The organism is Mucilaginibacter pedocola, from assembly GCF_002013915.1.
GTDB lineage: Bacteria > Bacteroidota > Bacteroidia > Sphingobacteriales > Sphingobacteriaceae > Mucilaginibacter > Mucilaginibacter pedocola.
Map to the genome: position 1 here is coordinate 57,672 of NZ_MBTF01000006.1, position 103,411 is coordinate 161,082.

Annotated in this window: 91 protein-coding genes and 1 tRNA gene (1 of these 92 running past the window's edge); 50 read left to right on the forward strand and 42 right to left on the reverse strand. The window is 46.4% G+C overall.

What is annotated here, in order from left to right; genetic code table 11:
• From BC343_RS09250 to BC343_RS09275, 6 genes are all read right to left on the reverse strand, one after another.
• Positions 1-251, reverse strand: the 5' portion of a protein-coding gene (locus tag BC343_RS09250; protein ID WP_078347497.1) for a GNAT family N-acetyltransferase. It extends 244 nt beyond the left edge of the window; only the first 251 of its 495 coding nucleotides appear in the window; it begins with the start codon at positions 249-251; the stop codon falls past the left edge of the window.
• A 9-nt stretch (positions 252-260) separates the two neighbouring features.
• Positions 261-1,004, reverse strand: coding sequence for an ABC transporter ATP-binding protein (locus BC343_RS09255; protein WP_078347498.1), 744 nt, complete (start codon positions 1,002-1,004; stop codon positions 261-263).
• Position 1,005: 1 nt separating this feature from the next.
• Entirely contained in the window at positions 1,006-2,481 is a 1,476-nt protein-coding gene (locus BC343_RS09260) for a DUF5687 family protein (RefSeq protein WP_078347499.1), read from the reverse strand.
• Between the two features lie 89 nt (positions 2,482-2,570).
• Positions 2,571-3,851 (reverse strand): replication-associated recombination protein A, encoded by a 1,281-nt coding sequence (locus BC343_RS09265; protein WP_078347500.1) that lies wholly within the window; start codon positions 3,849-3,851, stop codon positions 2,571-2,573.
• Positions 3,852-3,937: 86 nt separating this feature from the next.
• Positions 3,938-4,270 carry a type II toxin-antitoxin system RelE/ParE family toxin gene (locus tag BC343_RS09270; protein WP_078347501.1) on the reverse strand — a complete coding sequence of 111 codons (333 nt, stop codon included), beginning with the start codon at positions 4,268-4,270 and terminating at the stop codon, positions 3,938-3,940.
• Complete coding sequence (locus BC343_RS09275; protein WP_078347585.1) at positions 4,260-4,493, reverse strand: hypothetical protein; 234 nt, start codon at positions 4,491-4,493, stop codon at positions 4,260-4,262. The genes BC343_RS09270 and BC343_RS09275 overlap by 11 nt, the downstream gene beginning before the upstream one ends.
• A gap of 72 nt (positions 4,494-4,565) precedes the next feature.
• Here BC343_RS09275 and BC343_RS09280 point away from each other — a divergent pair, with 72 nt between their 5' ends.
• Complete coding sequence (locus BC343_RS09280) at positions 4,566-5,237, forward strand: DNA-3-methyladenine glycosylase family protein (RefSeq protein ID WP_078347502.1); 672 nt, start codon at positions 4,566-4,568, stop codon at positions 5,235-5,237.
• A 51-nt stretch (positions 5,238-5,288) separates the two neighbouring features.
• On the opposite strand, the gene cphA is transcribed toward BC343_RS09280, so the two are convergent.
• On the reverse strand, positions 5,289-7,916 hold the full coding sequence (gene cphA, locus BC343_RS09285) for a cyanophycin synthetase (RefSeq protein ID WP_078347503.1): 2,628 nt from the start codon (positions 7,914-7,916) through the stop codon (positions 5,289-5,291).
• A 160-nt stretch (positions 7,917-8,076) separates the two neighbouring features.
• Between cphA and BC343_RS09290 the strand changes: the two genes are divergently transcribed.
• The 3 genes from BC343_RS09290 to BC343_RS09300 all read left to right on the forward strand — a co-directional run bounded on the left by BC343_RS09290 (position 8,077) and on the right by BC343_RS09300 (position 12,294).
• Positions 8,077-8,997, forward strand: a complete 921-nt coding sequence (locus tag BC343_RS09290) for a cyanophycinase (RefSeq protein WP_078347504.1) — start codon at positions 8,077-8,079, stop codon at positions 8,995-8,997.
• On the forward strand, positions 8,994-9,836 hold the full coding sequence (locus BC343_RS09295; protein ID WP_078347505.1) for an isoaspartyl peptidase/L-asparaginase: 843 nt from the start codon (positions 8,994-8,996) through the stop codon (positions 9,834-9,836). Before BC343_RS09290 ends, BC343_RS09295 begins: the two co-directional genes overlap by 4 nt.
• Before the next feature lie 136 nt (positions 9,837-9,972).
• Positions 9,973-12,294: a DUF5703 domain-containing protein gene (locus BC343_RS09300; protein WP_078347506.1), complete on the forward strand. Its 2,322-nt coding sequence runs from the start codon at positions 9,973-9,975 to the stop codon at positions 12,292-12,294.
• Between the two features lie 32 nt (positions 12,295-12,326).
• Here the strand turns inward: BC343_RS09300 and BC343_RS09305 are convergent, their stop codons facing one another.
• Positions 12,327-13,103, reverse strand: a complete 777-nt coding sequence (locus BC343_RS09305; RefSeq protein WP_078347507.1) for a PKD domain-containing protein — start codon at positions 13,101-13,103, stop codon at positions 12,327-12,329.
• A gap of 154 nt (positions 13,104-13,257) precedes the next feature.
• Here BC343_RS09305 and BC343_RS09310 point away from each other — a divergent pair, with 154 nt between their 5' ends.
• Together BC343_RS09310 and BC343_RS09315 are read left to right on the forward strand one after the other, a co-directional pair.
• A complete protein-coding gene (locus tag BC343_RS09310; RefSeq protein ID WP_078347508.1) occupies positions 13,258-13,839 on the forward strand; it encodes a Crp/Fnr family transcriptional regulator in 582 nt (193 codons plus the stop codon).
• 79 nt (positions 13,840-13,918) lie between these two features.
• Positions 13,919-14,614 carry a hypothetical protein gene (locus tag BC343_RS09315; RefSeq protein WP_078347509.1) on the forward strand — a complete coding sequence of 232 codons (696 nt, stop codon included), beginning with the start codon at positions 13,919-13,921 and terminating at the stop codon, positions 14,612-14,614.
• Between the two features lie 99 nt (positions 14,615-14,713).
• Here BC343_RS09315 and BC343_RS09320 read toward each other — a convergent pair whose 3' ends face one another.
• A complete protein-coding gene (locus BC343_RS09320) occupies positions 14,714-15,247 on the reverse strand; it encodes a lipocalin family protein (protein WP_078347510.1) in 534 nt (177 codons plus the stop codon).
• 393 nt (positions 15,248-15,640) lie between these two features.
• Between BC343_RS09320 and BC343_RS09325 the strand changes: the two genes are divergently transcribed.
• The 4 genes from BC343_RS09325 to BC343_RS09340 all read left to right on the forward strand — a co-directional run bounded on the left by BC343_RS09325 (position 15,641) and on the right by BC343_RS09340 (position 21,388).
• A complete protein-coding gene (locus tag BC343_RS09325) occupies positions 15,641-16,075 on the forward strand; it encodes a hypothetical protein (protein ID WP_078347511.1) in 435 nt (144 codons plus the stop codon).
• 200 nt (positions 16,076-16,275) lie between these two features.
• A complete protein-coding gene (locus tag BC343_RS09330) occupies positions 16,276-18,408 on the forward strand; it encodes a carboxy terminal-processing peptidase (RefSeq protein ID WP_143822124.1) in 2,133 nt (710 codons plus the stop codon).
• A gap of 251 nt (positions 18,409-18,659) precedes the next feature.
• Entirely contained in the window at positions 18,660-19,775 is a 1,116-nt protein-coding gene (locus BC343_RS09335; protein WP_078347513.1) for a ligase-associated DNA damage response exonuclease, read from the forward strand.
• The gene (locus tag BC343_RS09340; RefSeq protein WP_078347514.1) at positions 19,772-21,388 is read left to right on the forward strand and encodes an ATP-dependent DNA ligase; all 1,617 of its coding nucleotides are present in this window, start codon (positions 19,772-19,774) and stop codon (positions 21,386-21,388) included. Before BC343_RS09335 ends, BC343_RS09340 begins: the two co-directional genes overlap by 4 nt.
• Before the next feature lie 33 nt (positions 21,389-21,421).
• Here BC343_RS09340 and BC343_RS09345 read toward each other — a convergent pair whose 3' ends face one another.
• The 3 genes from BC343_RS09345 to BC343_RS09355 form a co-directional block, all read right to left on the reverse strand.
• Complete coding sequence (locus tag BC343_RS09345) at positions 21,422-22,387, reverse strand: YeiH family protein (protein WP_078347515.1); 966 nt, start codon at positions 22,385-22,387, stop codon at positions 21,422-21,424.
• 71 nt (positions 22,388-22,458) lie between these two features.
• A complete protein-coding gene (locus tag BC343_RS09350; RefSeq protein ID WP_078347516.1) occupies positions 22,459-23,355 on the reverse strand; it encodes a LysR substrate-binding domain-containing protein in 897 nt (298 codons plus the stop codon).
• A 19-nt stretch (positions 23,356-23,374) separates the two neighbouring features.
• A complete protein-coding gene (locus tag BC343_RS09355; protein ID WP_078347517.1) occupies positions 23,375-23,983 on the reverse strand; it encodes a murein L,D-transpeptidase catalytic domain-containing protein in 609 nt (202 codons plus the stop codon).
• Between the two features lie 82 nt (positions 23,984-24,065).
• On the opposite strand from BC343_RS09355, the gene BC343_RS09360 reads away from it, so the two are divergent.
• The 4 genes from BC343_RS09360 (at position 24,066) to infB (ending at position 29,360) form a co-directional block, all read left to right on the forward strand.
• Complete coding sequence (locus BC343_RS09360; protein ID WP_078347518.1) at positions 24,066-24,485, forward strand: Ig-like domain-containing protein; 420 nt, start codon at positions 24,066-24,068, stop codon at positions 24,483-24,485.
• A gap of 103 nt (positions 24,486-24,588) precedes the next feature.
• On the forward strand, positions 24,589-25,053 hold the full coding sequence (gene rimP / locus BC343_RS09365) for a ribosome assembly cofactor RimP (RefSeq protein WP_078347519.1): 465 nt from the start codon (positions 24,589-24,591) through the stop codon (positions 25,051-25,053).
• 4 nt (positions 25,054-25,057) lie between these two features.
• Positions 25,058-26,293 carry a transcription termination factor NusA gene (nusA, locus tag BC343_RS09370; protein ID WP_078347520.1) on the forward strand — a complete coding sequence of 412 codons (1,236 nt, stop codon included), beginning with the start codon at positions 25,058-25,060 and terminating at the stop codon, positions 26,291-26,293.
• 61 nt (positions 26,294-26,354) lie between these two features.
• Positions 26,355-29,360: a translation initiation factor IF-2 gene (infB, locus tag BC343_RS09375; RefSeq protein WP_078347521.1), complete on the forward strand. Its 3,006-nt coding sequence runs from the start codon at positions 26,355-26,357 to the stop codon at positions 29,358-29,360.
• 526 nt (positions 29,361-29,886) lie between these two features.
• Here the strand turns inward: infB and BC343_RS09380 are convergent.
• Entirely contained in the window at positions 29,887-31,236 is a 1,350-nt protein-coding gene (locus BC343_RS09380) for a UDP-N-acetylmuramoyl-tripeptide--D-alanyl-D-alanine ligase (RefSeq protein WP_078347522.1), read from the reverse strand.
• Between the two features lie 71 nt (positions 31,237-31,307).
• A complete protein-coding gene (recQ, locus tag BC343_RS09385; RefSeq protein ID WP_078347523.1) occupies positions 31,308-33,449 on the reverse strand; it encodes a DNA helicase RecQ in 2,142 nt (713 codons plus the stop codon).
• Between the two features lie 210 nt (positions 33,450-33,659).
• Here recQ and BC343_RS09390 point away from each other — a divergent pair, with 210 nt between their 5' ends.
• Positions 33,660-36,164, forward strand: a complete 2,505-nt coding sequence (locus tag BC343_RS09390; RefSeq protein WP_078347524.1) for a M14 metallopeptidase family protein — start codon at positions 33,660-33,662, stop codon at positions 36,162-36,164.
• 189 nt (positions 36,165-36,353) lie between these two features.
• Here the strand turns inward: BC343_RS09390 and BC343_RS09395 are convergent, their stop codons facing one another.
• The 4 genes from BC343_RS09395 to BC343_RS09410 form a co-directional block, all read right to left on the reverse strand.
• Positions 36,354-38,795: an outer membrane beta-barrel family protein gene (locus tag BC343_RS09395; protein WP_078347525.1), complete on the reverse strand. Its 2,442-nt coding sequence runs from the start codon at positions 38,793-38,795 to the stop codon at positions 36,354-36,356.
• A 227-nt stretch (positions 38,796-39,022) separates the two neighbouring features.
• A complete protein-coding gene (locus BC343_RS09400; RefSeq protein ID WP_078347526.1) occupies positions 39,023-39,235 on the reverse strand; it encodes a hypothetical protein in 213 nt (70 codons plus the stop codon).
• Position 39,236: 1 nt separating this feature from the next.
• Complete coding sequence (locus BC343_RS09405; protein WP_078347527.1) at positions 39,237-40,898, reverse strand: PspC domain-containing protein; 1,662 nt, start codon at positions 40,896-40,898, stop codon at positions 39,237-39,239.
• 27 nt (positions 40,899-40,925) lie between these two features.
• A complete protein-coding gene (locus BC343_RS09410) occupies positions 40,926-41,261 on the reverse strand; it encodes a PadR family transcriptional regulator (RefSeq protein ID WP_078347528.1) in 336 nt (111 codons plus the stop codon).
• A gap of 184 nt (positions 41,262-41,445) precedes the next feature.
• On the opposite strand from BC343_RS09410, the gene BC343_RS09415 reads away from it, so the two are divergent.
• The 3 genes from BC343_RS09415 to BC343_RS09425 are packed head-to-tail and all read left to right on the forward strand — an operon-like array spanning position 41,446 to position 47,235.
• Positions 41,446-44,688 carry a SusC/RagA family TonB-linked outer membrane protein gene (locus tag BC343_RS09415; protein ID WP_078347529.1) on the forward strand — a complete coding sequence of 1,081 codons (3,243 nt, stop codon included), beginning with the start codon at positions 41,446-41,448 and terminating at the stop codon, positions 44,686-44,688.
• Positions 44,689-44,725: 37 nt separating this feature from the next.
• On the forward strand, positions 44,726-46,183 hold the full coding sequence (locus BC343_RS09420; RefSeq protein ID WP_143822125.1) for a SusD/RagB family nutrient-binding outer membrane lipoprotein: 1,458 nt from the start codon (positions 44,726-44,728) through the stop codon (positions 46,181-46,183).
• Between the two features lie 35 nt (positions 46,184-46,218).
• Positions 46,219-47,235, forward strand: coding sequence for a DUF1735 domain-containing protein (locus BC343_RS09425; protein ID WP_078347531.1), 1,017 nt, complete (start codon positions 46,219-46,221; stop codon positions 47,233-47,235).
• A 316-nt stretch (positions 47,236-47,551) separates the two neighbouring features.
• Here BC343_RS09425 and BC343_RS09430 read toward each other — a convergent pair whose 3' ends face one another.
• Positions 47,552-47,959 carry a DoxX family protein gene (locus BC343_RS09430; protein WP_078347532.1) on the reverse strand — a complete coding sequence of 136 codons (408 nt, stop codon included), beginning with the start codon at positions 47,957-47,959 and terminating at the stop codon, positions 47,552-47,554.
• Positions 47,960-47,977: 18 nt separating this feature from the next.
• Positions 47,978-48,898, reverse strand: a complete 921-nt coding sequence (locus tag BC343_RS09435) for a S66 peptidase family protein (protein ID WP_078347533.1) — start codon at positions 48,896-48,898, stop codon at positions 47,978-47,980.
• A gap of 128 nt (positions 48,899-49,026) precedes the next feature.
• Here BC343_RS09435 and metG point away from each other — a divergent pair, with 128 nt between their 5' ends.
• Together metG and BC343_RS09445 are read left to right on the forward strand one after the other, a co-directional pair.
• Positions 49,027-51,093, forward strand: a complete 2,067-nt coding sequence (gene metG / locus BC343_RS09440) for a methionine--tRNA ligase (RefSeq protein ID WP_078347534.1) — start codon at positions 49,027-49,029, stop codon at positions 51,091-51,093.
• Between the two features lie 83 nt (positions 51,094-51,176).
• A tRNA-Arg gene (locus tag BC343_RS09445) sits at positions 51,177-51,248 on the forward strand.
• A 63-nt stretch (positions 51,249-51,311) separates the two neighbouring features.
• Here the strand turns inward: BC343_RS09445 and BC343_RS09450 are convergent.
• Positions 51,312-52,490: a metallophosphoesterase gene (locus tag BC343_RS09450; RefSeq protein WP_078347535.1), complete on the reverse strand. Its 1,179-nt coding sequence runs from the start codon at positions 52,488-52,490 to the stop codon at positions 51,312-51,314.
• 168 nt (positions 52,491-52,658) lie between these two features.
• Between BC343_RS09450 and BC343_RS09455 the strand changes: the two genes are divergently transcribed.
• A complete protein-coding gene (locus BC343_RS09455; RefSeq protein ID WP_162276845.1) occupies positions 52,659-53,234 on the forward strand; it encodes a hypothetical protein in 576 nt (191 codons plus the stop codon).
• Between the two features lie 79 nt (positions 53,235-53,313).
• Here the strand turns inward: BC343_RS09455 and BC343_RS09460 are convergent, their stop codons facing one another.
• The 4 genes from BC343_RS09460 to BC343_RS09475 all read right to left on the reverse strand — a co-directional run bounded on the left by BC343_RS09460 (position 53,314) and on the right by BC343_RS09475 (position 55,725).
• Entirely contained in the window at positions 53,314-53,613 is a 300-nt protein-coding gene (locus BC343_RS09460) for a putative quinol monooxygenase (RefSeq protein WP_078347537.1), read from the reverse strand.
• A 30-nt stretch (positions 53,614-53,643) separates the two neighbouring features.
• Positions 53,644-54,327 carry a type 1 glutamine amidotransferase domain-containing protein gene (locus BC343_RS09465; protein WP_078347586.1) on the reverse strand — a complete coding sequence of 228 codons (684 nt, stop codon included), beginning with the start codon at positions 54,325-54,327 and terminating at the stop codon, positions 53,644-53,646.
• 123 nt (positions 54,328-54,450) lie between these two features.
• Positions 54,451-55,026: a Crp/Fnr family transcriptional regulator gene (locus BC343_RS09470; RefSeq protein WP_078347538.1), complete on the reverse strand. Its 576-nt coding sequence runs from the start codon at positions 55,024-55,026 to the stop codon at positions 54,451-54,453.
• A 96-nt stretch (positions 55,027-55,122) separates the two neighbouring features.
• Positions 55,123-55,725 carry an FMN-dependent NADH-azoreductase gene (locus BC343_RS09475; protein ID WP_078347539.1) on the reverse strand — a complete coding sequence of 201 codons (603 nt, stop codon included), beginning with the start codon at positions 55,723-55,725 and terminating at the stop codon, positions 55,123-55,125.
• 112 nt (positions 55,726-55,837) lie between these two features.
• Here BC343_RS09475 and BC343_RS09480 point away from each other — a divergent pair, with 112 nt between their 5' ends.
• The 3 genes from BC343_RS09480 (at position 55,838) to BC343_RS09490 (ending at position 58,765) form a co-directional block, all read left to right on the forward strand.
• Complete coding sequence (locus BC343_RS09480; RefSeq protein ID WP_078347540.1) at positions 55,838-56,194, forward strand: winged helix-turn-helix transcriptional regulator; 357 nt, start codon at positions 55,838-55,840, stop codon at positions 56,192-56,194.
• Between the two features lie 49 nt (positions 56,195-56,243).
• On the forward strand, positions 56,244-57,221 hold the full coding sequence (gene rlmF, locus BC343_RS09485; RefSeq protein ID WP_078347541.1) for a 23S rRNA (adenine(1618)-N(6))-methyltransferase RlmF: 978 nt from the start codon (positions 56,244-56,246) through the stop codon (positions 57,219-57,221).
• A 62-nt stretch (positions 57,222-57,283) separates the two neighbouring features.
• Positions 57,284-58,765, forward strand: coding sequence for a gliding motility-associated C-terminal domain-containing protein (locus tag BC343_RS09490; RefSeq protein WP_078347542.1), 1,482 nt, complete (start codon positions 57,284-57,286; stop codon positions 58,763-58,765).
• Between the two features lie 11 nt (positions 58,766-58,776).
• Here the strand turns inward: BC343_RS09490 and BC343_RS09495 are convergent, their stop codons facing one another.
• Positions 58,777-59,112, reverse strand: coding sequence for a hypothetical protein (locus tag BC343_RS09495; protein WP_078347543.1), 336 nt, complete (start codon positions 59,110-59,112; stop codon positions 58,777-58,779).
• Between the two features lie 67 nt (positions 59,113-59,179).
• Between BC343_RS09495 and BC343_RS09500 the strand changes: the two genes are divergently transcribed.
• Entirely contained in the window at positions 59,180-59,392 is a 213-nt protein-coding gene (locus BC343_RS09500; RefSeq protein WP_143822126.1) for a hypothetical protein, read from the forward strand.
• Position 59,393: 1 nt separating this feature from the next.
• Here BC343_RS09500 and BC343_RS09505 read toward each other — a convergent pair whose 3' ends face one another.
• The 3 genes from BC343_RS09505 to BC343_RS09515 form a co-directional block, all read right to left on the reverse strand.
• A complete protein-coding gene (locus BC343_RS09505) occupies positions 59,394-60,035 on the reverse strand; it encodes a DUF47 domain-containing protein (protein ID WP_078347545.1) in 642 nt (213 codons plus the stop codon).
• An 84-nt stretch (positions 60,036-60,119) separates the two neighbouring features.
• The gene (locus BC343_RS09510; protein ID WP_078347546.1) at positions 60,120-61,946 is read right to left on the reverse strand and encodes a tetratricopeptide repeat-containing sensor histidine kinase; all 1,827 of its coding nucleotides are present in this window, start codon (positions 61,944-61,946) and stop codon (positions 60,120-60,122) included.
• 84 nt (positions 61,947-62,030) lie between these two features.
• Positions 62,031-63,017 carry a GlxA family transcriptional regulator gene (locus tag BC343_RS09515; RefSeq protein WP_078347547.1) on the reverse strand — a complete coding sequence of 329 codons (987 nt, stop codon included), beginning with the start codon at positions 63,015-63,017 and terminating at the stop codon, positions 62,031-62,033.
• Between the two features lie 112 nt (positions 63,018-63,129).
• Here BC343_RS09515 and BC343_RS09520 point away from each other — a divergent pair, with 112 nt between their 5' ends.
• The 6 genes from BC343_RS09520 (at position 63,130) to BC343_RS09545 (ending at position 65,699) form a co-directional block, all read left to right on the forward strand.
• Positions 63,130-63,339 carry a hypothetical protein gene (locus BC343_RS09520; protein ID WP_078347548.1) on the forward strand — a complete coding sequence of 70 codons (210 nt, stop codon included), beginning with the start codon at positions 63,130-63,132 and terminating at the stop codon, positions 63,337-63,339.
• A gap of 33 nt (positions 63,340-63,372) precedes the next feature.
• Entirely contained in the window at positions 63,373-63,780 is a 408-nt protein-coding gene (locus tag BC343_RS09525; RefSeq protein ID WP_078347549.1) for a VOC family protein, read from the forward strand.
• A 42-nt stretch (positions 63,781-63,822) separates the two neighbouring features.
• The gene (locus tag BC343_RS09530; RefSeq protein WP_078347550.1) at positions 63,823-64,365 is read left to right on the forward strand and encodes an SRPBCC family protein; all 543 of its coding nucleotides are present in this window, start codon (positions 63,823-63,825) and stop codon (positions 64,363-64,365) included.
• Between the two features lie 11 nt (positions 64,366-64,376).
• The gene (locus tag BC343_RS09535) at positions 64,377-64,799 is read left to right on the forward strand and encodes a VOC family protein (RefSeq protein WP_078347551.1); all 423 of its coding nucleotides are present in this window, start codon (positions 64,377-64,379) and stop codon (positions 64,797-64,799) included.
• A gap of 22 nt (positions 64,800-64,821) precedes the next feature.
• Positions 64,822-65,199 (forward strand): hypothetical protein, encoded by a 378-nt coding sequence (locus BC343_RS09540; protein WP_078347552.1) that lies wholly within the window; start codon positions 64,822-64,824, stop codon positions 65,197-65,199.
• 68 nt (positions 65,200-65,267) lie between these two features.
• Positions 65,268-65,699 (forward strand): hypothetical protein, encoded by a 432-nt coding sequence (locus BC343_RS09545; RefSeq protein WP_078347553.1) that lies wholly within the window; start codon positions 65,268-65,270, stop codon positions 65,697-65,699.
• A 241-nt stretch (positions 65,700-65,940) separates the two neighbouring features.
• Here BC343_RS09545 and BC343_RS09550 read toward each other — a convergent pair whose 3' ends face one another.
• A complete protein-coding gene (locus tag BC343_RS09550) occupies positions 65,941-67,848 on the reverse strand; it encodes a beta-N-acetylhexosaminidase (RefSeq protein WP_078347554.1) in 1,908 nt (635 codons plus the stop codon).
• Positions 67,849-68,034: 186 nt separating this feature from the next.
• On the opposite strand from BC343_RS09550, the gene BC343_RS09555 reads away from it, so the two are divergent.
• A complete protein-coding gene (locus BC343_RS09555) occupies positions 68,035-69,432 on the forward strand; it encodes a Gfo/Idh/MocA family protein (RefSeq protein WP_078347555.1) in 1,398 nt (465 codons plus the stop codon).
• Positions 69,433-69,503: 71 nt separating this feature from the next.
• Here the strand turns inward: BC343_RS09555 and BC343_RS09560 are convergent, their stop codons facing one another.
• Both BC343_RS09560 and BC343_RS09565 read right to left on the reverse strand, forming a co-directional pair.
• The gene (locus BC343_RS09560; RefSeq protein ID WP_078347587.1) at positions 69,504-70,481 is read right to left on the reverse strand and encodes a glycoside hydrolase family 43 protein; all 978 of its coding nucleotides are present in this window, start codon (positions 70,479-70,481) and stop codon (positions 69,504-69,506) included.
• Between the two features lie 2 nt (positions 70,482-70,483).
• The gene (locus tag BC343_RS09565) at positions 70,484-71,230 is read right to left on the reverse strand and encodes a YdcF family protein (protein WP_162276846.1); all 747 of its coding nucleotides are present in this window, start codon (positions 71,228-71,230) and stop codon (positions 70,484-70,486) included.
• Positions 71,231-71,328: 98 nt separating this feature from the next.
• On the opposite strand from BC343_RS09565, the gene BC343_RS09570 reads away from it, so the two are divergent.
• Positions 71,329-72,660, forward strand: a complete 1,332-nt coding sequence (locus tag BC343_RS09570; RefSeq protein ID WP_078347557.1) for a S41 family peptidase — start codon at positions 71,329-71,331, stop codon at positions 72,658-72,660.
• 117 nt (positions 72,661-72,777) lie between these two features.
• Here BC343_RS09570 and BC343_RS09575 read toward each other — a convergent pair whose 3' ends face one another.
• A complete protein-coding gene (locus BC343_RS09575; RefSeq protein ID WP_078347558.1) occupies positions 72,778-74,592 on the reverse strand; it encodes a tetratricopeptide repeat-containing sensor histidine kinase in 1,815 nt (604 codons plus the stop codon).
• Between the two features lie 218 nt (positions 74,593-74,810).
• On the opposite strand from BC343_RS09575, the gene BC343_RS09580 reads away from it, so the two are divergent.
• Positions 74,811-75,335, forward strand: coding sequence for an outer membrane beta-barrel protein (locus BC343_RS09580; protein WP_078347559.1), 525 nt, complete (start codon positions 74,811-74,813; stop codon positions 75,333-75,335).
• A gap of 184 nt (positions 75,336-75,519) precedes the next feature.
• Positions 75,520-76,191, forward strand: coding sequence for a response regulator transcription factor (locus BC343_RS09585; protein ID WP_078347560.1), 672 nt, complete (start codon positions 75,520-75,522; stop codon positions 76,189-76,191).
• Between the two features lie 190 nt (positions 76,192-76,381).
• On the opposite strand, the gene BC343_RS09590 is transcribed toward BC343_RS09585, so the two are convergent.
• Genes BC343_RS09590 through BC343_RS09600 form a run of 3 tightly spaced genes read right to left on the reverse strand, consistent with a single transcriptional unit; the run spans position 76,382 to position 79,465 of the window.
• Complete coding sequence (locus BC343_RS09590; RefSeq protein WP_078347561.1) at positions 76,382-77,017, reverse strand: gluconate 2-dehydrogenase subunit 3 family protein; 636 nt, start codon at positions 77,015-77,017, stop codon at positions 76,382-76,384.
• A gap of 6 nt (positions 77,018-77,023) precedes the next feature.
• A complete protein-coding gene (locus BC343_RS09595; RefSeq protein ID WP_078347562.1) occupies positions 77,024-78,757 on the reverse strand; it encodes a GMC oxidoreductase in 1,734 nt (577 codons plus the stop codon).
• 42 nt (positions 78,758-78,799) lie between these two features.
• Complete coding sequence (locus tag BC343_RS09600) at positions 78,800-79,465, reverse strand: 3-keto-disaccharide hydrolase (RefSeq protein WP_078347563.1); 666 nt, start codon at positions 79,463-79,465, stop codon at positions 78,800-78,802.
• Positions 79,466-79,645: 180 nt separating this feature from the next.
• Between BC343_RS09600 and BC343_RS09605 the strand changes: the two genes are divergently transcribed.
• Entirely contained in the window at positions 79,646-80,365 is a 720-nt protein-coding gene (locus BC343_RS09605; RefSeq protein WP_078347564.1) for a hypothetical protein, read from the forward strand.
• A 67-nt stretch (positions 80,366-80,432) separates the two neighbouring features.
• Here BC343_RS09605 and BC343_RS09610 read toward each other — a convergent pair whose 3' ends face one another.
• Positions 80,433-81,446 carry a hypothetical protein gene (locus BC343_RS09610; protein ID WP_078347565.1) on the reverse strand — a complete coding sequence of 338 codons (1,014 nt, stop codon included), beginning with the start codon at positions 81,444-81,446 and terminating at the stop codon, positions 80,433-80,435.
• 173 nt (positions 81,447-81,619) lie between these two features.
• Between BC343_RS09610 and BC343_RS09615 the strand changes: the two genes are divergently transcribed.
• The 10 genes from BC343_RS09615 (at position 81,620) to BC343_RS09660 (ending at position 91,854) form a co-directional block, all read left to right on the forward strand.
• Complete coding sequence (locus tag BC343_RS09615) at positions 81,620-82,852, forward strand: DEAD/DEAH box helicase (protein ID WP_202909758.1); 1,233 nt, start codon at positions 81,620-81,622, stop codon at positions 82,850-82,852.
• A gap of 84 nt (positions 82,853-82,936) precedes the next feature.
• A complete protein-coding gene (locus BC343_RS09620) occupies positions 82,937-83,812 on the forward strand; it encodes a TIM barrel protein (protein WP_078347566.1) in 876 nt (291 codons plus the stop codon).
• 402 nt (positions 83,813-84,214) lie between these two features.
• The gene (locus tag BC343_RS09625) at positions 84,215-84,550 is read left to right on the forward strand and encodes a DUF1475 family protein (RefSeq protein ID WP_078347567.1); all 336 of its coding nucleotides are present in this window, start codon (positions 84,215-84,217) and stop codon (positions 84,548-84,550) included.
• Positions 84,543-85,340, forward strand: a complete 798-nt coding sequence (locus tag BC343_RS09630; RefSeq protein ID WP_078347568.1) for a DUF1295 domain-containing protein — start codon at positions 84,543-84,545, stop codon at positions 85,338-85,340. Before BC343_RS09625 ends, BC343_RS09630 begins: the two co-directional genes overlap by 8 nt.
• A 181-nt stretch (positions 85,341-85,521) precedes the next feature.
• On the forward strand, positions 85,522-86,556 hold the full coding sequence (locus tag BC343_RS09635; protein WP_078347569.1) for an SAM-dependent methyltransferase: 1,035 nt from the start codon (positions 85,522-85,524) through the stop codon (positions 86,554-86,556).
• Complete coding sequence (locus BC343_RS09640) at positions 86,553-87,686, forward strand: alpha/beta hydrolase (protein WP_078347570.1); 1,134 nt, start codon at positions 86,553-86,555, stop codon at positions 87,684-87,686. The genes BC343_RS09635 and BC343_RS09640 overlap by 4 nt, the downstream gene beginning before the upstream one ends.
• A 1-nt stretch (position 87,687) precedes the next feature.
• A complete protein-coding gene (locus BC343_RS09645; RefSeq protein WP_078347571.1) occupies positions 87,688-88,965 on the forward strand; it encodes an NAD(P)/FAD-dependent oxidoreductase in 1,278 nt (425 codons plus the stop codon).
• 62 nt (positions 88,966-89,027) lie between these two features.
• Positions 89,028-89,675, forward strand: a complete 648-nt coding sequence (locus BC343_RS09650) for a hypothetical protein (RefSeq protein ID WP_078347572.1) — start codon at positions 89,028-89,030, stop codon at positions 89,673-89,675.
• Between the two features lie 49 nt (positions 89,676-89,724).
• A complete protein-coding gene (locus BC343_RS09655; RefSeq protein WP_202909759.1) occupies positions 89,725-90,540 on the forward strand; it encodes a DUF1365 domain-containing protein in 816 nt (271 codons plus the stop codon).
• A 72-nt stretch (positions 90,541-90,612) separates the two neighbouring features.
• The gene (locus tag BC343_RS09660) at positions 90,613-91,854 is read left to right on the forward strand and encodes an SAM-dependent methyltransferase (RefSeq protein ID WP_078347573.1); all 1,242 of its coding nucleotides are present in this window, start codon (positions 90,613-90,615) and stop codon (positions 91,852-91,854) included.
• A gap of 311 nt (positions 91,855-92,165) precedes the next feature.
• Here BC343_RS09660 and BC343_RS09665 read toward each other — a convergent pair whose 3' ends face one another.
• Positions 92,166-92,711: a dihydrofolate reductase family protein gene (locus BC343_RS09665; RefSeq protein ID WP_078347574.1), complete on the reverse strand. Its 546-nt coding sequence runs from the start codon at positions 92,709-92,711 to the stop codon at positions 92,166-92,168.
• A complete protein-coding gene (locus BC343_RS09670; protein ID WP_078347575.1) occupies positions 92,711-94,108 on the reverse strand; it encodes a LutB/LldF family L-lactate oxidation iron-sulfur protein in 1,398 nt (465 codons plus the stop codon). The genes BC343_RS09665 and BC343_RS09670 overlap by 1 nt, the downstream gene beginning before the upstream one ends.
• A gap of 107 nt (positions 94,109-94,215) precedes the next feature.
• Between BC343_RS09670 and BC343_RS09675 the strand changes: the two genes are divergently transcribed.
• Positions 94,216-94,905, forward strand: a complete 690-nt coding sequence (locus BC343_RS09675; protein WP_078347576.1) for a hypothetical protein — start codon at positions 94,216-94,218, stop codon at positions 94,903-94,905.
• A 164-nt stretch (positions 94,906-95,069) separates the two neighbouring features.
• Positions 95,070-95,756 carry a hypothetical protein gene (locus BC343_RS09680; protein ID WP_143822128.1) on the forward strand — a complete coding sequence of 229 codons (687 nt, stop codon included), beginning with the start codon at positions 95,070-95,072 and terminating at the stop codon, positions 95,754-95,756.
• A 7-nt stretch (positions 95,757-95,763) separates the two neighbouring features.
• Here BC343_RS09680 and rimM read toward each other — a convergent pair whose 3' ends face one another.
• Positions 95,764-96,288, reverse strand: a complete 525-nt coding sequence (gene rimM, locus BC343_RS09685; protein ID WP_078347578.1) for a ribosome maturation factor RimM — start codon at positions 96,286-96,288, stop codon at positions 95,764-95,766.
• 139 nt (positions 96,289-96,427) lie between these two features.
• Entirely contained in the window at positions 96,428-96,940 is a 513-nt protein-coding gene (locus BC343_RS09690; protein ID WP_078347579.1) for a 30S ribosomal protein S16, read from the reverse strand.
• Between the two features lie 202 nt (positions 96,941-97,142).
• Between BC343_RS09690 and BC343_RS09695 the strand changes: the two genes are divergently transcribed.
• Together BC343_RS09695 and BC343_RS09700 are read left to right on the forward strand one after the other, a co-directional pair.
• The gene (locus BC343_RS09695) at positions 97,143-98,873 is read left to right on the forward strand and encodes a PAS domain S-box protein (RefSeq protein ID WP_078347580.1); all 1,731 of its coding nucleotides are present in this window, start codon (positions 97,143-97,145) and stop codon (positions 98,871-98,873) included.
• A gap of 169 nt (positions 98,874-99,042) precedes the next feature.
• Positions 99,043-100,938 carry an SPFH domain-containing protein gene (locus BC343_RS09700; RefSeq protein WP_078347581.1) on the forward strand — a complete coding sequence of 632 codons (1,896 nt, stop codon included), beginning with the start codon at positions 99,043-99,045 and terminating at the stop codon, positions 100,936-100,938.
• A 165-nt stretch (positions 100,939-101,103) separates the two neighbouring features.
• Here the strand turns inward: BC343_RS09700 and BC343_RS09705 are convergent, their stop codons facing one another.
• Positions 101,104-102,567, reverse strand: coding sequence for a methyltransferase RsmF C-terminal domain-like protein (locus tag BC343_RS09705; RefSeq protein ID WP_238381736.1), 1,464 nt, complete (start codon positions 102,565-102,567; stop codon positions 101,104-101,106).
• Positions 102,568-103,411: the final 844 nt, after the last annotated feature.

Genomic DNA, 103,411 nt, shown 5'->3' on the forward strand with positions numbered 1-103,411 from the left:
ATCTCAGCGTCTTCTTCGCGTGGCGAGTAGGCTGCAAAGGCAACCGGTTTGCCCCCTTCCTCCAGCAATAAAAAGGTTTGCTCGTTATTCACGATCTGACCGGTAATTTTATCGCGCGAGTAAATGGTGCTCAGCATATATTCTACCTGCTCTTTACCCACTAAATGCTCGTAGGTTGGCCACCAGGTAGCTTCGGCTATCTGCAAAATGGTATCAACATCGGCTATGGTTGCCTCTCTTATGGTATACATGCAGCAATATTAATGATTTTCTTCCGGGTCGATAACCGGTGCCGAAGAAACGGTTTGCCCCACACCGAAGTACTCTTCCAGTTCGCTTAGGGTTGATGAGTTGGTAGCTATATCTTTAATAATAACGCCTTTCTCCATCAGCAAAATGCGGTCGCACACATCGGTAACGTGGTTAAGGTCGTGGCTTGATACTATGGTTGCTACACCGTGATTTTTGTTCTCTGCCTTCAGGATATTCTTCAGGCGGAACTGTGTGCTTGGGTCTATGTTAGCGAAGGGTTCATCCAGCATCAGCAATGTTGGCTTTTGCAGCAGGCAAGCGGCAACACCTACTTTACATTGGTTACCCTTGCTCAGGTCGCGGATGTATTTGCCTTTTTTGAGTATTTCGCCATTGAAAAAATCGTTCAACCCCAATAAGGTTTCGTCCACCTGCGCCTTATTCTTTCCATGCAAACCGCCGATAAAATAAAAGTATTCTTCGGGGGTGAGGTAATCTATCAAAAAGCCTTCATCAAGGTAGGCCGCGGTGTAGTCTTTCCAGGCTTCGGCACCGGCTACGTTAGCGCCGTTTGATAATACTTCGCCGCTTTCGGGGCGTATCAGGTCCAATATCATCCTGAACAGCGTGGTTTTACCTGCGCCGTTGTTGCCTACCAGGCCAATGCTTTCGCCTTTTTTTATCTCCAGTTGCGGCACGTTTACTACGGTAACGCCGGCATAAACTTTCTTGAGGTTTTTTATCTCTATCATCTTATTTATTTCTGAAGCCCTCGGCTATTTTAAATCGTTTTGAATTGAAATCGGCTTCCAGTTTGTTTATCCAGAAGTTACGGGTTAGGATAAATATTACCGCCACAACGGCCAGCGCTGCAAAACCGGCATCGGCCATGCCGAAGAGTTTAAACGGCCAATAAACCACATAGGGCAAAATCAGCAGCGGGAACGATAGCAGTAATTGCGTAGCGCCCACGCCTTCCCAATTGAAGGACGCTCCTTTCGATAGGTCGATACGTTTATAATTGCGGTTGGCGAAAAAGAGCACGATGGTTGTATTTACGCCGAGGTTCCAGAGGTACATAATAAAATGTATCATCACCACGCGCCAGCCAAAGTATACGTAAGGCGTTGTAAGGATAAAGGCGGCTGTTGATACCAGCGTGAACAGCAGGTATTTGGCTTTCAAAAAGTCCTTAAAATTTACCTTGCTCACCAGTATACCATCAAAATGCCCGGCCTGCCAGCTGAACATAAACTGCCCGTAGCTGATGATGAAAATCCCCGTCATAAACATGCCCACAAACACCTTCATACTTTCGCCGTAAACTTTTTGGGTGTAGAATATCAGCCCGTAGCATAAAAAGAAAAGCCCCATAATGAGCGCCGAGCGGGGGCGCTTGTTGCGCAGGATGAGTTTTATTTCGTTAGCTACCAAATCGCCTATGTGGCCAAAGCGGCCAAGCAATGGTATCTCGGTACTGCTTTTATATGCCGATGCCTTGCGCGAACCCAATTCTTCGAGGTAGAGGTTGCCTTTTAAATAAACAAAGTTGAGGTAGAACATCGCTCCACCTAAAATTATGGGGAGCAACACCAGGTAAGGCTTGGTTAATAGTGCCCCGAAAAAAAGGTACGATAAGTTGCGGATAGAATAAAAATGCCACAGGTAATCGCCGCAGCAAATAAGGGTTAATATAGCGCCGGCCATCAGGAATATCCACCCGTTAAGGTTGGCTTTGCGCTTGATGTACATAGCCAGGTAGTTGTTAAATACCGACAAGGCCAGTATCGCAACAAAAAACGCCAAAGCCGCCACAAAGCCCGATGCTGCTAATATTTTGGTAAAAATAAAGGGCGAGAACAGGATGATGGGCCAAAGGTTGAAGAAGGAAAGCAAAGCCGTCAGGGCCAAATAGCCTACTACACTATTGCGCTTTACAGGCAAATGCAGGTAAGGCTGCACCTTCAGCGTGGGTAGTTCCTGCAGTTGCATACGCATGAGCAAGTCGAACAGGAAATAGACGAGGATGATGCCGCAGAATACAACCGTGGTATCTTCATTCGGGGAAACCTTCTCTAATATCAACCCTAAAAAGATTCCCAGCGCCACCACATACGACAATAAAATGAGGATAAGCACCCCCATTATGGCCTTTACCGCTATGGTTTTGCCGGTGTTTTTTGAGCGCCAGAATGCTTTGAGCTCATGGCTAAAGAAGGTTGATATCATAGCTGAATTATTGTGCGGTTAGTGCGTACAGGCACCCCGATTGCGGGAACGGAAAAATAGCCTTTTTAAACTATCGAGACAAGCATTAACTAATAATTATACCGCGTGCCCCAAAGCCGTTTCAGTTTCTCTTTCGACTCGTTTTCTTTCGGGTTGTTACCGGGTTCGTAAATTTTTGTACCGCGGAGGGCTTCGGGCAGAAAGTCCTGGTCGGTAAAGTTGCCCTCGTAGCTGTGTGCGTACTTATAATCTTTACCGTAGCCTATGTTCTTCATCAGCTTGGTGGGGGCGTTGCGCAGGTGCAGCGGTACGGGCAGGTCGCCGGTTTGTTTTACCAAAGCAAGGGCAGCACCAATGGCCGTAGTTGCCGAATTACTTTTTGCCGAGGTAGCCAAATAAATTACCGTTTGCGAGAGGATCAATTGGGACTCGGGCATACCGATCACTTGTATGGCGTTAAAGCAGCTTTGCGCCAGCAGCAGTGCATTGGGGTTTGCATTACCAATATCTTCTGATGCCAGGATGAGCATGCGGCGGGCAATAAACAAAGGGTCTTCTCCACCGGCTATCATGCGGGCAAGCCAGTAAACGGCGCCATTAGGGTCGCTGCCGCGCATGGATTTGATAAAGGCCGAAATGATATCGTAATGCTGTTCGCCGGTTTTATCGTACAGCGCCATATTTTGCTGCACATGCTGCAGCACCACCTCATTCGTCAATTCGATATCTTTCGTGTCGAAAGCGTTTATCAGCAGTTCGAATATATTCAGCAGTTTACGCGCATCGCCACCACTTAGGCGCAGCAAAGCTTCATGTTCTTTTATGCTGATGTTCTTTTCTTTCAGCACCACATCTTCCTTTTGGGCTTTTTCGAGCAGGCCCAACAAGTCATCTTCCGATAGATGCTGCAAAATATACACCTGGCAGCGTGAAAGTAACGCGGAGATGACCTCGAAGGACGGGTTTTCGGTAGTAGCGCCTATTAGTGTAACAATACCGCGTTCTACTGCCCCCAGTAATGAATCCTGCTGCGATTTGGAAAAGCGGTGTATCTCGTCGATAAACAGAATGGGTAATACATCGCCCTGCCTTTTCATGATAGAGGCTTTCTCTATTACCTCGCGCACATCCTTCACGCCCGAATTAATGGCACTTAACGAAAAGAAAGGCCGAGAAAGCGACTGCGAAATAATATAGGCCAGTGTGGTTTTACCAACACCCGGCGGCCCCCAAAACAACATAGATGGGAGCGTGCCGCCCTCAATAGCCTTGCGCAATACCGCGCCGGGCCCAACCAAATGTTTTTGCCCAACATAATCGTCCAACGATTTAGGGCGCATGCGTTCGGCTAATGGCGGGAGGTTGTTCATAAATGTAAATTTCGGGAATTTAGAAATAAAATCCTAAATTTATTAGCAAACGGGGCGGCTCGCTTCAAATAATACAATAGAAGCGTTTACAAAAGCCCGGCGTCTTTGAGTAGTTGTTGCAAAAGCTTATCCGCTATGTCTGCCTGTTCGGATTTATCGTAAATTGAGATGAGGGTGATCTGCTCATTTATAACTTTAACGCAAGTGATGACTCTTGAGCCACCGGATTTGCCTTTACCCTTTGAGCTAATCTTCATCCTTACCTTATAACAATCCTTACCTAACCCGTCTCCCTGAAAAGGGTCATCAGATAAACTATTGATCAGCTGTAAAAGGTCTAATTTAATAGAGGGGTATTTTTTTGCGAGCGCCTTCAACTCCCTGTCGAAGTTTGGAAGGGTAGTAATTTTAAAGCTCATCCAGCAATTCTTGTATTGGCCGGGCCTTAAGTTTACCGGCTTCTGCAAGCTTCAACTCTTCAAAACCTTGCTTTACATTTTCCCATACTTCCTTTTGCTCAGAGTTGAGCTGTTCTTCAGGTTTGGTGGCCGGCTCAACTACTTTCACAAAATTGAGCGACTGCATCAATTTCATAAAAAAGGGAAATTTCTTTTCGGGAACGCTTATGGTAACCTGTTTCATTTCTGAAGAATTAAAGCCTATTACAAATATAATAAACAAATTGCATTGTATAATATTGTACCATTCTGTAAAATGCCACACACTTTCACCCATTCCACCTACCACTCCATTTGCGACGAACTCGGCAAAATGGACGCGGACTTCGCTACCGTTATTCAAAACCATGGCTACCCACCCATGTGGACGCGGCCGAATACTTTTGAAACTTTGGTGCATATTATCCTGGAGCAACAGGTGTCGCTGGCATCGGCACTATCGGCATTGAATAAGCTACGCGAACGCATACAGGAAGTGACACCCGCGCGAGTACTGTTACTCACCGATACCGAGCTGCGCGAATGTTATTTCAGCAGGCAGAAAACCGCTTATGTGCGCTATTTAGCGGAGGCTATTGTTAGCGGACAAATAAACCTCGAAGCGTTTGAACAAATGGAAGATGAGGATATCCGCCGCGAGCTTTGCGCCCTTAAAGGCATAGGCAACTGGACGGTGGATGTGTACCTGATGTTCGTACTGCAACACTCGGATATTCTACCACTCGGTGACCTTGCCATTGTTAATGCCATTAAACGGTTGAAAGGCTTACCTAAAGAAACCACAAAAGAGGAACTGTTAATTGCAGGCGAGCAATGGAAACCTTACCGCACGGTGGCCAGTATGTTATTGTGGCAACATTATTTATCGAGCGCGAAGCCCCCCAGCCCCCTGAAGGGGGAGCCCTTGAAAAACAAGAAGGCTCGATGAGTTTTTCACCGAGCCTTCTAAATTCTGCTCCCCCTTCAGGGGGCCGGGGGGCTAAACGTTAAACGTGCCGTTTCGTTCCTGTTCCATGTAGTTTTGTACGGTTTCTATTGCGTTATCTACCACATCGCTAAGTGCGGTAATGAATGTTCCCGGTTTGGCCAAGCTCATGGCGTGTTTAATAGCGTCTATTTCTTTGGTTACAATTTCAAAGCCCTTATCCGGATCCACCGATTTAATACCCTCGATCAAGAGGCTTAAAATATTCTCTTCGGTGCGGCCGCGCAGGTGTTTTTCCTGGCGGAGGATAATATAGTCGAACATTTCTGCAGCTATTTTGCCCAGCTCTCGGATATCCTCGTCGCGCCTGTCGCCCGTGCCGGCAACAATACCTATCTTCAGCGGCGAATCTATGTGGCTCAGGAACTCCTTGATACCATTGTACCCGTCCGGGTTATGCGCAAAATCTATCATGAAGCGGAAATCCTTGAACTCGAAAATGTTCATCCTGCCTGGTGTTTGCGCCGCCGACGGTATAAAGGTTTCCAGCGATATTTTTATATCCTCAGTTTTAAAGCCCTGTAAAAATGCTGCAAGGGTAGCCGCCAAAACGTTATCTATCATAAAGGCAACCGTACCGCCAAAGGTTAGCGGAATAAGTATGGTACGCTGTACGCGTATCTTCCAATCCCCTTTTTGTATAGTGATAAAACCGTTCTCGTGTATACAGGCAATGCCGCCTTTTTTGCAATGCGCTTTTATTACCGGGTTGTTATCTGTGCGGCTAAAGTAGGCTACGTTGCAATCGGCTTTTTTACCTATGTCCACGCAATGCTTATTATCGGCATTCAGCACCACCCACCCGTCTTTTTTTACCGACCGGGCCACTACGCTTTTTACACGGGCAAGGTCGTCAAGCGTGTGTATGTCTGATAAGCCGAGGTGGTCTTCCTGTATATTGGTGATCACGCCAATATCGCAGGTGCTAAAACCAAGGCCCGAACGTAAAATACCACCGCGGGCAGTTTCCAGCACGGCAAATTCTACTGTTGGGTCTTTCAATATAAATTCGCTGCTTACAGGGCCGGTTGTATCGCCCTTCAGCATCATAGTGTTTTGTACGTAAATACCATCAGATGTGGTATAGCCCACGCGGTAGCCATTGTTTTTTACAATATGCGCTATTAAACGGGTAGTGGTGGTTTTACCGTTAGTACCGGTGATAGCTATAATAGGTATACGTGCCGATTTGCCTGGGGGGTACAGCATATCTATCACATGCCCGCCCACGTTACGCGGCAAACCCTCGCTTGGTGCAATGTGCATCCGGAAGCCCGGTGCAGCATTCACCTCCAAAACTACGCCACCATTTTCGGTAAGCGGCTCTGTAAGGTTTTTGGCCATAATGTCTATCCCGCAAATATCCAACCCTATAATTTTAGATATACGCTCGCAAATAAAAACGTTCTGCGGGTGCACATGGTCGGTAACATCAACCGAGGTGCCACCGGTGCTGAGGTTAGCTGTCGATTTTACAAACACTTTTTCGCCTGCTGCTGGTACCGTTTCTAACGTGTAATCTTTTTTTGCCAGCAGGTCTAAAGTATCGCGGTCAACAGTTATCAGCGTCAATACATTTTCGTGCCCATAGCCACGGCGCGGGTCGGTGTTTTCTTTATCGATGAGTTGCTGAACCGTAAGCTCACCATCGCCAATTACGTGGGCCGGGTCGCGCAGGGCGGCGGCTACCATTTTATTGTCTATCACCAGCACGCGGAAATCGTACCCGGTAATATAACGCTCCACAATAACACGGCGCGATATTTTAGCAGCATGCTCGTAGGCCGCAATGGCATCTTCGGTAGTGTTAATATTGATGCTGATACCACGGCCATGGTTACCGTCAAGCGGCTTAAACACCAGCGGGAAGCCGATTTTCTTGATGGCTTCTTCCACCTGTTCGGTGCGGCTAATGGTCATGCCCTTAGCAACGGGGATGGCTTGCTCCTGCAGCAGGCGCTTGGTTTCGTCTTTATTACTGGCAATATCAACGGCAATGCTGCTGGTCTTTTCGGTCATGGTAGCGCGGAAACGAACCTGGTTTTTGCCGTAGCCTAATTGCACGAGCGATTGGTTATTCAACCTTATCCATGGGATATTACGGGCAATAGCTTCCTCTACAATAGCGCCGGTGCTCGGGCCCAGGCGGGTATTCTCGCGTATCTCGCGCATTTGCTGAATGTCTTTCTCCAGGTCGTAATCTACACCCTCAATAAGTGCCTCGGCAATGCGCACGGCCGATTCAGCAGCAAAAACACCTACTTTTTCTTCGAGGTAAGCAAATACTACGTTATACACACCCGGCGTTTTGGTTTCGCGGGTGCGGCCAAAGCCGGTTTCCATGCCCGCAAGGGTTTGTATCTCTAAGGCTATGTGCTCTATTACGTGGCCCATCCAGGTGCCCGATATTACGCGCTCGAAGAACCCGCCAGGTACGCCCGGCGAACAGCGATGGCTATAAAGCGAGGGTATCAGCGCTTTCATGCGCTCGTAAAAGCCGTCTATCTCGTTGGTTGGGCGCTGCTCCATCTCCTGCAGGTCCAGCCGCATTTGTATCAGTTTTTTGCGGTTCACGCTCCAAATATTGGGGCCGCGCAGCACTTGTATATTTTCTATTTTCATAAGTAGTTTTTCAAAAACGGGTATGCTTTATAATATGTTTTAAATCTAAACAACTTATTATTCTAATAAAACCCCCGCACAATAAAATGCAGTTTTATTAATTTATTGAGCAGGTTTTAACGTTTTTTATTTTAATTTGTATAAACTGATAGCGTAAATAATGGATAACCCTAAAGGAAAATTGGTAATTATTGGTGGTGCTGTGGATATGGGCAGTAACGTTAGTGTACTGGAACATATCATGCAACCCCAGTATATCAAGTTTTTCGAAAAAGGCATCCTGCGCCGCATCATCAACGAGTCGGCAAAGCAGGAAGGCTCTATTGTTGAGGTAATTACTACCGCCTCGCAAATACCCGAACTGGTGGGCAACGAATACATTAAGGCCTTTAACCAGCTTAATGTTACTCATGTGAACATCCTGCACATTAAAAGCCGCGAGGATGCCGCTAATCCTGAGTACCTCGACCGCATTAGCCGCGCCGATGTAGTAATGTTCAGCGGTGGCGACCAGCTACGCCTAACCGCCATCTTCGGCGGCACCCAATTTTTGCACATACTAAAACGCCGTTACCAGGACGAGAACTTTGTAATAGCAGGAACCTCGGCAGGGGCTGCGGCTGCATCAACCCACATGATATACCGCGGGCAAAGCAACGAGGCCCTGATAAAAGGCGAAGTGCAGATAACCGCCGGGCTGGGTTTTATAGATTCGGTTATTGTTGACACCCATTTTGTACAGCGCGGGCGCATTGGCCGCTTGTTGTATGCGGTTGCCACCAACCCGGGCATTTTGGGCATTGGCCTTGGCGAAGATGCCGGGCTGCTAATAACCGGGGGCACCATGATGGAAGCCATTGGCTCGGGCCTTATCATTTTGGTTGACGGTACTAATATGGTTGAAACCAACGTTTATGATGTAGAAATAGGCGACCCGGTTTCTATAGAGAACCTGAAGGTGCACGTCATGTCGATATTTGATAAGTACGACCTGCAGCAGCAGCGTATGCTCATCAAAAAAGCAGTTAAGGTAGAGGAGGGCGTATTTATTAACGCCCAGGACAGTAACGATCTGCAATGAAACTAATTATTCACGGGGGCTTTTTCAGCGAAAGCGCCACCAACCAGGAAGTAAAAAAGGCCAAGCAGGATGCCCTGCTGGAGATAGTAACGCTTGGGCATAAATACCTGGAAAGCCATACCGCCGCGCAAACCGTAGTTTACACCGTGCGCCTGCTGGAAGATTGCGACCTGTTTAACGCCGGCACCGGCTCGCAGATACAAAGCGATGGCAAAATACGCCTAAGCGCTTCACTGATGGATGGCAAAACACAAAAGTTTTCGGGTGTGATCAACATCGAGGATATCCGCAACCCGATCTGCGTTGCCGAAAAACTGATGGACTACGACGACCGCGTGTTGAGCGGGCAAGGCGCCTGCGATTTTGCCAAACAAAACGGTTTCACCTACTTTAACCCCGAAATACCCCAACGCCGCAGGGAATACGAAAAGAAACTAAGCGACTCTATACGTTTGGGTACCGTGGGCTGCGTAGCTTTAGATATTTACGGCGACATAGCCGCCGCTACTTCTACAGGTGGCAAAGGTTTTGAGATACCCGGCCGCGTGAGCGATTCGGCTACAACGGCGGGCAATTACGCCAATGCCTTTGCAGGTATATCGTGCACCGGTGTAGGCGAGGATATTGTAAGCGGGTCGGTAGCTACCAAAATTGTTACCCGTGTTACCGATGGCGTCCCACTATCAGCCGCCGCCGATAAAACTCTTGATGAAATGAAACCTTACGATGGCTTTGCCGGCATTATAGGCATCAGCCAAAACGGCGACATTTACCATGCCGATACGCACCCCTACATGGTTTGGGCCCTGCACGATGGTGAGGCGGAAGTTTTTGAATAGCCTTTTCTTACCTCACAGAGCAACCCGCAATATTTGATGAAGGCAGGTTAACTTTTTTAGGGTATAAAGATCGATTTCTGTTGCGGTAGGCGCGTTTTTTTTTCCGAAGATTGCAGTTGCCAATATATACCACTACATGAATAAAAAGCTTTTACTGCTTAGCTGCATTTTTGTGCTCGGGCTTTCGCATGCCTTCGCTCAAAGTAACCAACTCACACAAAACAATATTGTATGGCATTCGCCGAGCACGAACTCAGGAGAATCGATGCCGGTTGGTGGCGGCGATATTGGGCTGAACGTATGGGTGGAAAAAGGCGACCTGCTGTTTTACATTGCCCGCAGCGGAAACTACGACGAGAACAATGCGCTACTGAAATTGGGGCGCGTGCGTATTAAGTTATCATCAAACCCGTTCGAGGGTGGCAGCTTTAAGCAAACCCTGAATCTGTACGATGGCTGCATAGACATAGAAACCAAAAAAGCCGGCATTACAACTACCATTAAAGTTTGGGTAGATGTTTTTAGTCCAAATATTCATGTAAAGGTGCTTAGCGGCGTTCCTGTAAGCGCCGCGATCGCCTATGAAAACTGGCAGTACCTCGACACCCAAAAAAGTGGCTTAGAGAATAACGAGAACGGCTTTAAATTCGGTGCCACCAAGCCCATAAAAGGCTACCGCGATTCGGTTAGGTTCGATAACAACGGCATTCTGTTTTACCATCAGAATAAAGGGGACGAAAACATCTTCGACCTTACGGTTAAACAACAGGGGCTGGAGGCGGAAAAGGCGCAACTGTTCAACCCGCTTAAAAACCTCATTTTCGGCGGTATGCTCAAGGGCAATGATATGTGCGCGGCGGGCACCTATAGTGGTAAGTATTTAAACACCATCTACAAGGGATGGAAGATAAGCAGCACAGGAAAACACACCACATACAACTTTGATATAACGCTGCATACCAGGCAGCAGCCTACTGTTGCGGCCTGGCTGAAAGGCTTAAACCAAGCAGGGCAAACTATAGCACAGGCTACCAAAGCGCGACAAGCAACCCTTAATTGGTGGCATCGCTTTTGGGACAGGAGTTTTGTCCATATCAATACCGCAAAGGCAGATACGGCGGATGTGGCCTGGCAATCGGGCCGTAATTATCAGTTGTTCCGGTATATGCTGGCTTGTAATGCGTTTGGCAGCTATCCCACCAAATTCAATGGCGGCCTATTTACTTACGACCCTGCTTTGGTAAACACTACCATGCCCTACACGCCCGATTTCCGTAATTGGGGTGGCAGCATTTTCACCGCGCAAAACCAGCGGCTGGTTTATTTCCCCATGCTCAAAAATGGCGACGGGGACCTCTTACAGCCCGAGTTCGATTTCTACCTGCGGATATTAAAAACTGCCGAAATAGCCACCCGTAAATATTGGGGACATGGCGGCGCGCGCTTCCCTGAGCAAATAGAGAACTTCGGTTTATCCGACCTTGCCGAGTATGGCATAAACCACCCCGCCACTTTAGACCCGGGGGTAGACGATAACCGCTGGCTGGAATACCATTGGGAAACCGTGCTGGAGTTTTGCTACATGATGCTGCAAACCGAAAGTTATGCCGGTAAAGATGTAAGCAAGTATGTGCCATTCATAGAAAGCTGCGTTGACTTCTTCGACCAACATTACCAATACCTCGCCCAACGCGCCACGGGCAAACCGCTGGATGGAGAGGGGCATTTGATCTTATTCCCGGGCTCGGCTGGCGAAACATTCAAAATGGCCAATAACTCTACGCCCACCGTGGCGGGGCTACGGACAGTAGTCGCCATGCTGATGAATGCTAAAACGGCCGGGCTAAGCGCAAAACAACGCGAAAAATTTAGTGGGATCCTTAAACGCATTCCGCCCATCAGTTACCAAACTATAGCAGGCCATACAACTATTGCCCCGGCGAAATCGTGGGAGCGCGTTAATAACGAGGAAAGCCCGCAACTATACCCTATTTACCCTTACGGTATATTCGGCATCGATAGGCCGGGGCTTGATACCGCGCTTAACACCTGGAAATACGATACCACAGTAGTAAAATTCCGCAGCCACATCGGTTGGAAACAGGATAACATTATAGCCGCACGCCTTGGCTTGACCGATGAAGCAAGCCGCGTCACCTTCCTGAAGTTGAAGAACTCCGGCAGGCGTTTCCCCGCGTTCTGGGGGCCGGGCTTCGATTGGACGCCCGACCATAACTGGGGCGGATCGGGTATGATAGGACTGCAGGAAATGCTGCTGCAAAGCAATGGCGATAAAATTTACCTGCTCCCCGCCTGGCCCAAAAACCTTGATGTGCATTTTAAATTGCATACCGATAAGCAAACCACGGTAGAATGCACTTTTACAAACGGGAAGGTAACGCAGCTTTTGGTGCTGCCCGCATCACGAAGAAAAGATGTGGTAATGCCCGGCTACTGAAAAGCACGGCGTTGATCAGGATGAACTAACTTCTATTCAAAATCGAAATTCAAGGTCATTTCGCTGAAAAAGCTTGTGTGCACCCGGAAGATATTTTTGTTCAGATCATCGCTTTGCGTTAACTGATTAGCCCCGCTGTACCAATTATTGAAAAGCATGTACTCTCCGCTTTTGTTTTTGGCGATAAGGCTTAATACGTAACCACGTTCATCCAAGATCGCCTTCTCCAAGATCACTTTTCCGGCTACGTTAATAAATAGCGGCGTTGTGGTGTTTTTAGAAACCTTAGCTATCACGGGGCTGGTGTATAGAACCGGAGAATTAGGGAAAAAGCCGGTCGGTAAATAAGAATCGCCGGGCACCCGTTTTTGTATCTGTACATAAACCTCGGCGCTATCGGTTAAGGGCCAGTATGCTTCGGAGAATCTTGGGTCGTCGTTTACCCAAATTACTTTGTCTATCACAATATTCTTCAATACCCTATCTAATACGGTCACTGTTTTGGTAGAGCTTACCATTTTGCCATCGCTGCCTTTGGCCGTAAGCGTTACCCGGTAAGTACCCGAACTTTGATAAGATAGTACGGGGCGGCTTTCTGTTGAAGTGCGCCCGTCGCCCAGGTCCCAGCTAATGGATGATGCATTGGAAGACATGCTAATTACCGATGCAGTATCACCAACACCAATGCGAATAGCATCATTAGTAGTACTTGCGAAACTGAAGTTTGATGTTGCGGGGGGCGGGGTGTGCTCTTTTTTGCAAGAAGTTAATATAGCGGCAAATGCGAGTGCGAGTAAAGTTTTTTTCATAGGTGATGAATCTCTTAGCCAAGATAAGACTATGTTTAAAGCAAACGTTTAATTGAAAGGTAAAATTTTGCTTACAAGAGAGGTGGCAGTAAATGGTACTCCTTGAATAGAACTGTTTATTATGCTAATAAAACAATAACTATCTTGCCGGTAAATGAACAAAGATTTGCTTATCCAATTCCTGCAAACCGGCGGCATTGCATCGCATGCCATTGCTGTAGAAATTGCAGAAAAGTTTCAACATAAAACCATCATCAAAAATCAGCCACAACTCGTGGAGGGTAAAGTGTGTGATGAGTATTTGTTTTTGGAACAAGGTTTTATGCGCGCCTTTGCGCATGATACCGAGGGTGCCGAGGTAACTACCAATTTATTTTCGCCGGGGCAGATGGTTTTTGAGGTATCATCATTCTTCAACCGCACGCGCTCTAAAGAAAATATTGTAGCACTCACCGATTGTGCAGGTTGGTACATCACCTTTGCCGAGTTGAACGGGCTTTTCCATTCGCTGCCACAATTCCGCGAGTTCGGCCGCTCCGTATTGGTGAAAGGTTTTGCTGAGTTTAAAAACCGTGCGCTGAGCATGATAACCGAAACTGCCGAGGAGCGCTATGCTACCTTATTAAAAACAAATCCTGAAATATTTCAGCATGCCGCGTTAAAACACATCGCCTCCTATTTAGGCGTTACCGATACCTCGCTTAGCCGCATCCGTAAGGAGTTTTCAAAAAAATAACAAGCGGTATATTTCTTGCCAATTGGCAAGATGCCGGCGTTTTTTATACCCCACATTTGCTTTATAAAAATTAAGCAAAATGGAAACTTTACCACTTTATGTGCCGGTAATATTTATCGCCACAACTATACTCACCCTCGTGCTGTTTTATAAGGCAACGGCATTTTCAAAACCGGTTATTATCCTCACACTCACCTGGCTGGCCATACAGGCCGCATTAGGACTCAGCGGTTTTTACCTCAACGAGAGCACTACACCGCCAAGGTTCGGGCTGGTGTTATTGCCGCCCATGGTATTTATTGCAACGCGCTTCCTCACCCAAAGCGGGAGAAGCTATATCGACAGGCTGGATATCAGAACGCTTACGCTGCTTCACATCACCCGCATACCGGTAGAGCTTACGCTTTACTGGCTATTTGTGCACAAAGCCGTGCCGCAGGTAATGACTTTTGAAGGCCGCAACTTCGATATCCTATGCGGCATTACCGCACCTATAGTTTATTACTTTGGTTTTGTAAAACCAGTGTTTGGCAGAAAAGTATTGTTGGCATGGAATATCATCTGCCTGCTTGTACTGGCCAACATAGTAACAACAGCAGTACTTTCAACCCCGCTACCATTTCAACAATTCGGGTTCGAGCAACCAAATATTGCGCTGTTTTATTTCCCTTTTGTTTGGCTGCCCGGCTTTTTAGTGCCCGTAGTATTGTTCTCACATTTGGTAGCCATTAGACGATTAATGACTAAAAGGGCTGCACCACAAACTCAAATTTAAGCGCGGCGAACGGACCTATCTTAAAACAACAATATCATGCTTTGGAAGCTATGAGTTCCCCCTTCAGGGGGTTAGGGGGCTTTGGCTTTTACTTGGCACCTAAACCCACTCCAACATATCCACATCAAAACCTATCCCTATAGCACGGTTTATAAATTGCGCTTTTATTTCATCGGGCAAGGTGGTTTCGCGCGAGAGTACCCACAGGTATTCGAGGTTGTTGGTGCATACCAACGCATGGCGGTATTCGGGGTCTATATCTATCACATTATAATTGGCATAAAACGGCCCGAAGTATGATACCTTCAGCATGGCCACATCCTCTGCACCAACAAATTTCATTTTGCCGGTTGCACGTATGGTTTTATGCTTTTTGTAATTGTAGCCTGTAGTAACCACTCTTATATTACCGTAGGCATCTATTGAATAATCTTCTGTAACGTGCTTCAAATCCTTTTCTATGCGGCTTTCAAACCGGGCCAGCTCATACCATTTGCCCAGGTAGCGGTTAATGTCGAAATTCTCAACAGGCGTTGCCCATTCGGGAATATCGCGCCTGGTTAATAATTTATAAGCAACAGCCGCAACGCCTACACCCGCGGCCGCAGCAATAAGCAGTTTTTCTTTTTTCATTCACTATAAAAGGCTTACGCTTATTTTTTGTTTGAAGAAAATAAAGCAACTATTTTAATTTTAACGCATTATACCAAAACCTCCCGGCCTTCGTTTAAAAGCAACGCCCAATTTTAACAGTAGTATCGGATTAATTAACCCATTTGGAAATGCTACTTTTTGTGGTATCTTTACGTACCAGTTAATTTTACTATATCCGGGCGAAAAAAATCTTAAATGAGATATCTTTTTTTAGTTCTTCTGTGTGCACTCAACCTCACCGCCAATGCGCAGTGGTGGCGCTTAGATTTTAAGAAGCGTGAGCGCCTTCAGGCAATTTCGTCTCCCAAGGGTTTAATCATACTTCCACGCCATGGCAAGCCCAAAAATCTGCAATTTAGTAATGCTCTGCCCATGAGCGCTTACCTATTGCTGGAGCGCGAAAAAGCGGTTATGAAAGCGGCACAGCACCATATGCGTTTCCACCAATATTACGAGGCCAGCTATAATTTCAGTGCCCTTGCCGAACTTTATGTAATGGAGAACCGCCTCTCGGAAGCTAAGTGGTATTACCTGCAAAGCCTCCTGCTATCAAGGCGGCAGGGCGACCAGTGGCACACTTTTAAAAACCTATCTGCCCTGGGCCTGATAAAGGCCGACCTGGGTGATATTGGGCAAGCACAACAAGACCTTTCTGAAGCGCGTAGCATTGCTGTTGCTATGGGGCGAAAAACAGATGTTGTGGATGTAGACGCTAAGATATACTACGTTAGAACTAATAAAATTTGGCTGCCAAAGTCTGAACTGCGCTATGCAGATGCAGCCGAATTGCCTGTGAAAATAAAATAATCGTCTGCTTGCCGCGTTTATGTAACATTTACGTAAAATGCGGGTCGTATAATTAAAACAACCCAAACATTATTGTAATATTGATTATTCAATATATTAGCGGGATGGCTTAGCGGCTGTCTCTTTTTTTATTAGCAGAGTTAAAACAGGCACAAGTATTGATGTTGCACCTTCATCCCGATCTAAAGACTGTAAAAGATATGTCGAAAAAACTTTATTTAATGCTGGTGTTAGCCGCTGCGCTGGCCTGCAATGCATCCCCATCTAAACCAACGCCGATGAAAAAGGCGGGCCCTAACGATCTGCAGCCCGATGAGCAGCAGAGCGTGGTGATGAAAACCGTGGCTGGTATGGTGGGTAGCTACAACTATAAAAAGGTACCCCTTAACGATTCTATTTCGGCAATTATTTATACCGAATACCTGAAGAAGATAGACGAGAACCATAACTACTTTACCGCCGGTGATGTAAAGGAATTTGAGCAATACAAAACCGTATTGGACAACGATATTAAAAACGGCGACCTAAGCCACGTATTCTATATCTTCAACGTGTTCCAAAAAAGGTACACCGAGTATGTGAATTTCTCATTGGCGCAGTTAGGCAAATCGGTTGATTTTAACAAGAACGATACATTTACTTACGACCGCGAGGGCGCGCCTTACGCGGCATCAGATAATGAACTGCATGAGCTTTGGGCCAAACGCGTAAAGTACGACCTGCTGAACCTGAAGCTTGCCGGTAAAGAAACCGATGCCAATAAAGAGACATTGAAAAAGCGTTACAGCAACCTGCTGTCGCAATCGAACAAGTTGAACAACCAGGACGTGTTCCAGGTATTTATGGATGCCTTTACCGGGGCTATCGATCCGCATACCAATTACTTTATACCATCGGCTGCGGCGGCTTTCAATATCGATATTTCGCGCTCGCTTGAGGGTATAGGTGCTACGCTGCAATCGCAAAACGAATATGTTACCGTAACCTCTATCGTTCCGGGCGGCCCTGCCGACAAAAGCAAGCAGTTAGCCGTTGACGAACGCATAGTTGGCGTTGCACAAGGCAAAACAGGCGAGTTTCAGGATGTTGTAGGCTGGAGGATAGAGAACGCTATAGCACTTATCCGCGGTACAAAAGGTACTACCGTGCGCTTGCAAATATTGCCAAAAGGTACTGCCAACGGTAAACCACGCGTACTGGAATTGGTGCGCGAGAAAATTATCCTGAAAGATATTTCGGCCAAGAAAGAGATACGCAACTATAACTACAACGGTAAAAACGTTAAGATAGGCATTATCAATGTGCCTGCCTTCTACCTCGATTTTAACGATTATAAATCGGGCAACCCTAACTATAAAAGCACCACACGCGATGTGAGGCTGATATTAGATACGCTGAAAAAAGAAGGCGTTGACGGCGTGGTATTAGACCTCCGCCAAAACGGCGGCGGCTCATTAATGGAAGCTACCGAACTTACCGGCCTGTTCATTAAAACCGGTCCCGTAGTACAGGTGCGCGACCCGCGTAATTCTATAGAGGTTGAAAAAGACGACGATCCGGCAATTGCCTACGGTGGCCCGCTGGCTGTATTGGTTGACCGCTTTAGCGCATCAGCATCGGAAATTTTCTCGGGTGCTATTCAGGATTATGGCCGAGGCTTAATCATAGGTACCCAAACTTATGGTAAAGGTTCGGTACAACGCATTATCGATTTAGATGAGGTGATAAACCCGTCGATCAAAGAGCGCCTTGCGAAACTGATGGGTAAAAGCACTTCTGTTGCTACCGGCAGCCAAAACAAATTTGGGCAGCTGAATCTTACCATAGGCAAGTTCTACCGCATCAGCGGCGGTTCTACCCAGCATAAAGGCGTACTGCCCGATCTGGAGTTCCCGTCGGTTATCCCTATGGATAAATATGGTGAGGATACCGAGCCATCGGCTATGCCTTACGATGTTATCCCGAAAACAGAATATACCAAAATTGGCGACTTCACCACCGTATTACCACAGTTGAAAAAGCTGCACGACCAACGCATGAGCAGCAGCGACAGCTTCAAATACCTGATGGAAGACATTGCCGAAATGAAGAAACGCGATGCCGAAAAAAGCGTAACGCTGAACGAAGCGCAATTAAAACAACAACGCGATGCCGACGAAAAGAAAGCATTCGATAACACCAACCTGCGTCGTATAGCATTAGGTTTACCAGCCTTAACCAAAGGCCAGGCCAAACCTAAAAACGAAGACCTCGACTTCCTGAAGCGCGAAGCAGGCCAGATACTGACGGATTATATTACACTTGATAATAAGGTGTCAACCATTATAAAATAAGGTAATACCATATTGATTTTGAACGCTCATCCGAAAACCGGTTGAGCGTTTTTATTTTTGTAGAGACGCAAGATATTGCGTCTCCCGTTTGCAAATCCAATATGCTTTGCGTTGTTGCCCGTCCTGCGGGAGACGCAACATTTTGCGTCTCTATATTAAAAAACCTTTGCGCTCTTTGCGTTTTTCCTCTGCGCCCTTTGCGGTAAAAATCTAACCACCAAACCAATCGCCACAATAACGGTTATTCCCTTATGGCGAAACCACTCCTCGAATTTACCGACCGCGGCATATACTGCCCGCAGGGCCGATTTTACATCGACCCCTGGAAACCGGTAGACGATGCAGTGATAACCCATGCCCATGCCGACCATGCCTACTTTGGGCATAAAAATTATTTGGCGCACCACTTGTCTCGCGAGGTAATGTTGTACCGCCTGGGCGATATCAACCTGCGCACCATCGAATACGGCGAAACGGTTACCAAACACGGCGTAGATATTTCCATGTATCCGGCAGGGCATGTGATCGGCTCAGCGCAGATACGGGTGGAATACAAAGGGCAGGTATGGGTAGTAAGTGGTGATTATAAAACTGAGGATGATGGCATATCTACGCCATTCGAACCGGTAAAATGCCACCATTTTATTTCGGAATGTACCTTCGGGATGCCCGTTTACACATGGAAACCGCAAAGCCAGATATTTGCAGATGTGAACAACTGGTGGCGCGGCAATCTGCAAAACGGCGTGGCTACCATTATTGTGGGTTATTCGTTGGGTAAGGCGCAGCGAATCCTGCAAAACCTCGACCTGGGTAACGGAAAGGTATATACCCATGGTGTGATAGAAAATACCAACGAAGCCCTCCGCCGGAATGGCGTAATATTAAATCCAACGGAACGCATAACCTTTGAGTCATCAAAAGAAGAAATGCGCAAAGGCATCATATTAGCACCGCCATCATCAGTAGGTACGCCATGGATGCGCAAATTTGCGCCATACAGCTTTGGCTATTGCAGCGGCTGGATGGCCATACGCGGAGCCAAGCGTCGGCGGGCTGCGGATAGGGGCTTCGTAATGTCGGACCATGCTGATTGGAACGGCTTGGTGAGCGCCATTGATGCTACCGATTGCGAATGTGTTTACCTCACGCATGGTTACACCGCATCGTTCACCCGCTACCTTAATGAAATTGGCTTTAATGCTAAAGAGGTTCATACGCTGTACGGTGGCGAAGAAGAAGATGCCTCGCCCGAACCAACCGCCGATGAGCGGGAGAAAATAAAAGCAGATGAAGCCCCTGCCGAAACAGAGGATGTAGCAGAAGTAATATCCTTTGCTGAAGAAAAAACGGAGGACGCCGAATGAAAGCCTTCGCCCAACTATTCCTCTCCTTAGATGAAACCAACAAGACCAACGAAAAGGTAAAGGTTTTAAAAGAGTACTTTACTAAAGTGCCGGATACGGATAAGATGCATATGCTGGCCTTGTTTACCGGCAGGCGGCCCAAACGGCAGATTAATTCCACACTGGTACGCACCTGGGCCATGGAAGCATCCAATATACCGGCATGGCTGTTCGAAGAAAGCTACCATGTGGTAGGCGACCTGGCCGAAACCATGAGCCTGCTAATGCCCGAGAGCCAAAACAGCAGCAGTAAAACCCTTACCGAATGGATAGCGGAAATAAACGCCCTTGCCGACAAAACCGAAGAAGAGAAAAAGGATTGGCTATTATCATCATGGGCCATGCTGGATAGCCAGGAGCGATTTGTATTCAATAAACTGCTTACCGGTAGTTTCAGGATAGGGGTATCGCAAAGTTTGGTGATAAAAGCTTTGGCCGATATAACCGGTATTGAAGCGCCCGCCCTTACCCACCGCATAATGGGCAGCTGGATGCCCGAAGATTACACCTACGAACAACTGGTGCAGGAGCAAACCGCATCGGATGATATATCGCGCCCTTACCCCTTCTTTTTAGCTTATCCTATACAGGAAACTTCCGAAAAACGCAAATCGGCACAGGAGGTGGGCGATGCATTGGGCAACGCGGCAGACTGGCAGGCCGAATGGAAATGGGATGGCATACGTGCGCAGCTCATCAAACGCGATGGGCAAATATTCATTTGGAGCCGCGGCGAGGACTTGGCGACCGAGAAGTTCCCCGAACTGCACCCCTTTTTGGAAGCACTGCCCGATGGTACTGTATTGGATGGCGAGATATTGAGTTTTCAGGATGGTTTGCCCATGTCGTTCAGTGTGCTGCAAACCCGCATCGGCCGCAAAAACCTTAGTAAAAAAATATTAGCAGATAGCCCCGTGGCGCTTATTGCTTACGATTGTTTGGAATACGCGGGCGAGGATATACGCCATAAAACACAATCGGATAGGCGGGTGATATTGGAGCAATTGCAGCAGGCAACGCCTTTCTCGGAAGTGTTCCGTATATCGGCATTAATAAATTTCGGGAGTTGGGAAGAATTGGAAACAATCCGGGAGCAGTCGCGCGCCATGATAGCTGAAGGCATTATGCTGAAACGCAAAAGCGCCACCTACCAGGTAGGGCGTAAACGCGGCGATTGGTGGAAATGGAAGATAGACCCCTTATCTGTAGACGCGGTAATGGTGTATGCCCAAAAAGGCCACGGCCGCCGCGCCGACCTATATACCGACTACACCTTCGCCGTTTGGGACGGCGATAAACTGGTGCCTTTTGCCAAAGCCTACAGCGGGCTTACCGATGCCGAGATAAACAAGGTGGATTATTTTGTAAAGCGCAATACCCTGGAGAAGTTTGGTCCGGTGCGTACGGTGAAGCCGGAGTTGGTTTTTGAGATAGGGTTTGAGGGAATAAATAAATCGAACCGCCACAAATCGGGTATTGCCTTACGTTTTCCGCGTATATTGCGCTGGCGGCACGATAAGCCCAAAGAAGAAGCAGATACCATAGAAAGTTTAAAAGCTTTGTTGAATGAGTAGAGCAACGGCGATTGGAAAAAATCCGCCGGCTGGTTAAGCAAAATTTACAATAGCCCATAACGATACCCCCGAAACCAACAACCAAAGCATGGTACCTTGCAAGAGTGGTTTAATGCCCACCTGTTTTACCGCCTTAAACGATAGGCTGGTACCGATGAGGAATAGCGTCAGAGTAAGCCCCGCTTTTGATGCCGCTGTTAAATAAGGCACTAAGGGTTTCACAAAGGGTAAAAAAGTATTCACCAGCATAGCCAGCACAAATAGCGCTATGAACCAGGGGAGTTTAACCCGCTTGTTCCCTCCGCCATATAATAATGCAGCGCCGAAAGCTACGGGTATTATCCAAAGCGCGCGGGCAAGTTTTACGGCGGTGGCTACCTGCAAAGCTTGTTCGCCATATTTGGCGGCTGCGCCTACTACCGAGCTGGTATCGTGTATGGCAATGGCGCACCATAAGCCAAACTTTGCCTGCGAAAGGTGCAACGCCTGCCCTACAGCCGGAAAAATGAATAAGGCTGCCGCGTTTAAAACAAACACTGTACCCAACGCTACCGACACCTGTCTTTTATCGGCAGCAATTACAGGCGAAACGGCGGCTATGGCACTACCCCCGCAAATTGCCGTGCCGATGGTGATGAGCAGCGAGGTTTTCTTATCGGTTTTAAATAACTTCCCCGCCAGTAAGCCAACTAACAATACGCCTGTTATGGATGCTACGGTAAATATTAAACCCTCCCGGCCAGCCTGGGCGGTGCTGTATATATTCATCCCGAAGCCAAGCCCTACAACAGCAGCCTTTAAAAGCCAATTGGTGGCTTTGTGCGTGAGCTCCGGCTCGGGGTTCTCTGCAAATTGTGCAAGTACTATTCCTGCAAACAGTGCAATAGGTGGCGTTACTACCGGCAGCAGGCAAGCAAGGGCTACAACTGCGTAAATTACCTTTCGGGTATTTGCAGGGGGTATAAAAACAGTATCGGGGTGTGCGGTAATCGTATCCATTTCTTTTGTGTTAATGGCACAAAAGTGGAGTCGCTACCCCCGGTAATCAAATCGTTAAAAGTGATTTCCCATTACTTTAAGTTATGGTTTGATAGGGCAAAGCGCTGAAAAAGCTCGGCAAGCCCGCCTGTTTTGCCTTGCGGGTGTATCAGGTACAGGTTTCGTTCTATAGTTAACCCGGCTACATCAATTACTTTAAGTTTACCACTTGCAACTTCATCAGCAATAGCATAAACAGATAAAAAAGCCATGCAGGGCGAATGCTGCAGGTAGGCTTTTATGCTTTCGGTATTACCCAATCTTATTTCCACATCAAGTTCTGCCATACTTATTCCGGCATTCTTCAGTGCATGGGCAATAACATCCAGGCTGCCCGAACCATGTTCGCGCAGCACCATTTTTAGCGATGGTAGTTGTTCAAGTTTCAGGCTGTTTTGGCGGGCAAGCGGGTGTTTGCTGCTGCAGGTTAGCACCAGTTCGTCTTTCAAAAACTCGTGGTAGCTTATTCCGCTTTTGCGGGTATGCCCTTCAATAATGGCTACGTCCACATCATGGGCAAGCAGGGCATTCTCTATTTGTTCAGTATTCCCGGTGATGAGGTTTAGCTGCGCATCCGCGAAACGGGTTTTAAATTTAGCAAGTATAGGGGCTATAATGTATTGCGCAACCGTGGTGCTGGCGCCTATCCTTAATATACCGGTGTGATGGTTGTTGAGGGCATTTATCTCGAAGGCTACATTGCGGTTCAGTTCAAAAACTTTTTCGGCGTAGGCCAGCAGTAAATTACCCGGTGCTGTAAGGCTAATGCGGTTGCCCGTGCGGTCGAACAATTTGGCTTTGTATTCCTCCTCCAGTTCGCGTATGTGTTTGGTAACGGCCGGTTGGGTAATAAATAGTTCGGCGGCAGCTTTGGTAAAGCTCAGCCGTTTTGCAACGGTATAAAAAACTTCGAGCCTGAAATCTGCCATGGGGCTAATATACCGCGTATTAATTATACACCCACATCAACATTTTTTTCTTTTGCTTTTTCAGCAGGGCATCAACCGTGCGCATGGTTTGGTTTGATACTGCGGGGCAGCCCCAACCCTCGGGCGTACCGTTGGGGTATACTTCGGTTTCGCTGACTTTCTCCCAAGAGTGGAATACGATCTGCCGGGCGTAGGCATTGCTGTTGGTACTCTCCAGGCCGGTTAAAAAGTATTTTACGTTGATGCCCCAGGCGCTGTAGCCACGCCCGTCTACACGATATTTGCCCAGCGCGGTGCAATGGCTGCCGTCGGCATTGCTAAAGGCGGGTGTATCCTTGCTCCACTCACCGGCCCATGGGCTTCGGCCGCAACCATGGCTTACCAGTCCCGATGTTTGTATTTTGCCGCCTTTCTGGTCCCATACCATAAAACGTTTGACTCCGCTGGGTAGGCTCATATCTATTAAAATACAATAGCGGGTGTTATAACCGCGCTTTTTAGCAAAGGCAAGCGCTTGTTTGGCTTTTTCTTTAGTTCGGGCGAGGTTGATATGCGGGGTTTCGGCTATGGCAATGCTGCAAAAACATAACAGCGCTAGCGCTAATAATATTATTGGTTTAGGTTTCATTAAGTGGTTGAAAAATAAATGCGAATGTAGCGCAGATCGTGGTTAAGTTTGTACAACGCAGGTTAAGTACCGTAATTATATCATGAGAAAATTATTTGTTTTGCCGCTTTTGCTTTTTGTTGCCTGTACCCCCAAACCCCAACCCAATACTATCAGTATTTCCCTCGCTCCCAACAAAAAGTCACTCCAATTTGAAGGCGTGGATGCAGGCATCGTTGGCGAAATAAGCCGCGATTCGGTTGGCGAAGGCTGGCAAACCCTGGTGCCCGTTTACCGCATGCCTGCCGATACCGAACTAAAAAGCTACCAACCCGTGCAGCCCGGCAAATATGTGGTGGCCGATAGTACGGTGGTTTTTACGCCTGATACCCCTTTCGCCGCAGGGCAAACCTACTTTGTGCGTTGGTATCATTTCGATGAGGGTAAGAAGGCATCCGACTATCTAAAAGGGCGGCAGCGCCCGGGCCAACAACATTTTACCGATTTGATTTTTAAGCAATAAGCACTTGTAATAAAATATTTTTCTTATATTTGCATTCGAATTTCAAAAGAGGGGGCATTTGTCCCCTCTTTTATTTTATCATTCAAATTTTTCAGCGCAGGTAGTGAATATCGAGAAAAGAGTAGCAGAACTGGTTGAGGAGAAAATTGCCGACATGCCCAACCTGTTCCTGGTTGATGTGAAAATGCACAGCAATGGCAAGCTGATCGTACTGGTTGATGGTGATAACGGCATCGGCATTGCCGATTGTGCCGCTATTAGCCGTCATGTGGGTTTCCATCTGGAGGAAGAGAACGTAATAGAGCAGGCCTACAACTTGGAGGTATCATCGCCGGGTATTGATACACCGCTTACTTTGCCAAGGCAGTATACCAAAAACATTGGCCGTACGTTGGGCATAAAAATGGATGATGGCGCTAAGCGCGAAGGTACATTACTAAGCATTGGCGAAGGCACCATAACCATTGAAGAAACCATCAAACAAAAAGGAAAAAAGGCAGAGATAGTGGAAAGCACCATCCCAACCGAAAATATAACAGAAACAAAAGTTTTAATATCATTCAAGTAAGAAAATGAGCAATATTAATTTAATTGATTCTTTTCAGGAATTTAAAGATTTCAAGAACATCGACCGCCCAACCATGATGAGCGTACTGGAAGACGTTTTCAGGAGCATGATCAGGAAAAAATATGGTACCGATGAAAATTGCGACGTAATTGTGAACACCGATAATGGTGACTTAGAGATATGGCGCACACGTAAGGTAATGGAAGATGGCTTTAGCGAGGATGATGACCTGGAGATAGAATTGGCAGAAGCTCACCTTTACGATACCGACCTGGAAGTGGGCGACGATTACGTAGAGCTGATCACTTTAGAAAGCTTTGGCCGCCGCGCTATTTTAGCTGCCCGCCAAACCTTGGTTTCGAAGATATTAGAACTGGAGAAAGACGAAATATTTAAGAAATATAAAGACCGCGTTGGCGAGATAGTTACCGGCGAAGTTTACCAGGTTTGGAAAAAAGAAACTTTGGTTCTGGACGATGAAGGTAACGAGCTTTTATTGCCTAAGACCGAGCAGATACCTGCCGACTACTTCAAAAAAGGCGATAACGTAAAAGCCATCATCAGCAAGGTGGATATGCTGAACAGCAACCCTAAGATCATCATATCGCGTACTGCGCCTGAGTTTTTACAGCGCCTGTTCGAGTTAGAGGTTCCGGAGATATTTGATGGTTTAATTACCATTAAGAAAATCGTTCGCGAACCGGGCGAGCGCGCAAAAGTTGCGGTAGAAAGTTACGATGATCGTATCGATCCGGTGGGTGCCTGCGTAGGTATGAAAGGGTCGCGTATACATGGTATCGTTCGCGAGTTGAAGAACGAGAACATCGACGTGATCAATTATACCAACAACATCCAATTGTATATACAGCGTGCATTGTCGCCGGCCAAGATCACTTCCATTAAACTGGATGATGAGAAAAAAACGGCAGCAGTTTACTTAAAACCCGACCAGGTATCGTTGGCAATTGGCCGCGGCGGGCACAATATAAAATTGGCAGGTAAATTGACAGGTTACGAAATTGATGTTTACCGCGAGGCTGACGAGCACGATGAGGATGTGGACATCGAAGAGTTCTCAGATGAAATTGATAGCTGGATTTTGGACGAATTTAAGCGTATTGGCTTAGATACTGCCAAATCTGTTTTAGCGCTTTCTGTTGGCGAATTGGTAAAACGTACCGATTTGGAAGAAGAAACTGTGAAAGAAGTACTATCAATTCTGCAAGCTGAGTTCGAATAAACAGAATAAGCAAAATTAAAATCGTATTTTTGCGATAATTATAGCAGAGAAATTATAATAAATGTCAGAAGACAAATCCATAAAATTAATTAAGGCAGTAAAGGAACTGAACATTGGTATGAATACCATAGTCGATTTCCTGGCTACTAAAGGGTACAAAGTTGACAAGCACCCAATGGCGAAGCTGGATAACGACATGTATACTACATTGTTGAAAGAGTTTGCTGCTGATAAAGTTATTAAGGAAGAGGCCAAGCAAATAAGTATTGGTAAGATTAGGAAAGAGGAGGTGCCAGCCACCCCCGAAAGGCCTGTAGAATCGCCACGCCGTTCGCGCGACTTTGAGAACGAGGAGATACTTATTAAAAATGCCGGGCACTACTCTTCGCCGCAGGAAAAGCCGAAACCGGCAGAGCCTGCCCAGCCGAAAGTTGAAGACCGCCCAGCAGTTGGTTTACCTGGTGTTACCGTTGTAGGTAAAATTGACCTGAACAATTTAGGTGCAAAACCGGCCGAAGCGCCAAAAGCACCTGAACCGGTTAAAGAAACACCTGCTGCACCACCAGTTGCACCGGTAGTTGCAGAAACGCCAAAGGCACCCGAGCCGGTGAAGGAAACTCCTGCACCTGTTGCGGAAGCACCAAAAGCGCCCGAGCCGGTTAAAGAAACGCCTGCGCCTGTTGCCGAAGCGCCAAAAGCACCCGAGCCGGTTAAAGAAACGCCTGCGCCTGTTGCCGAAGCGCCAAAAGCGCCCGAGCCGGTGAAAGAAACGCCTGCACCTGCAGCCGCAGAGGAAACCGACGAGGTTATTCGCGCCAGTGCCGAACGCCTTAGCGGACCAAAAATTATTGGCAAAATACAGTTGCCGGTAAATAACCCGCCAAAACGCGGTGGTGGCCCTGTGGCTTCATCGTCAAATGCGGCGGGTAACGCAGCCGACCACAAGCGTAAGCGTAAACGTAAAGACAACCAGGGTGGTGGTAATAATGGGCCGGGCCAGCAGGCTCCGCTTACAGGGTCTATTAACCCTAACCGCCCCGATTTCCGTAACCGTCCGCCTGTACCGCAAGGTGGTGGCCAGGGCAACCGCCCCGATTTCAGGGGAGGCAACAATAGGAATGTACCGCCAAGTACAGGGCCTAAAGAAGAGCCATCGGAAAAAGATATACAAGACCAAATTAAGGCAACACTTGCCCGCTTAAGCGGTGCAGGTAAATCGGGCAAGTTTGCCCAGCGTGCAAAATTCCGCCGCCAAAAACGCGACGATGTTGCCGCAAGTGCCGAAGAACTGGCAATGGAACAAGATGCACAATCAAAAGTGCTGAAAGTTACCGAGTTTGTTACCGCAAACGAGCTGGCATTGATGATGGACGTACCTGTTACGCAGATCATCTCTACCTGTATGAGTTTGGGTATGTTCGTATCCATCAACCAGCGTTTGGATGCCGAAACCTTAAGCATTGTTGCTGATGAGTTTGGTTTCCAGGTGGAGTTTGTAAAACCGCAGGATGAGGAAGCCAACCTTGATCAGGAAGACCCTGAAGGCAGCCTTATACCACGTGCGCCAATTGTAACTATAATGGGCCACGTTGACCACGGTAAAACATCGTTGCTGGATTTTATACGCAAAACCAACGTTATAGGCGGCGAAGCGGGTGGTATAACCCAGCACATCGGCGCTTACGAAGTAACCCTGCCGGGCGATAAAGGTAAGATCACCTTCCTGGATACACCGGGCCACGAAGCGTTTACCGCTATGCGTGCAAGGGGTGCACAGGTAACGGATATTGTTATCATTGTAATTGCTGCTGATGACAGCGTGATGCCGCAAACCCGCGAGGCCATAAACCACGCACAGGCTGCCGGTGCACCTATCATATTTGCATTCAATAAAATGGATAGGCCGGGCGCTAATGCAGATAAAGTGCGCGAGCAATTATCGGGCATGAACATATTGGTAGAAGAATGGGGTGGTAAATACCAAACCCAGGAAATATCTGCCAAAACCGGTTTAAATGTTGAGTTGCTGTTAGAAAAGGTATTGCTTGAAGCCGAGTTATTGGAACTGAAAGCTAACCCTAACAAACGTGCAGTTGGTACGGTAATAGAATCGGCATTGGATAAAGGCCGTGGTATAGTAACTACTGTATTGGTACAAGCCGGCCGCTTAAAAGTGGGCGACCCAATATTGGCAGGCTGCTACAGCGGTCGTGTTAAAGCGTTAACCAACGAGCGTGGCCAGCGTGTTGAATCTGCAGGGCCGTCTACACCGGTACAGGTGTTGGGTATGCAGGGAGCACCAACCGCGGGCGATAAATTCAACGCGCTTGATAGCGAGGTTGAAGCACGTGAGATTGCCAACAAACGCCTGCAATTACAACGCGAGCAAGGCTTACGTACACAGAAACACATTACACTTGACGAGATCGGCCGCCGTTTGGCAGTTGGTAACTTTAAAGAGCTTAACATTATTGTTAAGGGTGACGTGGATGGCTCTATCGAAGCATTGTCAGATTCGTTACTGAAACTTTCTACAGAGCAGATACAGGTTAACATCATATCTAAAGGTGTTGGGCAAATATCAGAAAGCGACGTATTGTTGGCCTCTGCATCAGATGCTATCATCATCGGTTTCCAGGTACGTCCTTCTGGAGGTGCGCGTAAACTGGCCGAGGCAGAGCAGATCGATATCAGGCTTTACTCGATCATCTACGATGCTATCAACGAGATAAAAGCTGCGATGGAAGGCATGCTTGCGCCAACCTTCGAAGAGAAGATTGTTGCAAACGTAGAGATACGCGAAACCTTCAAGATCAGCAAAGTGGGTACCATTGCAGGTTGTATGGTGCTGGATGGTAAAATTAACCGTAACAGCAAAATACGCATCATCCGCGATGGCGTGGTAGTACACACCGGCGAACTGGCATCACTGAAACGCTTTAAAGACGACGTGAAAGAAGTTTCTACGGGTTACGAGTGCGGTTTGAACATTGCCAACTACAACAACATCGAAGTAGGCGACATTGTAGAAGCTTACGAAAACGTAGAAGTAAAACGCAAGCTGTAATAAGCTTTAGTTTACAGATAAACACAAAGGGACGGCGAAGGCTGTCCCTTTTTTGTTTTAACCCAAATTGTCATTTCGAGGGAAGCGCAGCGACGAGAAATCTTGAACGCTTGCTATAAACGCTATGCATTACCGCTTGGTTCGGCGGAGATCCCGTTATAATGAACAAGTTTTCTCCTCACGCCCCGCTTTTATCCCTCCCCACTGTTCGTCGAAATGACATAGTGAAGTATATTTACCCCACGCCTGGCGCGAGTACGCAGCGAGAGCCAGCGCGGTGGGGTACTCGTGCCTATCGCGTTTAAAACAACCCAACCAATCGCTCCAGCGCCATACCGCCCCCGCTGGCGCGAGTATGCAGCGGGGGCCAGAGTGGCTGTGTACTCGTGCCAATTACGAATATGCCTAATGGCCTTACATTGTGGCTTGCGTGATGGGGTCCCGAACCAAGTTCAGGATGACGTTTGGGTTGATACGCGTTTAAAACAATACGCCTGGTGAGGCGAGGTACTCGTGCCTATCGCGTTTAAAACAACCCAACCAACCGCTCCAGCGCCATACCTCTCGAGCCTTTAATAAGCACAGTTGAATTAGTTATAGGATGTGCCTTTAACCCCTCAATAGCATCCTCGGCGGTTAAATAGAAAGTAGCATGTTCAAGCCCTTCACTTTTTTGTGCTGAGAAATCTTTGCCGATGAATATTCTTTCGTTCACCTGTGCTGCCATAGCTTTTTGAAGCACGGCGGCGTGTTCTGCGGCAGATTCGTCCCCCATCTCAAACATATCGCCCAATATTAAAACCTTGCGGCCACTTTGCATTTTGTCGATATTCTCTATCGCTACGAACATGCTGCTGGGGTTAGCATTATAAAAGTCGCAGATGAGTGTATTACTTGTGGTTTGCAGTATTTGCGAGCGGTTGTTTTTGGGTTGATAGCCGGCAATGCCATCGCTTATTTCCTCCGGCGTAAGCCCGAAGGTTGAGCCGATGCAAATAGCCACTAAAATATTATCGAGGTTGTAAGCACCGGTAAGATGCGTAGGCACGCGGTAGTTACCGCCTTCTAAATTATCGCTCCATTCCAACACTAACAATGGCGAACTATCCAGTAGTTTGCCACTGATGATGTTAGCCGGGTTGCTGTTTTTGCCGTAGTAAATTACATTGCTCAGCCCACGCTCGTTTTTCATTTCCATCAGCACGGCATCGTCGCTGTTTACAAAGGCAACACCGTTTTTGCTTCCTGCGGGGCGTTCTTCTTCATTCTTCGCGGCCAGGAAATCGTACATCTCGCCTTTGCCTTTGCGCACGCCTTCTACGCCACCAAAACCTTCCAGGTGTGCCTTGCCTACGTTGGTTATTAAACCGTGCGTAGGGTGGGCTATACTGCACAGCATGGCAATTTCGCGCTGGTGATTAGCTCCCATTTCAATAACCGCCATTTGGTGCTCAGCGGTTATCTTAAGCAGCGTAAGCGGCACGCCAATATGGTTATTCAGGTTACCCTCGGTAGCCAGGGTGTTAAAACGTTGCGATAACACGGCATTTATTAACTCCTTGGTAGTAGTTTTGCCGTTGGTGCCGGTAAGGGCAATAATGGGTATATCCAACTGCCTGCGATGGTGCGCCGCCAGATTTTGCAGAGCGCTTAAACCATCATCAACTAAAACGAATTTTTCGCCCAGTGCATACTCCGGGTTATCTACCACAGCATAGGCGGCGCCTGCTTCAATGGCTTGCTGTGCGAAGGTGTTCGCATCAAATTTGTCGCCTTTGAGGGCAAAAAACAGGCTGCCGGGGGCAATTTTGCGTGTATCGGTACTGATGACCGGGTGCTGCAGGTAAAGCTGGTAGAGTTCTTCGGTAGTGGCCATGGTTCGTTTGTGAATATCCCGTTAAAAGGGTGCCTCAATATTAAGCAAACTTAACTGCGCCTACAAATTCGCTACTGCTGTGGGCTGCGGCTCATCCAGGCCACAACGGCGCGTATTTCGCCGTAGCTGTAATCCTCGCCCAAAACGTCTTTAAGCGGTGTTAAGCGTTCGGGACCGTATTTTTCAATAGCATCTTTTATAGCTGGCAGTTTCTCTTCCTTAACAAATGATAGTACATCAAGTTCGCCGGTTTTAATAAAATAACTCAGGTGCCCTTCTACAGTAGTTATAGCCAGTTCGCGCTCATGCGCAATTTCTTCAATAGTTAAGCCGCGTTTGAAAAGTATAAAGCTGGTTTTAGCGGTATCGGGTATCTTATCTGTCTTTGGTTTACGCTCTCTTTTCGGTGTTTTTTGGCCGATGCGAGATTTGAGGTTTTTCGCCGACGCGTATGCCGCTACAATGGCCAAAAACTCCCGCCCGTATCGTGCCAGTTTCACATCGCCAAAGCCGGATATCATTCTTAATTCTTCCATTTTTTGCGGAAGGTAGGATGCCATTTCCAACAAGGTAGCATCTGATAGTACAATGTAGGCGGGCAGGTTCTCCAGCGTAGCAAATTCAAGGCGTTTTTTGCGGAGCTGTTCCAATAGTTCTGCTTCAAAAGCGAGTGTTTCTTTCTCTTGCTCTTCTGTGGTTTGTGATGCGATGAGCTCTACTTTCTCTAAGCCCTTCAAAACGGAATCGCTTTTGGGCGTAAGTTTAAGCGAAGCATAGGCATCATCAGTAACGCGTAAATAGCCCATTGCAATCAGTTCGCGTACATAGCGTTGCCAGTCGGCTTTGCTGATATCTGCACCTGCGCCATAAGTTTTCAGCAGTTTATGTTCTGCCCATATTTTCTCGCTTTTAGAGCCACGGAGAAAATCAACTAAGTAAGTTACACCGAAACGTTCTTTCAACCGCGCCACGGCCGACAGGGCTTTTTGGGCGATGAGTGTACCATCAAATTTTACGAACTCGCTAAGGCAGTAATCGCAGGAACCGCAATTGTCCGGGAAATCCTCATCAAAATAGCGCATTAAATACTGGCGGCGGCAGGCATGCAGTTGAGCGTAGTTCACCATATCGTCCAGCTTTTTCAGCATAATGGCGCTTTGTTCGGCATTGTTTTCTACCATGGCAAACTTCTTCAGTTGCACGGCATCGCCTGTAGAAAATAGTAGCATGGCTTCGGATGGCAGGCCATCCCTGCCCGCGCGGCCGGTTTCCTGGTAATAACCTTCTATATTTTTTGGCAGGTTAACATGCACCACGTAGCGCACGTTAGATTTATTGATACCCATCCCGAAGGCTATGGTAGCCACGATGATCTTTACCTCGTCGCGCAAAAATGCTTCCTGGTTTTTTGCTTTTAACTCGTTGCTTAAGCCTGCGTGGTAGGCCTCGGCAGCATAGCCTTCGCTCTTTAAGTCCTCGGCAAGTTGCTCGGTCGACTTTCGCGACAGGCAATATATAATACCCGATTCGTCTTTATGCTTATCTAAAAAGTTAATAAGCTGAGTAAAACTGTTCTTCTTAGGAAGAACGCGGTAGGTGATGTTTTCGCGGTTGAAGGATGATACAAATACAGCCGGCTTTTGCAGGTTGAGTTTTTCGAGAATGTCTTTCTGTGTGAGTTTATCCGCAGTAGCCGTAAGCGCAATAACGGGTACGCCCGGAAACTCGGTTTTTAAACCCGCCAGCATCAGGTATTCGGGGCGGAAATCGTGCCCCCATTGAGAAATACAGTGCGCCTCGTCAATAGCTATTTGCACAACTTTCAGCGTTTTGAGAAACACCATTAGCCGTGGGTCCGACCCAAAAAGGCGCTCCGGTGCAACGTACAGCAGGCGCAGCTGGTTATTTTTTAGCTGTATGGCAATTTCCTTTTGCTCCTCGGGCGATTGACTGGAGTTGAGAAAGGCCGCCGGTATGCCGCTCAAATTCAAGCTATCTACCTGGTCCTTCATCAACGCAATAAGGGGCGATATTACTACCGTAAGCCCGTTCAAAAGCACGGCAGGCAATTGGTAGCAAAGCGATTTACCGCCACCGGTAGGCATCAGCACCATTACATCTTCCTTGTTCAATACATGGTTAATAATGGCTTCCTGCGAAAGCCGGAAGTTGCTGTAACCGAAATATTTCTGAAGCGCTTCTTGTGGAGTCATGGTTTAGATGTGCAATGGCTATGCTGATGCTTATCGGCATCATGTGCGCAAATTAAAGAAATCAAGCTTGAAATGCTAATATTTTTAGATTTTTATACTTGTGTGCCCTTGGGTTTCTGTAACATTTATCTAACTCTAAAAATGTGTGCCCGCACATTTCTAAAAATTTTCTGCATATTAGCCTTTATATCCTCCCCAATATTCATTTATATGATAAAAAGGTTACTCATCCTTATTCTTGCTGTGGCGTGTTGCTCCACATCCTTCGCACAAAACATTCAATCGCCCGAGCAATTTTTGGGCTATAAACTTGGCGAACAATTCACGCCGCACCACCGCATTGTAGAGTACTTTAAGTATGTTGCCGGTGCTTCAAAAAACGTAAAACTGCAGCAGTTTGGTACCACTAACGAGGGCCGCCCGCAATTGGCCATGTTCATCGCATCCGACGAGAACATTGGCCGTTTAGAGGAGATACGCCATAACAACCTGAAACTTGCCGGTATGGAAAGCGGCGCAGCCAATCTTGCTAACACTCCTGTAATTTTATGGCTGAGCTACAACGTACATGGTAACGAGCCGGCATCGAGCGAAACATCGATGTGGACGCTGTACGACCTGGTGAACCCCTCCAACAGCCAAAATAAAGAATGGCTGAAAAATATGCTGGTGGTGATAGATCCATGCCTTAACCCCGACGGCCGCGACCGCTACGTAAACTTTTACAACTCGGTTAAAGGCCAAAGCCCCGACCCAACGCCCACCGCGCGCGAACACGTTGAACCATGGCCGGGTGGCAGGGTAAACCACTACTACTTCGACCTTAACCGCGATTGGGCATGGCAGGCGCAAAAAGAAACGCAAAACCGCGTTGCTTTATATAACCAATGGCTGCCCGAGGTACACGTAGATTACCACGAACAAGGCTACAATGCTCCATATTACTTTGCGCCCGCGGCCGAGCCATATCATAAGGACCTAACCCAATGGCAGCGCGATTTCCAGGTGACCATTGGCCGCCATAACGCCAAAGACTTTGATAAAAACGGCTGGATGTACTTCACCAAGCAGATATTCGACCTGTTGTACCCATCTTACGGCGATACTTACCCGCTATATAATGGCGCCATAGGCATGACGTACGAGCAGGGCGGTATTGGCGCAGGCCTTGCCGTACAAACCCGCATTGGCGATACGCTTACCCTGGTTCAGCGTGTGGCCCACCACCACTCCACCAGCATCAGCACTATAGAAACTACTTCGGCCAATGCAACAAAATTGCTGAGCGAGTTCAAGAAGTTTCATGATAACGGCATCAGCAACCCGCCGGGGCAGTTTAAAACTTATGTTATTAAAAACGATAACAATGAGAAAACCCGAAAACTGGCCGAAATGCTTAGCCGTAACGGCATACAGTTTGGTTACGGGCTTTCGGCTAAAAGCGTAACCGGCTTTAGCTACTTTACCGGTAAAACCGAGACCACCGCGGTTGATGGTAACGACCTGGTGATAAACGCAGCACAAGCAAAAGCGGTATTGCTGGATGTGCTGATGGAGCCCAAAACGGACATTGTAGATTCCGCCACCTATGATATTACCGGCTGGGCATTGCCTTACGCTTTCGGCTTGAAGGCCTATGGTTTAAAAGAAACCCTGAAACCATCAACCACCAACTGGAACGTGATAAAACCGCAGCCGCTGGCCAATACGCATGCTTATGCTTATGTATCGGCATGGCAGAGTGTTGCAGATGTGAAGTTTTTGGCTGCTCTGCTGAAGAAAGGTATTAAAGTGCGTTACGCCGAGCAAGCCTTCGAAACCGGAGGTAAAAAGTTTATGGCAGGCTCGTTGCTGATAGCCAAAGCAAGTAACAACCGTGCCGATTTTGACCAGGTGGTAACCTCTACCGCCAACGAAATGGAGCACGAACTTACCCCTCTGTTGACGGGATTTGTTGATAAAGGCTACGATTTTGGCTCTAACATGGTGCATGCGCTTAAACAGCCACGCGTAATGCTGATAGCCGGCGATGGCGTAAATTCAGAAGCGATGGGCGAGGTTTGGCATTTATTTGAGCAGCAAATTGGTTACCCTATCAGCCTGGTACGCTACCAGGACCTTAACCGTACCAAGATATCTGATTTCGACGTAGCCATTTTTGCCGATGGCCGTTACGACAACTTCCCGTCGGAAAAATTGCAGAGCTGGGTGCGAGATGGAGGTAGGTTAATCGCCATGGAAAATGCAGTATCGTTATTGGCTGATAAAAAAGACTTCGGTATCAAACGCAAAGAGGGTAAAAAAGACGATAAACCAGCCGGCGCAAAAGCAGATGCACGCGTTTATGCTAACCGCGAGCGTGATGCCATTTCATCGAACATCCCGGGTGCCGTTTATAAGTTAAACCTGGATACTACGCATCCTTTGGCCTTTGGTATGCCAAAAACATATTTCACAATAAAAAATAACGACGAGCTTTACGATTATTTTACCGATGACGATAGCTGGAACGTAGGTACACTAAAAGCAGATGGTTATACATCAGGCTTTGTAGGCGTAGATACCAAAAAGAAACTGACTAACGGTATGCTCATCGGCGTACAAAGCATGGGCCGCGGTACTGTAGTTTATTTGGCAGACGATCCGCTATTCCGCAGCTTCTGGGAGAATGGTAAGCTGCTGTTTAGCAACGCTGTGTTTATGGTGGGGCAGTAAACTCAGTTGGCAGTTTGCGGTGTGCGGTTAACAGTTCTGATTTTGCATGAGGTAGTTAGCAGTTGGCATGGCGACTTTGCAATAAAATCAGAAAAGCGATAAGATAACCTTTATCGCTTTTTTTGTTCTAATGAGATGCACTATTGCAAGCTAACAACTGCAAACTGAAAGCTGCCCACTGCAAACTGACTAATTAGCTCCTTTCACCCTGTTGCTTTCGTCATCGGCACCGGTGCGGCGCTGGCGGCTTTTTATAGCTTTGTTACCGAAGTTGTAGGTAAGCGTAAGGCGCACTACGCGGGTATCGTTACGTTGTTTTATGTCGAAGTTGTTGCCGGCCACGTGGCTGCTCAGGTCGTTGCGGCGAAGGAAGAAGATATCGTCGCAAGCAAGTTTCACGTTCAACTTTTTGGCCGCGAATGAATGGCTCACACCTGCATCTATCGAATAACGCGCTTTTATTTTATATATACCATAAGTTAACGGCGAGCGGTAATCGCCCAGTACCTCAAATTTATAAGTGCCAAAGGTGAAGGTTTGGGTTAATTTACCCTGTGCAGCAAACTGCCCGTCGTTAAAGTTCACAATAGAGGTCGAATCGGTTGTGAAACCCAGGTAAAACGCGTTAACGTTAATGTTGGCTGTCCACCATTTGGCGATGGTGAATGGTGTGTTCACGTTAATGTTGTAGCTTTTCTGCGTATTCAGGTTGGCGTGTGTTTCAAATGAGCGGTTGCCTTGCGTTAATATCAGTTCGGTAATAACGTCTGTAGTCAGGCTGTAACCCAGGCTTACGTTCAGGCTGTGGTTGTAAGTGTAGTTCAACTCAAAGTTTTGGGTATACTGCGGGTTCAGGAAGGCGTTACCCTGACTGTAGGTGTATGGGTCGAGGTAATAGATGAACGGGTTAAGGTTATCGTAGCTCGGGCGGTCGATACGGCGGCTGTACGAGAAGTTCAGCTCATTCTTATCGTTTATAGTTTGGTTAATGAATACGCTTGGGAAAAAGTTGAGGTAGCTGCGTTTCACAGGCGTGCTGCCTATCAGGTTACCATTAGAGCGGGTTTGCTCGGCACGTAAGCCTATCTGAATAGATGTTTTCTTGAATTGCTTATTCAGGTTAAGGTAACCCGCGTTTATTTTCTCCTCGTATATAAAGCGGTTGGTGCGCGATGTATCATTAATGTACCCGCCATTGCTGAATATCTGTGCCTGCAGGTCGTTATCCGTTTTCACGCTGCTGAACTTGGCACCAGCTTCCAGTTTAATAGTTTTGGTTAACGGTTTGGTGTAATCAACTTTGCCGGTGTATATAGTAATGTTTGATGGGGTTTGGTTGCGCAATATCTGCGGCAAATGCTGCTGGCTGCCATCGGGTAAAAAGTAGTCGGTATGGTAGTTGGCGTTGTTATTATTGCGGAATTTAGAGTAATCCAAATCCACACTTATCTCCTGCCCCAGCGTATCAATTTTATAGCGGTCGTTCAGGTTCAGCGCAATGTTTTTGTACGATTGGTTTACAACCGAGGTTGTGCGCAACGATGAATCGATACCACCGAAAGTTTGCCCGATAATGGTAGAAGTATTATTATCGTCGCGGCCGCTGTTGGTGTAACCGTTCACAACAAAACCGATGGTGTGTTTTGGCGTAAGGTCAAGGTCGGCACCCAGGCGGTAATTGTTGTAGTGCGTTACGCTCGGCATGTCCGATAGCTGGTTGAAATATGTTTTATCGCCCGCGCTATTGGTGATAATACGGTTGATGGCCAACTCGTGCCCGCGTTTGATATCGCCACGGCTGAAAGTACCAAATACATTCAGATTGCCTTCCTTGTGGTTCAGGTTAAGGTTGGTGCTTTGGCGCCAGTAGTCGCTTTTGGCAATGGCCTGGGTTAAGCTACCGTTAGTGCCGGATTGCGTATTCTTTTTCAGTTTGATATTGATGATACCCGAATTGCCTGCCGCATCGTATTTGGCAGATGGGTTGGTAATAATTTCTATTGATTTAATGGTGTTGCCATCGGTAGAGCGCAGCAAGGTAGCCAGCTGCGCTGCCGAAAGATAAGTAAGCTTATCGTTTATCATAACGGTAACCCCTTCTTTGCCTTTCAGGCTGATGTTATCGTCTTTATCTAAAGATACACCGGGGGCGCGTGCCAGTATTTCCAAAGCGGTGTTGCCCGCCGCCAGTACGCTGTTCTCCACGTTCATTACTGTACGGTCTATTTTGCGTTCTATCAGCGGTTTTGTACCTGTGATGGTAACGGTTTGCAGGCTCCTGCTTTTCAATTGCATTTTCAGGGCAGGTACGGCAACCTTTTCGCCGTTAACTGCTATTGGGGCACTAACAGCCTTTTCATACCCAACGGTGGTAGCTTTTACCAAATAATCGCCGGGAGTTACTTTATCAAACGTATAGATCCCGGCTTCGGTGGTTAAAGTACCTTTTACTACCGATGAATCTTTAGCGCGTAGCAGGGTTACTGTCGCAAAGTCCATAGGTGCACCTTTTTCGTTTAATAGCGTGCCCGAAATGGTGCCATTATCAGGCCTATGCCCGGGTTGCGCGAATGCCGTGCCGGTGATGCATACCAGCAGGATGATATATAGTTGGTGGATGAGTGTTTTCATGGTTTAGCGAATTTTGGGCAATAGAAATCCCGAGTGGGTTGCCCCTCCAAATTTTTAAAGCCGGTAAGTTTTGGTGTTTAGTAAACTGCTATCAAATAACAGCAGGGTTTAGTGGAACGGATGGGTTATATATGTTTTGCATGATGGGAGCTTTTTAAAATTACTGTCGGTATTAACAGCAATGTCATTTTATAGTAAGATGCAAAATGGTCCCCTTTGGTTACACACTATTTTAAATTTGTTAGGGCAGGCAGCAGGATCGCTGCTATTTCGTGGTAGATATAGGGCAATATGTCGATGTTGTTTTCAGCAGGAAGGGAAGCTGTTTTTACCACATCAGATGGCGTTGTGGTAGCCGGGTTTTGGCTGCAATGAGTATAAAAAGGTAATATAAGCCCGCTGAAGATCAGCAGGCTTATATATTTAATAATGGGTTTCATTTTATTGAACAGTTTTAACTGTATCGGTAGTAGTATCGGCTTTGGTTTTTAACACCTGTTGGGTGATAACTAAAGTGTCAACCTTGCATTGCAAGCCATTTTCGGTCATGATGAATTTTGCCGAAGATGAGCCTTCGCGTTTGTTGGTTTGGTTACATTCCCAAATGCTGGCGGAGTGCATAAACCTGTCGAGGCTTTGGTCTATCACCAGTTTATAGTTCAGCGGAACTTTCAGTGTAAGGTGAAGCTCCTGTGCGCGCCAGTAGTCGCTTTCGCGTTTCTCCATACGGCGGTTAAACTTCAACACATTGCCTTCCTGCACAAACTGGTAGTTTATGCCACGCGCGTTCAAAAGGGCTTCTTCGTAGTCGCGGCCACGGGCGCTGAATGATTCTACCAGTACAGGCTGCGGAACATCGGCTTTTTCAATATAGATATCGATGTTTTTATCCGGCATATCCATATTGTTATCGTCATCGTCATCTAAAATAACACGCCCGTCAAATTTGTCCTTTATCTGCAGGTGCACGCTGTCTTCATGGGTCAGGTATTTTATATCGTTCAATTTTAAATAGAAGGTGCTGTCGGCTTGTGGCTTCAGGCTAATAGTTTGACTAAAGCTTGCGCCCTCTCTAAAATTGGTAGTGGCTTTTGCTGTATAATATATTACGGTGCTTATAGCAACCACCCATACCATTAACAAAGCTGTACCCGTAGTGCGGCCAATAGTATTGCTGCGGAAAACCGAATTGATGATAACCAATATAATAGCCAGTAGCGGCAACGCCAGTGTAAGAAAGCCGCATACGAAGAACGTCATGTTGGCTTCGCGGTTTACGATATTGAATGGGAAAACATGGGTAAGGGCGTTGTTGCCGTACACAAGGAAGGTAATAATGGCAATAACCAAGCCCACCATAGCAGCAAAACAGCTTACCAGCAGGGCTATAGCAATAACTTTAAAAAGCAACTTGGCTGTAGCGCCAATAAAGGTACCGGTGTGCGAAAACACATCGCCGGCAAAATCGCGTGTTTTGTAGGCTAATGGTTTGGCCTCATAACGCAGAGCCTCTAAGTTTCCTTTTACGGTACCCAGTTCCTGCTCAAAGTTCATTTTAAAGCCTTGCAGGTCCAGGCGCTGGCCCTTCATGGCCATACGGTCGGCACGGGTAATGGCTTTGGGGACTACTATCCATAGTATTATATACAGCATCAGGCCAATACCGCCGCCTGCGCTAAGTATAACAAAGGCCAAACGCACCCAAATCGAATCAATATCGAAGTAGTTGGATATACCCGCAGCAACCCCGCCAACCAAATGGTTATCGGCATCGCGGAAGAGGCGGCGGTTAGCGGGGGCGTAACCGTAAACACTACCCGGTTTTTCGCCGGCTTCTTCGGCCTCAAAATCTTCTACCGAGCCCATTTGGCCCACAACGGTATTCACATCCTGCGCTACAATAACCTGTTTGCCTTCTGCCGCTAAAATTTCTGTAAACATTTCGGCAATGCGGTTTTCAATGTCTGTAGTTATTTCCAGGCTGTCGGCCGAGTTCATAAAGTGGCGGGTTACGGCCGTCATATAACCCTTCAGTATTTCGTAGGCATCCTCTTCTATATGAAAAACGGTGCCGTTTATGTTGATGATGATAGTCTTATTCATGATATTGTGGTGATAGTTGTTAGGGGGTTAGTTTTTGCGGTCGCCAATGGCGGTTTGTACGGCAAAGGCAAGCTCCTGCCAGGTGGCATCGAGCTGCTCGAGCACCTTACGGCCCTCATCGCTAAGTACATAGTACTTTCGTGGCGGGCCCGAGGTAGATTCTACCCAGTTATAGGCCAGCAGGCCATTGTTTTTTAATCGGGTTAGCAGGGGGTATAATGTACCCTCAACAACAAGCAGGCGGGCCTTCTTTAGCTCAGCAATAATGTCTGAAGCATATATCTCGCCCTTTGCAATAATGGAAAGTATGCAATACTCCAGTATGCCTTTCCTCATTTGGGTTTGGGTGTTCTCAACAATCATAATGCAAAGATATATGTTTAAGAATGTATTATGCAATACATAGTACTATAATTATGACATTTTTTACATCTTTTAACTTTTTTTAACAAAAGGCTCCTTTTTTTTAAAAATTATTTGATTTATTGGCATCGTAACACTACTTTTATGATTAATTAACTATTAACTGATCTTATTATTAACAAACATGAAAAAACTTCTACTAGTAAGTTTGTGTTTCCTGATGTTATGCGTAACACAGGTGTATGCACAAAATCGTACGATTACTGGTACAGTTACCTCAAAAGATGACGGCCTGCCGTTGCCAGGGGTAAGTGTTACAGTAACAGGAACTACAATTGGTGTTCAAACCAATGTTTCGGGTAAGTTTACCCTGTCTGTGCCAGCCACAGCAAAATCATTAACCTTCTCCTTTATTGGCTACTCTAAATCAACAGCTAATATCACAGGCGATGTGGTTAACGTTTCTCTTGCTTCAAGCGCAGCCCAGTTAACCGAAGTTGTGGTTACGGGTGTTGCCGGTATCAAGCAAAACTCACGTGCTAACTCAACTTCTGCACAGGTGGTTGGTGCTGCTGCACTGAACACTGTACGCCAAACAAACCTTAACAACGCCCTTGCGGGTAAAGTTGCCGGTATCCAGGTTCGTAGCCAGTCTACAGCTGCATTGGGCAGGCAAACTGAGGTTCGTTTACGTGGTGCAACCGGTTTTGGTACAGGTAGGGGTGCTTTGTACGTTGTTGACGGTACTGTGCTTCCTAACTCTGATGACTTGAACCCTGATGATATCGAAGACGTTTCGGTACTGCAAGGCCCTGCTGCTTCTGCGCAGTTCGGTTCTCAAGGTGCTAACGGTGTAATCGTAATCACCACTAAAAAAGGTAAGAAAAACGGTGGCCTTGGTATCGACCTGAACCTTGGTGCTCAGTTTGATAAAGTGTACGTATTGCCTAACTACCAGGATACTTACATGGGTGGTGCTAACGCCGACCTTACCGAGTACACCTGGAAAGTTGGTGACCCGGAAGGCTGGAAAGCTTTGAGCGGCGCATACTATCCGGATTATAGCGATGACTCGAGCTGGGGCCCTAAAATGGTTGGGCAACAGTACATTCCATGGTATGCATGGGCTGCCGGTACCCCATACTCTTTCAAAACTACTGCTTTAACGCCGCAACCAAATAACATTAGAGATTTCTTCCAAACCGGCGTATTGTTGAACAACAACATTACCTTCAACAAGGCAGCTGACGATTACAATTTCAAATTAGGTTACGGTAATCAATATGTTCAAGGTTTGATCCCAACTCAAAACCTGAAAAAGAATACTTTGAACATCAACGCTAACGTTGACCTTAACAAACACTTCACTTTATCTACTAACATTAACTACGTCAACCAAAAAGTTAATGGCCAGATTGATGACGGTTACGCTAACCAAAGTGCCGGTAACTTCAACCAGTGGATGCACCGTGATATTGACATGGGCATCATGAAAGAGTTGAAAGACCTTAAATCTCCTGATGGTACTTTAGTGAGCTGGAACCACTTGAACCCGGGTTCATACAACCCTGCAAGCCCAAGCGCATTTTACGCAGGTAACTACTGGTACAACCCTTACACTTACCAGGATTACTACAAACAAGTGAACAACCGCGACCGTTTATATGGTAACATCGCTTTGACTTACAAAATCAACAGCGACCTAAGCATCAGGGGTACTTACCGTAAGAACCAAACAACTACCTGGGGCGAGATCAGAGAGTACTCAATCCTGAAATACAGCCAAACTCAAACCGGTCGTAAAGGTGCTTACTCAACAAGCAACTCTTACTCTAACCGCGAGAACTACGAGTTCCTGGCAACTTACAACAAAAAGGTAAGCGATTTCTCTATCAACGCCAACGTTGGTACTGATAGCTACAACTGGACCTACAAAGATAACGGTGGTAACACCGACCAGGGTTTAGGTGTTGATGACCTGTTTACCTTGGGTAATTCAGTTAACCCAGCACAGGTATTCAATGGTAGAACAAGAGAAAGGTACAATGCCGTTTTAGGAACTGCTTCATTTGGCTGGAAAGATATGATCTTCCTGAACGGTACTATCCGTAACGATTGGTTCTCAACTTTACCTAAAGACGATAACGCGGTATTATCAAAATCATTCGGTGGTTCATTCGTTTTCACCGAATTGCTTAAAGATAAAGTTGGCAGCTGGTTGAGTTATGGTAAATTGAGGGCATCTTGGGGTGAGATTCCTAACGCTCTGGGTGAGCAAACCGAAACTTTTGGTTTTGCCCGTTATCCGGGTATGGCCTATGCAGTTCCTTCGAACAAATTCAATGGCAACATCCTGATGGGTACGCCAGACCAATTTGTTGACCCTGCTATACATGGTGCAGTATCTACTCAGAAAGAGTTGGGTTTAGACTTGCGTTTCCTTAACGACCGTATTGGTTTAATGGCTACTTACTGGGAAGGTACTGACAGAGATTTCCCTACTACGCTTAGTGTTAACGGTGCCAGCGGTTTCTCTTCTATCTTAACTAACATCGGTTTGATCAAACGTAAAGGTTTAGACCTTAAATTGGAAGCAACTCCGGTTAGCTTAACTAACTTCAGGTGGTCTTTCAACGCTACTTATTCTAACCTGATCAGGAATACAGTTGTTGAAGTTGCTCCTAAATACAACACTAACCGTATCGTAACAGGCCAGGGTGTAACATTCTCTAACTTGCCACAACTTGTTCACCAGGCTGGTAAAGAATGGGGCCAATTATATGGCGGTGGTATCCTGCGCAACTCAGCAGGTGTGCCAATCCTGAATGCTAACGGTTTCTATCAGCAAGATCCTAACGTTTACTTTGGTAGTGTATTGCCAAAGCACACCGGTGGTTTGCAAAACTCGTTCACTGTGTTTAAAGACTTCACCCTTAACGTAAACATCGACTACCAATTCGGTGGTAAATTTGCTTCGTTATCAAACGCCTTCGGTTCGTTTAGTGGTTTAACTGCTCGTACTGCAGCGCTTAACGATAAAGGTAACCCTGTACGTGATGCTGTTGCTGATGGCGGTGGTGTTCATACAACAGGCGTTGATGCTAACGGTAACCCAGTAAGTTTCTATGTAGATGCAAAAGCCTACTACCAGGGTATCTTCAACAACAAAACTATAGACGAATTCATTTACGATCTTACCTTCGTAAAACTTCGTGAGCTTTCAATTGGTTACCGTATCCCGGTTGCTAAATTGGGTATTGCTAAATACATCAAAAATGCGAACTTCTCATTAGTAGGCCGCGATTTGTTCCTGCTTTACACCAAAACGAAAGATTTCGATCCTTCGCAAGTTAGTGCTGTTCAGGGTGAGTCGGGCCAGTTACCTGGTACCAGGGCCTTTGGTTTTAACTTAAGGATGAGCTTCTAATTACTTGAAACAGGTAAAAATTAAAACAAAGAGAAAAATGAAAAAGATATATATATACGCGCTTACAACCGCTTTGGTATGGGGTGCTGCAGGCTGTAAGAAATTTGGGGATACGAATAACAACCCAAATGCAACAACTACCCCGCAGGTTGGTGCGCTATTAACCAACGTAGAGGTTAACATTACCACCTACGCAACTACGGGCACAACGGCCATCTCTGGTGGCCAGTACGCACAGTATTTTGCTGAAACACAGTATTCGAGCGTTTCGTTATATGCTTTGCCGCAAAATGCCTTCACCGGCTCTTACAACGGACAGCTTTACGATTTGCAGAATATTATTAACCTGGGTACCAGCAAAAACACCTCTACTGTTGCTAAAATATTACAGCAGTACATTTTTTGGGTACTTACAGATTCGTGGGGAGATATTCCTTACACTGAAGCGCTTAAAGGTTTGGAAGCAACTGCTCCTAAATACGATTCACAGGAAACCATTTATAAAGGTATCCTTGCCAAATTGGGCGAAGCTGTGAATGAGTTCGATGGTTCAACTATCTCTGGCGATATTATTTACAACGGTAATGTGGCTCAATGGAAAAAAGCTGCAAACTCGTTGAGAATGTTGGTTGCTATTCAATTATCTAAAAAAGTTCCGGGTGCTGCCGATTATGCAGCAACAGCTTTTAAAGAAGCACTTGCAGGCGGCGGTATAACCAGCAATGCTGACAACTTGGATGTTACTTACACCGGTGCGTATTTTAGCCCTTGGTATAACCTATACAATGGTCGTACCGACTTTGGTGTTGCTAACACGATGACCGATCAGTTAGTTAGTTTAGCTGATGGAAGGTCGCAGACTTACGGTGGTAACAACCAGGAAGAAGTTGCTGGTGCATTTGTGTCTTCTACAGTTGGTGTGCAATACGGTTTGGAGCGTAATAAAGCTATTGATTTTACTACGAACAACCCTACCTGGGCTCGTATTTTGCGTGGCGATTTCCGTACTAACAACAACGCTACTGCCACTATTATCACTGCTGCTGAGGTTGCTTTAGCGCGTGCAGAAGCAGCGCACCTTGGTTGGACGAGCGAGAACACGACTGCTATGTACAACGAAGGTATTAGATTGTCGTACGATCAGTGGGGCTTAGTTCCTGCCGCATCTTACTACACCCAATCTGCAGTTGCATTAGCCGGTAATGGTTCGGAAGCAGATTTTGGTAAGATCACTCTTCAAAGATGGATCGCAAGTTTTCCTGACGGCCACCAGGCATGGAATATCTGGCGTAAAAGCACTACAGCTGCTGCACCAAAAGGCTACCCTGCCCTTAACCCAGCTCCGGATGCTCTTCCCACTTCGTCGGGTAAAATTCCATTGCGCTTTATTTACGATACTAACGAAGACCAAACCAATGGTGCTAACGTGGCCGCTGCAAGGGCTGCAACGCCTAACTATGGTCCGGATGCACCACTTTGGTGGGATGTAAATTAATCATTTGATTATAGAATAAGATAAAATTAAAAATCATGAAAAATACTTTAATTAAATATCTGGTTCTTGCTTTCTCTGTAATGATCGTCTTCAGCGCTTGCCGCAAAGACGCTTATGAAGGAACGCAGTCTCAGGATAAAGGGACGTCTTTTTTTAGATTGACCGAAGGCAAAATAAGGGCTCAGTTTTTTTCTCCTTTTACCGATAAGAAGGTAGTAACGATGTTTACAGCAAGGAGAGACGCAGCAAGCAGTGCAGATCTCAACAAAGCGGTGACAGTTGTATTGAGTGGGATAGACCTGACTGCTTACAATACAGCGCACCATACTAATTATACTTTACTTCCCAGCGACGCGTATACTTTGGTGGCCCAACCCGGAGTGAGCCAAAAAGGTACCGGTGCCGAATTAGCTTTTGCTCCCGGCGACTTTGCTAAGAAATTTATGGTAGAACTTGATGGTACAAAGCTTGACCCATCCGAAAGCTATGCGATCGCATATGCTGTTTCTGATCCGGCTGGTTTAACCGTTAATGCAGGTAAGGATACCATTATTTCTACAATTGGTATCAAAAACAAATGGGATGGTACATATGCATTTACGGGTACAATGGTTGATGCAACAAATTCTAACCTTACCCATGTTAACGATTACCTTAGCGCACATGGTGAAGCTGATGGTACACCCGCGCCAATGCAATATGAGCTACGTACAATTTCGGCTACCGAGTGCGAGGTTTACGATAACTATTACTACGGCGGTAACTATATGCTGATAAACAACAATGGTGCTATGAGCAACTATGGCTCGTTCGCGCTTATTGTTCAGTTCGACCCTGCAACCGATAAAGTTGTAGCCGTTAGGAATTACTACGGCCAACCTGCTGCTAATACCCGTTCTGCGGCATTAGACCCTTCGGGTGCTAACCAATACGATGCAGCAACTAAGGTAGTTACTATAAAATACTTCATGAAACAACCAAGCGTTGTTACAGCTGCTCCTAACGTTCGTACAAGTTGGGATGAAAAATGGACTTACCTCGGTCCGAGATAATTCTCGAACTGGTTTAGTTTACCTTAAAGAAGCCGCTCTGATATAGAGCGGCTTCTTTTGTTTATATATTAGTTTTTGATTTGGGGGCGCGATGGTGTATAGATCGGCGATTGTTGCTTCGGCATTTGGAGCGCACCGGTTGATGTAAGCACTATATTTCAGGTTTACCTTGTTACAGGGGCGCTTTATAAAACGCAAACTGATAATAAAGCAGATATTGGGAATTAGCTTTTGTAAAAACCCAATTAGGTGCTCTTACTACTTTTATCGGTAGTGAAAATTGGTTTACGCCATATTTAAGTATCGTAAAAGGAAATTATTTTTTATCTACACTATACTTGCCCGGGCCAATAAATAATAAACCGGCAAACACAATGCCTAATTCAACAGCATGTGATGCGCCGCCAAGCCCGTCGCCCTGCCCAAAATGTGATGCTGCAGCTACTATCATATTAATGATAAGCACAAGGCATACCGGGCGAAACGCTAACCCTAAAATAAGCAATAAACCACCCACAGCTTCTGCAAGTGCTGCCAGTAGCCCCCACATCATTGGCAAAAATGTTATACCAACATATTTCATGGAGCCGCCAAGCCCGGTCCATATTTCTTTACCGCCCATTAGCTTGGGGTAGCCATGATAAATAAACATGGCGCCTAAACCAACGCGCATTATAAGTAAGCCAAAATCTTTGTATTTGTTCAGCGAAGTAAAATATGCCATATATAGGGAGTTTTGATTTTAATAACTTAAAGTAGCGCCATCTTGTTTTACGGAGAGATTTGCGGTTCGCCCCAACACCAGGCTGCAATTATTGGGGATATGCCCTGCAGGGAAATCGAAACATACGGGGTAAGTATATTCTTTTACTACATCCAGGATAATTTCGTTGATGGTTTGCCCGAAGGGGATATCGTTATCCTTCATGTCGGTAAAACCGCCAACTATTAACCCGGCCAGTTTTCCGAGTTTACCGGCACGTTTAAGGCAGCGTAACATGCGGTCGGCCGAGTAAAGGTATTCGCCAACGTCTTCAATGAAGAGTATCTTACTGCCGTAGTCCACATCACTTACCGAGCCATTGGTGGCCACCAGTAATGATAGGTTGCCGCCTATTAAAATGCCTTCGGCATCGCCGGGGCGGTTTAATGGTGTATAGGGTAATTGATAGCTTAGGTTTTCGCCAAATAGTGCCAACCGTAACGTTTCTAACGAATAAGCAGAAGCATCGGGAATATTCAGGGGCATTTGTCCATGTATGCAGGCAATATTATAATTACTAATGAGGTGGGAGTGTAATAAAGTAATATCACTGAAACCAATCACCCATTTCGGATTAGCAGCAATATTGCCGAAATCAACCATATCTATCATCCGGATGGTGCCATAGCCCCCGCGGGCAGCAAAAATGGCTTTAATGCTGTTATCATCAATAAAGCGCTGCATATCTCGCGCGCGCAATTCGTCGTCGCCGGCAAATTGGTTATAAGAAGCTGTTACCGTTTCGCCCAGTACTACCTCCAAACCCCAGCTTTGCAGCAGGGCAATAGCATCTGTCATGGGGAAAGGGAGCTTTTTAGCTGGGCAAGTGATAACTACTTTATCGCCTTTTTTGAGATATGGTGGAATGATGGTTGAGTCCGAAAGTCCGGGAGTCCGCATAAGTCCGAAAGAATAATTGTAAGTAGTGCTTGTATCGATCTTTTAACTTCAGTCTTTCAGACAATGGTCTTTCGGACTTTTCTGACTTAAAAGATTTATCTTTGCAAATTAATAAACATACCTGCTTAATGCCGCAACTTAATAAATATAAAAGATATACTATTACCTCGGCCCTGCCCTACGCAAACGGCCCGCTGCACATTGGCCACCTGGCCGGTGCATACCTTCCTGCCGATATTTTTGTACGCTACCTGAGGCTGATGAAGAAGGATGTGGTATACATTTGCGGGTCCGACGAGCATGGTGCTGCCATTACCATCAAAGCAAAAAAAGAAGGCACCACCCCGCAGGCCATCATTGATAAATACCACAACCAAATAAAGAATAGCTTTGAGGAGTTCGGTATCGCGTTCGATATTTACCATCGCACCTCATCGGATATCCACCACGATCTATCGCAGGAGTTTTTCTTGAACTTGTATGAAAAGGGCGAGTTCGTTGAGAAGTTTTCGGAGCAGTATTATGATGAGGAGTTCGACCAGTTTTTGGCCGACCGCTATATTACCGGTACCTGCCCGGTTTGCAGCAACGATAGAGCCTACGGCGACCAATGCGAAAACTGTGGTACGTCGTTGAATCCAACCGACCTGATAAACCCAATATCGACCCTCAGCAACAAAACACCCGTGCTGAAACCGACTAAACACTGGTTTTTACCGCTCGATAAATACCAGCCATGGCTGGAAAAATGGATAGACGAGAAAGAAGGCGAGTGGAAAGTAAACGTGTTTGGGCAATGCCGCTCATGGTTAAAATCGGGGCTTCAGCCGCGCTCTATGACGCGCGATTTGGATTGGGGTATTGACGTACCCCTTGCTGAAGCCAAAGGCAAAAAGCTTTACGTTTGGATGGATGCGCCTATTGGCTACATATCTGCCACCAAACAATGGGCCATTGACAACGGTAAAGATTGGCAGCAATACTGGAAGAAGCAGGAGAACAGCGATGACGATGCCTGCCTGATGCACTTTATTGGTAAGGATAATATTGTATTCCATTGCATTATTTTCCCGGCGATATTAAAAGCACACGGCGATTATATTTTACCGGAGAATGTGCCGGCCAACGAGTTTTTGAATTTGGAAGGCGATAAGCTTTCCACCTCACGCAACCACGCTGTTTGGTTGCACGAGTATCTGGAGGAGTTCCCGGGCAAACAGGATGAGCTGCGTTACGTATTAACATCGATATTGCCCGAAACCAGCGACAGCGAGTTTACCTGGAAAGATTACCAGGCGCGTGTGAACAACGAGTTGGTGGCTATTTTGGGTAACTACGTAAACCGTATACTGGTGCTGATGCACAAGTACTATGATGGCAAAATAGAAAGCAGCGAAGCCGTTATTAAACTTACCGACGAGAAGATAAACGAAGAACTGGGTGGGTACTACGATGAGCTGGGCAAAAATCTGGAGAGCTACCGTTTCCGTGCTGCCTTACAAAACGTAATGGATATGGCACGTATGGGTAACCGTTACCTTACCGAACAGGAACCATGGAAAGCTATTAAAACCGACCCCGAAGCCGCTAAAATAGCACTACACAACAACTTGATATTGGTTGGGCACATCGCTACATGCCTGCAACCCTTTTTGCCGGCTACTGCAACAAAAATATTCGGTATGCTAAATAAGGATGCGATAGCATTTGACCAGGAGATGGAATTTGCCAACGGGCACCAATTAAACCCTGCAGTATTGCTGTTTGCCAAGGTAGAGGACGAAGCTGTTGAAGCACAAATACAAAAATTAGCAGACAAGAAACAGGAAGCTGTTGCCAAAGTAGTAGCGCCGGTTGCTCCTGCTAAGGCCAACATCAGCTTTGATAACTTTGCCGCCATGGATATCCGCACCGGTACTATCCTAACCGCCGAGAAAGTAGCCAAAACAAAGAAACTGCTAAAGCTAACCATTGATACCGGCATCGACCAGCGCACCGTAGTATCGGGCATTGCCGAGCATTACGAGCCCGAAGCCATCATCGGCCAGCAGGTAAGCATATTGGTAAACCTGGAGCCAAGAGAAATAAAAGGCATCATGTCGCAAGGGATGATACTGATGGCCGAGAATGCCGAGGGCAAACTAAGTTTTGTAGCGCCTATAGACAATATGCATAATGGTGCGGTAACCCGATAGATGTTCGGGTGTGCAAATTTCAGATGTGTAAATGATTTTGGCAAATCATCTGAAATTTGCACCTTTGCATTTCTTATAATAACGGTCCCGTAGTTCAACGGATAGAATAGGAGTTTCCTAAACTCTAGATATGAGTTCGATTCTCGTCGGGACCACAAGAAAGTAAAAAGCCCTCCGACATAAGTCGGAAGGCTTTTTACTTTTAATGCTGAGGCTATTTATCCCCTCCTCAACGTAACCACCGCCACTTCCGGCCACATGCCTATCCTTCCCTTAAGACCTAAAAAGCCGAAGCCGCGGTTAACATATAAATACTTACCGGCTTTTTGGTATAGCCCGGCCCACTGCTTGTATACGTATTGTATAGGGCTCCATTTAATACCTAAAAAATCGATGCCGAACTGCATGCCGTGCGTATGCCCGGATAGCGTTAAATGGATATGTTTTTGATGATCTAACGTTACTCCTTCCCAATGCGAGGGGTCGTGCGACATTAACACTTTGAAAGCATCTGCAGGAACGTTAGCGGTTGCCTTATTCAAATCGCCATATTGGTGGAAACCGCCCTTGCCCCAATTCTCTACGCCTATTAGCGAGATGGAATCATCGCCTTTTTTGAGGTTAACGGCTTCATCGAGCAATAAACGAAAGCCAATTTCGGTGTGGACTTGTTTAAGCCTGTTAAGGTTTGCTCGTTTGGCTTCGGCGCTTTCCCATTGGGTGTAGTCGCCGTAGTCGTGGTTGCCAAGGATGGAAAATTTACCCATTGGCGCTTTTAATCCGGAGAAAGCAGGTATCCATCGTTCCATTTCCGACGCGCGGTTATTTACCAGGTCGCCGGTAAAAAGTACTACGTCGCTGTGTTGGGCATTTACCAGGTCGAGCCCCTTTTGAACGCCCGTAGCATCGGTAAAACTGCCGGCATGCACATCGGTTATTTGTGTGATGGTGAAGCCGTCGAATGCTTCGGGCAGGTCGGGAAATGTAATGGTTTCTTTGCGTAACCGGTAAAAATGTTTTCCGCGGGTAATGCCAAACAGTACAACCGAAAATACAATGGCCGAAATGCCAAAGGCCAGTTGGCTAACCCAAGTACTTCGGGCGGGGAAGCCGCGGAATATGCGTGTGATATCTTCGAGCAAGAGAATCGGCAATGCAACCAACCGCGGAATAAAAGCCAGTAGCATTAAGCCCATTACTATTGCAATTAGCCTTTGCTGAAGTTTTGAGCCACGCTGGATAAACATTGCGGCAATTAGGCCGCCCATCAACGCAAAATCGATAGCCCAGTACAGGCTTAACCATGGGGCTTCGCCAAACAAAGTTTGTAATGCGTGTAAGAAATAAAAATCGGTAAAAAACCAAAGTAAAAATATTAGGGGAATGCGCTTTGCCATATTGTTATGTGGTACAAAAAGGTACCTGTAAGTACGCAGACGATTGAGCAGGCAAAATATTTTAAATGAAAACAGGTCATCAGGCTCCAAATGCCATATTGCTTATATTCGTACTCTACAATGGCCCGTAAACACCTTATATTGCTTCTTATCTTAATTGCAATAACCTTGCTGGTTACTGCCACACTCCACTATCCCGGCGGCTCGCAGGTAGATAAACACTCGATAGGGTACAGTTGGGGTAACAACTACATCAGTAACCTTTTCGGTCCCACTGCAATAAATGGTAGCGACAATGGTGCACGCTGGTGGGCCGTTGCAGGTATGATTTTTTTATCGGCGGGCTTTGCTACATTTTTCGTGGCATTTTCGGAGAGGATACCCACAAAGGGCGCTTCTAACATCATAAAATATGTAGGCGCCAGTGGTATGATATTTACTTTTTTAATAGCTACACCTCTGCACGACGCCATGATAACGGTGGCGAGTACCATGTACCTCATCAGCATATTTTACATCACAGTTTTTATACTCCGGTCGCGATTGCATGCGTTCAAAGCCCTGTGTATTATTTGCCTGGCGATATTTTCCGCCACCCTTTACATGTACGGAACGCGAAGTTTAACTTATCTGCCTGTGATGCAGAAAATTACCTTCGCCACCATGATATTGCTGGTTTTAGCACTGCATTACTTTACAAATGCTGAAGACTTTCAACCGAAGCAAGCAGAACGCCAGAGTTAAGGCATTGCTTATCGGCAACAAATAAAGGCCGCGCCCTCCACGGCGCGGCCTTTCTTACAAACTCAAACCAATTATCAAATTATATCAACTCTGTTGTCACGGTAACTTCCCGTTCGGCCAGTAGCGGGACTATTTGCCCTACCACTACTGTTTGGAAATGTTCCGAACTACGGTGTGCCGCCAGCGCCTCTTCGTTGGCGTAACCCTCAAAGAGCACGATGGTGTTGGCATCGGTAGTACTTTGGTGCAGGCGGTAAAAAAGGTTGCCTTCTTCCTGCCGGCTTTGGATTGCTGCCTGGTTAAGTAGAGCAAGCACGGTATCTAATTTGCCATCCTGAACACGCCATTTGGCAAATACATGTATGGGTTGCTGTTCCATTTTTATGATCTTTTATAGTGATGCAATAATTTATAAAACTTCAACAGCCTCTAAAACGGCTATCATTTTTTCGGCGACGCCTGTGGCCGATGCCGGGTTTTGGCCGGTAACCAGGTTGCCGTCGGCGATGCTGTATGGCTGCCATACAGCAACTGAGCTGTAATTGGCGCCGTTATTCCTCAAAGCGCTCTCTAACAAGAAAGGTACATCATCTTGCGCATAGTTTTCTTCTTCTGCATTGCTGAACGAAGTGATGTTTTTACCGTTGATAAGGTAGCTGCCATCGCTTAGTTTAACATTAAGCAACGATACCGGCCCATGACAAACCGCGCCCACAACACCGCCGCGTTCGTAAGTGGAGGCAATGGCCGCTTGCACCAATTTGTTATCGGGCATATCAACCATAGGTGCCAAACCGCCGGGAACGAAAACGGCATCATAATCGGCAACGTTTACTTCGCTAAGCGGAAGGGTATGCTGCATTTTTTGCAAACCGTCGCCGGTAAGGAAGGCAGTGTTTAGTTCTTCATCTTTTTCGAACATGCCATCCAGCGAGGCCTCGCCGCCGTTAATGCTCACAATGTCTATATCGTAACCTTGTTTTTTAAAGGTTTGGTAAGGGTGGGCAATTTCGGTAAGGAAGCTGCCTGTTTTGCGGTTATTGGGGCCAATTGTGTTGGCGCTTGATGCAATAATCAATATTCTCTTTTTCATGGCTATAAAATTTAAAATGTTCAATTTGTTGTTTTGATATTTCAAATTTCGCCATTTGAGGTACCCTGCTACGAGGAGGCAAATCACTAAAAAAGTGTGACAAAAGTCACAGCGGTAAACGTACTATCGGCCTTTGCTGTTGGTATACAGCCTGCTCAGCGTTTCGCGGCTTACGCCCAGGTATTCGGCAATATATTTTTTGGGAATCTTTTGCATCAGGTGCGGGTACAACAGGCCAAACTCCTCGTAGCGTTGTTGCGGCGTGCTTGATAGCAGGGAGATAATGCGGCGGTGCTGGGCGGTGTAGCCCTTGGTGAGTTTTACGCGGAAGAAATGCTCCATCTTATGCAGGCCGGCAGCAAGTTTCTCGCGGCCGGCAAGGTTTAGGCAAAGTACTTCGGCATCTTCCATGCAGGTGATGTGCAGGGTCGCTTTCTTCGCGTTAAAATAGGCCTGGTAATCGGCCATCCACCAGTTTTCGCCCGCAAATTGTACAATGTATTCTTTGCCCTCGCTATCGAGGTAAAACATCCTGAAAATGCCCGAGAGAATGAGGTATTCTAAATTTGCCTGGTCGCCTTCCTGTATGAGGTATTGGTGCTTTTTCACGCGCTTAGGTACAAAGAACGTTTTGATGTACTCAAATTCCTCGTCGCTAAGGGCAATAATTTCTTCCAGGTGTTTGCGTAGTTTGTCCATAGGCGATTAGTAACCTAAGGTAGCAAATTCGGCCGATACAACCATTATAAGTAAAACGGGCAATACCTGTACGGTACTGCCCGCCGGGGGAATGCCCTACGCTACCATCACGCTGTCAATACCTTTTTCCAAAGCATTGTCTTTCAGATCGGGTACGTTGGTGCCTTCTGCTCTCACAAAGTCAACATCCGTCATCCCTATAAAGCCCAGCATACTGCGCAGGTAGGGTTCAATAAAATCCATTGATTTCATGGGCCCGTCGGAATACACAAAACCCGAAGATATGGCCACGTATACTTTTTTGCCGGTGACAAGGCCGGTGGCGGTATGCCCTTCTACCTTAAAGGTTTGGCCCGAACGTACTACATGATCAAGCCATGCCTTCAGCGCCGAGTGGATGCTGAAGTTATACATGGGCGCACCAATTACAATTATATCTGCATCCTTAATTTCCTGTATGGCCTGGTCGGAGTGCTTTACGGCTTCAACATGTTCCGGCGTGCGGGCATCAGGCGGGGTGAAAAATGATGCCAGGTGGCTTTCTTCCAGATGTGGGAAATGCTCGTTTACCAGGTCGCGCTCAGTAACGGTACTGCCCGGGTAGGCGGCTTTAATTTTTTCTACAATGGCGTTGCCCAACTGTATGCTTACCGAGGCGGCACCGCGCGGGCTCGATAGAATATGCAATATTTTTTTCATGGCGTTATTGTTTTAATACCCGCAAATCTACCTACCTTTGCTAATAAAAAGTTAGTAGTATACAAAAGGTTAGTACTAACCTTTTGTATACTTTTCTTAATATCAATTACTTATGAGCCAAGAGTGGGGAAGGGATGCTGTGAAGTGCAACGCAGCCATGACATCGGTTGCCGATGCATTATACGTTATTGGCGGCAAATGGAAGCTGCGCGTAATTGTTGCCCTCCGCGAAGGGTACACGCGTTTTAACGAGATACAGCGGTCTATCGATGGTATTTCGGCGCGGGTATTATCTGCCGAATTAAAGGAGCTGGAGTTGAACGGCTTTGTAAAGCGCGAGGTGATAGCCCAAACACCGGTGGTGGTAGAATACCATATTACGCCTTATGCCGATACACTGAGCGATATATTAAAGGCCCTGATGGAGTGGGGCACCATGCATCGCGACAAGCTGCGGAGCGAACGGTAGTTTTTTGTAACATAATACCGATATTTGCCCCTACACTAAAATAACGCGTATGCCAGCAGCCGATAAGCCCGCCGAAAAGGAAAGTTTACACCCAAGGAATTTACACCGTGCTGGCTACGATTTTGCCGCGCTGGTAAAAGCCTCGCCGGCATTGGCAGATTTTGTGCGCCCTAACCCTGCCGGCGTAGAATCTATAAACTTTGCTGACCCTGATGCGGTTAAAGAACTTAACAGTGCATTGCTGAAAAGCTATTACGGGTTAAGCTACTGGGATATCCCCGACGGTTACCTTTGCCCGCCCATACCCGGCCGTGCCGATTATATACATTACCTTGCCGATTTGTTAGCCGAAGGAAACGGTGGTAATATACCTACCGGAAAAAGCATCCGTGTATTAGACGTAGGTGTTGGGGCCAACTGCGTATACCCTATTATTGGGCACAGCGCATACGGCTGGCAATTTACCGGTACCGATACAGATGCCGAAGCTATCCGCTCGGCAAATAAAATTGTGAGTAATAACCCAACGCTTAGCGGCGCAATTAAAATTCGCCCGCAGAGCAATAAGGCCAATGTTTTTAAAGGTGCTATTACGCAGGGTGAATTGTACGATATCACCATGTGTAACCCGCCTTTTCATGCTTCGGCACAAGAGGCACAAGCCGGTACACTCAAAAAACTGCAAAACCTGAATAACGGCCGCCCGCAAAAGGCGCAGCTAAATTTTGGTGGTAAAAATGCAGAGCTTTGGTACCCCGGCGGCGAGATTGGTTTTATACGTTACATGGCCGAGCAAAGCCTGCTGTTTGCTGATAAGGTGCTTTGGTTTACCACGCTCGTATCAAAAAAAGACAGCCTTGCTGCAGTATACCGTGCCTTAAGCAAGGTAAAAGCTTTAGAGGTTAAAACTATTGAAATGCACCAGGGCCAAAAGGTAAGCCGCGTAGTAGCCTGGACGTTTTTGAGCGAGCCCGCGCAACGCACCTGGCGTAACGCTAACTGGAAAACAGGAATACAAAAGATTTAACATCGTCCGGCTAAAATCTACGGAACATTCTTAATTTTATGGGTACCAATTAACCCATTTACGTGAGGCCCGGCTTTGCTGCACCTTTTATTTTATTGCTGTTGTGCATTTTTGCCTTTACCGGCGAGGGCTATGGGCGCAATATGCGTAATAGCGCCCAACAACAGGATACCACCAAAAAGGAGCGCCCAAAGCGCACTAATGCCTGCACCGCTATTGGTAACCTAACCGGCACCACTTGTATAGGCAGCGAGCTGAAGGCATCGGTAAGTACCGAAGCTTTTGCACCCATAGCAATGGCTCAATGGTTTACAGGCAATAATACTTTGGTGCTTACCCAATCGGCGGGGCCATTTGTTTATACCCCACCCGTAACCGGAACCTATTACGTGAAGATCACAACAACCGAGGGATGCCAGGTTACAACCAATTCGGTTACTATATCGGCACTTAAAGAGCCGCTTATTAAAATAACTACGCCCTCTAATGTGGTTTGTGCCGATTTTCCTACACCATCGTTTACCGGTGTGCCTACTTATAACGGTGAACACCCTACCTACCAATGGAAGGTTAATGGTATGGCGGTTGGGCCCGTAGTTACCGAAGTGCTTACCCCTTTTAAACCAATAGGGTTAAAAAAAGGCGATAAAGTAACCTGTGAGATGACCAGTAGCGATGATTGTATTACCCGCCCGGTTGTGGAGAGCGCCCCCATTTTTATTGAAGACGTGCCCAACCAAAATCCCTCGGCAACTATAGCCCTGCTTACCACTACACCTTGCGAAGGAAGCGCGCTTACTTTCGAAGCTTTTCCCATTAATACCGGGAATGTTACTGTTTATTTATGGTTTGTAAATGGCGTAGGCGCAGGCAATGGCGATAAAAAGACATTCACATCTTCAAATTTGAAAGATGGAGACGAGGTAAGCTGCACCGTAATAAGTACAGCAAAAGTCTGCCAATCTTTTACATCCTTCATGAGCGATCCGTTGACAGTGCATTTCACCCCAACGGTTACACCCGAAATAAGCATAGCATCGGTAACTGCTGAGATCGATGTTTCAGTTACCTACAAGGCAACAATAAAGCATGGCGGCAGCGCGCCCAATTACCAATGGCATATAAACGGCCAAAACGTTGGTACCAATGCAGATACTTATACCGCTTATAAACTTACCCCCGGGGATGTGCTTACCTGTACACTAACGAGCAATGTTGATTGCACACTTAGCAACACTATCACCTCCGATCCGCTTACTAATAATGTCACCCTTCCCGTTAGGAGGGTTATCGTAAACATGTTTACCCCCAATGGCGATGGCGTAAACGATACCTGGGCGTTTCCGGGTGTAGATGCCTTTAGGAATGCTAAAGTAAGTGTGTATAACCGTTACGGAAAAATTGTATTTAACTCAACAGGCTTTATTGTGCAATGGGACGGAAAAACAAATGCCGGAGGGCCATGCCCATCCGGCGTGTATTATTATTTCATCAACTTCGGCCAATCTAAAACACAGGCCGGGTCAGTTACCATTATACGGTAAAAGCGGGATGGTTAAGCACTTGCTTTTTCAGCTTCGGGTTTAGCAACTTTGGGGGCTTTTGTTGCGGTGGCTTTTGCAGGCTCGGCAGCAGCAGGTTTTTCCGCAACAGCTTTAGCCTCGGCGGCTTCGGCAGCTTTTGCTACTGCTCCTTTATCAACCTTTATTTGAGCAGCTATTTTTTTTGCCAGGCTTTTAGCGGCTTTTTCTATTTCTTTATTGGTTTTTTTAGAAGTTGCGCCTAATTTTTCGGCAGTCTCTTTTAGTTGGATAGCGAGTGAAGCCCTGATGCTTTGGGTTGCAGCTTTACGTGCCGATTTAATTAAGACTTTAAGTTTATTTTTCTTCATAACAGCAAATTATGCTGCAAAGATAGGTTATCGCAAAATTAAACCAATGTTATTATTATGTTAACAGTTGCGTAAGTGCTTAACATTTACCGCATTAGGCATGGCTATTGTGGCGCTAAGTTATATGCAAATCAACGGGTTAGAAATAGGGATAATAGTGCTGCTTACCATTGGTTTGATCATTTGGCTAATAGCGCGCAACCGCAAAGACAAAAAAGCCTTTGAAAAGGATCAATTGGAAAACGACATCCAATCGCCCGATCCCGAAAAGAAAGTTTAGCCTATTGGTTTTTGATGATGATACTCTCGATAACCACAGCAGCATGCTCACATTTATCGGTAGTGCGCTCCAGCGCCGATAGTATTTCGGTATACTTAAGCAACTGGACCGAATTTTGCTCGCTTTGCATTACGGCGCCAATAGCGGTAGCCGATACCAGATCCGCCTGGTTTTCCAGCAGCCTTACCTTAGTACAGTTCTCTTTTATAGCATCAGCAGTGCTTAAGTTGGCTAAACCCGATACGGCCGATTGTATGGCCTTGCAGCTTTCTATGATAATACCTGCCAATTCCTGAATAGCAGGGTTGCCCGGCTCTGATTGCAGCAGGCTATAACGGCGCGACGAGATGTGCAGATAATCGCAAATGTTGTTGATAGATGAAGCCAACTCATACATATCGCTACGTGCGAAGGGCGATACAAAGGCTTTTGCCGAGGCAAGGTATACTTTGTGTTTTACTTCGTTGCCGGTTTGTTTAAGGCGGCTTATTTGGTTAAGCTCTATATTGGCATCGGTAGAATTACCGCTCACCAGCTTACATAGCAATTGTGCCATTTGCGCGTTTATTTCGCACGACTGGTCGAACAGGTCAAAAAAGGTACGGTCCTTAGGAGTAAAAAACTTTAGTAGTGTAGATGCCATTCAACAAATGTTTATGCAAACGTACTAAAACCAATATTAAGGCAGTGTTAAAATTTGGCTATATGTAAACAAAGAGAGTTGAATTTACACTCCCGGTATAAATATCTCTATTTGGGTGCCCTTTAATTGTTCGCTTTGCACCTCCATCTTACCATCAAGCAGGTTTACGCGGGCAGCAATGTTTTTCCAGCCTATCCCCTTCGATTCATCAATTTTGCTGGTATCAAAGCCTTTGCCGTTATCCCGGATGCTTAAAGTAAGATTCTTTTCTTGTTGAACAATATTAATATCGATATGTGTGGCCTGGGCGTGTTTAATCATATTATTCACTACCTCCTGCACAATGCGGTAAATAGAAAGTTCGTTGGGTTTTGCAAACTGGTATTGGCGTATATCTTCGGGTACGTTCAGCATCACCTCGGTACCGCCTGCCGAGTTTATCTTCATGCACAGATCTTCCAGCGCAGCAAACAACCCAAGGTTTAAACCTTCGGGTATCAGGTTGTGCGATATATGCCTAACCTCCTGTATGGTTTTATCAACCAAATTAAGGGCATTATCAACCGCCGGGGCTTCCCCCTCCTCGGGCTGCAGTACCGATATATTCATTTTTATAACCGATAGCATTTGCCCAATACTATCGTGCAGGTCGCGCGCTATACGGATGCGTTCTTTCTGCTCGCCTTCGAAAAGCGACTTATTGGCTATTTCCTGTTGCTTAAATACTTCGGCTTGTAATTGTTTCTCCTGCTTGTATTTGTTTTTGCGGATGATAAAGTAAGCCAGCGCAGCCCCTAATATGGATAAAGCTATCGACCCGAACAGCCAATAATTTTTCCTGCTTATCTCAAACTGTTGTTGCTGTATCAGCTTTTGCTTCCGCTCCGTCTCAAATTTTACGTTTAGTTCCGATAGTTGGCGGGTATTATCCAGGTTAATAAATTTATCCTTGGCTCCCATAAACAGCTTGTTGTACTTCAGGGCATTGTTGTAGTCGCCCGTGCGCTCATAAGCATCAGCGAATGATTCATAAGCAGCTTCCTCAATTTCAATAGCATCAATTTTTTTGGCAAGTGCGAGGCTTTTTTCGAGGTAAACCAAAGCCTGCGGATGGTTGCCCATTTTGCTGTACAGGTCGCCAATGTTGTTGTAGGTTGCGGCCATCATCCACTCGTCGCCGGTTTTGGCGGATAGGTCTATCGCCTTAAAATTGTATTCAACGGCCGCTGTATAGTTTTTTTGTGCTTTATAAATAATGGCCACATTGCTAAGTGCCATTGATATTTTAGCAGGGATGTTTTTTTGGGTATAAACATCAAGCGCGTTTTTGTAGGCCAGCAGCGCCTTGTCGTACTTCAGTTGCTGCTCGTAAACGGTGCCCTTATTGTTTTGGCAATCGGCAACCAGTTCGTCTTCGCCAATTTCGCGGGCCAGTTTTTCGCCGCGTTCGTAATAGGCAAGGGCATCGTCGAATTTCTTCCAGCTGATGTATAGCGCGCCAATACCTTTATAAACATGGGCGGTAGAGCTTTTGTCGCCCACCTCATCTGCCTTTTTGAGCGCGCGCTGGTATATCTCCAGCGATTTTACATTCTCTCCCTTATCCGCATACATGCGGCCAAGGGCAATATTGGCTTGTATAAAAGCTTTGGCATTTTTGGCAGGCCCGGCAGCCTGTATTATTTCGTTCAGGAAAACCTCGGCAGTATCGGCACTACCTTTTTTTAGGTAAGCCTTCGCGGCATCCATTTTCAGGGCAAGATCATCAGGATGTGTTTTTAATTCCTGTAGTACCTGGGGCAGCGTTTTCGCCGGTGCGGGGCTTTGGGCAATGTTAATAAAAGGCAATAAGCATAAAGCCGCGCAAAATAATACCGGCTTAAGGGTACGCATAAATACAGGCTTCATCATCAATTAAGGGATATAATTCAGCATAATAATACGGCTAAATTATACCAAACTCAAATTAATAATATTCTTTAAGTGTGTAGCAGCCTACCTCAGCCCCGCCATATCCTTATTGTATTTATTGCGGTATTCTACAGGCGATACGCCGGTTATTTTTTTGAAGGTTTCGCGGAAGGCCTTGGTATCGGTATAGCCTACGTTGTACATTACCTCGTTCACATTTTCGCGCAGGGTTTCCAGGCTCATTTTGGCGGCCTCTATGCGTACGCGCTGCATATATTCTACCACCGTGTTAGATGTTGCCTTTTTAAAGCGGCGTTCCAAATGGCGGCGGCTCATGGCCAGGTTGCTGGCCAATTGGTCTACCGTTATTTTTTCGGCATAGTTTTGCTCTATATAATCCTGCGCTTTTTTAATGGCTTCGTCCTCGTGGTTCTTCTGCCCGTGGAAAATGATGAACAGCGACTGGCTGTTCCTCTCAATATCTATCTCGAACATTTTAGAAGACTTGATGGCCATATCGCGCCCCGAGAATTTCTCTACCAAATAAAGCAGCAGGTTGAGCGAAGAATATGCGCCGCCGCTGGTGTAAATACCGCCTTCGTCGGTTATTATTTTGTAAGGCATCAGGTTTACATCAGGGTACATCTGCCTGAACTCTGCCGCGGCCAGCCAGTGTGTGGTGCAGCTTTTGCCTTTGAGTAAACCGGTAGATGCCAGTATGAATGCGCCGATGCAAAGTGATACCACTTCTGCCCCGCCTTTGTATTGTTTTATTATCCAGGGGATAGTATCGCTGTTGTCTTCTACCACTTTGCCCATATCGCCATGCACGGCGGGGATGATGATGAGGTCGGTTTTAGATACCTCGCTAATGGTTAGTTCGGGTTTTATAACGAATAAGCCGTTGCCCAGTGTGGCCTCTTTATTAAGCCCTACCAGCTGCACCTTAAACAAAGGCGCCTTATTCATGCGCATAAAGGCGTTGTTTACCTCGGTAAACATTTTGTACGTGGCCTCTATGTTGCTGAGGCTGGCATTCCCCTGGGGTATCAGTACCGATATATGTTTCATGCTACCAAAATTAAGCCTAACAACCGTCGCAATCAACCCCTTACATTGTCGTAATTACACCCTTGGCTTTCGCTTCGAGCGCCGCAACTTTGTAATACCAAGCCCAAACGGTATGATAGAAGTTTTTAAAACCAACGTATGCGATGCGGGCCAGTCGGCAAAGCTGATAGGCATTATAACCACAACATTTAACCTGCGGCGCGTAAACTTCGAACTGGAAGACTGCGATAAAGTGCTGCGCATAGAGGGTGCCGAGTTTTGCCCCTGGCGGGTGATAGAATTACTGAAACTAAACGGGCACCACTGCGAAGTGCTTATATAAAAACATATATTTATTTAACCAATTTATAAAGCCATGCCTAAAATTAATGCCTACATCAATTTTAACAACACCTGCCGCGAGGCCATGACCTTTTACCAGGAATGCTTCGGTGGCGAACTTTCGCTGACAGTAGTGGGCGAATCGCCAATGAAAGATATGTTCCCGGCGGAACACCAAAATAGTATACTGCATGCCGACCTCACCGGCGGCGATTTCACCCTGCTGGCCACTGATTTGCCCGGCCCAAACAAAGTTTTCTCGGCGGGTTCGATAGTGTTAACCCTTGTGTGCGATACCAAAGCTGAGCTTGAACGCTTGTTTGGTAAGCTAAGCGAAGGCGGCAATGTAACCCACCCTGTTATGCAGTTTTATGCCGGGAGCATGGGGAATGTGACCGATAAGTTTGGCGTGGCATGGGGTGTTTTTTCGGCCGAAAAATAATTATCTTCAACCGATAATTATTCAATTAAAACCCTCACAATTATGCACGTTGTATTCATTATCCTTGCCATTGTAGCAGCATTGGTAGTATTGCTGCTTTTAGCCGCCGCCTTCACCAAAAGCGAATATTCTGTTGAACGCCAGGTAACCATTAACAAACCTGTATCGCAGGTATTTGGCTATGTGCGTTATCTCAAAAACATGGATAAGTACAACAAGTGGGTTATGGTTGATCCGCAAATGCGTAAAGATTACCGGGGCGAAGACGGTACCGAAGGTTTTGCCTACGCCTGGGACAGCGACAACAAAGCAGGCCAGGGCGAGCAGGTGATAAAAAAGATAGATAATGGAAACCGGGTGGACGTGCAGATAACCTTCATCCGCCCAATGAAGGCGGTGTCCGACTCATACATGGAAACCATCCCAACCATTGATAACGGCACTATAGTGAAATGGGGTTTTGCCAGCAAAATGCCTTACCCGGCAAACGCGGTGATGATGTTTATGGATATGGGCGAAATGCTTGGCAAGGATTTGGAAATAAGCCTGAACAATCTGAAAACGATATTAGAGAAACAACCATAAAAACTAAAAACATGGCAACATTTAACGTGTATTTGAATTTCACAGGCAACACCGAGGAGGCCTTCAACTTTTACAAAGAGGTATTTGGCGGTGAGTTTGTAATGGTGCAACGTTTTAAGGATACTCCGCACGGCGATCAGATGAGCGATGAGGATAAAGAGAAAATGATGCACATTGCCCTGCCGCTTGGTAATATCACCCTGATGGGTACTGATGCGTTGGAAGGCTTTGGCCCTGCGCTAACATTCGGCACCAATTTTTCGCCATCGGTATCGCCCGAAAGTATGGAAGAGACAGAGAAGATATTTGCCGGGATATCGGCAGGTGGTACTGTACAACAACCCTTAGAGAAAATGTTTTGGGGTGCTTACTACGGCCAGTGCACCGATAAGTTTGGCGTGCAGTGGATGGTGAACTTCGAGATAAAAGAATGATAACACTTTAAACCTGAATATTATGAAAATCGCAATGATTGTTGTACGTACGCTGATGGGCTTATTCCTCCTTTGGGCCTCTATAGCTTACTTTTTCGACTTAATGAAGGCCCCGGCCACTATGCCCGATGCTGTTATTACTTACAATAAGGGTATAGCTGTAGCGCACATCCTTACTATTGTAAAAAGTATAGAACTGATATGCGGCTTATTGCTGGTAGCCGGTTTATTTGTACCGCTGGTTACGGTGGTAATATTCCCTATCACCATCAATATCGTGTTGTTCCACTTTTTTGCTGCGCCCGAAACCATTGGCGGTGGCGTGTTACTGTTAGTGCTTAATTTGTTTTTGGCCTGGTACTACCGCAAAAACTACGCGCCGCTGTTTGCGGTGAGGTAGTTTGCAGGATTAGAGCTTTGACAACTTTTTAAAAGTTGTCAAAGCTTTTTTAGCCCTATCTTTACAGCATGAAAAAACTATTGCTGTTCGTCTTTTTCCTGTCGGTGGTTTCGGTTACCGGTAAACCTACGCATCGTAACGATACCATCCCCGAGTTTATGAAGGGAAAGTTTAAGGACGATTACGGCATTAAGTACGAGATTAACGATACCCTTTGGTTCCAGCTTCCTAAAAGCAAATACCGTATCATTAAATGGAACCTGCAGGAGCAATACCTGGTTGCCCGCAATAACGATGGCAATCCCGGCGAAGGCGGACTATATACCCGAATAGATTTTATGGAGTTTAAGAACATGTCGCCATGGAAATGGGGCTATTGCTTAACCGCCTACGATGCCAAAACCGATGTAATTGCCGAAAGCATGGCCAAAGCCGACCGTAAGCATCCCAAGACTGGCTGTAACGGTTTTCCTTTTTCACGTATGAAGGAAAACTATTAGAATGTTTATTTAACCGCAAAGTGCGCAGAGTTTTTGCAAAGAAGCGCAAAGCCTTTGTTAGGCACTAAAAGATAAAGAGAGGTACACGCGAGACTGTTAAGAATCAAGCTTTCTTAATATTATAATACAAAGGGCGCAAGTTTTAAAACTCTGCGCCCTTTGCGTTTTTTCTCTGCGTTCTTTGCGGTTAAGTTACAGTCGCGCTATTCAAAACTGCTAACTGCCCACCGCAAACTGCCAACTATTTCCCTAACCTTTTCTTCAGCTCATCTATCGGCATTATTAAAAAGCGCCCTACCTGCTGTTTGCCTTTGTAAGTAACTACTTTTAGCTGCGTAGCATCAATAGGCACGGTAAGCGTGCTGGTGTATTTAGGATAAAATCTGTCGGGTTGTGAGTTATCAAAGCTGTAGTAAATATCCAGCCCCGGTATTTCGGGGGTAAGCACAACACCCAAAGTACCATCAGGGTTACGTACGGGTTTAAAGCTTGGGTCGTAAACGCTGGGCGAAAATTTGGTTTCCGATTGATTAAAGCGCTCGAACTGTTTCTCTACCTTAGGGAAGAAAACCGAAAAATTCTTAGGACGCTTAGGCGACCATACCGACTCCGAAACTGCCAACGCACGTGGCCATATCATATACTCCACCTGGCGGAAGTTATAAACCTGCTCGGTCCAAAGGTTGGCCTGCCCGCCTTTTATCAGTTTGGCATCAACGCTATCTGGTACCGGTTCAAACTCGTAAGTTTTGCTGAGGCGCAGGGTGGCGTATACCGGTGGCTCGGTTATTTTATCGCTCTGCATATAATCAAGGTATACATAAGTGGTTGGGCTCATTACTACTTCGTGGCCAAGTTTGGCAGCTTCTATGCCGCCTTTTATGCCGCGCCAGCTCATCACTGCAGCGTTAGGGCCAATACCGCCTTCCAGTATCTCATCCCAACCCATAAATTTTTTGCCTTTGCTCTCTACAATTTTCTCCAGGCGCTTTTCAAAATAGCTTTGTACCTCTTCCTGGGTTTTCAAATTTTCTTTAGCCATCAGCGCTTTCACCTGGTCGCTTTGCTCCCAGAAGTTTTTGGCGCACTCGTCGCCACCCATGTGTATATAGCCGAATGGGAATAGCTGAGCCAGTTCGCCCACCACTTTATCCAAAAAGTCGTAAGTGTATTCGCTGGCAGGGTTCAGGGTGTTATCCACCAAAGCTGGGTGGCCGGGTTTGCTCCAATCCATTATCTTCTCGCCCGACCGCACTTTGTATTGATCTGCACCTGGCGTGGCCGATAGTTGCGGGTAAGCGGCAACAGCTGCAAGGCTATGACCCGGTACATCTATCTCAGGCAAAATATCAACAAAGCGGTCTTTAGCGTATTTCACCAGTTCGCGTATATCATCTTGGGTATAAAAACCGCCGTAGGTACGTGGCTCATCCGGTTTCGGCGGGATAAAATCGCCGAAGGCACCTTCACGTTTTACGTTGTATGCGCCAACGGTAGTTAAGCGCGGCAAGCTTTTTATCTCGATGCGCCAGCCCTCATCATCGGTAAGGTGCATGTGCAACAGGTTAAATTTGTATTTAACCATATCATCAATAAAACGCTTTACTTCGGTTTTGGTGAAGAAGTGGCGCGATACATCGAACATCAGCCCGCGCCACTCAAAGCGTGGGTAATCGTAAATATCAACAACCGGAGCTGCCCACAATACGTTTTTGGCTACCTCCAACCCTTCAATTTCCTTTGGCAATAATTGCATTAGCGTTTGTGCTCCCCAGTATAAGCCCGCAGGCTGGTTGGCACTTATGGTAATACCGTGTTGTTTCACCGAAAGGAAGTACCCTTCTTTACCCAGTTTAGCATCCGCTGTTTTGTTCAGCTCCAATTTAATAGTGGCGGTTGGTGCATGGGCTTTCACGGTAATGGCTTTGCCTGCCGCGGTAGAAAATTTTTTCTTCAGCAGGTCGAGGATGGAAGTCATTTCCGGCGAGGAACTGCTTTGCACTACTACCACATTTGGCAATATAAACTGCCCCGTGTGTTTGGTGATCTTCACCGGTTCGGGAATGATGGAAATACCCGGCGATGTTTGTTGCGCAAAGCCCAACGAGCCAACAAGGCAGGACAATACCAGGAGCGATAATTTTTTCATGGATAACAAATTGATGGTTTATAAGGGGTAACAGCAGGCAAGTTATAACTTTTTAAATAAAATTAATAAGTTTTTTTACAACCAACGGTTACAGTATTTTAGGATGATTTTTTATTACCTTGCCCGTATATCTCACAATTGCGCCTGCAATTTTTATCAACCAATTTTTAAGCTTAATTAATAACCATGTCAACTGATCGCAGAAAATTCCTCAAGCACTTGGGCACATCCGTTTTGTTAACCTCGGCATCGCTCAATAGTTTTGCCGCCCGCGAAGAAAATGAAATAAGGCTGTTACGCGCCCAAAAACGCATTACGCCAAACGATAAAATACGCATTGCTACCGTTGGTATGGGTATTATGGGTTTTAACGATACCAATGCGGCGCTAACCTCACCCGGAGTTGAGCTGGTTGGCGTTGCCGACTTATATAAAGGCAGGCTTGCCCGTGCTAAAGAAGTATATGGTGCAAGTTTGTTTACCACCGATGATTATCGTGATTTGATTCTCCGTAAAGATATTGATGCCATTATAGTGGCCACCAGCGATAACTGGCACAGTCAGATATCGATAGATGCTATGCGCGCCGGGAAGGCTGTTTATAGCGAGAAGCCCATGGTGCACCAAATAAGCCAGGGGCTTGCCGAAATACAGGCGCAAAAAGAAACCAAGATGGTTTTCCAGGTGGGGAGCCAACGCGTGAGCAGTATTGCTTACCGTAAGGCCAAGGAAATGTACGAGGCGGGTGCTATCGGCAAGATAAACTCCATCGAGGCATCATTTAACCGGCAGGATGCTTTGGGCGCCTGGCAATATACCATCCCGTTAGATCAATCGGTACAAACGGTTAACTGGGCGCGCTTTCAATCGAACGCTAAAGAGAAGGTAGATTACGACCCTAAGCGCTTTTTCCGCTGGAGGAACTACCGGGAATACGGCACCGGCGTGGCAGGCGACCTTTTCGTTCACCTGCTTAGCGGCATACATTTAATAACCGGCTCTAAAGGGCCTGAAAAAATATATTCGATAGGCGACCTATCCTACTGGAAAGATGGCCGTAATGTACCCGATGTGATGAGTGCCGTTGTGCATTACGGCGACACAAAAGAGCACCCTGCCTTCCAGGTAACGCTGCGTGTGAATTTTGTTAGCGGCGACGGCGGTAGCAGTACTACTAAGATAGTAGGCTCGGAAGGTGTGATAGACCTTGGCGGCGAGGGCGAAGGCTTCACCATCCGCAAAAATAAATTACCCGAAGCGCCGGGCATTGGTGGCTGGGATTCGTTATTCACTTACACCGAAGCGCAGCAGAAAGCCTTGCTGGATGATTATAACAAACGCTGGAAAGAAGACAAACGTAATCGCCAGAAATTTCCGGATGTGGTTTATAAGGCACCGGATGATTATAATGCCTCAAATGACCACTTCGCCAACTTCTTCGATTCGATGAGGAACGGTACCAAGGTGGTAGAGGATGCCGTGTTTGGTTTTAGGGCTGCAGCACCCGCATTAGCCTGTAACGATAGTTATTTTGAAAACAAAGTTGTGCGCTGGGATGCCCACAATATGAAAATAATAGTTTAAGCCTGACATTATTAAACAAGAACGGCCGTGAGTACAAACTCGCGGCCGTTCTTATTATATAGCGTGTTGTATTATTTGATCTTTCTGGCGGCTACACCTTCATTGGTAATTTTTACCGGCTGAATAAGCCCATCAGCATCAAACACCATTTTCTCTATACAGGTTTCGCGGTGGTTGCCATCGGTTTCGGTAAGCGGGCGGCGGTGGTATATAATGTAATACTCATCGGTACCCGGTATGTTGATCACCGAATGGTGGCCCGCTCCTCTTGCTACGGCAGGGTCTTGCTTTAAAACGGTGGCAATGCGTTTAAACGGTCCGTTAATATTATCGGCCATAGCATATGCTACACGGTAATCGGGGCCTGTCCAGCCCCCTTCCGACCACATAAAGTAATATTTGCCCTTGCGGATGAACATCAGCGGGCCTTCTACATAGCCTTCGGGTGTGATAGAGCGATAGGTAGTGCCATCTTCAAATGGTACTAAACCTGTAAAATCATCTTTCAGCTTGGCTATGTTGCAATGGCCCCAACCACCGTAAATAATGTAGTACTGGCCATCCTTATCGTGAAACACAAATTGGTCGATAGGTTGTGCGCCGTTGATGATCTTATCGATAAGCGGTTTGCCTAACAGGTCCTTGAATGGGCCTTCGGGTTTGTCGGCAACGGCTACGCCAATACCGCCTACGGTTTCGTTGTTTTGGATATCGTTGGCACCAAAGAAGAAGTAATATTTATTCCCTTTGTGCACAATGGCTGGTGCCCACATAGCCATTTTTGCCCATTTTACGTTGGAAGAATCGAGCACGTTAGCGTGCTTGGTCCAGGTAACCAGGTCTTTCGACGAGAAGGCATCGAAGTGCACCTGTTTCTCATATTTGTCGGAAAATGTGGGGTAAACCCAGTATTCTTTACCGAAAATGGTGGCCTCAGGGTCGGCATACCAACCAGGGAATATGGGGTTGCCGGATGTTTTTTTAGTTTGCGCTTGTGCGTTTGGCAGGCAAAATGCAGCAAGGATAGATAGTATAAGCAGTCGTTTCATAATCATTTCAATAGGGCTACAATGTAGCCAATTAACTCTTTAATATAAGTATTCCAGGTGCCGTAAACTACAGTATCGGGCAATAGGTCCCAAAAGGAAATAGCGCCCCGGTTGGTTTTATAATAATCGCAAGGGTAAGCCACAACGGGTATGCCCGCCTTTTTAAATATCAGCAGCGAACGCCTCATATGGAAGGCCGATGTTACCAGCAGGTAAGGCGGCTTTAAAGTTGTTTTTTGCAGGATGGCTTTAGAGAATGCTGCGTTTTCGAAAGTGTTGCGGGCGTTGCTCTCTATCAGCACAGCACTATCGGGTATACCGAGTTTACGTAATTCGCCCTGTACAAATGTGCCCTCGCGAAAGCCGCTGGGGTTTAAGTTTCCGTTGCCGCCGGTAACCAACAGGTGCGATGCTGTGCCGTTCTGCAATAGTTTAACAGCTTCGGTATAGCGGTCGGCAGCGTTATTAAAAAAGCCGTGCCCGGTAGCATCTTCGGATACAAAACCACCCAGTAAAATAATACTGCTGAATTTGTTATTGCCCGGATTGTAAGCCTTAATATCCCACATGTTTGAATACAGCCGCATGGGGATAGGATTGCCAAAGAAATACAAGATTATCACAGAAGTAATCAACAACTTGCGGGCCCTCTTCGGTTTTTTGGTGAAAATGGCATACACCAGCATACCAAATATCCACAAAAATGGCAGGATAAGAATGTAAAGTACTTTGGAGAGTATAAAATACATGGGCTTTATTATGGCGGTACAAATTAATTCATTTTTATTTATTAGCCATGTAACCATCCATTTATTCTGCGCGTCAGACCCATCAAAAACCTACAATTATGACACGCCATATATTTGCCACCCTGTTTTTATTAGCGCAAGCGGCGGCAGCTTTTGCACAGCAGGCCCCCGTTAATAAGGCTTTACAACTTACCGAAAAGCAAAAGGCCGAAACCATTGATAGTATTATTACCACCATAAATAACCGCTACGTTTTTGCCGATGTGGCTAAAAAGATTGAGACACATTTGCGTAAGCAGCAAAGCAAAAAAGCGTATACGAAAATTACCGATGGTAACCAGTTTGCGGCCGTTTTAACTGCCGATTTGCAGGCTGCCGGAAATGACAAGCACCTGCGCGCCATGTTCTTTGAAGACGAACTGCCTGTAGAGAAAGAACGCGAACTGATGAGCATTCCCGACGAAGAACGCGAAGGCTTAAACAATATGCTGATGCATACCAACTACGGCATCAACAAAATTGATGTGCTGAAGGGCAACATCGGCTACCTGGATATTGGCGTATTTGTAACGCCCGAACTGGCCGGCGAAAAGTATGCCGCCATGATGGCTTACGTGGCCCATACCAATGCACTCATCATCGACCTGCGCAACTGCGGCGGCAGTATGTCGCCCGATGCTATACCTTTTATTTGCAGCTATTTTTTTGAGTCGCCGGTGCATTTGAATGATATACAATACCGCAAGAATAACAAGCTGGTGCAATCGTACACCTACTCTTACGTCCCTGGCAAAAAGTACCTGAACAAACCGATATATGTACTCATCAGCAAAAACACATTTTCCGGTGCGGAGGAACTGGCCTACGACCTGCAAAACCTGAAACGTGCTATGCTGATAGGCCAGCCGACGGGGGGCGGCGCTAACCCGGGCGGCGATATCAGGGTGACCAACCACTTCAGGATATTTGTGCCCGTGGGGCAGGCTATAAACCCCATCAGCAAAACCAACTGGGAGCATGTGGGTGTGCAACCCGATACGCTGATAAACACCAAACTGGCGCTGTATAAAGCACAGAAACTGGCTATGCGAGCTACCATTGCAACTACCAAAGAGCAAATTTGGAAAGATGCCCTAACTGAATGGGTAAAAGAGCTGGATAACAATAAGCCGCAGATAAAACAAGTAGCGTTTGAACTGAAGGGCTACGACAACGCCAAAGAAGTATATGTTGCAGGCACCTTTAACGATTGGAGCAATAGCGCTGCCAGGCTACAACGTAAAGGCGATAAATGGATGGGCTTAGCCGAAAGCGAGCCCGGCAAAATACGCTATAAATTTATTGTTGACGGGCAATGGATAACCGACCCCGCCAACATCCAAACCGAAAGCAACGGCCCCAATACCGATTCGGTAAAAATAGTGGAGTGAAAAACAGGTGAGTGATGATAGGCCCGTGGTGTTTGCATGCACCCGGGCTTTGTTGTTTGGGGCTGTTTGCGGGCCGAAACAGATTTGACAACTTTCAAAAAGTTGTCAAATCTAATTTTAATCTACAGGTACATAAATATCAATTGTAGTTCCTTTGCCTGGTGCCGAGTGGTACTTAATGCTCCCCTTTAAATAGGCTATGCGCGTTTGGGTGTTTTTTAGCCCGATGCCTGAAAATGTTTCGGCTTTATTGGAATCAAAACCTACGCCGTTATCCCTTATGCTTGCCTCAATACCTTCGGCGGTTCGTATAAGGTTGATGTGCAATTTAGTGGCTTTGGCGTGTTTGATAACATTGTTGATGCTTTCCTGTATAATACGGTAAAGCATGTTCTCTACATTGCTTTCCATACGGTTTTTAAAACCCGATGTTTCCAGTGTCATCTTCAAGGTGCCCGAATCTATCTTGTCGATAAAGCTTTGCAGGTCGGCAGCAATACCCGAGCGCAGCACCATATTGGGCATCATTTGGTGCGAAATCTCGCGTACCTCTTTGCAGCTCTCGTCAACCAGCGCTAACGTGTTTTCGGCTAAAAAGCGGTCTTCTGCGCGGTCCATGGTAATGCGGTCGAACAGCCCGCCGAGGTTCATCTTTACGGCCGAAAATAGCTGCCCCACGCCATCGTGCAGGTCGCCGGCAATGCGTTTACGTTCGTTCTCCTCGGCTTCTATTACCGCTTTGGCCAGTATGTCTTGTTGTTTAAGCATCTGCTCCTGCATCAGTGCTTTTTGTTTCAGTTGCCTGCGGTTGTAAAACAAACCCGCCACTATGGCCGATAGCAGAAACAAGCCCGCAATAATACCGATGGTTTTATTACGGCCCGCTATAGATAGTTTTTGGATGGTGTTCTCTTTATTAAGCAGCGCTATTTGCTGCTCTTTCTTTTCGGTTTCGTATTGGGTTTGTATGAGTGCCTGCGCTTTTTTTGCTTGTAGCCCTTGGTTTTCTTCACCCGCTTTTACCGCCTTTTGGTAATACAATAATGCCTGCTGATAATTGCCTTTGCCCTTGTAGTAATTGGAGATATTGTTGGCCACGTAGTTTACAAAGAAGGCATTTTTTATCTGTTCGAAATAAGCCAGCGCCTTTAGGTAATAAGGCAGCGGGTCCTGTTTTTTCACCTCGTAGTATTCGCCAATGTTTATCAGTGCCTGGTTTACGGTGATAGGGTCGTTGGCCTCGATGGCAAGCAGGCGGCCCATTTCATAATATTTGTAGGCATTATCGTAATCGGCGAGGTAATAGTAAATAGCACCAATGGTGTTGGCATTGCGTGCCCGGTTTAGTTTTAGGCCCAGTTTTTTGTCAATGCTGTCAACCTTCAACGCGTAAGCCAGCGCGGGTTTTAACTCCCCGGTTTGCGTGTAAGCCAACGAGTAGTTAGCATACACATAGGCCAGTACTTTATCCAGTTTATTGGCAACGGCCATGTCTTCGGCTTTTTTGAGGTAGGTTAAGCCATCCTTGCTTTTGCCAAGGGAATTGTATACGCGCCCAATGTTGTTCAGCACCATGGCGGTGCCGTAATGGTCGCCGGCTTTTTCGAAAAGTTTCAGTGCATCGTAATGCCCGCCAAGCGCTTTCTGAAACTGCCCCTCATCTGCATAGATAGCAGCGCTAACGTTTAGTGCCGAGCCCTGCAGCCTAAGGTTCTTCAACTCTTTCGCACGATTATAAGCATACGTTATTAACAGCATAGACTTTGCCGGGTCGGCCTCCTTATGGTCGAAAACGCTATCGATTAGCGCTTTTACTGCTTCGGGTTTTGCGTATTTCCGGCTATCAAGTGCCAGTGTATCTGCGCCGGGTTTGGGCTGGCATACCGCCGTTAAAGGCAGGCAAATGAGGGCAATTGCTGCAATAAGTTTCATCGTGTGAAGGCATTGAGGTTTATAGTACGAACTAAAGCTACACTAAAACCCCGATAACTTGTATCTGCTTGATGGTAAATGCGTTGATAGCTTGATAAAATACCGCCTTTAGGGTATGCCATTATACTACATATGCGGTATTGATGCCGGCAAAAAATACCCCGTGCTTAGTGCTGTTAAAACTTTCAATTATTCACCTAACACAAATCCTTACAACAATGAAAAAATTATTAGCCGTGGCCGTTGTTATGCTGGCTGCATTAACAAGCTCTAAACTTTATGCGCAAGACGATTACAAGAAATTCTCATTAGGCATTGGGTTGGAAGCCGCGCTTCCGGTAGGTAACTTAAGCAATGCTTATAGTTTTGGCGGTGGTGCTACTATCCGTGCAACCATCGGGCTCGATGCATCCAGCGCTTTCACCATTACATCGGGTGCTTTGGCTTTTGCGCCTAAAGACCTTGGCGGTGGTTATAAACTAAAAACACAAGTAAACATCCCAATTAAGGCCGGCTACCGGTATATGCTGAGCGATAACTTTTACGCTATTGGCGAGGCCGGCGTAACCATTGCTAAAACCTATGCAAGCAATGGTAGCGGCGGTACAGTATCAGCAAGCGGTTCGTCATTTACCTACGCACCCGGTATTGGTTTAAAGCTTGGCGGTGTCGACCTGAGCGTGCGTTACGAAGGTTACAGTGGCGCAGGCTTTATTGGCGGCAGGCTGGGCTTTAACTTCTAAGATAGCCATGAACACCCTGGTTTGGACATTGATAACCATTGGCATTTTGTGCATTGGTTACCGCAAGCCCGATACGGGTGGTAGCCGGGCGTAAGCCGCCCAATAATACACCCGTTTTACTATTGCAAAACGGGTGTATCAATTAAATAGATATATTTTTCATCATTCAATAAATTATTTCTATATGGCAATTCAAATAGCTATTGTTGATGATAAGCGCATTTTGCGGCAATCGTTAAGCGCGCAAATTGCCTGGTACCAAGAGATAAGCATTGTACTACAGGCTGCGGATGGGCAAGCTTTTTTAGAGGGTATGAAAGCCCTGCCAGCCGACGAACGCCCGCAGGTAGTGTTGATGGATATTGAAATGCCCGGCATGGATGGTATAGAAGCTGTGATGATAGCCAAAGAAGTTTATCCCGAGGTACATTTTTTAATGCTTACTGTTTTTGACGATGATGAGAAGCTCTTTGAGGCCATTAAAGCGGGTGCCAGCGGCTATCTCCTGAAGGATGAGCGTATCCCCAATATTGTGAAAGCCATAACAGAGATAGTTTATGATGGCGGTGTGCCTATGTCGCCCCGCATAGCCCGCAAGGCATTGGGTTTATTGCGTAATGTTCCCGAACCTGCCGGGCAGCATATGGAGCCAACCGACGATTGCAGCTTATCGTCCCGAGAACTGGAGATACTCAACCGCATTGTAGACGGGCTAAACTATACCCAAATAGGCGAGCGCTTATTCATCAGTCCGCATACGGTGCGTAAGCATATTGCCAATATTTATGAGAAACTACATGTATCTAATAAAGCATCGGCCATAAAAATTGCTATCAAAAAGAAGTGGTTTAATTAAGGAATTACGCATATTAACGCGGTTTCACAAATGCGCCATAGGCGCTAAAGCTATGTAGAAAAACGATTACATAAAACAAATTGCGCCGTAGGTGCAATCCTTCAAGCACTTGCTGAGGACTGCACCTACGGCGCAAAATTATTTTAATTGATGTGGCTACAAAGCTATTGCACCTAAAGGTGCAAGCAATCTACACCTCGTAACCTTCAAATCCGTACTGCTTCAATACATCCGCAGGCACGCCCATCCATTTGGTGGGTGAGTTGCCGGCGAAGCCTAAATCGGTTACGCCTATTTTGGTAGTGAAGAAGCCGGTGGCGGTTAGATCGCGCATGCGGTTGAAAAAAGCTACACCCTGTTGCATTTCGGGTTTGGCTTTTGCCGGGTAAGCAATATCATCAACTACCTCTATCTGCTGCGCATGGCTACTTGCTATAAAGGTTTTACCAAAGCGGTTAAGGCATTGCAGGTCCAACCATTTCAGCCCGCCACGAAGCGGCAACTGATGGTCAGGGATATCCTTCACAATAAACTCTATAAATTCAGGTACCTTGGCATCCGTAGCACTGCCCGACTTATCATCCTTCGGGATAATAATATCAACCAGTACAGTTATGGTAGCCATCTCGTGTTCGTTAAAAAACTTATCGGCAAGCAGTTTCTTTTCCCGTTCCAGTTCGTCGGGCTGGCGGCCGGGAGTAACGCCAGCTACTTCGGTAGTTTCGGGCGTGGCGGTTTTATCCGCAGGGGTTTTACAAGCCTCAAGCAGGGCCGTTGCCGATATAGTGCCTATGCCCAGGGCTTTTAAGGAGTCGCGTCTGTTCATGATGCGTTATACGTTAAGTTTTTTACGTTGAGCCAAAATGTATTCTGCGGTGCGCATGCTGAGGGCCAAAATGGTCCAGGTAGCATTTTTATCGCCTTGCTGCACAAATGGTGCGGCATCTACCACAAAAAGGTTATCGCAATCGTGTGCCTGGCAATATTTGTTCAGGGCCGATTTGGTGCGGTCGTTCCCCATGCGGATGGTACCTACCTCGTGGATGATCTTGCCGGGAGCCTCTAAGCCGTAATTGGTATCGGCACCTTTTTTAGGCCCGTGTATAGCGCCCATGTTATGCAATATTTCCTCAAAGGTATCCTGCATGTGCTTGGCCTGGTTTATCTCATCGTTGTTCCAGGTGTAGTTGAAGCGCAGTACCGGTATACCGTATTTATCAACCACGTTGGGGTCTATCTCGCAATAGTTCTCTTTACGGGCAATAGCAGTACCACGGCCGGCCATGCCTACCTGCGTACCGTAGAAACGGCGGTAATCATCTTTAAGCGATGCACCGTAGCCACCCGCTTCTTTCACTTTACCATCCCTATCAGGCACAGCGCCGTTCATGTTATGCATACCGAAGCCGAAGCCATAACCAGGCATACCCAAACCGCCACCGTATTCGATGTGGTAGCCGCGCGGGAAGTTCAGTTTTTTATTATCCAACCACCATGGCGAGTAAATGTGTACGCTGCCTACGCCGTCTTCGTTGTAACGCTTACGGTCTAATAATTGCGGAAGGAAACCGCCCGCGCTGGAGCCGGTAGAATCGTGCAGGTATTTACCTACTACGCCGCTGCTGTTGGCCAAACCGCCGGGGTGTGCTGATGATTTGGAGTTGAGCAGTATACGTGCCGATTCGCCTGCGCTGGCACCCAGTATCACAATTTTACCATTCACCTGGTATTCCTGCATATCTTCTTTACTCACGTAAGATACGCCGGTGGCCTTGCCTTCTTTATCAGTTAACACCTCGCGCACCATGGCGTTGGTTATTACCTTAAGATTGCCGGTTTTCACGGCCGGAATTACGAGGCACGATGATGCCGAGAAATCGCCGTAAACTTTACAACTACGCCCGCATTGCCCGCAGAAGAAGCAAGCGCCACGGTCTTTATTGCCCGGCAAAGCTTCGGTAAGTACCGAACCTCGGCCCGGGATAACCTTTACGCCTGCAGCGCGAGCGCCTTTAGTAATGAACAGTTCGTTCAAGCGCGGCTTTGGCGGCGGCAGGAATATACCATCAGGTTCGTTCTCTAAATTTTCTTTTGTGCCGTATACACCTATCAGGCGGTCAACCTTATCGTAAAAAGGTTTTACATCATCGTAAGTGATAGGCCATGGGTCCGTAAGCCCGTCGGTGGGTTGAAAATCGAGCGGGCCCATGCGCAGCGATATACGCCCCCAGTGGTTGGTGCGCCCGCCCAGCATACGCGAACGGAACCACCAAAATTCGGTTTTATCTTTAGTGGTGTAAGGCTCGCCATCTATCTTCCATCCGCCAAAAGCGGCATCAAAATCACCGAAGGGGCGTGTTGTGCTGGCGCCGCGCCGTGCCGACTCCCAGGGCCACTTCAATTGCATCGAATCTGTCTGCGGGTCGAAATAAGCGCCTGCTTCCAGCATTAATACTTTAAGGCCCGCATGTGCCAGCACATATGCCGCCATACCCCCGCCTGCACCCGAGCCAACAATTACAGCATCGTACGTTGTGCCCGATTTCTTTATCTGTATATCTTTCATCGAAAAAAATAACCCCGCGCAAGGCGGGGTGTATAGGTTAGCTTAAAGTTGTTTTATTTTGATGTTTTTGTAGCTCACTACAGCGCCGTGGCCCTGTAAAGCAATGTGGCCTTTAGGGTATTTGGCAAAATCTTTCCAGTCTTTAAACTTGCTTTTGTTCAGCATTTCGTTCCATTCGGGGCTGCCCATTTGCACGTTAACAGTTTCAACGCCGTTTAGCCAAAAGGTAAGGTGCCCGTTCTCTTTGCGCAGTTTTACTTTGTTCCACTGGCCGGCAGGTTTTGCTGCAGTGGCAGGGGCGGCTTTCATATCGTACAAGCTGCCTGCAAGGTGCGTAGGGTTTTTATTGTCTTCAGCTTTTACGTTATCCAATACTTGCATCTCAATGCCGGTTAGGTAAGTAGCGCCCAGAGCAGGGTCTTCGTGTACGCCGAAGATGATACCGCTGTTGCCTCCTTCGGCAATTTTCCAGTCGATAGTTAATTCAAAGTTTTCGTATTCGCCGTCGGTAAGCAGGTCGGCAGCATCGTGCGATGTTGGGTCGAGCTGCAAAGCACCATCAACAACCGACCATGAGCCTGCGCCGGTTTTGTTGTACACATGCCAGCCGGTGGTAGTTTTGCCATCAAATAATTTCACATCTTTTTGTGCCGAGGCGGTAAGGCTAACGGCCGATAAAGCTAAAGCGCTTAAAAATAGTTTTCTCATACTGATTCGTTTTAGCAGCGCCGGGAGCGGCGGCTTTTAATTTGTTTGGGTAGTAAAAGTAATATTTATTTTGGTTGATGCCTTGTTAACCTTAAATCAAACGAAATTTTTACAGCAGCAAAATTTCGTAACAGTTGAGGTAACATGCAGTCCAATTGGTACACACTAAACAACGCGAACATGAAACAACTATTACTTAAGGCATCATCAATTTTAATATTAGCCGCTACGCTGCAGGCTTGCGACAGGGCACAATCAAACGTGCAAACTTTGTATACCGATAACTGCGGTGTATCCTGGAAGCTGATAAAAGCCGGCGAAACACTGCCAAAGGGTATAGGCATGTGCTCGTACAAAGTAACCGTGCCCGATTACCCCATGCAGGGCGAGAGTGTTTTTAAATCGGCTTTTAAAAACAGGGTAATGGCAAAAATTGAAGTGACTTACGATTACTCTATAACCAATGCCATACAGTATATAGGCGAGGCCAAATACCTGGGCAAGATAAACTCTGATAGTGATAACGAAGCAAACTCGGCCAAAGCTTACGAAACCGCCGAAAACTCGGTAATTGATAAACGTATTAAAGAAATTGCCCGAGATCTGCTCATCAACGAAGACATTGTTGATTTTTCGCAGGCGGATTTCGAGACCAAACTATTGGATGATGTGAACAAGCTGCTGGCCAGCAAAGGCGTGAAGATAAACTTCCTGAGTTTTGTGCCCATCCCCGAAGAGCAAACCCGCCAGGCCATTGATATTGTTACCGCCATGAAAATATACGACAGCAAGGGCCTAACCGAAGTAGGTAAGGCTGTAGCCGCTGCCCGTGCAGGTGCAACTAAAGTGAATGTAACTACTGCCGAAGCTGCGAAGAAAGAAACCGATACAGAAGATTAATAGTCTTAATATGCGGTAATCATAGCGATGGGTTTTAGACCCATCGCTATAAGCGAAGTTATAAGTTCTACCTGCTCAGCAGAAACGATAACCCCGAGGCCACCCCTATCATGGCGTACCCGTAACTGCTTTGGAAGGATATGTTATAATCATCCTGCCCACGGTAACCACCGCCTGCCATTACAGATACATCGTAAAGGAAAGGCAGGTGGTAATAGTATTTCAGGCTAACGTTTAGCCGCTTTTTTAGATTGAAGGCGTTGTAGTTCTCGTACTTGTCGGCTATATAAGTAAAGTCGAACTGCAGGCGCTGCCAGTTAGCAAACAGTTTACGTTTTTCTTTAATCGGGTCGTCGTAAGCACGGGCGAGGTTGAGCATATAGGTGCCGTTGACCCGTACCCAGCCATAGCGCCCCGGCAGCCCCGCCGCCGAGCCTTTACCGAATAGACCGCTATGTAACTCTACTCCAATGGTTTTGTATTGGTTTATCACCATGTCGGTTTTGTCGGTACGTTTGCCCACGGTGTAGTTTAGCGAGTAGAAGTTGGTAGAGAATTTGCCGCTATCCACATTAAAACTATTATCGGGTAACAAAGTTGGGCCGCGTACCCCATTAGAGTGGTGCGTGTATCCTCCCGAGAGAAACTCCGGGTGGTATACATCATTATTAAGGCGGTAAAATAGTTGTATCCCCGGCATATAGCTGGGCGATTTTACTGGCGCCCCTGGGGTACTCAACAGGCGTATTTTCACCCGCGTAAAGGCGTTTACGAACAGGCGCGATTTGGGCGTATTGTATACCACAAAGTTGGCCACCACATCGGCCACCAATTGGGTTTTTATGGGCTGAAAAAGTTCCTGGCCGAAGAAAGAGGTGCGCAGGTTTTGGATATAGATGTCATTAAAATCGCGGTTGATGAGTCGCGATGCAATTAGCGAAGTAATAGTATCCTGGATGACCGGGGTACCTTTTACTTTAACTGTATCGGTATCGGCAGCGCGGCTGGTTTGATATGCGAGGGGTATTAAAATAATTAAGCCTGTAAGTATTTTAAATAGTTGTTTTGCATAGATGAACATTGTTGAGTTATACTGTGTTTTTTAGTAGGTAAATAATAACTACGCGAAATAACAGCCAATGTTTTGTATATAATACACTAAGGCTAAAACAAGACTTTGAGTTGACATTATGATGTTTACCAACGCTTTTATAAACAAAATGCCTACCTTGCGTAATTTACATACAGAATATAGTGACATTTCAGGATTTCAATTTCAACGAACAACTATTAGAAGGCGTGCTGAGTATGGGCTTTACCAAAGCCACCCCTATTCAGGAATTAACCATACCGGTTATTATGAATGGCGACGACCTGATAGCTTGCGCACAAACAGGCACCGGCAAAACAGCATCATACCTGCTGCCGGTTCTAAATTATATAGCCAATAACAACGTACACCAAACTACTGCCCTGGTACTTGCCCCAACGCGTGAGCTGGCCCAGCAGATAGACCAGCAGGTAGAAGGCCTTGCCTATTTTACGGGCATAAGCTCGCAGGCGGTATTTGGCGGCGGCGATGGTATTGCTTACGAGCAGCAACGCCGTGGTATACAAAACAGCGTAAACATTATTATTGCCACACCGGGCAGGCTGATAGCCCACCTTACCTCGGGTGTGCTGAAGCTGAACCATATCACCCATTTGGTGTTGGACGAAGCCGACCGTATGCTGGATATGGGTTTTAGCGATGATATTATGCGCATCATCAGCTACCTGCCCAAAAAGCGCCAAACGCTATTGTTCTCGGCTACCATGCCGGGCCGCATACGCAATTTAGCAAAAGCCATTTTACACGAACCGCAGCAGATAAGCGTTGCCATATCTAAACCTGCCGAGGGGATAGACCAACAGGTTTACCGCCTGCACGATCAGCAAAAAACGCCGCTGATAAAAATGATATTGAAAGATGGCGGTTTCCAGAGCTCTATTGTATTTGCTTCGCGGAAGGAAATTGTAAGAGCGCTTTATAAAGAATTGAAGCATGCCCATGTTAATACTGCCGCTTTCCACTCAGATTTGCAGCAGAGTGAGCGCGAAGAGATATTGCTGAAGTTTAAAAACAAACAGCTTCCGGTCATCATTGGTACGGATGCCTTATCGCGCGGTATCGATGTGGAGGGGATAGACCTGGTTGTCAACTACGATGTTCCCGGCGATGCCGAAGACTATGTACACCGCATTGGCCGTACAGCACGCGCCGCCACAACAGGCACAGCGATCACCTTTGTGAACGACCGCGACCTGAAGCGTTTGAAAAGCATTGAGCAACTCATAGACAGGCAAATCCCGCAAAAAGAACTCCCCGAAGAGTTGAAAAGCATTGAGCCAATTGCACAGGAACGTCCCGCCGGCGGCCCGCGTAAAGACAAGCGCCGCAGGCCGAATCGTTACAAAGGCAACAAGCCAAAACCGGCGGCAAATTAAACCTTGTAAAATTTATGTGGTCTATTGGTTTGAAATAACTAATGTGTTACATTTACACAATAAACCAATTAAAATAACCATACCATGACTTCCAGACGTTCGTTCCTCAAAACCTCAGCGGTGTTGGGTACCGGCCTTTTAATGGCCCCAAACCTTTTTGCCCGCGATAAAAAAGCAATTGGCGTGCAGTTATACACCGTGCGCGATGCGATGGCAAAAGACCCTGTAGCAACACTTGCCAAAGTGGCCAAAGTGGGCTTTAATACCGTAGAAGGCGCAACCTACACCGGTACACAAAAATTTTATGGCATGGAGCCGGCACAGTTCAAAAAAGTTTTGGGCGATAACGGCCTTAAAATGGTGAGCGGCCACTACATGTTAGGTGAAGGCATGCCTACTACTAAAGGTACTATTGTGAACGAATGGGCAAAAGCGGCTGATGATGCGGCAGCTGTGGGCTTAAAATATATGGTTTGCGCCTATTTGCTTGATGGCGAGCGCGGCAACCTCGACCACTACAAACAAACCGCTGATAAACTGAATACTGCCGGCGAGATCTGCAAAAAAGCAGGTATACAGCTTTGTTACCACAACCACGATTTTGAGTTTAAACAAGAAGACGGCAAATACCCATACGAAACCCTGCTTACCGCTACCGATAAGGACCTGGTAAAAATGGAGATGGATATTTACTGGATATACCGCGCCAAACAAGATCCTATTAAACTCTTCAACGAGAACCCCGGCCGTTTCCCGCTATGGCACGTAAAAGATATGGATAACACTCCTAAACAAATGTTTACCGAAGTAGGTAATGGTGTTATTCCGTTCAAAGAGATATTTAAACACTCTAAGAAAGCCGGCCTGCAATACTTCTTCAACGAGCAGGATGTTTGCCCCGGCGATCCGTTTGATAGCATTACCAAAAGCTACAGCTACATTAAAGCTAACCTGGTTTAATTACCGGATCATAGATATAGTTATAAGCCGGACCCGAAAAGGGTTCGGCTTTTTTCTTTAATTCCCTCGTCATAGTAATAGCATCGGGTTTGACAGGTCATATAAAACGTTCCTATGGAACGTGAAAATTTGTCTTTTTTGAGTTCTACCGATAAACCGTTCCGCTGGAACGAGTGTTTTTCATCCCTTAGGGATGTCTTATGGGTAGAACCACATCAATGAATATTTTACGTTCCATAGGAACGTTTTATAAAATCGACGTTCTGTCTGATAATGTGCTATTACTCGCAAGAAGTGAACGATTGTTCACGACGCTGTTCGCTAAAATTATATCCCTCAAAACAAAATCGTTCCCTCCCGCATTCACCGTATATTCAATTATTACAAGCCAACTCCAATTGAATGATAACAGCCCTCAAAATAATTTTTAGCATCATCTTTTTATGGGTGTGCTATACCGTAATTACCACCAGCCTGCAAAGCAATTTATTTGAGCAGTGGGATTACCTTGGCTCTATTCCCTGGATGCGCGCCACCCTTTGGGACTTTTATGCCAATGTATCGGTAATATACCTATGGGTGTGTTATAAGGAAAAAGGTATCGCCCTAAAGATAGTTTGGCTTATCCTACTGGTGCTGTTGGGCAGCATAGCCAGCACGGCGTTCGTGCTTATACAGCTCTTCCGTTTAAAACCCAATGAAGGCTTAAAAGAATTTTTCACCTCGCGCAATGGATAATTACAGCGTTTGGCAGCTCGCCCTGTTTAGTTTAATAGCCTGCTGCGTTATTATGGCGCTGGTATGGGTTTGGAGTTACCGCATCAAGAATGCCGGTGTGGTAGATATTTTTTGGTCGTACAATTTTCCGGTAATTGCTATTATCCTGTTTTTGCTGGCGCCGGGTTTCGAACTGCGCAAGCAACTGATATGCGGAATGGTATTTTTAGCAGGCTTGCGTTTGGGCACACATTTGGCCATCCGCATTACCAAACACCTGCGCGAAGAAGAGCCGCGCTATGCCCACATCCGCAAAGAATGGGGTGCCAACGCCGAACCCAAAATGTTTGGTTTTTTTCAGATGCAGGCTGCATCCAATGTATTGCTTGCTATCCCCTTTTTCATCATCGCCATGAATACCGAGCCGCAATTATCGGTATTTGAATACGCAGGCTTAGTGCTTTGGGCCGTCAGCGTAATTGGCGAAGCTGTTGCCGATAAGCAGTTGGCCAACTTTAAAAAGGATACTGCCAATAAAGGCAAGGTTTGCGATACGGGGCTTTGGCATTATTCGCGCCACCCCAATTACTTTTTCGAATGGTTAATATGGGTGTCGTACTTTGTTTTTGCGCTGGGTTCGCCGTATGGGTATCTGGCAATTGTAAGTCCCGCTATAATTTTATATCTGTTGCTAAAGGTTACGGGCATACCTACATCCGAGCAGCAGTCGCTCCGCTCAAAACCCGAAGCTTATAAAAAATACCAGGCTACAACCAGTGTGTTTGTGCCCTGGCCAAAAGCAAAAACATGATCGGGTATCGGCTGAAAGATTTCCTATTAGGCGAAGTTTTGTTTAATACTTAATTGCAGATTTCATCACACTTAAACTGCCAAAAAAGAGCCTTGCCAAAAATCCGAGTGGCTTATAAACACGTATAATTCTATAAATTAAAACAATACTAAGCAGCACCAATTAGCGCTTCCCCCTCAAAATGTGGTACGACAAATACGTAGAACAAGATAAAGTTCCTGACTTTTTATTGCGGAAAGGTATCCGCAAGCTATTACAGCAAAGGCTTGATGACGAGAAGAAACCCGATGTAGAAGCGCAGCAGGCTCACCTGATGCGGCTGATAGCCGAGTTAAAAGCATCTCCCATTGCTATAAATACCTCCGATGCTAACGAGCAACATTACGAGGTGCCTACTCCGTTTTACCAATACTGCCTTGGCAAGCATTTAAAATATAGTAGCGGCTATTGGAAGCTGGGCGTAACCGATTTGGACACAGCCGAAGCCGATATGCTGGAACTTACCTGCCAGCGCGCCGGTTTGGCTGGTGGGCAGCATGTGCTGGAACTGGGTTGCGGATGGGGTTCGCTATCGTTATTCATGGCGGCAAAATATCCCGACAGTACTTTTAAAGTGGTATCTAACTCGCGTACGCAAAAAGTGTATATCGATAAGCAGGCAAAACAGCGCGGCATTACCAACCTTACAGTACTTACTGCGGATATGAACACCTTCGAGATAAAGGAGCAATTCGACAGGGTGGTATCGGTAGAAATGTTCGAGCATATGCGTAACTATCAGTTGCTGATGAAAAAGGTAGCGTCGTTTTTAAAGCCCGATGGCAAGCTGTTCGTGCATATATTTACGCACAAGGAGTATGCTTACAAATTTGAGGTGAAGGATGATACCGACTGGATGAGCAAATATTTTTTCACCGGCGGTATGATGCCAAGCGACGACCTGCTGTTTTACTTTAACGACGATATGGTGGTAGAGAACCATTGGCAGGTAAGCGGTAACCATTACGCCAAAACCGCCGAGGCATGGCTTGCCAATATGGACAAACATAAAGCCGAAATTATACCTATTTTTAAGGAAACCTACGGGAACACGCAAGCGTTAAAGTGGTGGGTTTACTGGCGCCTTTTTTACCTGGCCTGTGCCGAGCTTTGGGCATTTAACAATGGTAACGAATGGATAGTAAGCCATTACCTGTTCCACAAAACCATTGCATGATAAGGCTTGTTATCCTCCTAATTCTTTTCCTGGTATCGTTATTATCGGTTTTTAAAGCACCTGCTTATTACCTGTGGATGCTGGCCATCGGCGTAAGCGAGTTTCCCTTGCTTTTTGCGGGCATCACTTCGGTTGTGCTGGCAAGTGGTATTTGGTTTCAAAAATACCAGGCGGCATCAACGCTTATTGGTGTAGTGGCGTTGTTGCTTTTCTTGTCGCCCATTGTGCGGTCGTATATGGTAGCATCTTCTCTCAAAAAAGAGTTTGTAGAAGCCTTTGGCCCGGGCAGTGCTATTGTTAATGGTGATAGTACGCAGGCGCCGTTCAGCTTTTTCAGGATGTTCGAGACAAAACCAAAAGTTGCTTTTAAAACATTCGTTTATAATAATGATAGGGGTGTACCCCTAAGCCTTAACTTTTACCCGTCTGCCTTTGATGGTAAACGCCCTTGTGTAATATCGGTACATGGCGGCTCCTGGGCCGGGGGGGATAATTCTGAACTGCCCGAGCTGAACAGTTACCTGGCAAAGCAGGGTTATCAGGTGGCGGCTATAAATTACCGCCTGGCACCACAATACCAAACACCCGCCCCGGTTGAAGATGTTGCCGAAGCCTTTGCTTACCTGAAGGCGCATGCCGATGAGTTGAATATAGACACTAACAAATTCGTACTGCTGGGGCGCTCGGCCGGTGCACAAATAGCTCTGCTTTCTGCCTACACTCACCCTGAACCCGGCTTGCGCGGTGTGGTAGATTTTTATGGCCCGGCGGATATGGTTTGGGGCTACTCTATACCATCGAACCCTTTGATCATGGATTCGCGCAAGGTAATGGAGAACTACATTGGCGGCTCGTACCCTGCGGTACCACAAAAGTACGCAGCCTGCTCGCCGTTGGAGTTCGTGAACAAACAAAGCGTACCCACGTTAATGTTGCATGGTGATAACGACGTGCTGGTGTCACCCCAACATAGCCGCAGGTTAAATAAAAAACTGGCGGATAACGGTATCAAACATTATTGGCTAAAACTACCCTGGGCAACCCACGGTTTTGATTATAACTTATATGGCCCGGGCGGGCAACTATCAACCTATGTGGTAGAGCGTTTTATAAACACGGTAACCAAATAACATGCATAAAACAGCAATAATTGGCACCGGCATTGCCGGTATGGGCTGCGGGCATTTCCTGCAAAACCAAACCGACCTTACCTTTTACGAGCAGAACGACTATATAGGTGGCCACACCAATACCGTTACGTTAGAGGAAGATGGCAAGCCCATATACATGGATACCGGCTTTATGGTGTTCAACTATAAAACCTACCCTAACCTTTGCAAGTTGTTTGCCGAGATAGGTGCGCCGGTGAAGAAAACCGACATGAGTTTCAGTGTGCAGCACGTACCCAGCAAACTGGAATATAGCGGCAGCAGCGTAAACCACCTATTTGCCCAGCGCCGTAATATCCTCAATATTCCTTACCTAAAAATGCTTGGGCAAATAGCCCGTTTTAACAAGGAAAGCGTTAAGATACTGGACGACCCCAAGTATGCCGATTATTCCCTCGGGCAATATATTAAAGAGTTTGGCTACAGCGAAGATATGCTATGGAAGTATTTGGTGCCCATGAGCTCGGCGGTGTGGAGCACGCCAATGGAGCAAATGCTGGATTTCCCGGCCGTATCGCTTATTCGCTTTTTCCTCAATCACGGTTTCCTGGGGCTGGATACTCAACACCAATGGTATACCCCAGTGAACGGCAGCCAGAGCTATCGCGAGATATTGATAAAACCCTTCAAACATAAAATGAAGGTGAACCGCAAGGTGGTTAATGTATCGCGCCTGGCAGATGGTAAAGCACTGGTATTGGCGAGTGACGGCTCACAGGAAATATTCGATAGGGTGATCATCGCCTCACACGGCGACCAGGCGCTAAAAATGCTGGAAGCCGCAACACCCGATGAGCAACGCCTGCTATCATGCTTTAAATACCAGTACAACAAAGCCACCCTGCATACCGACGAAGGCATTATGCCCCGCAAAAAACTCGCCTGGAGCAGCTGGAACTACCGCATACAAATGCAGGATGGCAAGCTAACGCCGAGCACCATCTACTGGATGAACAAACTGCAGGGTGTATCCGATAAAAACAATTACTTCGTATCCATCAATCCGCATAATAATATCGACGAGAAGAAGATCATCCGCGAGATCGATTACGAACACCCCCTGTTCGACGTTTCCGCCATGCAGGCGCAGGATGAACTGCACAAGCTAAACCAAAGCGGCCCTATTTATTTCTGCGGAAGCTATTTTAAATACGGTTTCCACGAGGATGCTTTTGCCAGTGCAGTGAAATTGTGTTCGCAGATGCTGGGGCGAGATGTTTATGGAGATATACAGAGGTAAGAAATATACGTAAAAGGGGATTGCTCTTTTTGGTATATTTACACAGCCAAAGCCTATATCCAATGAAGCTAAACATACTTCCTGCGTTAATGATCTTCGTTTCGGTGCTCGGTTGCATCCAATCTAAGCCAACAACGCTCAGCAATACTCCTCAGCAATTAATTGATACATCGAAAGCTATCAAAGTCAGCGGGCAATGGGTTATACCCAATAACTTGATAGATCAAGATACCGCTTGGGTGACGGGCGATACCTTAAAATTTATTACATGTAATGATTTTGTTTACAATCCTTTTGGGAAAACTACAACACGATCCGATCTTCGAAATACACTATTGAAGAAATTTACCATCAGCGATAAAGTGGTAGAAAGTAGGTTCGGAAGTTTTAAGTTGAATATGCTTAACTACAAATCCAGTAAGTTGGCTTTTTTTCTCGATGATGATGACACCTTAACTCATTCCAATATAGCCAAAGGGGAGATCTATGATAGCGAAGCGGAGTTGTTGAACGGAATAAAGGTTGGAATGACCGACGAAAGTTTTTACAAGAAGTTTTTTAAGTTTTTTCCTGATGAGCTTAGGGTCAAATATAAAGTGGTGGCCCTTAATGCCTGTGTTGATGATATAACTCATATTTATAGCTTTGAGTATGGTAAGCTAAAGTCTATAAAATTCACTAATCAATACGTTTTCAACGTAGAGTTTTGATGTACATACCGGGCTAAACTAAGTAGCCCTTTTCCCCGTATATTTATATATGCCCGGCCCCTATATCAATTCCTGTTTATACAAAGCCAAAGTGATGCATCATCGCCTGGCGCCCAAAGTGCATAGCTTCCATTACGAGGTATTTATGTTCTACCTCGATCTGGATGAGATAGACGAGCTATCCCGCAGGCTAAAATTCATGAGCCGCAACCGGTTCAATCTGTTCAATTTTAGGGATAAAGACCACCTGCAACTTCCGTGCGAAAAACCTGATACTGCCAAAACTACCCGCGAACATATTAACGCTTATTTAGCGGAGAACAGCATTGCCATACCTCCCAAGCGTATTATGGTGCTCACCAACCTATGTACGCTGGGTTACCAGTTCAATCCCGTGTCTTTTTACTATTGTTATAACGATGCCGATGAGCCCTTTTGCGCCATAGTAGAAGTATGCAATACTTTTTTGGAGATAAAACCTTATTTTTTGGGTAGCGATACCAAACAAAACGCTGGCTTTAAGCTTAATACGGAGAAGTATTTTTACGTGTCGCCATTTATTGATATGGATACCTGTTTCGATTTCGACCTGCAGGTGCCCGGCGATAAATTACAGGTGCGGATAGACGACTATGATAAAGCCGGCAAGCGGTTTTTTATCAGTACCCTTACCGGCATCCGCAAACCTTTAACCGATAAAAACCTTTTGCTGTACTTTTTTAGTTTCCCGCTTATCACCGTAAAAGTGATAGCCATGATACACTGGCAGGCGCTGAAGTTATGGCTGAAGAAACTGCCTTTCCACCGCAAAGGCGACAATGCGGATAAGCAACGGGGCGTTTATCGCCCGTATAGAGCAAATTAGGATAAACGCGGTAAAACTGTTTGCCGCAAATACTACGTACGTTAATAAACAGCCCCAAGTTAAAAACCAATAATGGCCAACTCGTTATCTTTAAATAATAAAAGAACCGCTTTATACCAGGATATTGTACTGGGTTTCCTTTATAAAATGGATAAGGGTTTCCTTAACCTTACGCTTGCCGATGGCGAAGAGATAAGTATTGGTACCGGCGAAGGGAATATAACCGCCAACATTAAAGTAAACAGCAACGAGTTTTTTAAACGTGTAATACTTTACGGCGATATTGGTTTTGGCGAAGCTTATACCGATGGGCTTTGGGATACCGATAATATTACCAATGTAATAAAATGGGTGCTGCTGAATATTGAGAACGCACCGAGCGTATCGGGTGGTAAAACCCAGGCTTTGGCGCTCAACCTGTTCAAATGGTTCAATAAGCTATCGCAATCTAAACGCGCGAATACGATGGATGGCTCACGCAAGAATATATCCGAACATTACGATTTGAATAACGATTTCTTCGCCAGCTTCCTCGACCCTACCATGACCTACTCCAGCGCGTACTTTTTCCGCGACGGCTTATCATTAGAAGAAGCGCAGATAGCCAAGTACGACCGCCTTTGCCGCCAACTGCATTTAAAACCTGCCGACCATGTTTTAGAGATAGGTAGCGGATGGGGTGGCAACGCTATTTATATGGCAAAAACTTATGGTTGCAAAGTAACATCGCTCACTATATCTGCCGAGCAGCACAAACTGGCTACCGAGCGCGTAGAAGCCGCCGGTCTATCGCATAAAGTAAGTATTGAGATGCGTGATTACCGCACACTTGAAGGTCAGTACGATAAAATCGTATCAGTAGAGATGCTGGAGGCCGTTGGCCACAAGTTTTTGGATGTTTATTTTAAACAATGCCACAACCTCCTTAAGAAAAACGGACTGCTGGCCATACAAGTAATAACCTCACCCGATTGCCGCTACGATAGCCTGCGCAAAGGGGTAGACTGGATACAAAAACATATTTTCCCCGGCTCGCTGCTGCCCTCGGTAGCAGCCATCAATGGCTCCATCAACCGCACCGGCGATATGACCTTAGTGGACCTTAAAGATTTAGGAATAGATTACGCCAAAACCCTGAAACTTTGGTACGAGCAATTTAACCTCAACTTAGGCAAAGTAAAGTCGCTGGGATTTGATGATACATTCATCCGCAAGTGGAATTACTACCTCTGCTACTGCGAGGCGGCCTTCGCTATGCGCAATATCAACGTAATGCATTTGGTGTATTCAAGGCCGAATAATATGAGTTATTAATTCAGTTGGCAGTTTGCGGTGGGCAGTTTGCACATTGGACTTTACTTCGGCCTTTCTGAAAAGCTAAATCCGCATAGTGGCTATTTTACCGCAAAGAACGCAGAGAAAAAACGCAAAGGGCGCAAAGTAAAAAACTTGCGCCCTTTGTATTGTAATAATTAGGAAAGCTTGATTCTTAAAAATCTCGCCGTTTAACTTTCTTTAGTGCCTAACAAATGCTTTGTGTTTCTTTGCGAAAACTCTGCGCACTTTGCGGTTAAAAAGAGGCAACGTAGGGTCACTGCAAACTGCCAACCGGAAACTGCAAACTGTTAAAGCATCTTTAGCATCTCCATATCAAACTTCGGCATTACGGTGTAGCGTATTTGCACCAGCCCAGTATCGTAAATCTGTTGCCCGGTAACTTGTAGCTTTATCCTGTCTTTAATACCTGCGAACAGTGGCTTGCCTTCGCCTAAAACAATTGGATGAATAGATAACAACATCTCCGTTACCCAATTTTTATTCAGAAGTGCCGATAGCAAACTTGCCCCACCGAACAGCCAAATGTTTTTGCCCGCTTCGTTCAGGATGCCTTCAACAGCATGTTCAAAATCGGCAGATGATATAACCTCTACGTTTTCGTTCTCGCCGGGTACGAGTGTATCCGAAAAAACGTATACCTTTTTACCGGCCAGCATTTCGGGCATGGTGCGTACGAGTTCGTAGCTTTTGCGACCGATGAATACAGCATCTATCTCATCAAAAAAAGCGGACATACCGTAATCCTGGTCCACAAAGCACCAATCGTATTCGCCATTAGGCCCTTCAATAAGCCCATCAAGGCTTACCGCAACATTCAATATAACTTTCCGCATTAGTCTTTTTCTTCTTTCTCGGGTTGGTTACGCTCCACCCATTGTTTGGCAAACGATTTTTCGGCAACTACCGGCATCTCTTTAAAATGTCCCCAGGTACCTTTAAAGAAAAAGCGTAGCAGCCAGTTCTTCACACCACCGCCAAAGAAATCCGTTAGCTTGCGTTTCATCATGCCTTTGCGCCAGAGTGCCCAGCCCCACTGTTCTTTTTTAGGGATAAGCCCCTCGGTAACGGCATCGCGGCGGTTAAGCAGTAACATTTTGTGGATGTCGATTTTTACAGGGCAAACACTGGTGCAGGCACCGCACAAACTGGATGCGTAGCTGAGGTGCTTAAAATCTTCCATCCCGCGCATGTGCGGCGTAATAACCGAGCCTATTGGCCCGGTGTAGGATGTTTCGTAACTATGCCCGCCTATGTTTTTATAAACCGGGCATACGTTTAAGCAAGCCCCGCAACGGATGCAGTAAAGCCCCTGGCGCTGTTCTTTTTGCGCCAGCAGGTTGGTGCGCCCGTTATCAAGCAATATCACATACATTTCTTCGGGGCCGTCGGTTTCGCCGGGTTGGCGCGGGCCACTTAAAATGGTGTTGTAAACGGTAAGGTTTTGCCCCGTGCCGTGGGTAGATAACATGGGCCAAAACAGGTCGAGGTCAGCAATAGAAGGGATGAGTTTTTCTATCCCCACAATAGCGATGTGTATTTTAGGGAAAGATGTGCTCAACCTCGCGTTGCCTTCGTTCTCGCTGATGGCAATACTCCCCGTATCGGCTAACAAGAAGTTGGCACCGGTTATGCCAGCATCAGCACTTAAATATTTCTCGCGCAATAGTTCGCGGGCTTTTGCGGTAAGTTGCTCGGGCGTAGCATCTATAGGCGTGCCGAAGCGTTCGTTAAAAAGTTTGGCAATATCATCCTTAGAAAGATGCATGGCCGGTGTAACAATATGGTATGGGCGCTGGCCAAGCAGTTGCACAATGTATTCGCCCAAGTCGCTTTCCAGCGATTCGATGTTGTTGCTCTCCAGGAATGAATTGAGGTGTATCTCCTCGGTAGCCATCGATTTAGATTTGATGACCGATTTGGCATTCGCTTTCGTAAGAATGTTCAGTACCTCGCGCTGCGCTTCTTCGGCATCGTTTGCCCAAATTACTTTGCCACCGCGTTTCTGAAAATTTGCCTCAAATTCGGGCAGCAGCTTATCCAGGTTCTCCATCACTTTCCATTTGATGGCATGCCCCTTCTTTTTAGAGTTATCGAGGTTTATCATGCGCGATAGCCCGCGCGCAACTGAAGCATCGTACTTGCCAATGTTGTAGTTGATGATCTTACGGTGCCCTAAATCGAACGCCTTAAGTTCCGATGCCTCTAAAAACTCCTTTGCAATGTTTCCCATTAAATGCGAAATTAAATAATCGCAATTATGTTTTAGGGTGTAGTTAAAAATATTGCCTTTTTAAGCAGGGTTTGTAACACCCGTATCAGCGCGCCCGTCATGCGGGTATGAAAAAGATACTTACCCTCATCACCTTAATTGCAGCATTGGCATCGTCCTGCTCGCACGAAGTTTATAATAACAAAGGCTATTTGGCAGCACACAATATAGTCGGCAAAACGGTGGCCATACTGCCTGTAGAAGTTTACTACGCCGGCAAGCAACCCAAAAATACCGACTGGTATACCCAGGAGCAAGCCACCAGTCTGAATCTGCAAGCCCAACTGGAGCAAGCCTACCTGTTGCATAAAGAAAGAAATCAGCCTAAAAAGCATCAGTATAAAGTGGAGCTGATGAACACCAATACGGTTAACGCCCGCCTGCGCAACAAAATGGTGGACCTGCGTACCGCCTGGACAATGGCACCCGATAGCGTTGGCCGCATCATTGGTGCCGATTTAGTGTTCAAAGTCCGCATGTCGCGCGAGCGTTATATGGATGAGAACCTGGCTAAAGGCATAAACGCAGGTGCTTTTGTGCTGGAAGGTTTGCTGAACTCGAATAAGAAAAATAAAGATGTGGTGTTGCTGCCACGTGTAACTGCCGAAGACATTGGCTACGAGGTTTCGTTAATTGATGCCCATACCGGCGAAATAGTATCGCGCTACGTTGGCGACCCGAACAGCGAGAACAGCAAGAGCATTAATGGCATTAACAAAGCAATGGCATCGCGTTCGGTAGTGTTCGCGGCAAAATAGGTTAGGCTGTTTTGTCACGCAAAGGCGCAAAGCCGCTAAGTAGAAAATCAAAAACTTTGCGCCTTGGCGTCTTTGCGTGATATTAATTATGGTCTTAGCTTAATATTTTTTTATCAGATAATAATAACGCTAAACTTCCGCCGTATTGATTGCATATACCTAATATGAAAACAATACTACCTTGCCTGTCCATCGCATTATTAATGCTACTCTCATCCTGCGGTAGCAGCGGTGTTTATATCAATAAGGCTTATCTTAACAACAATAATATCGATGGGAAAACCTTAGCGGTATTACCTGCGGATGTTTACTACAGCGGCAAACAACCCCGCAAAGAAGATTGGTACGAGCAGGAGCAAACCGCCAGCCAGGATCTGCAGTTTGAGGTGCAGCAGGCGTTGTTAGATTTTAAGAATGTGCATACCCGTCGCGATAAGCAATACCCTGTTGTATTGATGGATGCTTACACCGTAAATAAAACATTGCTTACCAAAATGGCAGACCTGCGCACTGCCTGGACAATGCCGCCGGATAGTGTTGGCCGTATGTTGGGTGCCGACCTGGTAATAAAAGTGCGGATGGACAGGGAGCATTTCATGTCGCAAAGTGCCGCCACCTGGACGAATATAGGGTTGACCGTTTTAAGCGGTGCGCTTTCGGCTATCAACAATGGCTACCCGCCGGAGGTAGAGTATGTTAAAGCCAATAATTTCGATTACGAAATATCGCTTATATCTACCGCCACGGGCGATACCATATCGCGCTACGCTATTAACCCGCGCAACCGCGATGATATCACCGGCGTTAACCACATGATGGCATCCAAATCGGTAGTGTTTGCGGGGAAGTAAGGGAGGCTTAATCTAAATACACATCCAGCAAGCCTTCGGGCAGGTCTACAGTTACGATGTCCTTCACGCGGTCTATCCCCTGTATGATGCTTTCGTTCAGCGGGAATAATACCTCTACATCTTTATAGGTCACAGTAGCTATCAACTGCTGCGGATATTCCTGTATAGCGGTTATCTCGCCCAGTTCGCCCTCGTGTATATCTACCGCCGTGAAGCCCTTCAGGTCTTTCAGGGTAAATTCTTCGCGTTTCTTTTTGGGTTTGGCTTTGTTGGGCAGGTAAATATCCTTACGCACCAGTGCCGATGCTTTTTCGATGGTGTCGATATCTTCCAGGTAAAGGTAGGCGCTGTTCTTTTGGTTATGCTTTATCGATTCCACAAAAAACGGAACAAGCTTACCCGCAATATCCAAAAATATCGAGGTTATCTTAATGCGCTCTACATCTTCAAAATCCATGTATAGCTGCATCTCGCCTTTAAGCCCTTTGGTTTTTAATACCGTACCTATCCTGAAGTATCCTTCTGTTGCCATCTCTCAAAAAAAATGTTGTTAAATAACAATGGCGAAGAACCGTTGGGTTGCTTCGCCATTGTTCAGAATCAAGAGTTGAGAATCAAGAAATAAGATCTTTGTCCTGGCTCTTGATTCTTTACTCTTGCCTCTCAAATAATTATTCAGCGCTTTCTGCTTCCGGTGCTGCTTCTTCAGCAACTTCTTCTGCAGGTGGCGTGTTTTTAGCAGCAATAGCAGCGGCTTTTTCTTCTTTCTTTTTAGCTTCAGCAACTAAAGCAGCTTTGCGTGCTTCAACTTTTGCAGCGTTAAGGTTAGATTTTTTGCCGGTGATTTTGCTGTCTTTCTGGTCAAGCCATTCAGCAAATTTAGCATCTGCCTGCTCTTCAGTTAATGCACCTTTTTTAACACCGCCTTGTAAGTGTTTTTTGTATAATACGCCTTTGTAAGACAGTATTGCACGGCAGGTGTCGGTTGGCTGTGCGCCATTGTTCACCCACTCAAGGGTTTTGTCGAAATTGATGTCGATAGTAGCAGGGTTGGTGTTAGGGTTGTACGAACCAACACGCTCAATGAAACGGCCATCGCGAGGTGCGCGGGCGTCAGCTACTACAATGTAGTAAAAAGGTTTGCCTTTTTTACCGTGTCTTTGCAGTCTAATTTTAGTTGCCATTTTTTAAAGTTATGTATTCAACATTGTCCCCGGAGTTCTTTCTGCGGGGATGCAAAGGTAAACATTTTTATAATAAATTAAAAGCCTAATTATTAATCGGATATAATTGATAATTAGCACATCTAAAAGCGCTAAACTTTATTTGCGTAACATTTAATGTTTAATTTGTTATAACTTTATAACAGCACCTTAACCACCGAGTATGCAAACCAGCATTTTGCCCATCATAAGCGAATGCGTTATAGCATTTAACCTGCCGTTGAACCAATACATCACTATTGGCCCCTGCATTGGTATGCTCTCGGGTTATGCTGATAACGAGGTGCCCGAGGGTAAAGATTTTTGGTATACCATCATTCACTCGTCAGACCTACCCGCTGTGCGCAAGGCTACCACCGAACTGGTAGACGGGCAAACCATCGAACTTAATTACCGCATTTTACCGCCGCATAGTTTAGAGGTGCGGTATATAACCGAGCGCCGCAGCATGTATACAGATGCGGTTACCGGTCAGCAAGTGGTACTGAGCATCCTGAATGAACATGCGCCCGATATATTGAATGATGAGGATGGTGCGCAGACAGATGCCCTGAAGCGCGAGCAATTCCTGTTATCGCTCATCAACTCGCAAACCAACTTTTTGATGCGCCTCAATAAAACGGGGCATTTCACTTTTGTAAATAAACAGTACTGCAAGGTTTTTGGCTACACTGCCGATGAGCTGCTTGGGCATCACTTCACCATTAATACCGCACCCGAAGACCTGGAGCGCTGCGAACGCGCCTTTAACGAATGCCTTGCAAACCCCGGTAAAATAATACCGCTGGTGCGCGATAAGATGGATAAGAGCGGTGCGCGCCACCCTTCCGAATGGGAATTTATTTCGATAGTGAACGAACGGGGAGAGGTTACCGAGATACAGGGCGTGGGGTTGGATATCAGCGAGAAACAGCTTCGCGAAGCCGAGGCAAAGCGGGCTGCCGAGCAATTGGATAACTTTATAGAGAGTATTACCGATTCGTTTTTGATATTGGATAACGACTGGCGCTTCATCAAAACCAATAAGGCTTTCGAAAAAATATGCAACCGCACGCAAACTGAGTTGGTGGGTAATTCTATTTGGGACGTGTTCCCGATACTGGTTGGCGGGCAATCGGAAAGGCAGTTTAAGCTTGCCGCCAAAATGCAACGAACGGTGCAGTATACCGAGTTTGTACCTACATCGGGCTTATGGTTCAGGATAACCGTTTACCCGGCTGCCGAGGGATTAACCGTTTTTGTTAAAGATATTACCGAACAGAAGGTTGCCGAAGAAGAGCTTAACCGTACCCGCAATAACCTGGAGGCACTTATAAATAACACTACCGACCTGATATGGTCCATTGATACTAAGGGGCGGTACATATATATGAACAATGCCTATAAAAATGCCGTTTATAAAGAAGCCGGCATTATACCCGCCACCGGGGAAGAGGTAATTGTATACGGGCCCGAAAAAGTACGCGAAACATGGACTGAATTTTACCGCCGCGCACTCCATGGCGAAACTTATTCGGTAGTTTACGAGAATACGCACTCTATCCCCGGTAGGGCCCTGTATTACGAGGTGAACTTTTACCCCTTGTATGATAATATTGGTGGGGTGGTAGGTTCGGGCTGTTTTGGCAGGGAGATAACATCGCGCCTCGAATCGGAAAAAGAGATCATCGACCAAAACGAACGCCTGCGCCAGATAGCATCACTAAGCTCGCACGAATTGCGCCGCCCGGTTGCCAGTATGCTGGGGCTTATTAATGTGATAGATTTTGAGAATTTTAACAACCCCGAAAACCGCGAAGCTATAAACCTGCTGCATGCCGTAAGTAACGAAATTGACGAGGTGATACGCACCATTGTTGATAATACCTTTACCGGGCAACAGCGCAACAACTAAGCATTGGGCGGCAGCCGGTTAAGCCTAAAAATATTTCCTTATTTTTTTGTAACAAGTGTAATTGCCAATAATCATATGTAACGCTATACAGCCAAGGTCTCATAAAGCTGTAAGTTATTGTGAGGAGCCCGCACCTTAAGGGCCCCGGTAAATTAATCAAAAACAAAAAATGTCTGATTCTATTTCAATTCTCCAATTCTGGTGGGTATTGCCGCTGGCTGCTGCCCTGTTGATGTACAAATTTGTACTTCAGGTTTTCTTTGGTATGATCATCGTTCCGGATGACCGTATTGGTTTGGTTGTTAAGAAATTCTCGCTTTATGGCGCAACGCGGCTGCCCGATGGCCGCATTATAGCCATACATGGCGAAGCCGGTATGCAGGCCAAGCCGCTTGCGCCGGGTTTGTACTGGCGTATGTGGCCCTGGCAGTATGCCATTACCATGGAGCATTTTACCGTTATCCCGCAGGATAAACTGGGGCTGGTAAAAGCTAAAGACGGTGCACCCATGGATATTGGCCGTGTACTGGGCCGCCCGGTAGACTGCGATAAATTCCAGGATGCGCAAGCCTTCCTCGAAAACAAAGGGCAAAAAGGCCCGCAAGCCGCCTTCCTTACACCGGGTAGTTACCGTATCAATACCTATCTGTTCGAGATAGAGATGGTGCCTATCACCCGTATTCAGGAAAACAAGGTGGGCATTGTAACCACATTGGATGGCGAGCCGCTTGATAAAGGCGAAATTGCCGGTGGTTCGGTACCGGGGCACCGTAACTATCAGGATCCTATGGCCTTTATCCAGTCGGGTGGTAAAAAAGGCTTGCAGGAAGACGTGATACTGGCAGGTACCTATTACCTTAACCCATGGTTCGCCATTGTGGAGCAGGTAGAGATGGTGCACATTCACATCGGTTACGTAGGCGTAGTTAACTCCTTTGTGGGCCCCGAAGGTATAGATACCAGCGGCGTAGGCTTTACCCACGGTAACATTGTAAAGAAATTTGAAAAGGGTGTTTGGGACGAACCGCTGGACCCGGGCAAGCACCCCGTAAATATTTATACGCACACGGTAGAAATTGTGCCTACCACCAACATCGTACTAAACTGGGCAAACAGCCGCACCGAATCGCACGAGCTGGATAAGAACCTGTGTACGATCAGCGTAAGGTCGTCTGATGGTTTTACCTTCAACCTCGATGTGTCGCAAATTATCCATATCCCGCGTAACGAAGCGCCAAAGGTTATCGCCCGTTTCGGTAACATGAAAAACCTGGTATCGCAGGTGCTGGAGCCTACCATTGCCAACTACTTCCGTAACTCGGCACAAAAAAGTGGTGTTATCGAGTTCTTAACCAACCGTTCGCAAAGGCAGGAAGATGCCCGTGCCCAAATTGGCAAAGTACTGGCAGACTATAACGTAGAAGGTGTAGATACGCTGATAGGCGACATTGTGCCTCCCGAAGCATTGATGCGTACCCTTACCGACCGTAAAATTGCCGAGCAGGAACGCGTTACTTACGAGATACAAAAGAGTGCACAAATAGAGCGTAAGGAATTTGAAAGCGCTAAAGCCGGTGCCGATATGCAGCCCGAGGTTGTAAAATCTACCCGCCAGGTGGAGATAAACACCCAAATGGCAGCCTCAAAAGTTGCTGCCGCAAAAGGTGACGCCGAAGCACGTATTATTAATGCTAAGGCTGATGCCGAGAACAAAACCATTATTGCCAAGGCAGATGCCGAAGCCAAAACTATTAACGCCAAAGCCGATGCTGCTGCAACCGAAGTGAATGGTAGCGCCGAAGCCGGTAAAATTAAAGCGATAGGTTTGGCAGAAGCCGAAGTAACCAAACAGAAAACCGAAGCCATGGGTACTGAGCAATATGCTATTGTGCGCGTAGCCGAAGCTTTGGCCAGCAACGGTGTAAAACTGGTGCCCGAAATTTTGGTAAGCGGAAAAGATGGCGGCAGCAACGGTATGATAGATGCCCTTATAGGCAACGAGATGCTGAAAAAACTGCAACGCGAAAGCACAGCAAGCAGCAAATCTGCACAGGATATAGAATAATAATACACCTAAACCATATCACACACACCAAGGAGTGCCGGCAAACCGGTGCTCCTTTTTTTGTTCACCCCGCCCCGCTTACATAGCCGGAATGCCGTTGTGCCGAAGATTTCTCTTCGCACCTCGCACCTGCCTTGCTACTGCTCATCGAAATGACATCGGGAATTAATTACCCGGCGCATTTGCCAATATCCTTATCTCCTTAGGGTAATAATTATTAATACGGTTAGGCAGCAATTTCGCCCAGCCCAGGGCAAGCCCCTCGTATTCCATCAGGCTCCAGCCTTTATCGGCTATTGTTATATCTATATTATCGCGGCGCAGGTACTGTATCGCCTGGTCCTTATTTAAAGGAGTAGTTAAAAACTCATCTTTATTAATAATAAGGCTTTGCGCCAGTTCATGGTCGGGTATCAAATCGCGCCCCGCCAGTTTACCAATACGCACGCCCGACTTTTTGATATAAAGGTGGCGGTGCAGTGCGTTTAGGCTCTCCTTATGTTCGCGGTTTATGGCAAGCCAATCTTCAGCAACCTTAAACAGGTAAAAATCTTCCGGGCTATTCAGGTATGTTTTTATCTGCTCTATCTCCTTCATTGGCAGTTTTTGCTGCGCATTGCTTTTATAATTACTGCCGCCGCTGTTTTCGCGCTTGCGCAGGCAGGCAGCAAATAACCCTTCGCCCAAAACCTGCCCCGGGTAAAAGCGGTAGCCCCATGCTTTTTGCTGCGGCGATTCGGTTTCTACTATCCCCCACTCCTTATATATAGGTATACGTACGCTCTCCATATCAAACTCGGCGCACAGCCAATCCAGTATATCCTCGTTCTCCTGGTGCGAGTAACTGCAGGTGCTATATATAAGGTAGCCGTCTTCTGCTATGGCGGGGTAAACGTCGGCAAGTATGCGTTCCTGTCGTTGGTGGCAAAGGTTCACGTTGGCTTCGCTCCATTCGTTCATGGCGGCGGGGTCTTTCCTGAACATGCCCGAACCCGAGCAAGGCGCATCAACCAATACTACATCAAAGAAACCTTTTATGGCAGAGAAGTCGCGCGGGTCGTTATTAGTAACTATAGTGTTCGATGTTCCCCAGCGGGTGAGGTTATCTGTTAATATAGGTACGCGGGTTTTAATAATTTCGTTTGCCACCAATAGGTCCGCAGGCTCCAGAGCCGAATTAAGCAACGTGCTTTTACCTCCCGGGGCAGCGCAAAGGTCTAATACCTTAATCGGTTCTTCCTTATCAGGGCGTATAGTTTGCAGGATATGGGCAATGAACATAGAAGATGCTTCTTGCACATAATATGCCCCGGCATGAAACAAAGGGTCGAAAGTAAAGGAGGGTCGTATATTAATATAGCGTCCTTCGGCACACCAGGCAACCTGTCCGTCCGTTTTTAGGGGCGACAGTTTAAAAGGGTTGAGCCGGACAGAGGTAATCGACGTATTATTTTGGTGTGCTTCTATAAAAGAAGCCTCGTTGAAACCCGGTTCGGTAGCCAGTTGTTCTAAAAAGTGTGGTGGAAAAGCGTAATTATCCATATCAGTTTCAAACTTACGCAAAAAATATTCGGGCGTTTGGGCAGTTTTGGGAAGAATTTTGCTTCGCGATGTAATGGTTACGCGCATTTTAAGCGTTTGTAAACTTGCCCGTTTTGAGGCTTAGTGTACCAAATGGGTGTTGCAACCCATACCATGGAGCCTTGGTTTTATTTAGCTTTCAATGAGTTATAAAATTGTTTTAATTATTTGAAATTTCTTTTGGGCCGAAAGGGCCTTTCTCCTTACATTTGTATCCGCTCAAACGAAAAGGGCGTTGTTTTTTGAACATCAGGCAGATAGAAAAAAGTTAAAGAAAAGTGAGTTTTTCACTTGATATGAAACTAAATAATCTGCACCTTTGCAGCCCGCAAGACCGAAAGGAAAGCGGGTAGTACATTGAAGGGAAAGCAAACGAAAAAATTTAAAAAATAAAGTTTGCGAGTGAAGATAAAAATTCGCTACCTTTGCAGCCCGCAAAAGCCGAGAGGTTGAGTGGGAAAAGAAGGAAAAAGAAGCCAAAAATTATTTGAAAATAAATTTTGGAAAATAGAAAAAAGCTTCTACCTTTGCAGTCCCAAAACGAGGGAGCGGAAACGCGGAAAAACGTTAAGAAGCCGAGAGCAATTCGAGGTTAAAAAAGATTGAAAGTTTAAAGTGTTGAAAGGCACAAAAACATAAAACAGGCGCCTGCGACGGGTTAGCCGATAAAGTTCTTAAAGAGACAGGAAGACAATAAAAATGCAGCGTAACAACCGCGAGGTGGTTATAGCTAAAAAGAAAGAAGCTTGAAGATTAGAGGGGCTTTGTAAGAGAATATTTTTTTTACAAGTTTCTATTGATTGAGTTTAATAGGGCTTGGATTTGAACAACACATTATACAATGGAGAGTTTGATCCTGGCTCAGGATGAACGCTAGCGGCAGGCCTAATAC

Coding starts and splice junctions, on each gene's coding strand:
- BC343_RS09535 (WP_078347551.1), top strand. CDS start 64,377: ATGGCAACATTTAACGTGTATTTGAATTTCACAGGCAACACCGAGGAG.
- BC343_RS09410 (WP_078347528.1), bottom strand. CDS start 41,261: ATGATTGTTGAGAACACCCAAACCCAAATGAGGAAAGGCATACTGGAG.
- BC343_RS09675 (WP_078347576.1), top strand. CDS start 94,216: ATGAAAAAGATACTTACCCTCATCACCTTAATTGCAGCATTGGCATCG.
- BC343_RS09290 (WP_078347504.1), top strand. CDS start 8,077: ATGGATAACCCTAAAGGAAAATTGGTAATTATTGGTGGTGCTGTGGAT.
- BC343_RS09525 (WP_078347549.1), top strand. CDS start 63,373: ATGCCTAAAATTAATGCCTACATCAATTTTAACAACACCTGCCGCGAG.
- BC343_RS09270 (WP_078347501.1), bottom strand. CDS start 4,270: ATGAGCTTTAAAATTACTACCCTTCCAAACTTCGACAGGGAGTTGAAG.
- BC343_RS09520 (WP_078347548.1), top strand. CDS start 63,130: ATGATAGAAGTTTTTAAAACCAACGTATGCGATGCGGGCCAGTCGGCA.
- BC343_RS09400 (WP_078347526.1), bottom strand. CDS start 39,235: ATGAAACCCATTATTAAATATATAAGCCTGCTGATCTTCAGCGGGCTT.
- BC343_RS09595 (WP_078347562.1), bottom strand. CDS start 78,757: ATGAAAGATATACAGATAAAGAAATCGGGCACAACGTACGATGCTGTA.
- BC343_RS09560 (WP_078347587.1), bottom strand. CDS start 70,481: ATGAAACGACTGCTTATACTATCTATCCTTGCTGCATTTTGCCTGCCA.
- BC343_RS09300 (WP_078347506.1), top strand. CDS start 9,973: ATGAATAAAAAGCTTTTACTGCTTAGCTGCATTTTTGTGCTCGGGCTT.
- BC343_RS09330 (WP_143822124.1), top strand. CDS start 16,276: ATGTCGAAAAAACTTTATTTAATGCTGGTGTTAGCCGCTGCGCTGGCC.
- BC343_RS09415 (WP_078347529.1), top strand. CDS start 41,446: ATGAAAAAACTTCTACTAGTAAGTTTGTGTTTCCTGATGTTATGCGTA.
- nusA (WP_078347520.1), top strand. CDS start 25,058: ATGAGCAATATTAATTTAATTGATTCTTTTCAGGAATTTAAAGATTTC.
- BC343_RS09555 (WP_078347555.1), top strand. CDS start 68,035: ATGTCAACTGATCGCAGAAAATTCCTCAAGCACTTGGGCACATCCGTT.
- BC343_RS09650 (WP_078347572.1), top strand. CDS start 89,028: ATGAAGCTAAACATACTTCCTGCGTTAATGATCTTCGTTTCGGTGCTC.
- BC343_RS09690 (WP_078347579.1), bottom strand. CDS start 96,940: ATGGCAACTAAAATTAGACTGCAAAGACACGGTAAAAAAGGCAAACCT.
- BC343_RS09705 (WP_238381736.1), bottom strand. CDS start 102,567: ATGCGCGTAACCATTACATCGCGAAGCAAAATTCTTCCCAAAACTGCC.
- BC343_RS09570 (WP_078347557.1), top strand. CDS start 71,329: ATGACACGCCATATATTTGCCACCCTGTTTTTATTAGCGCAAGCGGCG.
- BC343_RS09405 (WP_078347527.1), bottom strand. CDS start 40,898: ATGAATAAGACTATCATCATCAACATAAACGGCACCGTTTTTCATATA.
- BC343_RS09620 (WP_078347566.1), top strand. CDS start 82,937: ATGACTTCCAGACGTTCGTTCCTCAAAACCTCAGCGGTGTTGGGTACC.
- BC343_RS09625 (WP_078347567.1), top strand. CDS start 84,215: ATGATAACAGCCCTCAAAATAATTTTTAGCATCATCTTTTTATGGGTG.
- BC343_RS09395 (WP_078347525.1), bottom strand. CDS start 38,795: ATGAAAACACTCATCCACCAACTATATATCATCCTGCTGGTATGCATC.
- BC343_RS09545 (WP_078347553.1), top strand. CDS start 65,268: ATGAAAAAACTATTGCTGTTCGTCTTTTTCCTGTCGGTGGTTTCGGTT.
- rlmF (WP_078347541.1), top strand. CDS start 56,244: ATGCCAGCAGCCGATAAGCCCGCCGAAAAGGAAAGTTTACACCCAAGG.
- BC343_RS09265 (WP_078347500.1), bottom strand. CDS start 3,851: ATGAACAACCTCCCGCCATTAGCCGAACGCATGCGCCCTAAATCGTTG.
- BC343_RS09345 (WP_078347515.1), bottom strand. CDS start 22,387: ATGGATACGATTACCGCACACCCCGATACTGTTTTTATACCCCCTGCA.
- BC343_RS09680 (WP_143822128.1), top strand. CDS start 95,070: ATGAAAACAATACTACCTTGCCTGTCCATCGCATTATTAATGCTACTC.
- BC343_RS09700 (WP_078347581.1), top strand. CDS start 99,043: ATGTCTGATTCTATTTCAATTCTCCAATTCTGGTGGGTATTGCCGCTG.
- BC343_RS09635 (WP_078347569.1), top strand. CDS start 85,522: ATGTGGTACGACAAATACGTAGAACAAGATAAAGTTCCTGACTTTTTA.
- BC343_RS09695 (WP_078347580.1), top strand. CDS start 97,143: ATGCAAACCAGCATTTTGCCCATCATAAGCGAATGCGTTATAGCATTT.
- metG (WP_078347534.1), top strand. CDS start 49,027: ATGCCGCAACTTAATAAATATAAAAGATATACTATTACCTCGGCCCTG.
- BC343_RS09600 (WP_078347563.1), bottom strand. CDS start 79,465: ATGAGAAAACTATTTTTAAGCGCTTTAGCTTTATCGGCCGTTAGCCTT.
- BC343_RS09355 (WP_078347517.1), bottom strand. CDS start 23,983: ATGAAACCTAAACCAATAATATTATTAGCGCTAGCGCTGTTATGTTTT.
- BC343_RS09515 (WP_078347547.1), bottom strand. CDS start 63,017: ATGAAACATATATCGGTACTGATACCCCAGGGGAATGCCAGCCTCAGC.
- BC343_RS09320 (WP_078347510.1), bottom strand. CDS start 15,247: ATGAAAAAAGAAAAACTGCTTATTGCTGCGGCCGCGGGTGTAGGCGTT.
- BC343_RS09390 (WP_078347524.1), top strand. CDS start 33,660: ATGATAAAAAGGTTACTCATCCTTATTCTTGCTGTGGCGTGTTGCTCC.
- BC343_RS09325 (WP_078347511.1), top strand. CDS start 15,641: ATGAGCGCTTACCTATTGCTGGAGCGCGAAAAAGCGGTTATGAAAGCG.
- BC343_RS09335 (WP_078347513.1), top strand. CDS start 18,660: ATGGCGAAACCACTCCTCGAATTTACCGACCGCGGCATATACTGCCCG.
- BC343_RS09505 (WP_078347545.1), bottom strand. CDS start 60,035: ATGGCATCTACACTACTAAAGTTTTTTACTCCTAAGGACCGTACCTTT.
- BC343_RS09450 (WP_078347535.1), bottom strand. CDS start 52,490: ATGGCAAAGCGCATTCCCCTAATATTTTTACTTTGGTTTTTTACCGAT.
- rimM (WP_078347578.1), bottom strand. CDS start 96,288: ATGGCAACAGAAGGATACTTCAGGATAGGTACGGTATTAAAAACCAAA.
- BC343_RS09295 (WP_078347505.1), top strand. CDS start 8,994: ATGAAACTAATTATTCACGGGGGCTTTTTCAGCGAAAGCGCCACCAAC.
- BC343_RS09380 (WP_078347522.1), bottom strand. CDS start 31,236: ATGGCCACTACCGAAGAACTCTACCAGCTTTACCTGCAGCACCCGGTC.
- infB (WP_078347521.1), top strand. CDS start 26,355: ATGTCAGAAGACAAATCCATAAAATTAATTAAGGCAGTAAAGGAACTG.
- BC343_RS09510 (WP_078347546.1), bottom strand. CDS start 61,946: ATGATGAAGCCTGTATTTATGCGTACCCTTAAGCCGGTATTATTTTGC.
- BC343_RS09275 (WP_078347585.1), bottom strand. CDS start 4,493: ATGAAACAGGTTACCATAAGCGTTCCCGAAAAGAAATTTCCCTTTTTT.
- BC343_RS09580 (WP_078347559.1), top strand. CDS start 74,811: ATGAAAAAATTATTAGCCGTGGCCGTTGTTATGCTGGCTGCATTAACA.
- BC343_RS09630 (WP_078347568.1), top strand. CDS start 84,543: ATGGATAATTACAGCGTTTGGCAGCTCGCCCTGTTTAGTTTAATAGCC.
- BC343_RS09350 (WP_078347516.1), bottom strand. CDS start 23,355: ATGGCAGATTTCAGGCTCGAAGTTTTTTATACCGTTGCAAAACGGCTG.
- BC343_RS09255 (WP_078347498.1), bottom strand. CDS start 1,004: ATGATAGAGATAAAAAACCTCAAGAAAGTTTATGCCGGCGTTACCGTA.
- BC343_RS09665 (WP_078347574.1), bottom strand. CDS start 92,711: ATGCGGAAAGTTATATTGAATGTTGCGGTAAGCCTTGATGGGCTTATT.
- BC343_RS09260 (WP_078347499.1), bottom strand. CDS start 2,481: ATGATATCAACCTTCTTTAGCCATGAGCTCAAAGCATTCTGGCGCTCA.
- BC343_RS09660 (WP_078347573.1), top strand. CDS start 90,613: ATGGCCAACTCGTTATCTTTAAATAATAAAAGAACCGCTTTATACCAG.
- BC343_RS09590 (WP_078347561.1), bottom strand. CDS start 77,017: ATGAACAGACGCGACTCCTTAAAAGCCCTGGGCATAGGCACTATATCG.
- BC343_RS09640 (WP_078347570.1), top strand. CDS start 86,553: ATGATAAGGCTTGTTATCCTCCTAATTCTTTTCCTGGTATCGTTATTA.
- recQ (WP_078347523.1), bottom strand. CDS start 33,449: ATGACTCCACAAGAAGCGCTTCAGAAATATTTCGGTTACAGCAACTTC.
- BC343_RS09425 (WP_078347531.1), top strand. CDS start 46,219: ATGAAAAATACTTTAATTAAATATCTGGTTCTTGCTTTCTCTGTAATG.
- BC343_RS09530 (WP_078347550.1), top strand. CDS start 63,823: ATGCACGTTGTATTCATTATCCTTGCCATTGTAGCAGCATTGGTAGTA.
- BC343_RS09305 (WP_078347507.1), bottom strand. CDS start 13,103: ATGAAAAAAACTTTACTCGCACTCGCATTTGCCGCTATATTAACTTCT.
- BC343_RS09540 (WP_078347552.1), top strand. CDS start 64,822: ATGAAAATCGCAATGATTGTTGTACGTACGCTGATGGGCTTATTCCTC.
- BC343_RS09565 (WP_162276846.1), bottom strand. CDS start 71,230: ATGTATTTTATACTCTCCAAAGTACTTTACATTCTTATCCTGCCATTT.
- BC343_RS09585 (WP_078347560.1), top strand. CDS start 75,520: ATGGCAATTCAAATAGCTATTGTTGATGATAAGCGCATTTTGCGGCAA.
- BC343_RS09470 (WP_078347538.1), bottom strand. CDS start 55,026: ATGGACAAACTACGCAAACACCTGGAAGAAATTATTGCCCTTAGCGAC.
- BC343_RS09495 (WP_078347543.1), bottom strand. CDS start 59,112: ATGAAGAAAAATAAACTTAAAGTCTTAATTAAATCGGCACGTAAAGCT.
- BC343_RS09480 (WP_078347540.1), top strand. CDS start 55,838: ATGAGCCAAGAGTGGGGAAGGGATGCTGTGAAGTGCAACGCAGCCATG.
- BC343_RS09360 (WP_078347518.1), top strand. CDS start 24,066: ATGAGAAAATTATTTGTTTTGCCGCTTTTGCTTTTTGTTGCCTGTACC.
- BC343_RS09310 (WP_078347508.1), top strand. CDS start 13,258: ATGAACAAAGATTTGCTTATCCAATTCCTGCAAACCGGCGGCATTGCA.
- BC343_RS09610 (WP_078347565.1), bottom strand. CDS start 81,446: ATGTTCATCTATGCAAAACAACTATTTAAAATACTTACAGGCTTAATT.
- BC343_RS09550 (WP_078347554.1), bottom strand. CDS start 67,848: ATGAAAAAATTATCGCTCCTGGTATTGTCCTGCCTTGTTGGCTCGTTG.
- BC343_RS09340 (WP_078347514.1), top strand. CDS start 19,772: ATGAAAGCCTTCGCCCAACTATTCCTCTCCTTAGATGAAACCAACAAG.
- BC343_RS09460 (WP_078347537.1), bottom strand. CDS start 53,613: ATGGAACAGCAACCCATACATGTATTTGCCAAATGGCGTGTTCAGGAT.
- BC343_RS09670 (WP_078347575.1), bottom strand. CDS start 94,108: ATGGGAAACATTGCAAAGGAGTTTTTAGAGGCATCGGAACTTAAGGCG.
- BC343_RS09315 (WP_078347509.1), top strand. CDS start 13,919: ATGGAAACTTTACCACTTTATGTGCCGGTAATATTTATCGCCACAACT.
- BC343_RS09420 (WP_143822125.1), top strand. CDS start 44,726: ATGAAAAAGATATATATATACGCGCTTACAACCGCTTTGGTATGGGGT.
- cphA (WP_078347503.1), bottom strand. CDS start 7,916: ATGAAAATAGAAAATATACAAGTGCTGCGCGGCCCCAATATTTGGAGC.
- BC343_RS09435 (WP_078347533.1), bottom strand. CDS start 48,898: ATGCGGACTCCCGGACTTTCGGACTCAACCATCATTCCACCATATCTC.
- BC343_RS09430 (WP_078347532.1), bottom strand. CDS start 47,959: ATGGCATATTTTACTTCGCTGAACAAATACAAAGATTTTGGCTTACTT.
- BC343_RS09475 (WP_078347539.1), bottom strand. CDS start 55,725: ATGAAAAAAATATTGCATATTCTATCGAGCCCGCGCGGTGCCGCCTCG.
- BC343_RS09645 (WP_078347571.1), top strand. CDS start 87,688: ATGCATAAAACAGCAATAATTGGCACCGGCATTGCCGGTATGGGCTGC.
- BC343_RS09465 (WP_078347586.1), bottom strand. CDS start 54,327: ATGAAAAAGAGAATATTGATTATTGCATCAAGCGCCAACACAATTGGC.
- BC343_RS09605 (WP_078347564.1), top strand. CDS start 79,646: ATGAAACAACTATTACTTAAGGCATCATCAATTTTAATATTAGCCGCT.
- BC343_RS09575 (WP_078347558.1), bottom strand. CDS start 74,592: ATGAAACTTATTGCAGCAATTGCCCTCATTTGCCTGCCTTTAACGGCG.
- BC343_RS09655 (WP_202909759.1), top strand. CDS start 89,725: ATGCCCGGCCCCTATATCAATTCCTGTTTATACAAAGCCAAAGTGATG.
- BC343_RS09280 (WP_078347502.1), top strand. CDS start 4,566: ATGCCACACACTTTCACCCATTCCACCTACCACTCCATTTGCGACGAA.